98 protein-coding genes and 10 tRNA genes (1 of these 108 cut by a window edge) are annotated in these 115,063 nt (G+C 64.7%); 41 read left to right on the top strand and 67 right to left on the bottom strand.

Annotated features, from left to right (window positions below; genetic code table 11):
• Together BM193_RS19015 and BM193_RS19010 are read right to left on the bottom strand one after the other, a co-directional pair.
• On the bottom strand, window positions 1-545 hold the 5' portion of the coding sequence (locus tag BM193_RS19015; protein ID WP_092799685.1) for a response regulator. The gene continues 124 nt to the left of window position 1, outside the view; only the first 545 of its 669 coding nucleotides appear in the window; the start codon lies at window positions 543-545; the stop codon falls past the left edge of the window.
• A 23-nt stretch (window positions 546-568) separates the two neighbouring features.
• Complete coding sequence (locus BM193_RS19010; RefSeq protein WP_034755042.1) at window positions 569-940, bottom strand: YajD family HNH nuclease; 372 nt, start codon at window positions 938-940, stop codon at window positions 569-571.
• Window positions 941-1,281: 341 nt separating this feature from the next.
• On the opposite strand from BM193_RS19010, the gene BM193_RS19005 reads away from it, so the two are divergent.
• The 3 genes from BM193_RS19005 (at window position 1,282) to BM193_RS18995 (ending at window position 9,415) form a co-directional block, all read left to right on the top strand.
• Window positions 1,282-4,242, top strand: coding sequence for a PAS domain S-box protein (locus BM193_RS19005; protein ID WP_092799687.1), 2,961 nt, complete (start codon window positions 1,282-1,284; stop codon window positions 4,240-4,242).
• 171 nt (window positions 4,243-4,413) lie between these two features.
• Window positions 4,414-5,640 carry an exonuclease SbcCD subunit D C-terminal domain-containing protein gene (locus BM193_RS19000; protein WP_092799689.1) on the top strand — a complete coding sequence of 409 codons (1,227 nt, stop codon included), beginning with the start codon at window positions 4,414-4,416 and terminating at the stop codon, window positions 5,638-5,640.
• A gap of 16 nt (window positions 5,641-5,656) precedes the next feature.
• Window positions 5,657-9,415, top strand: a complete 3,759-nt coding sequence (locus BM193_RS18995; RefSeq protein WP_092799691.1) for an AAA family ATPase — start codon at window positions 5,657-5,659, stop codon at window positions 9,413-9,415.
• Between the two features lie 5 nt (window positions 9,416-9,420).
• On the opposite strand, the gene BM193_RS28810 is transcribed toward BM193_RS18995, so the two are convergent.
• Window positions 9,421-9,588, bottom strand: coding sequence for a hypothetical protein (locus tag BM193_RS28810; RefSeq protein ID WP_175533349.1), 168 nt, complete (start codon window positions 9,586-9,588; stop codon window positions 9,421-9,423).
• A 178-nt stretch (window positions 9,589-9,766) separates the two neighbouring features.
• On the opposite strand from BM193_RS28810, the gene BM193_RS18990 reads away from it, so the two are divergent.
• From BM193_RS18990 to BM193_RS18965, 6 genes are all read left to right on the top strand, one after another.
• Window positions 9,767-9,976 (top strand): hypothetical protein, encoded by a 210-nt coding sequence (locus tag BM193_RS18990; RefSeq protein WP_092799693.1) that lies wholly within the window; start codon window positions 9,767-9,769, stop codon window positions 9,974-9,976.
• A 71-nt stretch (window positions 9,977-10,047) separates the two neighbouring features.
• Window positions 10,048-10,917, top strand: coding sequence for a hypothetical protein (locus BM193_RS18985; RefSeq protein WP_092799695.1), 870 nt, complete (start codon window positions 10,048-10,050; stop codon window positions 10,915-10,917).
• A 59-nt stretch (window positions 10,918-10,976) separates the two neighbouring features.
• A complete protein-coding gene (locus tag BM193_RS18980) occupies window positions 10,977-12,155 on the top strand; it encodes a methyltransferase (RefSeq protein ID WP_092799697.1) in 1,179 nt (392 codons plus the stop codon).
• A gap of 56 nt (window positions 12,156-12,211) precedes the next feature.
• Window positions 12,212-12,288 (top strand) — tRNA-Met (locus BM193_RS18975).
• A gap of 162 nt (window positions 12,289-12,450) precedes the next feature.
• Window positions 12,451-12,900 (top strand): hypothetical protein, encoded by a 450-nt coding sequence (locus BM193_RS18970; RefSeq protein WP_139176221.1) that lies wholly within the window; start codon window positions 12,451-12,453, stop codon window positions 12,898-12,900.
• A 62-nt stretch (window positions 12,901-12,962) separates the two neighbouring features.
• Window positions 12,963-13,039 (top strand) — tRNA-Met (locus BM193_RS18965).
• Between the two features lie 68 nt (window positions 13,040-13,107).
• Here BM193_RS18965 and BM193_RS18960 read toward each other — a convergent pair.
• On the bottom strand, window positions 13,108-13,770 hold the full coding sequence (locus BM193_RS18960) for a hypothetical protein (RefSeq protein ID WP_139176223.1): 663 nt from the start codon (window positions 13,768-13,770) through the stop codon (window positions 13,108-13,110).
• Window positions 13,771-13,959: 189 nt separating this feature from the next.
• Here BM193_RS18960 and BM193_RS18955 point away from each other — a divergent pair, with 189 nt between their 5' ends.
• The 6 genes from BM193_RS18955 to dbpA all read left to right on the top strand — a co-directional run bounded on the left by BM193_RS18955 (window position 13,960) and on the right by dbpA (window position 21,997).
• Complete coding sequence (locus BM193_RS18955; RefSeq protein WP_092799703.1) at window positions 13,960-14,478, top strand: sigma-70 family RNA polymerase sigma factor; 519 nt, start codon at window positions 13,960-13,962, stop codon at window positions 14,476-14,478.
• Between the two features lies 1 nt (window position 14,479).
• The gene (locus tag BM193_RS18950) at window positions 14,480-15,487 is read left to right on the top strand and encodes a FecR family protein (protein ID WP_092799705.1); all 1,008 of its coding nucleotides are present in this window, start codon (window positions 14,480-14,482) and stop codon (window positions 15,485-15,487) included.
• A gap of 114 nt (window positions 15,488-15,601) precedes the next feature.
• On the top strand, window positions 15,602-18,097 hold the full coding sequence (locus BM193_RS18945) for a TonB-dependent siderophore receptor (RefSeq protein WP_092799707.1): 2,496 nt from the start codon (window positions 15,602-15,604) through the stop codon (window positions 18,095-18,097).
• 112 nt (window positions 18,098-18,209) lie between these two features.
• Window positions 18,210-19,874: an acid phosphatase gene (locus BM193_RS18940; RefSeq protein WP_092799709.1), complete on the top strand. Its 1,665-nt coding sequence runs from the start codon at window positions 18,210-18,212 to the stop codon at window positions 19,872-19,874.
• Window positions 19,875-20,209: 335 nt separating this feature from the next.
• Window positions 20,210-20,446 (top strand): hypothetical protein, encoded by a 237-nt coding sequence (locus BM193_RS18935; RefSeq protein ID WP_092799711.1) that lies wholly within the window; start codon window positions 20,210-20,212, stop codon window positions 20,444-20,446.
• 123 nt (window positions 20,447-20,569) lie between these two features.
• Entirely contained in the window at window positions 20,570-21,997 is a 1,428-nt protein-coding gene (dbpA, locus tag BM193_RS18930; RefSeq protein WP_092799713.1) for an ATP-dependent RNA helicase DbpA, read from the top strand.
• Here the strand turns inward: dbpA and BM193_RS18925 are convergent.
• The 4 genes from BM193_RS18925 to BM193_RS18910 form a co-directional block, all read right to left on the bottom strand.
• Window positions 21,984-22,535, bottom strand: a complete 552-nt coding sequence (locus BM193_RS18925; protein WP_092799715.1) for a hypothetical protein — start codon at window positions 22,533-22,535, stop codon at window positions 21,984-21,986. The genes dbpA and BM193_RS18925 overlap by 14 nt on opposite strands.
• A complete protein-coding gene (locus BM193_RS18920; RefSeq protein WP_139176225.1) occupies window positions 22,528-23,124 on the bottom strand; it encodes a hypothetical protein in 597 nt (198 codons plus the stop codon). Before BM193_RS18920 ends, BM193_RS18925 begins: the two co-directional genes overlap by 8 nt.
• A gap of 38 nt (window positions 23,125-23,162) precedes the next feature.
• The gene (gene cysS, locus BM193_RS18915) at window positions 23,163-24,539 is read right to left on the bottom strand and encodes a cysteine--tRNA ligase (protein ID WP_092832468.1); all 1,377 of its coding nucleotides are present in this window, start codon (window positions 24,537-24,539) and stop codon (window positions 23,163-23,165) included.
• Between the two features lie 237 nt (window positions 24,540-24,776).
• Entirely contained in the window at window positions 24,777-25,928 is a 1,152-nt protein-coding gene (locus BM193_RS18910; protein WP_217638500.1) for an MFS transporter, read from the bottom strand.
• 211 nt (window positions 25,929-26,139) lie between these two features.
• Between BM193_RS18910 and BM193_RS18905 the strand changes: the two genes are divergently transcribed.
• Window positions 26,140-26,967 (top strand): AraC family transcriptional regulator, encoded by an 828-nt coding sequence (locus BM193_RS18905; protein ID WP_092799723.1) that lies wholly within the window; start codon window positions 26,140-26,142, stop codon window positions 26,965-26,967.
• 81 nt (window positions 26,968-27,048) lie between these two features.
• Here the strand turns inward: BM193_RS18905 and aqpZ are convergent, their stop codons facing one another.
• The 18 genes from aqpZ to BM193_RS18815 form a co-directional block, all read right to left on the bottom strand.
• Complete coding sequence (aqpZ, locus tag BM193_RS18900; protein ID WP_092799897.1) at window positions 27,049-27,738, bottom strand: aquaporin Z; 690 nt, start codon at window positions 27,736-27,738, stop codon at window positions 27,049-27,051.
• Window positions 27,739-27,965: 227 nt separating this feature from the next.
• Window positions 27,966-28,376 carry a GNAT family N-acetyltransferase gene (locus BM193_RS18895; protein ID WP_092799725.1) on the bottom strand — a complete coding sequence of 137 codons (411 nt, stop codon included), beginning with the start codon at window positions 28,374-28,376 and terminating at the stop codon, window positions 27,966-27,968.
• Entirely contained in the window at window positions 28,376-28,834 is a 459-nt protein-coding gene (locus BM193_RS18890; RefSeq protein WP_175533348.1) for an Ivy family c-type lysozyme inhibitor, read from the bottom strand. The genes BM193_RS18895 and BM193_RS18890 overlap by 1 nt, the downstream gene beginning before the upstream one ends.
• A 68-nt stretch (window positions 28,835-28,902) precedes the next feature.
• A complete protein-coding gene (locus BM193_RS18885) occupies window positions 28,903-29,313 on the bottom strand; it encodes a hypothetical protein (RefSeq protein WP_139176227.1) in 411 nt (136 codons plus the stop codon).
• Window positions 29,314-29,347: 34 nt separating this feature from the next.
• Complete coding sequence (locus BM193_RS18880; protein ID WP_092799731.1) at window positions 29,348-29,761, bottom strand: hypothetical protein; 414 nt, start codon at window positions 29,759-29,761, stop codon at window positions 29,348-29,350.
• A gap of 207 nt (window positions 29,762-29,968) precedes the next feature.
• Window positions 29,969-30,544 carry an elongation factor P gene (locus tag BM193_RS18875; protein WP_092799733.1) on the bottom strand — a complete coding sequence of 192 codons (576 nt, stop codon included), beginning with the start codon at window positions 30,542-30,544 and terminating at the stop codon, window positions 29,969-29,971.
• A 135-nt stretch (window positions 30,545-30,679) separates the two neighbouring features.
• On the bottom strand, window positions 30,680-31,843 hold the full coding sequence (earP, locus tag BM193_RS18870; protein WP_254786316.1) for an elongation factor P maturation arginine rhamnosyltransferase EarP: 1,164 nt from the start codon (window positions 31,841-31,843) through the stop codon (window positions 30,680-30,682).
• Window positions 31,844-31,943: 100 nt separating this feature from the next.
• Window positions 31,944-32,019: transfer RNA gene (locus BM193_RS18865), tRNA-Glu, on the bottom strand.
• A 67-nt stretch (window positions 32,020-32,086) separates the two neighbouring features.
• Window positions 32,087-32,162 (bottom strand) — tRNA-Glu (locus BM193_RS18860).
• A gap of 123 nt (window positions 32,163-32,285) precedes the next feature.
• Window positions 32,286-32,361 (bottom strand) — tRNA-Glu (locus BM193_RS18855).
• A 202-nt stretch (window positions 32,362-32,563) separates the two neighbouring features.
• Window positions 32,564-33,658, bottom strand: a complete 1,095-nt coding sequence (locus BM193_RS18850; protein ID WP_092799737.1) for a DUF5694 domain-containing protein — start codon at window positions 33,656-33,658, stop codon at window positions 32,564-32,566.
• A 617-nt stretch (window positions 33,659-34,275) separates the two neighbouring features.
• Window positions 34,276-34,351, bottom strand: a tRNA-Ala gene (locus tag BM193_RS18845).
• A 53-nt stretch (window positions 34,352-34,404) separates the two neighbouring features.
• Window positions 34,405-34,480, bottom strand: a tRNA-Glu gene (locus tag BM193_RS18840).
• A gap of 37 nt (window positions 34,481-34,517) precedes the next feature.
• A tRNA-Ala gene (locus BM193_RS18835) sits at window positions 34,518-34,593 on the bottom strand.
• Window positions 34,594-34,727: 134 nt separating this feature from the next.
• A tRNA-Glu gene (locus tag BM193_RS18830) sits at window positions 34,728-34,803 on the bottom strand.
• 53 nt (window positions 34,804-34,856) lie between these two features.
• Window positions 34,857-34,932, bottom strand: a tRNA-Ala gene (locus BM193_RS18825).
• Window positions 34,933-35,057: 125 nt separating this feature from the next.
• Window positions 35,058-36,464, bottom strand: coding sequence for a glutamate--tRNA ligase (gene gltX, locus BM193_RS18820; RefSeq protein ID WP_092799739.1), 1,407 nt, complete (start codon window positions 36,462-36,464; stop codon window positions 35,058-35,060).
• Window positions 36,465-36,534: 70 nt separating this feature from the next.
• Window positions 36,535-37,446, bottom strand: coding sequence for a LysR family transcriptional regulator (locus BM193_RS18815; RefSeq protein ID WP_092799899.1), 912 nt, complete (start codon window positions 37,444-37,446; stop codon window positions 36,535-36,537).
• Window positions 37,447-37,548: 102 nt separating this feature from the next.
• Here BM193_RS18815 and lysA point away from each other — a divergent pair, with 102 nt between their 5' ends.
• Both lysA and BM193_RS18805 read left to right on the top strand, forming a co-directional pair.
• The gene (gene lysA, locus BM193_RS18810; protein WP_092799741.1) at window positions 37,549-38,787 is read left to right on the top strand and encodes a diaminopimelate decarboxylase; all 1,239 of its coding nucleotides are present in this window, start codon (window positions 37,549-37,551) and stop codon (window positions 38,785-38,787) included.
• Between the two features lie 73 nt (window positions 38,788-38,860).
• Window positions 38,861-40,426, top strand: a complete 1,566-nt coding sequence (locus BM193_RS18805) for a phospholipase D family protein (protein WP_092799743.1) — start codon at window positions 38,861-38,863, stop codon at window positions 40,424-40,426.
• Between the two features lie 93 nt (window positions 40,427-40,519).
• On the opposite strand, the gene BM193_RS18800 is transcribed toward BM193_RS18805, so the two are convergent.
• From BM193_RS18800 to apbC, 3 genes are all read right to left on the bottom strand, one after another.
• Complete coding sequence (locus BM193_RS18800) at window positions 40,520-42,196, bottom strand: alkaline phosphatase family protein (RefSeq protein ID WP_092799745.1); 1,677 nt, start codon at window positions 42,194-42,196, stop codon at window positions 40,520-40,522.
• Between the two features lie 67 nt (window positions 42,197-42,263).
• Complete coding sequence (locus BM193_RS18795; RefSeq protein ID WP_175533347.1) at window positions 42,264-45,482, bottom strand: hybrid sensor histidine kinase/response regulator; 3,219 nt, start codon at window positions 45,480-45,482, stop codon at window positions 42,264-42,266.
• Window positions 45,483-45,747: 265 nt separating this feature from the next.
• On the bottom strand, window positions 45,748-46,836 hold the full coding sequence (gene apbC / locus BM193_RS18790; protein WP_092799749.1) for an iron-sulfur cluster carrier protein ApbC: 1,089 nt from the start codon (window positions 46,834-46,836) through the stop codon (window positions 45,748-45,750).
• A 147-nt stretch (window positions 46,837-46,983) separates the two neighbouring features.
• On the opposite strand from apbC, the gene metG reads away from it, so the two are divergent.
• The 5 genes from metG to panC all read left to right on the top strand — a co-directional run bounded on the left by metG (window position 46,984) and on the right by panC (window position 51,805).
• Window positions 46,984-49,143 carry a methionine--tRNA ligase gene (gene metG / locus BM193_RS18785; protein ID WP_092799751.1) on the top strand — a complete coding sequence of 720 codons (2,160 nt, stop codon included), beginning with the start codon at window positions 46,984-46,986 and terminating at the stop codon, window positions 49,141-49,143.
• A gap of 19 nt (window positions 49,144-49,162) precedes the next feature.
• On the top strand, window positions 49,163-49,642 hold the full coding sequence (locus BM193_RS18780) for a GNAT family N-acetyltransferase (RefSeq protein WP_092799901.1): 480 nt from the start codon (window positions 49,163-49,165) through the stop codon (window positions 49,640-49,642).
• Window positions 49,643-49,749: 107 nt separating this feature from the next.
• Window positions 49,750-49,959 carry a DUF3460 family protein gene (locus tag BM193_RS18775; protein ID WP_092799753.1) on the top strand — a complete coding sequence of 70 codons (210 nt, stop codon included), beginning with the start codon at window positions 49,750-49,752 and terminating at the stop codon, window positions 49,957-49,959.
• A 17-nt stretch (window positions 49,960-49,976) separates the two neighbouring features.
• Complete coding sequence (locus BM193_RS18770) at window positions 49,977-50,909, top strand: segregation and condensation protein A (RefSeq protein ID WP_092799755.1); 933 nt, start codon at window positions 49,977-49,979, stop codon at window positions 50,907-50,909.
• Between the two features lie 56 nt (window positions 50,910-50,965).
• Window positions 50,966-51,805, top strand: a complete 840-nt coding sequence (gene panC, locus BM193_RS18765) for a pantoate--beta-alanine ligase (protein ID WP_092799757.1) — start codon at window positions 50,966-50,968, stop codon at window positions 51,803-51,805.
• 161 nt (window positions 51,806-51,966) lie between these two features.
• On the opposite strand, the gene BM193_RS18760 is transcribed toward panC, so the two are convergent.
• Together BM193_RS18760 and BM193_RS18755 are read right to left on the bottom strand one after the other, a co-directional pair.
• Window positions 51,967-52,419, bottom strand: a complete 453-nt coding sequence (locus BM193_RS18760; RefSeq protein WP_139176229.1) for a hypothetical protein — start codon at window positions 52,417-52,419, stop codon at window positions 51,967-51,969.
• Window positions 52,420-52,543: 124 nt separating this feature from the next.
• The gene (locus BM193_RS18755; RefSeq protein WP_092799761.1) at window positions 52,544-53,083 is read right to left on the bottom strand and encodes a hypothetical protein; all 540 of its coding nucleotides are present in this window, start codon (window positions 53,081-53,083) and stop codon (window positions 52,544-52,546) included.
• A gap of 216 nt (window positions 53,084-53,299) precedes the next feature.
• Here BM193_RS18755 and BM193_RS18750 point away from each other — a divergent pair, with 216 nt between their 5' ends.
• The gene (locus tag BM193_RS18750) at window positions 53,300-54,052 is read left to right on the top strand and encodes an SDR family oxidoreductase (protein ID WP_092799763.1); all 753 of its coding nucleotides are present in this window, start codon (window positions 53,300-53,302) and stop codon (window positions 54,050-54,052) included.
• Between the two features lie 25 nt (window positions 54,053-54,077).
• Window positions 54,078-54,971: an SDR family NAD(P)-dependent oxidoreductase gene (locus tag BM193_RS18745; protein WP_092799903.1), complete on the top strand. Its 894-nt coding sequence runs from the start codon at window positions 54,078-54,080 to the stop codon at window positions 54,969-54,971.
• 71 nt (window positions 54,972-55,042) lie between these two features.
• Here BM193_RS18745 and cheY read toward each other — a convergent pair whose 3' ends face one another.
• The 14 genes from cheY to flhD form a co-directional block, all read right to left on the bottom strand.
• Window positions 55,043-55,441, bottom strand: coding sequence for a chemotaxis response regulator CheY (gene cheY, locus BM193_RS18740; RefSeq protein ID WP_010396677.1), 399 nt, complete (start codon window positions 55,439-55,441; stop codon window positions 55,043-55,045).
• Between the two features lie 147 nt (window positions 55,442-55,588).
• A complete protein-coding gene (locus BM193_RS18735) occupies window positions 55,589-56,659 on the bottom strand; it encodes a protein-glutamate methylesterase/protein-glutamine glutaminase (protein ID WP_092799765.1) in 1,071 nt (356 codons plus the stop codon).
• A 109-nt stretch (window positions 56,660-56,768) separates the two neighbouring features.
• Window positions 56,769-57,377 carry a chemoreceptor glutamine deamidase CheD gene (gene cheD, locus BM193_RS18730; RefSeq protein WP_034758343.1) on the bottom strand — a complete coding sequence of 203 codons (609 nt, stop codon included), beginning with the start codon at window positions 57,375-57,377 and terminating at the stop codon, window positions 56,769-56,771.
• A gap of 9 nt (window positions 57,378-57,386) precedes the next feature.
• Window positions 57,387-58,259 carry a CheR family methyltransferase gene (locus BM193_RS18725; RefSeq protein WP_092799767.1) on the bottom strand — a complete coding sequence of 291 codons (873 nt, stop codon included), beginning with the start codon at window positions 58,257-58,259 and terminating at the stop codon, window positions 57,387-57,389.
• Window positions 58,260-58,329: 70 nt separating this feature from the next.
• Entirely contained in the window at window positions 58,330-60,063 is a 1,734-nt protein-coding gene (locus tag BM193_RS18720) for a methyl-accepting chemotaxis protein (RefSeq protein ID WP_092799769.1), read from the bottom strand.
• Window positions 60,064-60,251: 188 nt separating this feature from the next.
• Window positions 60,252-60,758: a chemotaxis protein CheW gene (locus BM193_RS18715; RefSeq protein ID WP_092799771.1), complete on the bottom strand. Its 507-nt coding sequence runs from the start codon at window positions 60,756-60,758 to the stop codon at window positions 60,252-60,254.
• Window positions 60,759-60,769: 11 nt separating this feature from the next.
• Window positions 60,770-63,001 carry a chemotaxis protein CheA gene (cheA, locus tag BM193_RS18710; RefSeq protein WP_092799773.1) on the bottom strand — a complete coding sequence of 744 codons (2,232 nt, stop codon included), beginning with the start codon at window positions 62,999-63,001 and terminating at the stop codon, window positions 60,770-60,772.
• A 43-nt stretch (window positions 63,002-63,044) separates the two neighbouring features.
• Window positions 63,045-63,410: a response regulator gene (locus BM193_RS18705; protein ID WP_034758362.1), complete on the bottom strand. Its 366-nt coding sequence runs from the start codon at window positions 63,408-63,410 to the stop codon at window positions 63,045-63,047.
• 83 nt (window positions 63,411-63,493) lie between these two features.
• The gene (locus BM193_RS18700) at window positions 63,494-64,042 is read right to left on the bottom strand and encodes a chemotaxis protein (RefSeq protein WP_092799775.1); all 549 of its coding nucleotides are present in this window, start codon (window positions 64,040-64,042) and stop codon (window positions 63,494-63,496) included.
• Window positions 64,043-64,089: 47 nt separating this feature from the next.
• The gene (gene motB / locus BM193_RS18695) at window positions 64,090-65,067 is read right to left on the bottom strand and encodes a flagellar motor protein MotB (protein ID WP_092799777.1); all 978 of its coding nucleotides are present in this window, start codon (window positions 65,065-65,067) and stop codon (window positions 64,090-64,092) included.
• A gap of 58 nt (window positions 65,068-65,125) precedes the next feature.
• A complete protein-coding gene (gene motA / locus BM193_RS18690) occupies window positions 65,126-65,986 on the bottom strand; it encodes a flagellar motor stator protein MotA (protein ID WP_092799779.1) in 861 nt (286 codons plus the stop codon).
• 218 nt (window positions 65,987-66,204) lie between these two features.
• Window positions 66,205-66,966: a class I SAM-dependent methyltransferase gene (locus tag BM193_RS18685; RefSeq protein ID WP_092799781.1), complete on the bottom strand. Its 762-nt coding sequence runs from the start codon at window positions 66,964-66,966 to the stop codon at window positions 66,205-66,207.
• 104 nt (window positions 66,967-67,070) lie between these two features.
• Window positions 67,071-67,631 (bottom strand): flagellar transcriptional regulator FlhC, encoded by a 561-nt coding sequence (gene flhC, locus BM193_RS18680; protein ID WP_092799783.1) that lies wholly within the window; start codon window positions 67,629-67,631, stop codon window positions 67,071-67,073.
• 38 nt (window positions 67,632-67,669) lie between these two features.
• Window positions 67,670-67,987 carry a flagellar transcriptional regulator FlhD gene (flhD, locus tag BM193_RS18675; protein ID WP_034758381.1) on the bottom strand — a complete coding sequence of 106 codons (318 nt, stop codon included), beginning with the start codon at window positions 67,985-67,987 and terminating at the stop codon, window positions 67,670-67,672.
• Between the two features lie 605 nt (window positions 67,988-68,592).
• Between flhD and kynU the strand changes: the two genes are divergently transcribed.
• The 5 genes from kynU to BM193_RS18650 all read left to right on the top strand — a co-directional run bounded on the left by kynU (window position 68,593) and on the right by BM193_RS18650 (window position 74,490).
• The gene (kynU, locus tag BM193_RS18670; protein ID WP_092799905.1) at window positions 68,593-69,843 is read left to right on the top strand and encodes a kynureninase; all 1,251 of its coding nucleotides are present in this window, start codon (window positions 68,593-68,595) and stop codon (window positions 69,841-69,843) included.
• Between the two features lie 53 nt (window positions 69,844-69,896).
• Window positions 69,897-70,739, top strand: coding sequence for a tryptophan 2,3-dioxygenase (kynA, locus tag BM193_RS18665; RefSeq protein ID WP_092799907.1), 843 nt, complete (start codon window positions 69,897-69,899; stop codon window positions 70,737-70,739).
• A 15-nt stretch (window positions 70,740-70,754) separates the two neighbouring features.
• Window positions 70,755-71,300, top strand: coding sequence for an RBBP9/YdeN family alpha/beta hydrolase (locus BM193_RS18660; protein ID WP_092799785.1), 546 nt, complete (start codon window positions 70,755-70,757; stop codon window positions 71,298-71,300).
• 107 nt (window positions 71,301-71,407) lie between these two features.
• Window positions 71,408-73,462 carry a toxin-antitoxin system YwqK family antitoxin gene (locus tag BM193_RS18655; protein ID WP_139176231.1) on the top strand — a complete coding sequence of 685 codons (2,055 nt, stop codon included), beginning with the start codon at window positions 71,408-71,410 and terminating at the stop codon, window positions 73,460-73,462.
• Between the two features lie 2 nt (window positions 73,463-73,464).
• A complete protein-coding gene (locus tag BM193_RS18650) occupies window positions 73,465-74,490 on the top strand; it encodes a leucine-rich repeat domain-containing protein (protein WP_092799789.1) in 1,026 nt (341 codons plus the stop codon).
• Window positions 74,491-74,505: 15 nt separating this feature from the next.
• Here the strand turns inward: BM193_RS18650 and BM193_RS18645 are convergent, their stop codons facing one another.
• The gene (locus tag BM193_RS18645; protein ID WP_092799791.1) at window positions 74,506-75,546 is read right to left on the bottom strand and encodes a hypothetical protein; all 1,041 of its coding nucleotides are present in this window, start codon (window positions 75,544-75,546) and stop codon (window positions 74,506-74,508) included.
• Window positions 75,547-75,680: 134 nt separating this feature from the next.
• On the opposite strand from BM193_RS18645, the gene BM193_RS18640 reads away from it, so the two are divergent.
• Window positions 75,681-76,421 (top strand): alpha/beta fold hydrolase, encoded by a 741-nt coding sequence (locus tag BM193_RS18640; protein ID WP_092799909.1) that lies wholly within the window; start codon window positions 75,681-75,683, stop codon window positions 76,419-76,421.
• On the opposite strand, the gene BM193_RS18635 is transcribed toward BM193_RS18640, so the two are convergent.
• The 3 genes from BM193_RS18635 to htpG form a co-directional block, all read right to left on the bottom strand.
• The gene (locus tag BM193_RS18635; RefSeq protein WP_092799793.1) at window positions 76,398-76,763 is read right to left on the bottom strand and encodes a hypothetical protein; all 366 of its coding nucleotides are present in this window, start codon (window positions 76,761-76,763) and stop codon (window positions 76,398-76,400) included. The genes BM193_RS18640 and BM193_RS18635 overlap by 24 nt on opposite strands.
• Window positions 76,760-77,149 (bottom strand): hypothetical protein, encoded by a 390-nt coding sequence (locus tag BM193_RS18630; RefSeq protein ID WP_092799795.1) that lies wholly within the window; start codon window positions 77,147-77,149, stop codon window positions 76,760-76,762. The genes BM193_RS18635 and BM193_RS18630 overlap by 4 nt, the downstream gene beginning before the upstream one ends.
• A 148-nt stretch (window positions 77,150-77,297) precedes the next feature.
• On the bottom strand, window positions 77,298-79,217 hold the full coding sequence (gene htpG, locus BM193_RS18625) for a molecular chaperone HtpG (protein WP_092799797.1): 1,920 nt from the start codon (window positions 79,215-79,217) through the stop codon (window positions 77,298-77,300).
• A 263-nt stretch (window positions 79,218-79,480) separates the two neighbouring features.
• Here htpG and BM193_RS18620 point away from each other — a divergent pair, with 263 nt between their 5' ends.
• A complete protein-coding gene (locus BM193_RS18620; RefSeq protein ID WP_139176233.1) occupies window positions 79,481-80,317 on the top strand; it encodes a PEP-CTERM sorting domain-containing protein in 837 nt (278 codons plus the stop codon).
• A 76-nt stretch (window positions 80,318-80,393) separates the two neighbouring features.
• On the opposite strand, the gene BM193_RS18615 is transcribed toward BM193_RS18620, so the two are convergent.
• Window positions 80,394-81,827, bottom strand: coding sequence for an aminotransferase-like domain-containing protein (locus tag BM193_RS18615; protein ID WP_254786315.1), 1,434 nt, complete (start codon window positions 81,825-81,827; stop codon window positions 80,394-80,396).
• Between the two features lie 131 nt (window positions 81,828-81,958).
• Here BM193_RS18615 and BM193_RS18610 point away from each other — a divergent pair, with 131 nt between their 5' ends.
• The 3 genes from BM193_RS18610 to BM193_RS18600 all read left to right on the top strand — a co-directional run bounded on the left by BM193_RS18610 (window position 81,959) and on the right by BM193_RS18600 (window position 86,027).
• Window positions 81,959-82,894 carry a DMT family transporter gene (locus BM193_RS18610; RefSeq protein ID WP_254786314.1) on the top strand — a complete coding sequence of 312 codons (936 nt, stop codon included), beginning with the start codon at window positions 81,959-81,961 and terminating at the stop codon, window positions 82,892-82,894.
• Window positions 82,895-83,071: 177 nt separating this feature from the next.
• The gene (locus BM193_RS18605; RefSeq protein WP_092799801.1) at window positions 83,072-84,265 is read left to right on the top strand and encodes an aminotransferase-like domain-containing protein; all 1,194 of its coding nucleotides are present in this window, start codon (window positions 83,072-83,074) and stop codon (window positions 84,263-84,265) included.
• Between the two features lie 403 nt (window positions 84,266-84,668).
• Window positions 84,669-86,027 carry a diguanylate cyclase domain-containing protein gene (locus BM193_RS18600; protein WP_092799803.1) on the top strand — a complete coding sequence of 453 codons (1,359 nt, stop codon included), beginning with the start codon at window positions 84,669-84,671 and terminating at the stop codon, window positions 86,025-86,027.
• A 195-nt stretch (window positions 86,028-86,222) separates the two neighbouring features.
• Here the strand turns inward: BM193_RS18600 and BM193_RS18595 are convergent, their stop codons facing one another.
• The 5 genes from BM193_RS18595 to BM193_RS18575 all read right to left on the bottom strand — a co-directional run bounded on the left by BM193_RS18595 (window position 86,223) and on the right by BM193_RS18575 (window position 93,863).
• Window positions 86,223-88,478, bottom strand: a complete 2,256-nt coding sequence (locus tag BM193_RS18595) for a TonB-dependent hemoglobin/transferrin/lactoferrin family receptor (RefSeq protein WP_175533346.1) — start codon at window positions 88,476-88,478, stop codon at window positions 86,223-86,225.
• A gap of 278 nt (window positions 88,479-88,756) precedes the next feature.
• Window positions 88,757-90,334, bottom strand: a complete 1,578-nt coding sequence (locus BM193_RS18590) for an FGGY-family carbohydrate kinase (RefSeq protein ID WP_092799807.1) — start codon at window positions 90,332-90,334, stop codon at window positions 88,757-88,759.
• Between the two features lie 3 nt (window positions 90,335-90,337).
• Window positions 90,338-90,724: a hypothetical protein gene (locus BM193_RS18585; RefSeq protein WP_092799809.1), complete on the bottom strand. Its 387-nt coding sequence runs from the start codon at window positions 90,722-90,724 to the stop codon at window positions 90,338-90,340.
• The gene (locus tag BM193_RS18580; RefSeq protein ID WP_092799811.1) at window positions 90,688-92,256 is read right to left on the bottom strand and encodes a glycerol-3-phosphate dehydrogenase/oxidase; all 1,569 of its coding nucleotides are present in this window, start codon (window positions 92,254-92,256) and stop codon (window positions 90,688-90,690) included. Before BM193_RS18580 ends, BM193_RS18585 begins: the two co-directional genes overlap by 37 nt.
• Window positions 92,253-93,863: an FAD-binding oxidoreductase gene (locus BM193_RS18575; protein WP_092799813.1), complete on the bottom strand. Its 1,611-nt coding sequence runs from the start codon at window positions 93,861-93,863 to the stop codon at window positions 92,253-92,255. The genes BM193_RS18580 and BM193_RS18575 overlap by 4 nt, the downstream gene beginning before the upstream one ends.
• Before the next feature lie 125 nt (window positions 93,864-93,988).
• Between BM193_RS18575 and BM193_RS18570 the strand changes: the two genes are divergently transcribed.
• From BM193_RS18570 to BM193_RS18560, 3 genes are all read left to right on the top strand, one after another.
• Window positions 93,989-95,065, top strand: coding sequence for an AraC family transcriptional regulator (locus BM193_RS18570; RefSeq protein WP_092799815.1), 1,077 nt, complete (start codon window positions 93,989-93,991; stop codon window positions 95,063-95,065).
• A 95-nt stretch (window positions 95,066-95,160) separates the two neighbouring features.
• A complete protein-coding gene (locus BM193_RS18565) occupies window positions 95,161-95,943 on the top strand; it encodes a 3-hydroxybutyrate dehydrogenase (protein ID WP_092799817.1) in 783 nt (260 codons plus the stop codon).
• A gap of 114 nt (window positions 95,944-96,057) precedes the next feature.
• Window positions 96,058-96,906: a DUF2071 domain-containing protein gene (locus tag BM193_RS18560; RefSeq protein ID WP_092799819.1), complete on the top strand. Its 849-nt coding sequence runs from the start codon at window positions 96,058-96,060 to the stop codon at window positions 96,904-96,906.
• Here BM193_RS18560 and BM193_RS18555 read toward each other — a convergent pair.
• The 4 genes from BM193_RS18555 to BM193_RS18540 form a co-directional block, all read right to left on the bottom strand.
• Window positions 96,878-98,518, bottom strand: coding sequence for a methyl-accepting chemotaxis protein (locus BM193_RS18555; RefSeq protein WP_092832463.1), 1,641 nt, complete (start codon window positions 98,516-98,518; stop codon window positions 96,878-96,880). The genes BM193_RS18560 and BM193_RS18555 overlap by 29 nt on opposite strands.
• Before the next feature lie 133 nt (window positions 98,519-98,651).
• Window positions 98,652-99,908: an HD-GYP domain-containing protein gene (locus BM193_RS18550; RefSeq protein WP_092799823.1), complete on the bottom strand. Its 1,257-nt coding sequence runs from the start codon at window positions 99,906-99,908 to the stop codon at window positions 98,652-98,654.
• Window positions 99,909-100,284: 376 nt separating this feature from the next.
• Entirely contained in the window at window positions 100,285-100,875 is a 591-nt protein-coding gene (locus tag BM193_RS18545) for a hypothetical protein (protein WP_092799825.1), read from the bottom strand.
• A 61-nt stretch (window positions 100,876-100,936) separates the two neighbouring features.
• Window positions 100,937-101,302 carry a winged helix-turn-helix transcriptional regulator gene (locus BM193_RS18540; RefSeq protein WP_092799827.1) on the bottom strand — a complete coding sequence of 122 codons (366 nt, stop codon included), beginning with the start codon at window positions 101,300-101,302 and terminating at the stop codon, window positions 100,937-100,939.
• 112 nt (window positions 101,303-101,414) lie between these two features.
• On the opposite strand from BM193_RS18540, the gene BM193_RS18535 reads away from it, so the two are divergent.
• Together BM193_RS18535 and BM193_RS18530 are read left to right on the top strand one after the other, a co-directional pair.
• Window positions 101,415-102,122 (top strand): glutathione S-transferase family protein, encoded by a 708-nt coding sequence (locus BM193_RS18535; RefSeq protein ID WP_092799829.1) that lies wholly within the window; start codon window positions 101,415-101,417, stop codon window positions 102,120-102,122.
• Between the two features lie 119 nt (window positions 102,123-102,241).
• Complete coding sequence (locus BM193_RS18530) at window positions 102,242-104,320, top strand: S9 family peptidase (RefSeq protein WP_092799831.1); 2,079 nt, start codon at window positions 102,242-102,244, stop codon at window positions 104,318-104,320.
• Between the two features lie 193 nt (window positions 104,321-104,513).
• Here BM193_RS18530 and BM193_RS18525 read toward each other — a convergent pair whose 3' ends face one another.
• The 8 genes from BM193_RS18525 to BM193_RS18490 all read right to left on the bottom strand — a co-directional run bounded on the left by BM193_RS18525 (window position 104,514) and on the right by BM193_RS18490 (window position 114,271).
• Window positions 104,514-106,568, bottom strand: a complete 2,055-nt coding sequence (locus BM193_RS18525; protein WP_092799833.1) for an esterase-like activity of phytase family protein — start codon at window positions 106,566-106,568, stop codon at window positions 104,514-104,516.
• A gap of 73 nt (window positions 106,569-106,641) precedes the next feature.
• Entirely contained in the window at window positions 106,642-107,577 is a 936-nt protein-coding gene (locus BM193_RS18520) for a helix-turn-helix domain-containing protein (RefSeq protein ID WP_217638499.1), read from the bottom strand.
• A 56-nt stretch (window positions 107,578-107,633) separates the two neighbouring features.
• The gene (locus BM193_RS18515) at window positions 107,634-108,551 is read right to left on the bottom strand and encodes a helix-turn-helix domain-containing protein (RefSeq protein WP_092799837.1); all 918 of its coding nucleotides are present in this window, start codon (window positions 108,549-108,551) and stop codon (window positions 107,634-107,636) included.
• A 15-nt stretch (window positions 108,552-108,566) separates the two neighbouring features.
• The gene (locus tag BM193_RS18510) at window positions 108,567-110,042 is read right to left on the bottom strand and encodes a mannitol dehydrogenase family protein (protein ID WP_175533345.1); all 1,476 of its coding nucleotides are present in this window, start codon (window positions 110,040-110,042) and stop codon (window positions 108,567-108,569) included.
• A complete protein-coding gene (locus BM193_RS18505; protein ID WP_092799839.1) occupies window positions 110,042-111,091 on the bottom strand; it encodes an ABC transporter ATP-binding protein in 1,050 nt (349 codons plus the stop codon). Before BM193_RS18505 ends, BM193_RS18510 begins: the two co-directional genes overlap by 1 nt.
• 20 nt (window positions 111,092-111,111) lie before the next feature.
• Window positions 111,112-111,930 carry a carbohydrate ABC transporter permease gene (locus tag BM193_RS18500; RefSeq protein ID WP_092799841.1) on the bottom strand — a complete coding sequence of 273 codons (819 nt, stop codon included), beginning with the start codon at window positions 111,928-111,930 and terminating at the stop codon, window positions 111,112-111,114.
• A gap of 10 nt (window positions 111,931-111,940) precedes the next feature.
• A complete protein-coding gene (locus tag BM193_RS18495; RefSeq protein ID WP_092799843.1) occupies window positions 111,941-112,801 on the bottom strand; it encodes a carbohydrate ABC transporter permease in 861 nt (286 codons plus the stop codon).
• 159 nt (window positions 112,802-112,960) lie between these two features.
• On the bottom strand, window positions 112,961-114,271 hold the full coding sequence (locus BM193_RS18490; protein ID WP_092799845.1) for an ABC transporter substrate-binding protein: 1,311 nt from the start codon (window positions 114,269-114,271) through the stop codon (window positions 112,961-112,963).
• Window positions 114,272-114,581: 310 nt separating this feature from the next.
• Here BM193_RS18490 and BM193_RS18485 point away from each other — a divergent pair.
• Window positions 114,582-115,063 (top strand): carbohydrate porin (locus tag BM193_RS18485; RefSeq protein WP_139229970.1); only part of this gene is annotated, 482 nt, incomplete at its 3' end.

Raw genomic sequence — 115,063 nt, 5'->3', positions numbered from 1 at the left:
CCCCAGCTGTACAGGTTTTTTTCCAGCTGTTCGCGGCTCAGCACCCGGCCAGCCTGTTCCAGCAGCAACTGCAGGATGCGAAATTCCTTCAGCGTCAGCAGCACCGGCCGCCCCCCTTGCGTCACCTGCCGGTCGGCGATGTCGAGCACCAGCTCGCCGTGCACGAGGTGCTCGCGCAGCCGGCCCGCCGCGCGGCGGCAGGCGCTGCGGATGCGCGCGGCCAGTTCGTCGAGGTCGAACGGTTTGACGATAAAGTCGTCGGCGCCCGCGTCCAGGCCGGCGATGCGCTCGCCCACCTGGTCGCGCGCCGTGACGATCAGCACGGCGCCGCTGTAGCCATGGTCGCGCAGCACGCCCAGCGCCCGCATGCCATCCTGCCCCGGCAAGCCCAGGTCGAGCAGGATGCAGGCATAGTCGTGCAGGCGCACGGCCGTGTGGGCGTGTTCGGCCGACCGCACCCAGTCCACCGCATGGCCGGCCTGCTCCAGGCCGATCTGCGTGGCGCGGCCCAGCTGCGGGTCGTCTTCGGTCAGCAAGATGCGCATGGGATCGAGGCCAGGCGGCCCGCTCAGTCCTTTTTCTTGATCAGGCCCGCCAGCGCGGCGAACGGATTGTGCGTGGCCGGCGCCACCTCGGCCGACAGCAGGCCGGCGCCGCGATCCGCTTCCAGGTAGCGCGAGTGTTCATTGTCATGGCAATACAGGCACAACAGCTCCCAGTTGCTGCCATCGGGCGGATTGTTGTCGTGGTTATGGTCGCGGTGGTGCACGGTCAGCTGCTGCACGTTGGCGCGCGTAAATTCGCGCATGCAGCGGCCGCAGACCCACGGGTACATTTTCAGCGAACGCTCGCGGTAGCCGCTCTCGCGCTGGTCGGCGGCGCGGCGCGCTTCGGCCACGATCTTGTCCAGTCTTGCCGCGTCGGGCTTTTTACTCTGCATGACAACTTTCGATATGGGAGGGAGAAGCGCCCATTTTAATGAGGATGGCGGCGCAATTGTACTTTTTCTGCCACGGCCCCGGCCCGTATCGGAGCCGGCGTGCTTTTTTTAACGTGCGTGGCACCACAGCTACTTGATTTAACGCAAAATAAGGCCAGCGACAGACGACGACCAGACGATAGGAGCGGCGGCAAAAGCTTCCGCGCAGGGCGGCCGATTTGGGCTATCATGCGCGCCACGCCGCCCCTCCCCTTTTTCATGACTCTAGCCTGCAAGTGCCCGTGATATCGATAACGAGACCCCTGCAACGCCTTGCCAGCCGCCTCTACAGCATTAGCCTGGTGCCCCTGTTCGCGCTCCTGCTGCTGCTGGTGATGTGGGGCGCCGTCATCTATCAGGTGGGCCAGGAGCAGGCCGGCGCCGTGCGCGACGCCGTTGCCGGCAGCCAGACCCTGGCGCGCACCCTGGCCGACCATACCAGCTACATCCTGCGCCAGACGGATCACGCCACGCAGCTGTTCAAGCTCAAATACGAGGAGTCCGGCGGCAATCTGCGCCTCAATGAATTCACGCGCCGCCAGGGACTGCTCGACAGCGTGCTGCCGTCGAAGCTGGAACTGCCCATCGCCCTGGTCGACGCGCACGGCAACGTGATCGACAGCGCCAACGCGTATTTCCCGGAAAAGCTGGCCCATCAGGCCTTCTTCCGCGCGCTGGCCGCCAATCCGGCCGACACGGCCCTGGTCGATACACCCATGCTCGAGGCCGACAGCAGGCACTGGACCATCCGCCTGGCGCGGCGCCTGAACGATGGCCAGGGCAATTTCGCCGGCGCCATCATCATCCACGTCGACCCCACGTATTTCGTCGACGACTACGACCGCCTGAACCTCGACGAACACGGCGCCCTGATGCTGGTGGCGCGCGACAGCGGGCTGACGGTGGGGCGCATCGGCGAACAGCTGATCATCAGCGACCGCCTCGATTTTCGCATGCCCGGCCCGCCCGATCACGCGCCCGAGGAACTGGTGATCGAGCCGCCCATCGACACGACCTCGCGCATCTACAGCTACCGCGAGCTGCCGCGCTATCCGCTGCTGGCCGTGGTGGGCGTCAGCCGCGGCGTGGCCCTGGCCCGTTTCGAGCACCGCCGCAAGGCCTACCTGGGCGCGCTGATCGCCGCCAGCCTGCTGATCGCCGGCTTTACGGCGCTGCTCACGCGCCAGAGCGCGCGCCTGCGCCGCAGCATCCGCCAGGCCAAGGAAACGCAGGCCCTGCTGCGCGCCGCGCACCAGGGCAGCCTCGATGCCGTGCTGCTGCTGAAGGCCTGGCGCCCCGCGCCGGGCAAGCCGGTGGAAGACTTCATTTTCGCCGACGTCAACGAACGGGCCGCCGACATGCTGGGCAAGCCCCGCGCGGAACTGCTGGGCCAGCGCGTGCTGCCGCAGGTGCCGCTGCTGCGCGGCGAGCGCTTCTTCAAGCGCTTCCTGCTGGTGATGGAGACGGGCCAGCCGCTGGAAGATGAATTCGAGCTGTCCCTGCCATCGGGCGGCACGCGCTGGCTGCGCCACCAGGTGGTGCCGATCACGGATGGCGTGGCCGTCACCTCGCGCGACATCAGCGCGCGCAAGCACGACGAACTGGCGCTGCAGGACAACCGCAGCTTCCTGCAGTCGCTGATCGACCACTTGCCCGTGCTGGTGTACGTGAAAAGCGCGCGGCCCGAGAACTTCGGCCAGATGGAGGTGTGGAACAAGGCGGCCGAGGACATCACGGGCTATCTGGCCGACGACGTCATCGGCAAGACCGATTGCCAGGCTTTCGCGCCCGACTTCGGCCTGCACGACGCCGAGGACGACCGCGCCATCCTGGCCGAACGCGGCGTCATCGACCATACCGAGAAGCCGCTGCGCCTGCCCGATGGCAGCCTGCGCTACCTGCACGCCGTCTCCGTGCCCGTCTTCGACGAGCGCCAGCAGGTCGAGCATATCCTGTGCATCGCCGAGGATATCTCGCAGCGCCGCCAGCAGGAACTGGAACTGCGCCAGAAACAGGCGGAGCTGGCGGCCGTCACCGACGCCTCGCCGCTGGGGCTGGTGCGCCTGGACCGCCAGCGCCGCTGCACCTACGCCAACCGCACCTTCGAAGCCATCACGGGCCTGCCGCGCGCCGCCGCGCTGGGCGCCGGCTGGACCAGCGCGCTGCACCCGGAAGACTATCCGCTGATGCACGTGGCGCTGGAACAGCTCACGCGCAGCCACGCACCCTTCCAGTCCACGCTGCGCTGCCTGCACCGCGACGGCAAGCTGGTATGGGTCTCCATGAAGATCGCCCCCATCCTCATCGATGGCCAGATCGAGGGCTACGTGGGCAGCCTGGACGACATCACCACCTTGCGCGAATCGGAAGTGGCGCTGCTGGAAAGCGAGGCGCGCCTGCGCACCATCGCCGACACCTTGCCGGCCATGATCGCCTATGTCGACGCGGACCAGGTCTACCGCTTCCTGAACCTCGCCTATGAACGCGAGTTCGGCCTGACGGGCCGGCACGTGCTGGGCAAGAGCGTGCGCGAGACGGTGGGCGAGGCGCGCTACCGGACGGTGGCGCCCTACATCGCGCGCGTGCTGACGGGGGAAACCCTGAGCTTCGAGGAAGAGGATGAAAATGAAGGCATCGAGCGCTGCATGGAAGTGATCTACATCCCGCAGATCGGCGAAGACAACCTGCAGGTGGTGGGCTTTCACGTCATGCGCCAGGATATCACCGTGCAGAAGCGCGAAAAACAGCGGCTGCTGCAACTGGCCCAGGTCGATGCCCTGACAGGCTTGTCGAACCGCGCCGGCTTCCAGCAAAAGCTCAGCGACGCCATGCACGCGAGCCGCCAGCAGCGCCACCTGATGGCCGTCATGTACATGGATATCGACCGCTTCAAGCCCGTCAACGACACGCATGGCCACGGCATCGGCGACGCCCTGCTGCGCGCCTTCGCCCAGCGCCTGACGCAGACCATGCGCGTCACCGACATCATCGCCCGCCTGGGCGGCGACGAATTCACCATCATCATGGAGCAGATCGGCAAGCCCGACGACGCGGCCGTGCTGGCGGAAAAAATCGTCACCGCCATGCAGCAGCCGTTCGAACTGGAAGGCATCACGGTGCGCATTTCCGCCAGCATCGGCCTGGCCTTCTACCGCGATGAAGACATCTCCCCCGCCGTGCTGCTGCAGCGCGCCGACGTGCTGCTGTACCAGGCCAAGCAGGATGGGCGCAATACCTACAGGGCCGGCGTGCTGACTGCTTGAGCACCTGAGAAAACGTCGATGGCTGCGTTGCAGTGCCTTGCCCTGAACGTTTTTCAGGCACTCCGGAGGTATCGATAAAAATCGAAAACGCTCTTCGAAATTCGTTCAATTCTCCAGTACCTGCCTCATTTCAGCTATATTGGCGCCTGTTTCCCCTACCCTTGCCCCACCATGCGCCTGCTGCACACTTCCGACTGGCATCTGGGCCAGACCCTGCACAACTATGAACGGGGCTACGAGCACCAGCGCTTCCTCGACTGGCTGCTCGACACCCTCGTGGCCGAGCAGGTCGACGTGCTGCTGGTGGCCGGCGACGTGTTCGACAACGCCAACCCGTCCGCCGCCTCGCAAAAGCAGCTGTACGTGTTCCTGCAGCAGGCGCGCGCGCGCATGCCGGCGCTGCAGCTGGTGGTCGTGGCGGGCAACCACGATTCGGCTGGCCGCCTGGAAGCGCCCGGCCCCCTGCTGGCCGCGCACGGGACGCACGTCATCGGCCATCTGCTGCGCGGCGACGATGGCCAGATCGACCTGGAACGCCTGCTGCTGCCGCTGGCGGGCAGCGACGGCCAGGTGCGGGCCTGGTGCCTGGCCGTGCCCTTCCTGCGTCCCGGCGACGTGCCGAAGCTGCCGGCCGGCGACACCCAGGATGCCTACCTGGGCGGCATCGCCCTGCTGTACCGCCAGTTGACGGACCTGGCGCTGGCGCGCCGCCAGCCCGACCAGGCCATCATCGCCATGGGCCACTGCCACATGGTGGGCGGCGAAATGTCGAACGACTCCGAGCGGCGCATCGTCATCGGCGGCACGGAAATGCTGCCCTCGGGGATTTTTGACGCCGCCATCGCCTACGCGGCGCTGGGCCACCTGCACAAGGCGCAAGCCGTGGGCGGCCAGGAACACATCCGCTACTGCGGCAGCCCGATTCCCCTGTCCTTCGCCGAAGTCAATTACCGGCACCAGGTGCTGTGCCTCGATATCGACGGCGAGCAGCTGACGGAGGTGCGCGCCATCGACGTGCCGCGCGCCGTGCCCCTGCTGCGCGTGCCCGCCGCGCCGGCGCCGATTGCCGACGTGCTGGCGCAGCTGGCCGCACTCGACGTGCCCGACGCTCCGGCCGAGGCGCAACCGTTCCTGGAAGTGCGTGTGCGCCTGGACGCGCCCGAACCGGGCCTGCGCACGCGCATCGAGGCAGCGCTGGACGGCAAGCCCGTGCGCCTGGCGAAGATCGAAACGTCGAGCGCCGCGCGCGGCAACGCGCCCGAGAACATGACGCTCGACCAATTGGCCCAGCTGCAGCCGGACGACATTTTCCGCCGCCTGTACCAGCAAAAATACGCCAGGGAAGCGCCGCCCGAACTGCTCTCGGCCCTGGCCGAACTGCTGCTGCCCGGCGCTTGACCACACCAGAAGAACCATGAAAATCCTGAACATCAGCGGCAAGAACCTGGCTTCGCTGGCCGGCGAATTTGAAGTCGACTTCCAGCAGGAGCCGCTGGCCTCCGCCGGCCTGTTTGCCATCAGCGGCCCCACGGGCGCGGGCAAGAGCACCCTGCTCGACGCCCTGTGCCTGGCCCTGTACGATGCCACGCCGCGCCTGCTCAAGGTGCTGGGCCGGGGCAGCGCCCTGCCCGACGTGGGCAAGGAAACCGTCAGCGCGCAAGATACGCGCACCCTGCTGCGCCGCGGCACGCCCGACGGCTACGCGCAGGTCGATTTCGTCGGCAACGACGGCATGAGCTACCGCGCGCGCTGGAGCGTGCGGCGCTCGCGCACCAAGGCGGAAGGCGCGCTGCAGGCCACCGCCATGAGCTTGCACCAGCTGCCCGCGCTGCAGCCCATCGGCGGCACCAAGACGGAAGTCAAGGACGAAATCGAAAAACGCATCGGCCTGTCGTTCGACCAGTTTACGCGCGCCGTGCTGCTGGCGCAGAACGAGTTTTCCACCTTCCTCAAGACGGAAGACAATGAACGGGGAGAGTTGCTGGAAACCCTGACGGGCAGCAGCATCTATACGGACATTTCCATGCGCGCCTTCGAGCGGGCGAAGAAGGAAAAGCAGATCCTCGAGCGGCTGGGCGAGAAGCTGGCCGACCAGCGGCCCATGTCGCCGCAGGAACGGGCCGAAACGGAGGCGCAGTGCGGCGCAGCCGAAACCACGCTGCAAACAATAGACCTGCGCAAGGCCGTGCTGGAACAGCAGCAGCGCTGGCACCAGGAGGCGCACAAGCTGCAAACCGAGGTGACGGCGGCGCAAGAAGCATGCGACCAGGCCGCCGTGCAACGCGCGGGCGCCGAGGAACGCCGCGCGGCGCTGGCGCAGTGGGAATTGCTGCAGCCGGCGCGCCCCCTGGTCGATGCCGTGGCGCGCCTGGCGGACGATAGCGCCGCCACCGAGACGGCGCTGGCAGCGGCGCGCCAGCAGGCGGCGCACGCCGTGGCCAATGAAGCGCAGCAGGCCGTAGCCAGCCAGCAGGCGGCCGCCGCCCTGCTGGCCAGCGAAACGGCGCAGCGCGACGCGGCGCCCCTGCTCGATCAAGCCAAGGCGCTCGACGCGAGCATGGCAAGCCATCTGCCCACGCATCGCCAGGCACACGATGGCGCCCTGGCGGCCGACCAGGCCAACGACACGGCGCGCGCCGCGCTGCACGCGCTGCAGCAGCGCCAGCAAGCCGTGCTGGCGGAACAGGAAACGGGCCGTCAATGGCTGGCATCGCACGCGCACTGGCAGGCGCTGGCGCTGTCATGGCAGCTGTGGGACCAGCTGTTTGCGCAGGCCGGCCAGGCGGCCGCGCAAGCCGATGCGGCCGACGCCAGCGTCAGCGAATCGGCGCAGCGGGTGCGCCAGGCCGGCGCGTCCGCGCAGGCGGCACAAGCGGCGCTCAGCCAGGCCGCCGCCGTGCTGGCGGCGCGCGACACGGCACGGCGCGAGGCGGCAGCCGCCGTGCAAGCGTTTGACGCCCAAGACTTGCAGCAACAGCGCGGCCAGCTGGAGGCGCACGCGCGCACTTTGCTCAGCGCGGAAAAGACCTGGGGCGAACTGGCGCGCCAGCAGCAGGCGCTGGCCCACTGGCAAGCCAGGGCGGCCCAGCTGGCGCAGGATGCGCACACGACAAGCGCCGCCCTGGCGGCGGAGGCGGCCCAGACGGCGCCGCTGGAAGCGGGCCTGGCGCAGGCGGAAAAATCCTTGCGGGGCGCGGAAGCGGCGTGCGCGGCCAGCGTGGAGCAATTGCGCGCCAATCTGCGGGACGACCAGCCCTGCCCCGTCTGCGGCGCGCTGGAACACCCGTACAGCCACGCCGACGATGCCCTGCACGCCATGCTGGCCAGCTTGCAGGACCAGGTGCTGGCCTGCCGCGCCGACTTGCGCGGCAATCTGGAACGGCTGGCCGCGCACAAGGCGGCCCTGGCCGCCTGCGCGCGCGAACAGGCGCAGACGGCGGCCGACCTGTCCGCCCTGCCCTCCATCATCGACAGCCTGAACGCGCAATGGCAGCCGCACGCGGATGCCCTGCGGCTGCCGCCGGACGAGCAGCGCGCGGACTGGTTCACGCAGCAGCTGGCCGCGAATGCGGCCGGCTTGCAGGCGCTGGCGCGGCAGGAGGCGGCGCTGCGCCAGGCCGGCAGCCAGCGCGAGCAGGCGCAGGCGGCGCACGAACTGGCGTCCAGCGAGCACGCGCGCTGCACCAGCACCGTTGCCGAAGCCCAGGCGCGCCTGGCGCAGCTGCAGGCGCAGCAGGCGGCGAACACGGACAAGGGCGAGACGGCGCGCGCCGCGCTCGACGGCTTGCTGGCGCAGCTCGATGGCGCGTTTGCCGATGCCGACGGCGCCGAGGGCTGGAAAGAGGGCTGGCGCGCCGGCCCCGCCGCTTTCCGTGCGGCGCGCGAAGCGGAAAGCCGGCAATGGCTGAAGCAGCACGCGGAACAGGATAACCGCAGCCACGCGCTGGCGACGTTGACGGCGCAGATGGACGGCGCCACCTTGGCGGCCAACAAGGCGCAGCACGCGGCGCAGGAAGCGCATGCGGCATTCGCCGCCCTCGACAAGCGCTTGACGACGCTGCAAGCCGAACGCAACGCGCTATGGCAAGGCCAGGGTGTGGCCGAGGTCGAGCGCGCGCTGGCGGACAATATCGCGGCGGCGAAAGCGCAGCTGGCGCAGCGCCAGGCGGCGGCGCAGGCGGCCAGCCAGGAACGCACGCGACTCGATGAGGCATGCGCGCAGCTGGCGCAGCGCCTGTCCACCGTGCGGGTACAGGCGGAACTCGCCGCTGCGGCCGTGCAGGACTGGCTGCGGCAGTTCCAGCAGGCGCATGCGGGCCACGCGCCGGCCACGCTGGACGCGCTGCGCGCGCGCCTGGCCATCCGCGTCGACGCCATGCGCGCAGAACGCGATGCGCTGCAAGTGATCGCCGACCGCCACACGGCGGCCGTCTCCGTGCTGGCCGAACGCCAGCGGCAGCACGCGGCGCATCTGGCGCAGCCGCCCGACGGGCTGGAAATGGACGTGGACGCCTTGCGAAGGGCGCTCGACTCGCTGCTGCTGGAACGCCAGGCGGCGAACCAGGAAGCGACGCGCCTGCGCCTGGCCATCGCGCAGGACGACGCCAAGCGCCACAGCGCGCAAGCGATGCTGGCGCAGATCGAGCAGCAAGCCGGCATCGAGCGGCGCTGGGCCAGCCTGAATGAGCTGATCGGCTCGGCCGACGGCAAGCGTTTTCGCAACTATGCCCAGCAATTCACCCTGGAAGTGCTGCTCGGCTATGCCAATGCGCACTTGAACCACCTGGCGCGCCGCTATCAACTGGAACGCATCGACAACCCGAACAATCCGTCGCTGGGCCTGATGGTGCGCGACCAGGACATGGGCGGCGAACTGCGCTCCGTGCACTCGCTGTCGGGCGGCGAATCGTTCCTCGTCTCGCTGGCCCTGGCGCTGGGCCTGGCCTCGCTGTCATCAAACCGCGTGCGCGTGGAATCGCTGTTCATCGACGAGGGCTTCGGCAGCCTGGACACGGAAACCCTGCGCGTGGCCATGGATGCGCTCGACGGCCTGCAGGCCATGGGCCGCAAGGTGGGCGTCATCTCGCACGTGCAGGAAATGACGGAGCGCATCGCCACCAAGATCCTGGTGCAGCCCGGTTCCGGCGGCAAGAGCGTGGTGACGGTGCACTAACAGCGCTAGCGCGTGGCCGGCTCACGGCACAGCTTGAGCATGTCCCAGCCCAGTTCGCGGCGGATTTGCTCGGGGTCGGGCGGCGGCCGGCGCTGTTCCAGCTCCGCTTTCAACCATTTCCTGACCAGTTCCTTGGCAGGTTTTGCAGGCTGCTGCTTGTCACACTTGTCCATGGTGCTACCTCTTCAACGGATGCCAGGCGGCCTCCTATATACGTTCAACGCCGCGGCACGGATTCAGTTGACCTGTGCGTGGCGCAGATGCAACAACGTGTAACGATGGACGGAGTGCGTTAAAATCGCCGCCTTCGCGTAACGACCCGCTACGCCCCGCAACAGTTCAAGGAAAACCATGAAAGCCGCCCGCAGCCTCACCTTCAAGTGCGTAAAATGTCACAAATCGATGCAGGTCTTCCTGCAAAAAGTCTCTGCCTGCTCGCATATCCAGCCCTACCAGGGCATTTGCGCATGCGGCGAACTCAAGCGCCACGCCACGGGCCAGGCCGATGCCGTCAAGTCCTACCTGGAATCGGCGGACGGCAGCTGGTCGCACCACCACTGATAGCCACTCTCGGTTAAAGAATGGGCGGCAGGCGCCGTTAATCACGGTACTTCCCTCATTTTGAACCGGCCATGTCCCAGCTTCTCGCCCTCACCTCCGGCTCGCGCCAGCCTGCAGCCCCTACCCTGGCAGGACAAACGCCGCCGAAAGCGGGCGCCAATACGGCTGCGGCTGGCCTGGCCGCTTCGCCCCTGATGCAGCGCACCACACAAGACGTCGTGGCGTTGTCAAAAGATGGCCTCGACCTGTCGGCCAAGGGGCTGGCCCAGCGCACCGATGCGCTGGGCAACGCCACCGTCGACGCGGCGCAGGATTTTCTTACCAGCATGACGCGCCAGTTGTTCGGCGACGGCGCCAGCGTGGCCTTCGATGCGGTCGATCTGCAGGCCGGTTCCAGCGTCAGCAGCGGCAGCGCCAACATCTCGGGCGCCAACGGCAGCAGCCGCGCGGCCGCCTTCAGCCTCGATGAAAACGCCCACTTTGTCGGCAAGGGCAAGATCACCACGGCCGATGGCCAGACCTTCGATTTCGAAGTGGAAGTGCAATACCAGTCGAACATCAGCGCGGGCGTCCTTGAGCAAACGCAAGAAGCCGACGAAGAAGCCAGCTCCGCCGATGACGGGGCCCTGCCCGCCAAGGAGTTGCCCGCCACGAACTTCGCCGGCAATCTGCACGACCTGTTCAAGCTGCTGGGCCAGCAATTGCAGAGCAACATCTTCAATGGCAATTCCAGCACCAGCGGCAAGGAGGGCGACCTGATGGGCAGCCTCAGCTTGCGTCTGCTCAAGCTGGTGCAGCCGGACAAGAGCTTTGATGCCGCCGAGGCGGGCAAGAAAGCGGCGACATCCACGCCGGAAGCGCAGGCGCGCGCCCGCGCGCTGGCCGAGGCCTATGGCGCGGACGCCACCGGCGGCACAGCGAGCACGGGCAGCGACGTATAATAGAAGACGGCCTGCGCAGGCGACCATGCCGCGCGCCCACCTTCTATCGATTGAAACCCATGTCCGACACTTCTTCCCCTACCGTCCATCCGCAGATCCACTGGAGCGAAAACGGCGCCGAGCATTCGGCCCGCTGGCGCTCGGAAAGCGGCATGCCGCCGCCCAAGCGCGTCGTCATCGCCGACGACCGCACGACGGCCGACCAGGCCTACCGCCTGGCCTGCGAAGGCACGGCCATGCTGTGGCGCGGCGACTTCCAGAATGCGCGCCAGCTGCTGCAGGCGCTGGCGCGGCGCGCCGACCACAAGAACGACAAGCCGAGTAAAAAAGCCAAGGCCGCCAAGCTGGCCAAGCCGGAGCCGTCCGCCACGGAAGCGTTCCACCTGCACCGCCAGGCCCAGTCGCAGCGCGCCCGCACCCTGGCCATGCTGCTGCTGCCGTTTGACGCCGACTACACGATTCCGCTGCGCCGCGCGCCGGACGTGAAACTGGCCTGCAATGAAGCGTATGGCCGCGGCGAAGAAGCGTTCGTCGCCTCGCTGCGCGAACTGCTGGGCCTGATCGGCGCGCATGAATGGCGCCGCACGGGCGTGGAATTGCCGGCCCTGGGCCAGCGCATCCACCCGCACTATGGCGTCTTCGCGCCGATCCGCGGCGAATACGTGGGCCTGGTGGCGGAAGCGCCCCTGCCCCCGCGCGCCAAGCTGGCCTTCGACATCGGCACGGGCACGGGCGTGCTGGCCGCCGTGCTGGCGCAGCGCGGCATCGAACGCATCGTCGCCACCGACCAGGACCCGCGCGCCCTGTCCTGCGCGCGCGAAAACCTGGCCCGCCTGGACCTGGCCGACAAGGTCGAGGTGGTGCAAGCCGACCTGTTCCCTGCCGGCCGCGCGCCGCTCGTGGTGTGCAATCCGCCATGGCTGCCGGCACGCCCAAGCTCGCCGATCGAATACGCCGTCTACGATCCGGACAGCCGCATGCTGCGCGGTTTCCTGGCCGGCCTGGCCGGCCACCTGGAACCAGGCGGCGAAGGCTGGCTGATCCTGTCCGACCTGGCCGAGCACCTGGGCCTGCGCCCGCGCGCGCAATTGCTGGAATGGATAACGCAAGCGGGCTTGAAGGTCGTCGACCGCCTGGACGTGAAGCCCACGCACCCGCGCGCGCAAGACGCCACCGACAGCCTGCACGCGGCGCGCTCGAAGGAAGTCACCTCGCTGTGGCGCCTGGCGGCCGCCTGATACGGGATCTGAAACTCTGCCATTGCGCATTGCAGCAAACCCCGCTATAATTCGCCTGCGGGGTGGAGCAGTCTGGCAGCTCGTCGGGCTCATAACCCGAAGGTCACAGGTTCAAATCCTGTCCCCGCAACCAGATACAGAAAAAACCGCTGATTCCTGCAAGGGACTCGGCGGTTTTTTTCATTCCGGCCCGCTCTGGCCCATCCTGCGCAGCCATGTTAAATTGCCATTTTAATTCTACGAGGGCGACGCCTTGAAAGCATGCCGCACTGCCGCCCTGCTGGCCATCCTGTGCTTGTCCGCCACGGCACAAGCCCAATCCCAGGCGCAGCGGGATGCCGAATATCTGCAAGCGTTCGTCACTCCCTTGGCCAGGATACAGCTTGAAAAGCAAGGCCATTTCCTGCCGCTCGGCGCGGCCCTGCAGCAGACCGACAAATTCGTCCTCATGCCAGTAAGCACAGGCACGGCCGGACTATTGCCGGCCGACCTCATCAAGCAGATACAGGAAGCCCTTGCGCAAGGCGCCGCCGACGGCGAATACAAGACCACCGCCCTCGTATATGACGCCACCGTGCCCCTGCCCTCGTCCGGCAAGCAATCCGATGCGATAGCCGTGGCGCTCGACCATCGCGATGGCTATTCGGTCATCACCTTCCTGCCGTATACACTGCACGGCAAGGAAGTCCACATGGGCACGCCGTTTACCCTCCGGGGAACGGCCACGGTTTTCAAGCAAAAATAAGCGATGCGGCAGGCCAGGCAAAGATCATTCCCGCAATGCAGCAAACTCGGTTATAATTCGCCTGCGGGGTGGAGCAGTCTGGCAGCTCGTCGGGCTCATAACCCGAAGGTCACAGGTTCAAATCCTGTCCCCGCAACCAATACATAAAAACCGCTGATGCCTGCAAGGGCTTCAGCGGTTTTTTCATTCCGGGCCTGCCCCGTACTTTTACGAGGTGACGCTGGCCCTGATCTGCCGCGCCGCCGCCTGCAGGCTGGCCGCCACCCGCTCGAGCTTGTCGGCGCCCGTCGTCTCGGTCAGGGCGGCCAGCGCGCTGATGTGAAAGGTGGCAACCATGCCCGGCGACACGTCCAGCTCCAGCGCCACCTTGCTCAATTCCGTCGACGCTTCCAGATACGGCTCGCTGCCCGCTTCGAACGCCTGCTTCGTTTCCAGCAATTCCTGCCCGCCCTCCGCCTTCGCCAGGCAGTCATCGACCTTTTGCTGGAAGACAGGCAAGCTATCGCGCACGGGACCCGGGTCCGGCGTGGGCTCGGGTTCCACCGGCGCGGGAGCGGCCTCGGCCGGTTTGGCGGCGGGCGCCATGTCGCGCAGGGTCAGCCAGCGTTCGACGGCGAGGAAATCGGCGAAGGGCTCGGCCACTTTCGGATTCATCAGCCACACCTCCCCCGTGCGCCAGTCGATCCGCACGCCGCGCTCATTACGCGCCAGCAAAATATCCTTGCCGCCATTCGCATTCGACACCCGGCCGATGTCGATCCAGTTCATCAGTTCCGCCTGGCGCGACATCGCGTTCACCCGGTGGAAGTAGCCCAACCATAAAAATCTGGCGATCAAGAGAACCAGGGCACCGCCAACCATCCACATCATCTTTTCGCTCCGCCTCACATCGACAAGCCGCATTTTCTCACATGAAAGCTTGCGCTCCAGAAACTTTTACAAAGGTGCGCAGCCACGCCGCAGTCGCATTTCAACAACGCCGCGCTTTCCCTGATTGCCTGCCATGTGCCGCTCAGTTAAAATGAGAACAATTCTCATTTAGATCATTGTGCATCGATCATGCTGTCCGCCGCCGCCCCGCCCTCCGACTTTCACGCGCTGTATGCCGAGCACCATTCCTGGCTGCTGCGCTGGCTGAAGCGGCGCCTGCACGATGCGGGACTGGCGGGCGACCTGGCGCAAGACACTTTCCTCAAGGTGCTCGTCGCGCGCAGCAGCGCGGAGATCCTGCAGCCGCGCCCCTTCCTGGCCACCATCGCCAGCCGCCTGCTGGCCAATCACTGCCGCCGCGAGGAGCTCGAACGGGCCTACCTGGACGCCCTACTGCACGCGCCGCAGGCGTGCGTGCCATCGCCGGAAACCCTGTCCATCCTGCTCGAATCGCTGCAACTGGTCGACCGCGCGCTGGAGCGGCTGTCCAGCAAGGCCAGGGCCGCCTTTTTACTCGCACATCTCGACGGCATGACGTATGCGCAGATCGCCGCCGAACTGGGCACCACCACGCATTCCGTCAAAAAATACCTGAGCAAGGCCAATTTGCTGTGCTTTTTTGCCGTGCCCGATTTTGCCGCCAGCTGACATGCGCGGCGCGAAAGTCTATGCCAACGGCCAGCCCATCGACCTGGCCATCGCCATGCAGGCGGCCGAATGGCTGACCACCCTGATGAGCGGTGCCGCCACGCCGGCGGAACAAACCGCGTGGCGGCACTGGCGCCAGGCGCACCCCGAGCATGAACGGGCGTGGCGCCACATCGAGCACGTCAGCGGCGGCCTGCGGGAACTCGATGCGCAGGCAAGCCGCAAGGCGCTGCTGCACGGCCCCATGTCGCGCCCCGCATCGCGCCGCAAAAGCCTGCAGCTGCTGGCCTGCATGGCCAGCATCGGCGTCGCGGGCTGGTTCGGCGCGCGCCCGGAATACGCGCCCGGCTTTGCCCGCGCCGCGCTGGCCGACGCGTCCACCGGCGTGGGCGAGCGCCGCGAGCTGACCCTGCCCGATGGCAGCCGCGCGCACCTGAACAGCGGCAGCGCCGTCAACATTCGCTTTACGGGCACGCAGCGCCTGCTGCAGCTGGTGCAGGGCGAAGTGTTCATCGCCACCGCCCGCGAAACGGGCGTGCCCTACCGCCCCTTCCTCGTCGAGACCGCGCATGGCCACGCGCAGGCGCTGGGCACGCGCTACTCTGTGCGGCAGGGGGACGAGCGCAGCACGGTCGCCGTCGAGGAAGGCGCCGTCAGGCTGACGCCGCGCCATGGCGATGGCAGCCTGGTGATCCGCGCGGGCCAGGGCGGCGGCATGACGGCGCAGCAGACCCTGCCCGCGCACGCCGTCACGCCCGATATCTGGGCCTGGCGCCAGGGCCTGCTGCTGGCCGACGGCATGCCGCTGCGCGACTTCCTGCACGAATTGAGCCGCTACCGCCATGGCTTGCTGGGCTGCGACGACGCCGTTGCCAGGCTGCGCATCTCCGGCGTCTTCCCGCTGGCCGACCTGGACGCGGTGCTGCTGTCGCTGCCCAATTCCCTGCCCGTCGACGTGCGCCTGCGCACGCGCTACTGGGTGCAGGTGGAGGCGCGCCAGCAGCGCTGAAAAAATATTTGGCGTGCGCCGCAAAAAAAAGTACCCGTTTGCGTTTCTCGCGTGACCTGTGTAGGCAACGTTCTTTTTTGACGACTCCAACACAAGGTAATCATGTCTCCAGTTATGTCTTCCAGATCCCGGCCACGCCCGCCGCGCACGCGCATGGCGCATGCCATGCAGTTCGTCTTCCTCGGTTCGGCCCTGCTGCTGACCATGCCCGCGCCCGCGCTGGCGCAGGAAAGCGCGGCTGCGGCTGCGGCCACGCTCGACTTCCAGGTGCCCGCCGGCGACTTGGCGGCGGCGCTGCGCCAGGTCGCCAGCCAGTCGCGGGTCATCCTCAGCTTCACGCCGGAACAGACGCGCGGCAAGACCTCGCCGGGCTTGAACGGCCGCCACGACGTGCTGGCCGCCCTGAATGGCGTGCTGCGCGGCACAGGCCTGAAGGCCGAGCGCAGCGCCAATGGCAGCTACGTGCTGCGCCCGGCCGATGTGGCCGCGGGCGGTGAAGCGCTGTCGATGATGCCGGAAGTGTCGGTCAAGGCGCAGCAGGACGCCACCGAAGGTTCGGGCGCCTACGTCTCCCCCCTGCCGGTCGCCACGGCCACGCCGCTGGGCCTGTCGATCAGGGAAACGCCGCAATCGGTCAGCGTCATCACGCAGCAGCGCATGCAGGACCAGGGCTTGAACACCATCGCGCAAGTCATGGCGCAAACGCCGGGCATCACGCTGTTCTCGCTGGGCAGCGAACGCTCGGGCTTTACCTCGCGCGGCTATGCGATCACCAATTACCAGCTCGACGGCGTCAACACGCACTCGGAAAACCTGGGCCTCAATGCGATACCGTCGCAAAGCCTGGCCGACATGGCGCTGTACGACCGCATCGAAGTGCTGCGCGGCGCCTCCGGCCTGATGACGGGCGCGGGCGACGCCTCGGGCGCCATCAACATGGTGCGCAAGAAGCCGACGGCGCAGTTCCAGGCCTCGCTCGAGGGGGAACTGGCTTCCCGCGACGAGCGGCGCGGCGTGGCCGATATTTCCGGCCCGCTCAACGAAGCGGGCACGGTGCGCGGCCGCCTGGTGACACTGTATGAAGAAGCCGGCAGCATCATCGAGGCCTACAGCCATGACAAAAAAATCGTGTATGGCGTGATCGAGGCCGATCTCGCCAGCGGCACGACACTGACGGCCGGGGTGACGCACCAGCGCAAGCGCTCGAAAGGCTCCCTGTCCTACCTGGGCTTCCCTGTGTTCTACAGCAATGGCGCCATGACGGACCTGCCCCGCTCCTTCAGCCCGGCCGCCACGTCGAACCGTTTCGGCAGCAATTCGACCGACCTGTTCGCCACCCTGGAACACGCGCTGGCGAACGACTGGACCTTGAAAATCTCGGCCAGCCGCGTGCAGTCGTCGCAGGAAGAGCGCTCCGTGTTCATGAACGTGAGCGGCAGCTTTCCCGACCAGGCCACGGGCGATGGCCTGCGCATGAGCGCCGACTACCGCGATTATGATCTCAGGGTCAACAGCGTGGACGTCAACGTGCGCGGACCGTTCAGCGCCTTCGGCCGCCAGCACGAACTGGTGCTGGGCATGGACTACAACGAGTTCCAAAGCACGACGGATGGCCGCTTCGACAAGAACATCCAGGGCCAGCCCGTCAACCTGTACCGCTGGAACCGCCAGGCGACGCCCGTGTTTGGCGACACCTTCGTCACCTACGACAGCACGCGCCGCCAGGCCAGCGCGTATGCCGCCACGCGCCTCAACCTGTCCGAGCGCCTGAAACTGATCGCCGGCGCCAAGGTGCTGCGCTACAGCGAAAACTACATCTCGGACGCGCCTGGCGTGCCATTTTTCAGCGCGTCGCCGGCATCGGACAGCAGCGTCTTCACGCCGTACGGCGGCCTGGTGTTCGACATCGACGCCACGCACAGCGCCTACGCCAGCTACTCCACCATCTATCAGCCGCAAGCCTCGCAAGACCGCCATGGCAAGCTGCTGGCGCCGCGCGAAGGCAAGACCTATGAAGCGGGCATCAAGAGCGGCTGGCTCGATGGCCGCCTGAACACGGCCGCGGCGGTGTATCTGATCCGCCAGAAAAACCTCGCTGAAACGGACCCGGGCCACACCCTGCCCGGCTCCAGCGATCCGGCCTTCCGCACCATCAAGGGCGCCGATACCCAGGGCATCGACCTGGAAGCGACGGGCGCCATCACGCCGAACTGGAATGTGTCGGCCTCGTGGTCGTACAGCCAGACGGACAATGCGGAAGGCAAGGCGATCCAGACCACCTTCCCGCGCCACCTGGTAAAACTGTGGACCACCTGGCGCCTGCCCGGCGAGCTGCATCGATTGACGGTGGGCGGCGGCGTGAATTGGCAAAGCCGCGTGTATTCCGACATCGATGCGTGGCAGGTCGAGCGCACCTTTCACTGGGAGCAAAAGGCGTATTCGGTGGCCAGCCTGATGGCGCGCTACGACGTCAGCGACAAGCTGTCTGCCACCGTGAACGTGGCCAACCTGTTCGACAAGCAGTACACGGCCTCGGTCTCGGACTGGTGGTACTCGGGCATGCATGGCCCGGCGCGCAAGGTGGCCTTGAGCGTGCGCTACCAGTTCTGACGCGCTGAAGGGGCGGGGCGAATATTTCACATTACCCGGGGGCCGGTGATACAATTTTCCGCTTCACGGGCAGCTTCGTGGCCCGTGCCACAGAGACACCCAAGGAGAATGTGTGAAGGACCTCGCCCCCGCCCTGCCAGCCGATCCGGCCGACCAACCCGCCAATCCCTCGCGCCGGCGCATTTTCCAGGCTGCTTCCGCAGTCGGCCTGGCCGCCAGCCTGCCGGCGCTGGCCGATGCCGCGCCAGCCAAAAAGACCATCGCCAAGGGTTCGCTCGACGCGAAACTCAAGGCGCACGTCAAGAACGTGGTCGTCATCTACCTGGAAAACCGCAGCTTCAACAACCTGTTCGCCAATTTCCCCGGCACCAGCGCGCCGCTGTCCGCCGTCACGGCCGAACAGGCGCAGCAGATGGACCGCGACGGCAAGCCGCTGGCCACCCTGCCGAAGATCTGGGGCGGCCTGGTGCCGAACCAGCAGAATATCGGCGGCGTCGATTACCAGATCAAGGAAGACCAGATCACGGGCCTGGCCAACGCCCCCTACAAATTGAGCGACGCGGCGGGCAAGCCGCTGCCCGAGAGCATCATCACGCGCGACCTGGTGCACCGCTTCTACAACAACCAGATGCAGATCAACGGCGGCAAGAACGACGGCTTTGCCGCGTGGGCCGACAGCGGCGGCCTGGTGATGGGCCATTACGGCGAAACGTCGAAAAACCTGAACCTGTGGCAGATCGCCGAGCAGTACACCTTGTGCGACAACTTCTTCATGGCAGCCTTCGGCGGCTCCTACATGAACCACCAGTTCCTCGTCACGGGCCGCGCCAACGAATACTTCAACGCCTCCGAGACGGCGGCGAAGAAAAAGATCGCCGTGCTGGCCGACGGTCCGCAAGGCGTGCGCCTGGCGATCGCGCCGGACTGCCCCGCCTCGGCGCTGGACGGCAAGCCGAAATACGTCAACGACGGCGCCATCACGCCGGACGGCTATGCCGTCAACACCATGGCGCCGCCGTACCAGCCAAGCTACATCCGGCCCGCCTATGACGGCGACCCGCTGCACGCCGATCCGGCCGACGCCAACACCCTGCCGCCGCAAACCTATGACACCATCGGCGACCTGCTGTCGCGCAAAGGCGTGAGCTGGGCGTGGTATGGCGGCGGCTGGCAAGCGGCGCTCGACCACAAGGGCGGCGGCAGCAAGCCGAACTTCCAGTTCCATCACCAGCCGCTGAACTACTTCAAGCAGTTCGCGCCCGGCACGGCCGCGCGCGCCGAACACCTGCGCGACGGCGGCACGGGCGACAGCCCCATCTCGAACAAATTCCTCGCCGCCGCCGTGGCGGGCACGCTGCCGGCCGTGACCTTCTACAAGCCGCAGGGCAACCTGAACCTGCACGCGGGCTACTCGGACATCGAGTCGGGCGACCAGCACGTGGCCAACATCATCGCCCACTTGAAGGCCTCGCCGCAGTGGAAGGACATGATCGTGGTGATCACGTTCGACGAAAATGGCGGCTGGTGGGACCACGTGGCGCCGCCGAAGGGCGACCGCTGGGGGCCGGGCACGCGCATTCCCGCCATCATCGTCTCGCCGTACGCGAAGAAAGGCGCCGTCGACCACAGTTTTTATGACACCACGTCGATCCTGCGCCTGATCACGCGCCTGCACGACCTGCCCCTGCTCGAAGGCCTGAAGGTGCGCAACGAGGCGTTCGCAGCGCGCGGCGCGCTGCCGCCGGGCGACTTGACGGGCGCCCTGAGCTTCCGCTAAACGCCATCCAAAACCTGCTGCGCGTTGCGATTTGCGGCCTGCGATGCTCACTGTGCTAAAGCACAGTTGCGCTTCTCAGCCACAACTCACTGCCGCTCGCTACGGTTTTGTCAGGCGTTATAAGCCACCCACGGTGCGGCACGCCTGTGATACACTGCGTGCCGCACTTAAATCCGCAGGACAAGTTTTCCTGCAGGTTGTTCCAACAATGAGCCCGACTCCAGTAGCCGGGCTTTTGTTTTGTGGACGAAGCGCACAGAGTATTCACACAGCGGACAGTTTTTTGCCCGCTCCCCGGCGCCGGTTTCTCGCCGCCAGGGGCCAGAGGTTCAGAAATGAGAGATAAAAAAGACAACGCCACCATCGACTTGCCCGGTTTCGGCCCGCCGCCAGCGCACGACGCGCCAGAGCCGGCGCCGGAACCGCAGCGCCGCGTGCGCGTGCGCAAGGTGGCCTTGAAACAGGTGCAGCTCGAATTGCTGGAGCCGACCGACGCCACGGGCTTGCCCGTATGGACGCGCGACGCCGGCCTCGATCTCACCGGCTTGCCCATCTGGGCGCCCGATAATTAGTAGCAGACTGAGTAACAACGCCGGCGGCCGTTTGCCGCCGGCGGCCACACCACCATCCGCACAAGGGCGTAGAACGCCTGTAGACTGTGCCCATCCACCCGCTTTTTACCGGCTACGCCCTCCATGAATACCACGACTGCCAGCACCACCTCCTTTTCCAGCCTGCCGCTGACGCCCGCCTTTTTGGCCAACCTGGACTCGCTCGGCTACCACGAGATGACCACCATCCAGGCGCAAAGCCTGCCGGCGGTGCTCGATGGCCGCGACCTGATCGCCCAGGCGAAAACCGGCAGCGGCAAGACGGCCGCCTTCGGCATCGGCATCCTGCACAAGCTCAATCCCGCGTGGTTCGCCGTGCAGGGCCTGGTGCTGTGCCCCACGCGCGAGCTGGCCGACCAGGTGGCCAATGAGCTGCGCCGCCTGGCACGCGCGGCCGGCAACATCAAGATCCTGACCCTGACGGGCGGCGCACCGATGCGCCCGCAAATCGCCTCGCTGGAACACGGCGCGCACATCGTCGTCGGCACGCCGGGCCGCCTGCGCGACCATATCGGCCGCGGCACCATCAATCTGAACCACGTGCAAACGCTGGTGCTGGACGAAGCGGACCGCATGACGGACATGGGTTTTTATGAAGAAATCGCCGGCATCGTCAGCGCCTGCCCGGCACGTCGCCAGACCCTGCTGTTTTCGGCCACGTATCCGGAAGACATCCGCCGCGCCACCGCGTCGTTCCTCGTCAACCCGCTGGAAGTGACGGTCGAGGCGCAGCACGACAACGACAAGATCGAACAGCGCTTCTATGAAATCGGCTTTGACGAGCGCAATGCGGCCGTCGGCAAGCTGTTGAAACACTTCAAGCCGGAATCGACCCTGGCCTTCTGCAACACCAAGGTGCATTGCCGCGAGCTGGCCGAGGAACTGCGCCAGCAGGGCTTTTCCGCGCTGGCCCTGTACGGCGAGCTGGAACAGCGCGAGCGCGATGAAATCCTGGTGCTGTTCGCCAACCGCAGCTGCTCCGTGCTGGTGGCGACCGACGTGGCCGCGCGCGGCCTGGATATTTCCGACCTGGGCGCGGTGATCAACGTCGACGTGTCGAAGGACACGGAAGTGCACATCCACCGCATCGGCCGCACGGGCCGTGGCAGCAAGAAGGGCCTGGCCCTGTCGCTGTGCGCGCCGAACGAGAAAAAATGGGTCAAGCTGATCGAGCAGTACCAGAACAGCGCCGTCGAATGGCACGCGCTGAAGGAACTGGACGAGGACGATGGCGCCGAGGCGCTGCCGGCGCCGATGGTCACGCTGTGCATCATGGGCGGCAAGAAGGACAAGCTGCGTCCGGGCGACTTGCTGGGGGCGCTGACGGGCGACGCCGGCCTCACCAAGGAACAAGTGGGCAAGATCAACGTGTTCGAATTCATGACCTACGTGGCCATCGACCGCAAGGTGGCCGAAGCGGCCTTCAAGCGCCTGAACGCGGGTAACTCGCTGGGCCGCGACTTTGGCAACATCAAGGGCCGCAGCTTCAAGATGCGCTTCATCGAGGCGTAAGCTGTTGTAATGCACGCAGGGCCGCCATGGTCCTGCGTCCGGGATACGCATCCCATTCGGGATATTCGCGGCGGTGGTAGCAGTTCCAGTAGCTGACGGCGCGCCGCTCCAGCGTGTCCACATACGCGGGGTTCTCCCGCAGGTAGCGCGCCAGCGCAGCCGCATTCCAGGCCGGCAGCGCCGCGCCAATGGCCTCGACTATTTCCAGCACATATTCACCGCACAGGTGCACGACGAAGGGCACCGTCCACGTCCGCTCCTGCAGCAACAGCTGTCTTGCACACGCTTCGCGCAAATGGCCATCATGGTGGCGCGTGCCCAGGCACAGGGCGATCGCGCCCGCGTCGCCGGGCAGCCGCGTACAGGCCAGCAGCCGCTCGCGGTCGTAATAGGTGCGCACGGGGATGTGCAGCAGCCGGCCATCCTGCCGCACCTCGAACGGCGCCGATGGCGCGTGCAGCTGGCCCGGCGAGAGCGCGGCCAGCTGCCGTGCCAGCGTCTGCGCGAGGGCCGCCGGAAAGGCAAGCGCTTCAGGCATCGCCACCGTCCCGGCACACCTTGCGCACGCCCAGCGCGGGCTTGTCCACCTTTTCAAAGATCACGTTGGAATACCATGCGGCCGGATCGCCGTCCGTGGGTTTGCCCAGCGAGATATGGTAGCCGCCGTGCGTAAATAGCGCCGTGGTTTCCTTGCCCGGCCTGGCGGCCCGCAGGAAGGCGGGCCAGGCCGCCTTGTCGACTGGCGTAAAACGTGCGGCCAGCAGCGCCAGCAGGCGCGCGTGCGTGGCCGGCGCGTACGGGAACAGATACAGGTATTCGACCAGTTCCCCGCCGTCGGCCAGGCGCGTGACGGCGGCCGTCGCCGCCTCGACCGCCTCCTCGCCCGCGCCAAAGCGGCAGAGCACCCCACCGCTGTAGGCGAAATCGATGATGGTCGCCGGCGCGCACGCCTGCCGTTCTCGATCGATGCCGACGGGCGGCAGCGCGCGCACTTGCGCCAGCAGCGCTTCGCCGGAGGTGGCCAGCGCGGGAAAGCCCGGACACGCGCCGGCCGCCTGCGCCGATGGAAGGACCAGACAACAACTGAATAACAGCACGCCACGCTTCACGGCATCTCCCGACTTCATCAGGCGGCCATTATGCCGCATTGGCACGCATGGCCCCGTCACAGGAGACGCGCCTGTTGTCCCTGCGGCGTATCGTCGATGTCGTAGCCGGCCGCGCGCGCCAAGGCGCGCAGGCGGTCCGCCTCGGCCCAGCGCCGCTCCACGCGGGCAGCCGCCCGCTGCGCCATCCACGCCTGCACCTGCGCTGGCACGGCCGCCTGCACCGGCCGCCAGGCCAGCAGGCCGAGTCCCAACGCCGCATCGCAGCGGGCCATGGTGGCCTTCTTCACGGCGTCCGGCAGCGCGCTTTTCAGCAGCTCCCAGGCTGTGGCCAGCGCGCGCGGATAGTTCAGGTCATCGTTGATGCACGCCGTGAAGCGCGCCAGCCATGCGGGATCGGCGTCTCCCTGCTCCTCCCCCAGGCCATGCACGGTGACGCGCAAACGCGCCAGGCCGCTGGCGGCGGCGCGCAGGGCCTCGTCCGTGAAATTGAGGCTGCTGCGGTAGTGGGCACCCAGGCACAGGTAGCGGTAGGCCAGCGGATCGACGCCCTGCTGCACCAGGCTGTCCAGGCGCAGGAAATCGCCCGCCGATTTCGACATCTTCGCCGCCCCGGTCTTGAGGAAGGCGCCGTGCAGCCAGAAATTGGCCAGGCGCGTGCCGTGGCGCGCTTCCGTCTGCGCGATCTCGTTGCTATGGTGGACGGCCACGTGGTCTTCGCCGCCGCAATGGATGTCGAAATACGCGCCCAGGTGCTTTTCCGCCATGGCCGAGCACTCGATATGCCAGCCGGGGAAACCCAAGCCCCAGGGGCTGTCCCACTCCATCTGCCGCTGGCCCGGCACGCCGCTGAACTTCCATAGCGCGAAGTCGCAGATATCGCGCTTGTCGCCCAGTTCCACCCGTTTCCCCGCCTGCAGCCCGTCGCGCTGCAGGCGCGCCAGTTTGCCGTAGCTGTCCTGGCGCGTCGTGTCGAAATAGATGCCGTCGTCCGTGCGGTAGGTGTAGCCCTTCGCCTCCAGGTCGCGGATGAAGTCGATCTGCTCGGCGATGTGGTCGGTGGCGCGGCACCAGACGGTGGGCGGCAGGATATTCAGCGCGCGCAGATCGCCCTCGAACGCGCGCGTGAATTCAATGGCGATATCCCAGGCCGACTTGCCGCTGCGGGCGCTGCGCGCCTCGATCTTGTCGTCGCCGCTGTCCGCGTCCGACGTCAAATGGCCCACGTCCGTGATGTTCATCACGTGGCGCACCTGCAAGCCGTTGAATGCGAGCGCACGGCGCAAGCCGTCGACGAACAGGTAGGTGCGCAGGTTGCCGATGTGCGCGTAGTCGTAGACGGTGGGGCCGCAGGCGTACAGGCCCGCGTGGCCGGCGGCGAGGGGTTCGAACGGGCGCAGGCTGCGCGCATACGTATCGTACAGATGAAGTGTCATGCGGGGCTTTCATTAACGCTGCGGAAAAAGAAAATGGCCACAGGTTTTTCAACACTGTGGCCATCGGAATGAGGAGTAAAAGCTTACCGGCGCAAGGCCGCATCCTCACAGGGCCAGGTACGCGGACACAGCGCGGCGGCGGCGCGGCAAGCAAAAACTGGCTGGAGGATGGAAGAGGTCATGGGGAGAATATCGCATGCGCGCCGGCGGGCCGTCAAGCCCGCCGGCGAAAACGCCCTATTTTTTCGCCTGCTCGATATGCGGCAGCAGCACCGTCAAGATGCCCAGCAGCGGCAGGTAGGAGCAGATTTTATACACATAGGCGATGCCCGCCACGTCGGCCAGGTGGCCCATGGCGGCGGCCGCGATGCCGGAGACGCCGAACATCAGGCCAAAGAAGATGCCCGCGATCATGCCCACCTTGCCCGGCACCAGTTCCTGCGCGAAGACCACGATGGCGGAAAACGCGGAGGAAATCACGAAGCCGATGATCACGGTCAAGACGGCCGTCCAGAACAGGTCGACGTACGGCAACAGCAAGGTAAATGGCGCGGCGCCCAGGATGGAAATCCAGATCACGCGCTTGCGGCCGATGCGGTCGCCGATGGGGCCGCCCATGAAGGTGCCAGCCGCCACGGCGGCGAGGAAGAGGAACAGGTAGAGCTGGGCATCGCCGAGCGACAAATGGAATTTGTCGATCAGGTAGAACGTGTAGTAGCTCGACAGGCTGGCCATGTAGATGTATTTCGAGAACACCAGCAGTGCCAGCACGCCCAGCGCGGCCATCACCTTGTTGCGCGACAAGTTAGGCCCATGGCCGCCCGCCTTCGGCTTGAAGCTGGCCAGGTGGCCGCTATACCAGTGGCTGACCTTGTACAGCACGCCGATGGCCAGCACGGCCAGCAAACCGAACCAGGCGATATTGCCGTGGCCACGGTTCACGATGACGGCGGCCGCCAGCAGCGGGCCCAGGGCGGAGCCCACATTGCCGCCCACCTGGAACAGCGACTGGGCAAAGCCGTAGCGCCCGCCCGAGGCCATGCGCGCCACGCGCGACGCTTCCGGGTGAAAAGTCGAGGAACCGACGCCGATCAGGCCCGATGCGATCAGCAGGGTCGGAAACGTCGAGACGACGGACAGCATCAGCACGCCGGCCAGCGTAAAGCACATGCCGACAGGCAGCAGGAAGGGCAGCGGACGGCGGTCCGTGTACAGGCCGATCCACGGCTGCAGCAGCGACGCCGTGCACTGGAACGTCAGGGTAATGAGGCCGACCTGGGTAAAACTGAGTGAAAACTCGGCTTTCAGCATCGGATAAATCGACGGCAATAATGCCTGGATCAAGTCATTGAGCAAATGCACGAAGGCGACGGCGCCCAGGATGTGCATGGCCAGACCGGATTGTTGTTGGGAACTCTGGAGCGAGGGAGCCGCCGGCATGGCGGCGGGAGACGTGGTGGTGGTGTGCATGGATCTTCCGCAATAAGCAGGCTCGGCAGGCGGCCCGGCAAAGAACCCAGTATAGTATGGCCACCGAACTACTAACTTCCAATAATCGTCGCGCAAGTGACAACCCGGTGACAAACCCGGCAACCAGCATATGTACACCAACCACCCTGCCCTGGCCGATGCGAACGGCATGCCCTTCAGCCGCAGCACCAATTCGCACGACTACCAGCACGTGCCGCGCCCCGTGACGGCCATGTCCAAGCAATACCAGGCGGGCGACTTCACGCCCCAGCACAGCCATATCCGCGCCCAGCTGCTGTATGCGACGGAGGGCGTGATGCGCGTGACCACCGAACACGGCGTGTGGATGCTGCCGCCCCGGCGCGCCCTGCTGATCCCCGTGGGCATCCTGCATGAGGTGCATATCCTCAGTGAACTGAGCATGCGCACCGTGTACATCGAAGCGCAGGTGGCCGCCATCTTCGGCCCCGACTGCAAGGTGCTGGAAGTGAGCCGGCTGCTGCGCGAACTGATCCTGGCACTGCTGGCCGAACCCGTCGAATATGCGCTCGATGGCCGCGGCGACTGGCTGGCGCACCTGATCCTGTCCGAACTGACGGCCGCCGATACGGTGCCCATCGCCATTCCCTGGCCGCGCGACCGGCGCCTGGTGGCCGTCTGCTCGGCCATCATGGCTGCGCCCGGCAGCCGGCGCAGCATCGAGGACTGGGCCCACGATGCGGGCGCCAGCGCGCGCACCCTGATCCGTTTATTCCCCAAGGAAACGGGCTTGCACTACCGCCAATGGATGCAGCAAGTGCACCTGGCGGAAGCCTTCTGCCGCCTGGACCGGGGCGAAGGCGTGGCCGCCATCGCCTACGCGCTCGGCTATGCCAGCCCCAGCGCCTTCAGCGCCATGTTCCGGCGCATCCTGGGCCGCACGCCGCAGCATTACCTGAGCGAATGGCGCGGCGCGTAGGTCGGCAGCTACGCTGACACCCGCGTCGGCTGGCGCCCTGCGGGCCAAGCCGACCACGATTGCCAACAAGCCGGATCGTACTTATGTCTTCTCGCCCGCGATCAGGCGGTAAGCCATGGCCCCCAGCAAGGCGCCGATGATCGGTGCCAGCCAGAACAGCCACAGCTGGCTGGTGGCCCAGTCGCCCACGTACAGCGCCACGCCCGTGCTGCGGGCAGGATTGACGGAGGTGTTGGTGACGGGAATGCTGATCAGGTGGATCAGGGTCAGCGCCAGGCCGATCGGCAGCGGGGCGAAGCCGGCCGGTGCCCGCTTGTCGGTGGCGCCCAGGATGACGATCAGGAAGAACATCGTCAGCACGATTTCAATCACCAGCGCCGACAGCATCGAATAGCCGCCCGGCGAGTGGGCGCCGTAGCCGTTCGAGGCAAAACCCTTGCTGACGTCGAAACCGGCCTGGCCGCTGGCGATCACGTACAGCACGCCGCCGGCCACGATGGCGCCCAGCACTTGCGCGATGATGTAAGGCAGCAATTGATTGGCGGGAAAACGGCCGCCGGCCCACAGGCCGATCGAGACGGCGGGATTCAGGTGGCAGCCCGAGATGTGGCCGATGGCGTACGCCATCGTCAGCACCGTCAAGCCAAACGCCAGCGCCACGCCGGCGAAACCGATACCGAGACCGGGAAAGCCGGCGGCCAGCACGGCGCTGCCGCAACCGCCCAGCACCAGCCAGAACGTGCCGAGAAACTCGGCGCCATATTGTTTCATGATGTATTCCTTCAAAGTGTCGAGAAAACGTGCATGGGAAAGACCAGTCAGACCGCTCACCACCTTTGCCGCGTCCGGGGACGATGGCAAAGAAAAGCACTAGCAAAGCACCGCTGCGCAATCGCTGCAGAGCGCGCATAATGACATGTTGTCATTATCAAGGCAACATTATTATGTACAATAATGTTAATAGTTATCTTGACACTTAAAGGCTATTTTGATAATTTTTATGGCGCCGCACGGCGCATGTATTTGTGTGGTGTTGCCAATGGCTCAAAGCCGAAGCTCGCGTACAGCGCGTGCGCATCGTCGGTCGCCAGCATCCAGCCCACCTCGCGCAAGCGCACATCGTCCAGCACGGCAGCGACGATCTGACGGCCATACCCTCTTCCTTGATATTCCGGCAGCACGAACACGTCGCGCAGGTAGGCAAAGTCCGTGTAGTCGGTGACGACCCTGGCGAAGGCCACTTGCCGGTCAGCCACATAACCGCCGAAACACAAGGCATGCTCGATGCCCTTGCGCACCGTTTCCAGCGCCACGCCCCGCTTCCAGTACGACTGCTCGCTCAGATAGCGGTGGATCATGGCCACGTCCAGCTCATCGCGCCCGCTGGAGATGCGCAGTGGCGCAAACATCAGTTCTTGTACAGCATGTCGGCTTCGGCAATGCTGGGCTCGCCGAAGTACACGGTGCGCAAGCCGCCCTTGGCATCGCTGCCCATGTACACGCCCGTCATGCTGCGTTCGGCCGGATCGTACAGGATGGAATAGCGGTGGCCGCAATTGTGCGGTTCGCAGACGCTGCTGAGCAAGCGCGCCTTGCCGTCGATCTCGACCGGCTTGAGCGGACTGGTCACGCCGTTCGGCACCCAGCGCTGCCGCTTCAGGCCGGCTTTCTTGAGGGCCACGTTGAAGGCCTGGCGAAACGCGTAGTCAGCCTTGTAGACGTCGGCAAAATAGGGACAAGCCGCGCTGCCGTCACAGCTTTGCGCCTGCTCGATCAGCGACAGCTTCGGGGTGCGGGCTTGCGCCGGCACGGCGGCCAGCGCCATGGCAGCGCCGATGAATAAAGGTAGCAGCAAACGTGCGGACATGATATCTCCTGGAGCAGCAAATAATGCCGGCAGCATAGCAGAATGGCACGCCCGCCTCCACGCCGGCATCAGGGAGAACAGCGGATGCCGACCACGCCGTTGACCTTGCCCTCCGGCCAATCCGTCTGGCGCCAGCGGTAGATGCCGGGCGCGACGATGATCAGCTGCCACTCCACCAGTTTGCCATCGGCATCCTGGCGCGTTTCATTGTCGTAGCGCAAAGTCAGGCTGCGCTCCGTCTCCGCCACCACCGTCGCCGCAAAACGGTTGCCCTCGCCCAGCGTGCTTTTCCAGATGCGGTCATTGAAAATCGCCAGGCGCGCATGATCGTCAGACAGCTGCATGCGCGTAAAGTGCCGCGGCTGGTCGCAAACGCTGTTGGTATTGAAGCTGTCGGACCAGCTGCCGGACAGTTGCGTGACATCGAAGGGAGTGGTCGCGGCGGTCACGGCCGCACTCAGCAGCAAAGTTGCAAGCATAGGATATCAAAAGATAGCTAAAAGGAAAGAAATATCATGTTCGACGCAGCACTTCGGTGATGCTGGATGGCAAGGCCGGCGTGCGCCGGTGCATGCTCGCCTGCTCGTACGCAGACGCCATGGCAATCAGTTGCGGTTCCGCATGCAAGGCGCGATCAAGCACAGGCCGACGGGCAAGCCGCGCACCATGCCGGCCGGCACGATGATGCGCGGTCGTGGCATGCGCCAGCGGCGTGTCATGGCGGGCGGGGCCCGCCAGCGCAGGCGAACGGAGCTGATACGCCCGCGACTGCAGCTGCGGCGGCGGCACGCCCGCATCGAGCAGTTGGGCCAAGGGACAGGCTGGCGCCATGGGGCTGACCGGCACGGAACGCGACGCGCGCGCGGGCACGACCGCAGGCGTGCCGCCCGGATGGGCGCCATTGCGTAACAGGTGACTGCGCTGCATGGTATCTCCAGGAAACTTCAGTGTTTCTAACGCAGCAATACATGTGTCATAGCATAGCAGCCCTTGCAACTCAATTGTTGTTGAATGAAATTATTTTTAAAGCAAAAAAAAACGCTGCCCGAGGGCAGCGTTTCCTGATGATCCAGCACGGTAGCCAGCCAGGCCGGCGTGTGCCGGACCCTGCGAGCGGCGCAGTGCGGCGATCTCTTAGTTGCGTACGACACGCTTGTATTCGTTGGTGCGGGTGTCGATTTCGATGACGTCGTCCTGTGCCACGAACAGCGGCACTTGCACGGTGTGGCGGTGCGCGTCGATGGCGTTTTCGATCTTGGCTTCTTTCAGGACGTTGCCCGAAGTATTGCCCTTGACTGCAGGCTCCGAGTACACCACTTGACGGGCGATGGTCGTCGGCAGCTCAACGGAGATGGCTTTGCCGTCGTAGAAAATGGCTTCGCATTCCATGCCGTCCTTCAGGTAATGCAGTGCATCGCCCAGGTTTTCTTCTTCGATTTCGTACTGGTTGTACTCGGCGTCCATGAAGACGAACAGCGGGTCGGCGAAGTACGAATAGGTCACTGGCTTTTTGTCCAGAACAACCACGTCGAACTTGTCGTCGCCGCGGAACACGTTTTCCATCGGGGTGTTCGTCAGAAGATTTTTCATCTTCCATTTGTAGGTGAAGCCCGTGCGGCTCGAACCGTTGACATCAGAACGCAACACGATCATTGGCTTGCTGTCGACCATGATGATATTGCCAACACGAATTTCTTTTGCGGGTTTCATAGGAATGTACGTAAAAAGTGGGTTGCATGAAGACCATCTGCCGCCTGTGCGCCATCAGCGCCGCAAGCTTGCGTTTGATCGGTTAAAAATACGTGAGAAATAACCGGGCATTTTACCTTAATTTTAGGCAAGCGCCTATCTCGTCGCGCGGGCGAACGCCAGCAAGTTACTTGCCAGATCGCCATTGGCCTGCATCTGCCGCTGCCAAGCCTGGGCGCGTGCCCGGATGCGCGGCAGATCGGCCTGCAACGCGGGCCACAGCCGCGCCCACGGCAAGGCGTCCGCGCTGGCGCCATTCCAGGCCAGCGCCGCCTGCATCAGGCTATCGATGGCGCCGTCCCCATCGACCGCATAGCGCTGCAGGAAGGCGCGCAACTTTACGTGATGCAGGTTTTCATCCTGCACATAGATATGCCAGAGGAAAGGCTTGCCGGCCCACTGCGCGCGCACGAAGGAATCCTCGCCGCGCACCAGGTTCACGTCGCAGGCCCACAGCAGGCGGTCGTAATCGTCCTGCGGGACAAACGGCAGCACGCGCACGGTCAGCGCGCCGCGCGTGCGCGCCGCGCCGGCATTGGCAGCATCGTCGCCGATAAATGCCTGAACGGCGTCGAACGCGACGCCTTCCGGCACCAGACAGACGACGGGCTCGCTTCCCGCCTGCCACCCCGCGAACAGCGCGGCCACGGGCGCCGACGGATAGCAGAACAGCGACACTTTCAAGGCCGCCATGTCCGCCGCCGTCACGCCGAATTGCCCCAGGAAGGCCGCCATGGCCGCCGCATCGGCCTGGAACGCCAGGCGCCGCTCGTCCAGCGCCGCTTCGCGCAGCAGGCCGCCCGTTTTCTGCGTGAAGCCGGGGAAGAAGAAATGCTTGATCATGCCATGGCGCGGCGACGTCAGCGCATGGCAGCCCTCGACCCACTCTTCCGCCGTCAAGCCTTCCAGGTTCAGCCAGACAGGATGCGGCGCGCATTGCGCCATGGCACTGATATAGCCGGGCGGAATGTCGCAGGCGAAAAACTCGATGACGATATCGGCGACGTCGGCTGGCGCAAATACGCCATCCTGGCCGCGCCAGTGGCGCACCGTGACGCCCGATGCCTGCTGCGTTTCCGCCGCCACGTCGATGCCGGGACAGATGCGCTGGAAGCTGGGCAGGTCGTCGACCCACAGGGTGACGGCCACGCCATGCTCGCCCTGCAACTGCCGCGCAAGGCGCCAGCAAATGCCGATATCGCCGTAGTTGTCGACGACTTTGCAGAAGATGGCCAGGGATGGCGCGCGATCGGTAGGCAATGGCATATTCAAGGGAAAGAAAAAACATGGGCATGGCGGCCAACAACAAAAAAGCCGCGCTGTTACCAGGCGGCTTTTTTGTTGGCTGATTCAGCCGGTCTGGCGTCCCCAAGGGGATTCGAACCCCTGTACTCACCGTGAAAGGGTGATGTCCTAGGCCTCTAGACGATGGGGACAGAAAATCTGTCCTGGATGCGCTGCTTTGCATCCCGACCTTGTTGCTTTCGTTACTACTGGCGAATCTGGCGTCCCCAAGGGGATTCGAACCCCTGTACTCACCGTGAAAGGGTGATGTCCTAGGCCTCTAGACGATGGGGACAGAAATCTGTCCTGGATGCGCTACTTTGCATCCTGACCCGGTACTGCAGCAATCGCAGAAACAAAAAAAGCCTGACTTGTCAGGCCCATTCAGCACTGCACTCTTGCTTTATAACTAAAATCCTGGCGTCCCCAAGGGGATTCGAACCCCTGTACTCACCGTGAAAGGGTGATGTCCTAGGCCTCTAGACGATGGGGACCTGTGCTGGTTTTACTCTCAGCGGACTCTTCGTTGAAGGCTTTGCTTAGCCCCTCAAAAAAGCGTGCGCGAAGTTTAACACGAAGCGATTCACGAAATCAACTGCTGGCCTTCTTATTTTCCACCTTATTGCACTTCCCGCCCCATGGGAACGCGATGATGACAGCAATGGGAACGCGATGATGACAGCAAGAAACTGGCAATCAGTCGCCCTGGCGCAGAATATCGTCCGTGCCAACGATGCGCACATCATGCATCTGCTGCAGATAGGCTTCCAGGTAAGCCTTGTGCGACGCCCCCACCACCACCAGCACGCGCCTGCCGGGACGCGCCATCATGAGCTCGCGGATATTCGATGCCATACGCAAATTACGCGTTTCCCAGTAGGCCACGTATTTGCGGCCAAAATGCTGTGGCGATGGCTCCGCGAGCGCCGCACCGAAATCGCCGCGGAAAGCCATCTCCGCCATGGCCGGGGCATTGTGCGCGCGATACATCTCCAGCACGGCGGCCGGCGTCGTCAATGCCGCCCCCAACTCATCACTGATGCGCTTGCGCTGCGCCGCAACTGGATTGTCCCACGCCATCATGAGCGCCTCGCCGTAGGCCTTTTCAGCCAGCTCATCTTCGCCGGGCGCATCCGCCGTGTGGTCATCCATGGCATGCACCTGCTCGTGCCCGCTCTTCGCGGCCACCACGGCGGCAATCAGATAATCCTCGCCGCGCCGCTGCAGCAGCGTATTGAGCATGCCCGCCAGATTCTCATCGAGTCCGTCGCCCGCCCGCCGCTCCCCGGCCGGAAGGCGCAGCCATTGCACCAGCGCGGATGCCCGCTCGCCGCCGGCCAGGAACAAGGACGCCAGCTTACGGCGCTGCGCGGCAGATGGCGCCGCCGGCCACGCAGCCAGCAAGCGCTGCGCCTGCACCGTGGCGGCCACCACATCCAGTCCCGTCGCCGCTTGTGCGGCAGCAGGGTTCCAGCAATACAACTTGATCGTCTCCGCATAGCGTTGCGGGTAGCTGCGCAGATATGCGCATTGCAGGCCAGACAAAGCCTCGATGGCGATGGCTTGCGGCTTCCACTCCAGCAAACGCGCATTCAGCGCACTCAAATGCGCAGGATCAAACAACTTCGGCAGTTGCGACAGGTGCGGCGTGCCCAGCACCATCACTTCATTGATGCGCCCCGCCTGCAATTTATGGGCGGCGGGATCGAAGGGCGCGGCAGACGACGCAAAGGCAGGGACGCCAGCGTGAATGAAGGCGACAAACAACATGCTGGCAAATAAACGGGACATTCCACCTCCGCTGGTTATGTGATCTCATGATGGCCGGCACGCGGGAAAACTGCAACATGCCCGGTTCGGACCATGGCGATCTTAAGCAATCAATATCAAAATTCCCACTCAAACACGATGAACGGCAAAAATGGCATTCTGAAATGCAATTGGTGCGGATATGCCGCGCGCAGGCAGCAAGAAAAGATGGGGAATGAAAGAACGGCAGAAAAGAATGGCGAAAAATGCCGCTCAAGGCGACTTTGATGACTTTGATTTATTCACTACCTGCCTCTGCGCCGTTGGCGGAGGTTGGCGGGAGCTAACCCTGACCTCTTGCAGGCCATGCACGCGCCCTGGCAGCTCAGCCACATTCCCCTGAGGGGTATGGCGGAAATACCTCGCACAAATAAAAAAGCCGCTCGAGGCGACTTTGATTTATTTGCTATTTATTTTTTACCACTTGTTTCTGCGCTATTGGTGGAGGTAACGCGGGAGCTAACCGCTGACCTCTTGCATGCCATGCAAGCGCGCTAACAGCTCAGCCATATTCCCCCGAGGGGCATGGCGGAAATACCTCGCACAAATAAAAAAAGCCGCTCTAGGCGACTTTAATTATCTTGTGTTTTCTGCGCTGTTGGTGGAGGTAAGCGGGATCGAACCGCTGACCTCTTGCATGCCATGCAAGCGCTCTCCCAGCTGAGCTATACCCCCCGGGCGCAGAAACACTGCTACTACTCTTTACTACTCACAACACCAGACCGAACTGGCGTCCCCAAGGGGATTCGAACCCCTGTACTCACCGTGAAAGGGTGATGTCCTAGGCCTCTAGACGATGGGGACCACGGAACTACAGTTTGCTACTTTACTTCTGCGCTGTTGGTGGAGGTAAGCGGGATCGAACCGCTGACCTCTTGCATGCCATGCAAGCGCTCTCCCAGCTGAGCTATACCCCCCGGGCGCAGAAATAATAAAAGCCGCACTTGGCGACTTTGTTCCACTACTTGCTTTCCATCCAGAGTCCGTTTTTTACGCACCTGAACTTACAACAATCAGTACAAACAACTGCCACTACTATAACACAACTACCTGGCGTCCCCAAGGGGATTCGAACCCCTGTACTCACCGTGAAAGGGTGATGTCCTAGGCCTCTAGACGATGGGGACCGCGGAACTTCCAAACAACCTCTGCACCACTTCAACGACCAACAAACTTATGCTGGTGGAGGTAAGCGGGATCGAACCGCTGACCTCTTGCATGCCATGCAAGCGCTCTCCCAGCTGAGCTATACCCCCGTTGGTGCAGAAACAAGAGTATAGCAAAGAAGTTTCACTCTGCAAATACCCTTTTTCGTCTATGAGCAACTTTTCATAGGGGGCGATTTCTGCACGCGATTTCCATGCGATTTAACGGCGCGTGCTTACAGCCACTTTGCCAGGCGCGCCAGCACCGTCTCGCGGCCAAATACCACCACCACCTGGTCGATGGCCGGCGTCTGCAACTGGCCCGTCAGGATCAGGCGCAAAGGCATGGCCAGCAGCGGCATCTTGATGGTGTTGGCGGCCAGCACTTCCTTGATCATGGCGGCGACGGCTTCCTTGCTCCACTCCACCGTGGCGATGCGCTCGGCAAACTGCGCCAGCACGGGCTTGATCGCATCCGTGATGTGCTGCGCCGCCAGCTCCGCTTCCGGCTGCGGCTCGCGGAAGAACAGCATCGAGGCGGCGGCCAGTTCATTGACCGTGTTCGCGCGCTCCTTCATCATGCCCAGCACCAGCGCCAGGTCCGGCGCGCCTTCGAAGACGGCGCCCGCTTCCAGCATCTGCGGACGGGCGAGGTCCGCCAGGCGCGTATTGTCGGCCTGCTTGATGTAATGGTTATTGAGCCACTTGAGCTTTTCCAGGTCGAACTGCGCGGCCGACTTGGTCAGGTGGTCGAGGTTGAACCACTCGCAGAACTGCTCCACCGAGAAGACTTCATCGTCGCCATGGCTCCAGCCCAGGCGCGCCAGGTAGTTCAGCATCGACTCGGGCAGGAAGCCCTGCGCCGGGTAATCCATGACGCTGACGGCATCGCGGCGCTTCGACATCTTCTGGCCGTCCGAACCCAGTATCATCGGCAGGTGGCCATACAAAGGCAGCGGCGCGTTGATGGCGCGCAGGATGTTGATCTGGCGTGGCGTGTTGTTGACGTGGTCATCGCCGCGCAGCACGTGCGTGATGCCCATGTCCCAGTCGTCGACGGCGACGCAGAAGTTATAGGTTGGCGTGCCGTCCGGGCGCGCGATCACCAGGTCGTCCAGTTCGCGGTTCGAAATCGTGATCGTGCCCTTGACCACATCGTCCCAGCTCACGTCGCCGTCGAGCGGATTCTTGAAGCGCACGACGGGCTTGCGGTCGGCAGGGATGGCCGGCAGGGTCTTGCCCGGCTCCGGGCGCCAGGTGCCGTCGTAGCGCGGCTTGTCGCCAGCGGCGCGCATGCGCTCGCGCATCGCTTCGACTTCATCGGGCGACGAGTAGCAATGGTAGGCAGTACCCTCGGCCAGCATCTGCGCCACCACTTCGCGGTAGCGGTCCATGCGGGCCATCTGGTAGAACGGGCCTTCGTCGTGGTCCAGGCCCAGCCACTGCATGCCTTCGATGATGGCTTGCACGGCTTCCGGCGTCGAACGCTCCACGTCCGTGTCTTCGATGCGCAGCACGAAGGTGCCGCCGAAGTGACGGGCAAAGGCCCAGCTGTACAAAGCGGTGCGGGCGCCGCCCAGGTGCAGATAGCCGGTCGGGCTGGGGGCGAAACGGGTGCGGACAGGAGTAGCGGTTGTGGTCATCGAAGTAATCAGGCCTGAATAAGTAAAACGCCATTTTACTCTGTTGACCGCCGCCGCTCCACAAGCACCGTCACAGTTGCAGCAAGCGCCTTTTTACTTCCTCCGCCTGCGCATGCAGCGCCTGCTCGAACAGGGCCACCAGCTGCGACAAGGGCCGGTGCAAGGGCTTCACCAGGTTCACGGTGAACGGCAGCGACACGCCAAAGCGGCGGATCTGCAGGCCCTGCCCCGCGTAATCGAGCGCCGTCAGCGGATTGACGATGGCCAGGCCCACGCCTTCGCGCACCATGGCGCAGACGGAAGCGGCGCTGTGCGTGTCGAGCGCCATGCGCCGCTCCACGCCTGCCTGCGCGAAGATGGCGTCGATCTGCTGGCGGTACGGGTCGACGGCGGCCAGGCTGATAAAGGGCTGGCCCGCGAAATCGGCCGGCTGCAGCACCGCCTTGCCGGCGAGCGCATGGCCGTCCGGCAGCACGCACACTTCATCGACCGACATCAGCACGTCAAACACGGTGCCCGGCGGCGCGCTGCCCACTTCCGTCAGGCCGATGTCATGGCGCTGCGCCGACAGCCACTCCTCCAGCAGCGGCGACTCCTGCGGCGTGATGCTGATGCTGACCTTGGGAAAGTCGGCCACAAAACGCTTGCAGGCCTGCGGCAGCAAGGACTGGGAAAACACGGGCAGGCAGGCGATCGACAACTGCCCCTGGTCGAACTGGCGCAGGGCCGTGGCCGTGCTGACGATACGCTCCAGGCCAAAATATGCGCGCTGTACTTCCTCGAACAGCTGCAGCGCCTGCGCCGTGGGACGCAGGCGCCCCCGTTCGCGCTCGAACAGGGTCAGGCCCGTCAAGTGTTCAAGACGCGCCAGCTCGCGGCTGACGGTGGGCTGCGAGGTGTGCAGCATGGCGGCGGCGGCCGTCACGCTGCCCGTCGTCATGATGGCCCGAAAAACCTCGATATGGCGCAAGGAAATAGTCATGCCCATATCATAAATGAATAAGGTAGCCTCAAATAGATATTTTATATTCGATGCGTAATAGCTCATCATGCAGTCATCCTCCCATTTCCCCGAAAGCACACGATGAAGCCCGTCACCGACCAGACCCTCGCCCAACTCGCCCAGGAACACGGCACGCCATTGTGGGTGTATGACGCGGCAACCATCCGCGCGCGCATCGCCCAGCTGGCGCAATTCGACACGGTGCGCTTCGCGCAAAAGGCCAATTCGAACATCCATTTGCTGACCCTGATGCGCGAGGCGGGCGTGCACGTGGATGCCGTCTCGCTGGGCGAGATCGAGCGCGCGCTGCAGGCGGGCTTCACGCCGGCGCAAACCGACGGCGCCGCCGGCGTCGTGTTCACCTGCGACCTGTTCGACCGCGCCACCCTGGCGCGCGTGGTGGACGCGAAGATCGAAGTCAATTGCGGCTCCGTCGACATGCTGCGCCAGCTGGGCCCCGTCTCTGCCGGCCACCGCGTCTGGCTGCGCATCAATCCGGGCTTTGGCCATGGCCACAGCAACAAGACCAATACGGGCGGCGAAAACAGCAAGCACGGCATCTGGCACGAAGAACTGCCGGAGGCGCTGGCCGTCATCCGCGCGCATGGGCTGCACCTGGTGGGCCTGCACATGCACATCGGCTCGGGCGTCGACTACAGCCACCTGGAAACCGTCTGCGGCACCATGGTCGGCCTGGTGAAGAACATGGGCCACGACATCGAAGCCATTTCCACGGGCGGCGGCCTGTCCGTGCCTTACCGCGACGGCGAGCAGCCCGTCGACACGGACCACTACTTCCAGCTGTGGGATGCGGCGCGCAAGCAGATCGAGGCGCACCTGGGCCACGCCGTGCACCTGGAAATCGAACCGGGCCGCTTCCTGGTGGCCGACAGCGGCCTGCTGGTGGCCGAAGTGCGCGCCACCAAGCAAATGGGCGGCAACCACTTCACCCTGCTCGACACGGGCTTCAATGAGCTGATGCGCCCGGCCATGTACGGCAGCTACCACGCCATGTCCGTCATCGCGCATGACGGCCGCGCACTGGACGTGCAGCGGGCCACCGTCGTCGGCGGCCCCCTGTGCGAATCGGGCGACGTGTTTACCCAGCGCGACGGCGGCGTGGTGGAAACGCGCCTGCTCCCGGCAGCGCAGGTGGGCGATTACGTGGTCTTCGAAGGCGCGGGCGCATATGGCGCGTCGATGTCGTCGAACTACAACAGCCGTCCGCATGCGGCGGAATACCTGGTCGACGGAGATGCTTCGCGCCTGATCCGCCGCCGCCAGACGGTGGCGGAACTGATCGCGCTGGAACAACTCTAAACAGTTTCAAACACGCGCCCGCGTGCGGGCATGCGCATCTGCTACCATCGGCACAACTCGATGAAAGCCCGCCATGCCCGTCAACACCCCCGCCCTCCCCCGCCGCGCCAGCTTCGCGCTGCCGCTGCTGCTATCGCTCCTCCTTGCCGGCTGCGCCTCGCTGCCATCGCTGGAAGGCCGCATGGCGTCCAGCGTCATCACCGGCACGGCCGACACGCAGCTGGGCGCGGCCATCGCGCCGCTGACGGCGCAGCATCCGGGCGTATCCGGCATCTACCCGCTGGCCGACGGGCGCGATGCGTTTGCCGCGCGCGCCATGCTGGCCGCCGCCGCCCAGCGCAGCCTGGACGTGCAGTATTACATCTGGCACAAGGACATCACGGGCACCCTGCTGTTCGACGCCCTGCGCCAGGCGGCGGAGCGGGGCGTGCGCGTGCGCCTGCTGCTCGACGATAACAACACTTCGGGTCTGGACCAGACCCTGACGATGCTGGCCAAGCAGAAAAATATCGAAATCCGCCTGTTCAATCCTTTTGTGCCCCGTTCGCCGCGCGCGCTGGCCTTTGTCACCGATTTCTCGCGCGTCAACCGGCGCATGCACAACAAATCGTTCACGGCCGATAACCAGGCCACCATCGTCGGCGGGCGCAATGTCGGCGATGAATACTTTGGCGCCGCCGGCGACGTGCTGTTCGCCGACCTCGATGTGCTGGCCGTCGGCCCCGTCGTCGACGAGGTGTCGCATGAATTCGACCGCTACTGGAACAGCCCCTCAGCGTATCCGGCGCAGCTGCTGCTGACCAAGCCCGTGGCAGGCGACGCGGCCACCATCGCCGCCGAAGCGGACCGCATCGACGACACCAAGGCAGCCGAGGCATACGTGCAGGCGCTGCGCACCTCGCCCTTCGTCAGGCAGCTGATGGATCGCCAGCTGGCGTTCGAATGGGCCAAAACGCGCATGATCAGCGACGACCCGGCCAAGGTGCTGGACCAGGCCAGGCCAGGCACGGGCGTGGCGGAAAACCTGGAAAACCTGCTGGGCGTGCCGGAAAAGGAACTGGACCTGATTTCGCCGTATTTCGTGCCCGGCAAGGCGGGCACCAAGGCGTTTGCCGACCTGGCGCACAAGGGCGTGGGCGTGCGCGTGCTGACGAACGCGCTGGAAGCGACCGACGTGGCGGCCGTGCATGCCGGTTATGCGAAGTGGAGAAAGCCGCTGCTGGAAGCGGGCGTGCTGCTGTATGAATCGCGCCGCTCGTGGGAGGAAGGCGACGCGCGCGAGCAGCCTGGCCGCTTCGGCAGCTCCGCATCGAGCCTGCACGCGAAGACCTTTTCCGTCGACGACCGGCGCATCTTCGTGGGATCGTTCAATTTCGATCCCCGCTCCGTCGAATTGAACACGGAAATGGGCCTCGTCATCGACAGCCCCGTGCTGGCGCGCCAGCTGGGCCAGGCCATGCGCACCACGATCCCGCAGCGCGCCTACCAGGTGCTGCTGGCGCCCGACGGTTCGCTGTACTGGATCGCCCGCAACGCCAACGGCAGCACCACCCGCTACGATACGGAACCGGGCACCAGCATCTGGAAGCGCATGGGCGTGGCGATTTTGTCGGTGCTGCCGATAGACTGGCTGCTGTAAGCTTTTCCGGGGGCAGACCCCAGGCAACCCGCATGCAAACCCTGGGGTCGGCCCCTCAGGGTCCGACCCCGGCATTTTCGCCGCTGGGTTCTTTTACCGCACCGCTTCCGTCAGAATGCGCCCTTCCGACGCCGATGGCTGGCGGATGCGCAGCAGGTGGGCGAGCGTAGGCGCGATGTCGACCACCTCCGCGTATTCGCCATACGCGCCCGGCTTGATCCAGCGCGGGCCGAAGACCATCAGCGGCACGTTCGTGTCATACGTGTACGGCGAACCGTGCGAGGTGCCGCCCACGCCCTTGCCAAAGTACCAGGCCGGCTTCGTCACGACCATCAGGTCGCCCGACAGCTGGCGGTTCCAGGCGCGGCGCATCAAGGTGTCCATGCGCGTGGCGACGGCGCCCGATTCCATCTGCGTGCGCGTGTAGACCTGCGCCATGCCGTCCTGTTCGAGCAGGAAGCGGGCCGCCGCGTTTTCCAGGTCGGCGCGCTGGATGCCGCTCTTTTGCGCCAGCGCGTAATCGAGATAGATGTTCGGCATCGACCACGTCGTCACCAGCTTGTCCACGCCCAGCGCGCCGGCCAGGTACTGGTTCAGGCTTGCCGCCAGCTTGTCGCCGTCGATGCGCTTGGCCGAGATGCCGCGCGCTTGCGTAAATTCCGGCACGTTGGCAAAGCCATGGTCGGCCGTCAGCACGACAACGACATTGTCCATGCCGACCTTTTTATCGAGGTCGGCAAAGAAGCCCGCCAGCATGCGGTCCAGCCGCTGCAGGTGGTCGTGCGACATCTTACTTTCCGGGCCATAGGCGTGATTCACGTAGTCGTGCGCGGACAGGCTCACGCCCAGGATGTCGGGCACGCCGGCCGGGTTGCGGCCCAGCTGCTCGCCATCGACGGCGGCGCGGGCGAATTCCAGGGTCAGCTCGTCGAGGAAGGGACCGGACTTCAGGCGGCTGTAGTAGTCGCCATCGAGGTTGCCGCTGTCGCTGTAGTAGGCGAACGGGAAGGTGTTGCGCGCGCCAGGCTTGGCGGCCACGATGTCGTCGCGCGCATCGCTGGCGTAGGCGCTGTCGGCCAGCAGCGGCGTCCAGCTCTTGCCGTAGTAGCGGTCCTGCGGCTTGGCCGCCTGGTAGCGCTGCACCCATTGCGGATGCTGCTGCATATAATAGGTGCTGCTGGCGAAATTGCCCGTCTTTTCCATGTACATATAGGCCGTGCCCGTTTTCCCGGCCAGCAGGATGGCGCCGCGGTCCTTGCCCGAAACGGTGATGACCTTGGCCTTGTCGCCCGTGGCGTAGCGCAGCTCGTCGCCGAGGGTGCTCACGCGCAGCTTGGCCGGCGACGTGCCGTCGTCCGGCTTGGTCTCTTCGCCGATGTAGTGGAAATTGCCGTCCTCGGTGCAATACACGGATTTTTTCGTCACGGGATCGATCCAGTTATTGCCGATCACGCCATGCTGGTACGGATAGGCGCCCGACAGGACGGCCGAGTGGCCGATGGCCGTCACCGTGATGCCATGCGCCTGGTGCGCGTCGCTGAACCACGCGCCCTGTTCCAGCAGGCGGCGCAAACCGCCCTGGCCGAACTGGTCGCGGTAGCGCGTCACCTGCTCCTGCGGCAAGCCGTCGACCACCAGCACCACGACCAGCTTGGGCTGCGCCACGGCGCCAGGGGCAGCCTTGGCCGCATATGCCTGGCACGCGGCCACGCTCGACACCAGCAGCAGCGCGTGCGCCAGTTGCCGGGAAAGGGAGAAATTCGTTGTCATATCCGCTCATCAGAAGTTAGGCCACCGGGCAGCATACGCCTGCCATATGACACCACCATGACAAAACTCAGCCCTTCGGCGCAAAGCGCCGCAGCACGTCCTGCAACTGGCGCATGTCGTACGGCTTGCGCAGGATCACGGCGCCGGGCATTTCGGCCTGCTGGTCCTGTCCGGATGCGAACACCAGGCCCGTTCCGGGCCAGCGCGCGCGCACCTGCGAGGCCAGCGCTTCGCCCGACATGCCCGGCAAGCCGATATCGGTGATCATGACGTCGACGGCACTGTCGCCCAGCATGGCGATGGCGCTTTCCCCATCGGTCGCATCCAGCACGGCGTGGCCCAGGTAGCCCAGCAGCTCGGCCGTCGTCACGCGGGTCAGCTCGTCGTCCTCCACCAGCAGGATGCGCAATCCGGCCGGCGCGCTGGCGGGCGGCGCCGTTGCCAGGGTCGCCTGCTGGCGCGCCGCCAGCTTGCGCTGCTGCTGGTTGGCCAGCACATGGCGTATCTTGCGCGCCATCGCCGTGCGCGTGTAGGGCTTGCCCAGCAGTTCGACGCCGGCATCGAGGCGGCCGCCATGCACGATGGCGTTTTCCGTATAACCGGAAGTGAACAGCACGGCCAGGTCGGGCAGGTGCTCGCGGGCCTGGCGCGCCAGCTCCGGGCTGCGCAGGGGACCGGGCATGACCACGTCGGTAAACAGCAGGTCGATGGGCATGCCGCTCTTGACGATATCGAGGGCGGCCACCGCTTCGGGCGCCTGCAGCACGCGGTAGCCCAGTTCGCCCAGCAGGCCGATGACGGTATGGCGCACCTCGGCATCGTCTTCCACCACCAGGATGGTTTCCGTGCCGCCCACCGCCACGCGCAGGTCGGGCGGCTGCGCCACGTCTTCCTCGCCCATGGCGCGCGGCAGGTACAGCTTGACGCTGGTGCCGTTGCCCACTTCGCTGTAGATCTTCACGTGGCCGCCCGACTGCTTGACGAAACCGAACACCATCGACAGGCCCAGGCCCGTGCCCTGCCCTTCCGGCTTGGTCGAGAAAAACGGGTCGAAGGCCTGGCGCAGCACGTCGTCGCTCATGCCGCTGCCCGTGTCGCTGACGGCGATCATCACGTATTCGCCGGGCGCCACGTCGGCATGCTGTGCCACATAATCCTGTCCCAGCACGGCATTGGCCAGCTCGATGGTCAGCTTGCCGCTGCCGCCCATGGCATCGCGCGCATTGATGCACAGGTTAAGCACCGCGTTTTCCACCTGCGCCACGTCGGCCAGGACTTTCCACAGCCCCTCCGGCATGGCCATGTCGATATCGATTTCCTCGCCCAGGCTGCGCCGCAGCATGTCATCCATGGCGGCGATATGCGCGCCGATGCGCACCACCTTCGGTTCCAGCGCCTGGCGCCGGCCGAACGCCAGCAGGTAGCTGGCCAGCTTGGCGCCCCGCGTCACGCCGCCCAGCGCGCTGGCGATGCGCTGCTGCGCCCGCGCGCTGTCGCCCACCTCGGTGGCCAGCAGCTGCAGATTGCCCGAGATGACTTGCAGCAGGTTGTTGAAATCGTGCGCCACGCCGCCCGTCAGCTTGCCGATGGTGTCCATTTTCTGCGCCTGCTGCAGCGCCAGTTCGCTGCGCCGCATGACCTCGGCCGCCTCGCGTTCATCCGTGATGTCGCGCCCCACCGCATGCGTGAAGCCGCCTTCATGCGCGCCCGTCCAGGCGATCATGCTGTCGCCGCCATCGGCGCGCCGGAACAGGGCCTCGCAACGGAATGCGCCCTGGCTGCCGACCGACGCATCGAGCGCGGCGGCCACCAGCGCGCCACTCTCGCCGGGCAGGAAATCGGCCAGGCGCCTGCCGATCACATGCTCCTCGCGCCAGCCCAGCAAGGTGCTGAAGGCGGGATTGACAGCCACCACATGGCCATCGAGGCTGGCCACCAGCATGATGTCGCTGGCCAGGCGCCACATGCGGTCGCGCTCCTCCGTGCGCGCATCGACCTGGCGCGCCAGCAGTTCATTCGCCGTTTTCTGGTCCTCGATATCCGTGTTCGTGCCGATCCAGCGCTGCAGGGCGCCGTCCGCGCCGCGCACCGGCGTGGCGCGCACCAGGTGCCAGCGATACACGCCGTCATGGCGGCGCACGCGGAACTGCGTTTCATAGACCTCGCCCGCCAGCACCGCCTGCTGCCATGCCTGGCCGGCCGTGAGCACGTCATCCGGATGCACGATGCTGCCCCAGCGGTTGCCATCGAGCTCGCCCGCGCGCGCGCCGCTGTACGCATACACGCGCTCATTGAACCAGTCGAGGATGCCGTCGGGCGAGGCCGCCCATACCTGGTTCGGCAAGGCTTGCGCCGTCATGCGGAAGGTGCTTTCGCTGTCGCGCATGGCCTGCTCGGCGGCCACGCGGTCGGTCACGTCGGCGCCCTGCACGAAGATGCCGAAGACGGCGCCGTCGTCATCCTTCATCGGCTGGTAGACGAAATCGAGGAAGCGCCTGCTGGGCGCGCGGCCGTCGCTGGTCTCGACGCTGAACGGCATGGCCGTGCCGGTATACGTCTCGCCAGTCGCATACAGGCCGTCAAGCAAGGCGACAAAGCCCTGCCGCGCCGCCTCGGGCAAGGCGTCGCGCACGCTGTGTCCCAGCACGTCGCGCTGATTCACCAGCGACATGTAGGCGCGGTTGGCCAGGGTGAAGACGTGCTCGGGTCCCGTCAGCATGGCGACAAAGCCGGGCGCCTGCTCGAACATGGCGCGCATGCGCTCATGCTCGCCCTGGCGCCAGCGCTGCGCGCGCACCGTTTCCGTCGTGTCGTAGACGATGGCCAGCACGCCGGCCGGCACGCCATCGAGGTCGGGCACGGGCGAGTAATCGAGATTGAAGCAGACGCGCTCCGGCGCGGCGCCGCGCGTGATGGTCATTTCGATATCCGTATAGTGCAGCGAGTCGCCCGCCATGACCGTGCGCAGCACCTGCGCATTGAAGTCGGCCGCCTCGGGCCAGGCCAGCAAGCTCGACATGCCGAGGGCGGCGGGATGGCGTTCGCCCGCCACCACGGCATACGCGTCGTTATAGATGAGGATACCCGTCTCGCCCCACATGCTGGCCATGGCGATCGGCGAACGCAGCAGCATGGCCACGGCCGTGCGCATGTGCGCCGGCCAGGCGGCCGCCGGCCCCAGCGCGGTGCGCGACCAGTCGTAGCCGTCGATCATCCGCCCCAGCTTGCCGCCGCCCCGCAAAAAGGCATGGCGGGTGGAAGGGGAACGGGCGCTGGAATTATTCATGGGTGGGCAATGAGGACCGGAAAGGAGGCCTGCGGCGGCAGGCGAGCTGCATTATAGGATGCAACATGGTGGGGACTACAGGGAAATTTTGCCGATGATGCAATGCCACGCCAGCCAGGCAACATGCTCACATGACAACGATCTGGCCCGCGCTGCATGCCGCCCGGCGCCAGGCAAAAAAATACCCGGCATGGGCCGGGTATCGACTTGACTGCCGCCCTGGCGCTGCCGGCCAGGACCGTACCTGGCAGGCAGCCCGTCAGGCTTAGTCGTTCTTGATGACGATCGACGGGAACTTGCTGGTCATGTCCTTGGCCTTTTCCGCCACCTTGATGGCGATGGTGCGGGCGATCTGCTTGTAGATCACGGCGACAGGGCCTTCCGGCTCGGCCACGACGGTCGGCGTGCCCGAGTCCGTCTGCTGGCGGATGGCCATGGTCAGCGGCAAGGCGCCGAGGAATTCCACGCCGAAGTCCGCGCACATCTTCGCGCCGCCGCCGGCGCCGAAGATTTCTTCCGCATGGCCGCAGTTCGAGCAAATGTGCGTGCTCATGTTTTCCACCACGCCCAGGATAGGAATGCCGACCTTCTCGAACATTTTCAGGCCCTTGCGCGCGTCCAGCAGCGCGATGTCCTGCGGCGTCGTGACGATGACGGCGCCCGTGACGGGCACTTTTTGCGACAGGGTCAGCTGGATGTCACCCGTGCCTGGCGGCATGTCGACGATCAGATAATCGAGGTCGCGCCAGTTGGTCTGGTCCAGCAGCTGCTGCAAGGCTTGCGTGACCATCGGGCCGCGCCACACCATCGGCTCGTCCGGATCGATCATGAAGCCGATCGACGACACTTGCAGGCCGTGGTTTTCCATCGGTTCCATGCTCTTGCCGTCGAGCGTCTTCGGCTGGCCGCTGATGCCCAGCATCATCGGCTGGGACGGGCCATAGATATCGGCGTCGAGCATGCCGACGGTGGCGCCTTCGGCCGCCAGGGCCAGCGCCAGGTTGACGGCCGTGGTCGATTTGCCCACGCCGCCCTTGCCGGAAGCGACAGCGATGATGTTTTTCACGTTGCTCATCGGCTTCAAGCCCCGCTGCACCGTGTGCGAAATGATCTTCGACGACACGCCGACGCTGACATTGCCCACGCCGGGCAGCACGCGCAGCGCGGCCAGCACGGACTTGCGGATCAGGTCGATCTGGCTTTTCGCCGGATAGCCGAGCTCGATGTCGAGCGAAATATCATCGCCATCGACCTTCAGATTCTTGACGGTTTTACTGGAAACGAAATCTTTATTTGTATTGGGATCAATAACCTGGGCCAATGCGGCCTTGACGTCTTCTACTGTGATACTCATGACAATCTCCGTATGCAATACGCGCAGTCTAGCGTAAATTTGCATGGCGCGACGGAGACAAAAGCACTACTTGCCGGCGCTGCATCTGCTCATATTGCGTTTCCGCTGTTAAAATGCCCTATTATCCATCCCAAAAGTGCATCAATCATGACTCGCAAGCTGTTCGTCACCACTGCCCTGCCTTACGCAAACGCCGCTTTTCACATTGGCCACATCATGGAATACATCCAGGCCGATATCTGGGTCCGGTTCCAGCGAATGCAACGCGATGGCGCAGCCGCCCGTGAAGTGCACTTTGTGGGCGCCGACGATACGCATGGCACGCCCATCATGATCGCCGCCGAAAAGGAAGGCATCACGCCGCAGCAATTCGTCGCCAACATCGCCGCCGGCCGCGCCCAGTACCTGGACGGCTTCCATATCGCCTTCGACAACTGGTATTCGACCGACTCGCCGGAAAACGTCGACCTGTCGCAATCGATCTACCGCAAGCTGCGCGATACGGGCCTGATCGTCACGAAAACCGTCGACCGCTTCTTCGACCCGGTGAAGGGCATGTTCCTGGCCGACCGCAACATCAAGGGCGAATGCCCGAAATGCGGCGCCAAGAACCAGTACGGCGACAACTGCGAAGTGTGCGGCGCCGCCTACCAGCCGACCGACCTGGTCAATCCTTTCTCCGTCTTCACCAACGCGACGCCCGTGATGAAGCCGTCGGAACAGTATTTCTTCAAGCTGTCCGACCCGCGCTGCTTCGAATTCCTCAAGGATTGGCTCAACACGCCAGGCCGCTTGCAGCCGGAAATGGTCAACAAGGTCAGCGAATGGCTGGGCGAAGCGGGCGAAAAGCTGGCCGACTGGGATATCTCGCGCGATGCGCCCTATTTTGGCATCCCGATTCCCGATGCGCCGGGCAAGTTCTTCTATGTCTGGATGGACGCGCCGGTCGGCTACCTGGCCAGCCTGAAGAACTATTGCGACAAGAAAGGCATCGATTTCGACGCCTTCCTGAATGACCCGTCGACGGAACAGATCCACTTCATCGGCAAGGATATCGTCTCGTTCCACCTGCTGTTCTGGCCCGCCATGCTGAAATTCGCCGGCCACCCGGTGATCGACAAACTGAAAGTCAATGTGCACGGCTTCCTGACGGTCAACAACGAAAAGATGTCGAAGTCGCGCGGCACGGGCATCTCGCCGCTGCGCTACCTGGACCTGGGCATGAACCCGGAATGGCTGCGCTACTACATCGCCTTCAAGCTGAACTCGAAAGTGGAAGACCTGGATTTCAACGGCGACGATTTCGTGGCCCGCGTGAACAGCGACCTGATCGGCAAATACGTGAACATCGCCAGCCGCTGCGCCGGCTTCATCACCAAGCGTTTCGACGGCAAGCTGGCGTCCACGCTGTCGGAAGGCGCGCAAAGCTGGATCAACCGCGCGCTGACGGTGGACGTGAACGGCGTCATCGTCGAGCGCCAGGCCAGCATCGCCGCGCACTTCGAGCACCGCGAATTCGGCAAGGCCCTGCGCGAAATCATGGAAATCGCCGACATCACCAACCAGTATGTCGATGAAAACAAGCCGTGGATCCTGGCCAAGGACGCGGACAAGACAGCCGAGCTGCACGATGTGTGCACGACGGCGCTGATCCTGTTCCGCCAGCTGACCATTTTGCTGTCGCCCGTGCTGCCCGGCGTGGCCAAGAACGTGGCTGCGTTCCTCAACGACGCCGAGTTTAGCTGGGCCGATACGCAAGTGTTCGGCGACGCCGTCTCGAACAGCATGCTGGGCCGCACCATCGGCGCCTACAGCCACCTGATGACGCGCATGGATGCGAAGATGATCGAAGCGCTGTTCGACGCGCCGCAGGCGGCCCCCGCCATCGCCGCGCCGGCCGGCGACGCCGCCAACGACGCCGCAGCGCCTGCCGCCGCTGCCGCTGCCGCCATCGAGGAACTGGCGCCCGAAATCAAGATCGACGATTTCCTCAAGGTCGACTTGCGCATCGCCAAGATCGTCAATTGCGAACTGGTCGACGGCTCCGACAAGCTGCTGCGCCTGACCCTCGATGCGGGCGAAGGCCGTCTGCGCAACGTGTTTTCCGGCATCCGCTCGGCCTACCAGCCGGAAGAACTGGTCGGCAAGCTGACGGTGCTGGTGGCCAATTTGGCGCCGCGCAAGATGAAGTTCGGCATTTCCGAAGGCATGGTCATGGCCGCCTCCAGCGCCGACGAGAAGGCCAATCCGGGCATCTACATCCTGAACCCGTGGCCGGGCGCCGAACCTGGCATGCGCATCCGCTAAGCCGTCACAAGGACCGATGATGAATATCGTGGTGCGCGAAGCAACGAATGCCGATGCACAACTGATTGCCCAGCTGACCCGCGCCGCGTGGGCCGGCAAGGTGGCCCCGTCATCGAGCGGGCACCACGAAACGGCCGAGCTGGTGGCGGAGCAGCTGCGCCACGGCGGCGGTTTCGTCCTGCTGATCGACGACGTGCCGGCCGGGTCGCTGCGCTGGATGCCGCTCGACAGCGATCCCGCCATCTGGAAGATTGCGCGCATGGGCGTGCTGCCCGCCTACCGGGGCAGCAATGTGTCGCAGCATTTGCTCGAAGCCATCATTCATCATGGCCTGTCGTGCCAGGCGGAAGAACTGCGCCTGGCCGTGCGGCGCGACCAGCGCAAGCTGATCGATTTTTACGCGGCCTTCGAATTCGACCTGGCCGAGGAACTGGAATACTCGCACGCCAACCCCGCCGAACCGGCACCGATGGTGATGCGCCGCCTGCTAAGGTATTGATTTTTAGCATTTTTGCCTCCAGCTTGCCCATACAACAACCCGCCAGTGCATCGGGCGCGGTAGAATACGGCCGGCTGACCTTACTTATAAGACACTCAGAAGACACTATGAAACTGCCTGCAAAACACACCAACTACGTATCCGACCACACCCTGTTCATCGCCGAACTGAAAGCCAAGAATCCTGGCATGGAAGCGGGCCAGCAAGCGGGCCGCGCCCTGCTGTGGGACAAGCCGCCCGTCAGCATGGATGAGCAGGAACGCCAGATGGCATCGGCCATCAAGCAACAGGCCTACGTTTACCAGAACAAGAACTAAGACCCGGAAGCGGCACGATGTTGCCTGAAGAGTCTGCAGTCACGCCGGCAGCCGACGCTGCCGGTGCCGGCGCAGTCATCGAGTCGCCCGACCCCGTCGCTGGCGGCGACGGCGGCGGCGACCCTGCCGCATCCGCAAGCAAGGTCACGGACGCGGCGCCCGCCGCCGATCCGCTGGGCATTGCCCGCCTGTATGGCGAACCCCTGCTGCGCATGCCGACGGACTTGTACATTCCGCCGGACGCGCTGGAAATCTTCCTCGAAGCCTTCGAAGGCCCGCTCGACTTGCTGCTGTACCTGATCCGCAAGCAAAACTTCAACATCCTCGATATCCCGATGGCGCAGGTCACCCTGCAATATCTGAAATATGTCGACCAGATCCGCGTGCGCAACCTGGAGCTGGCGGCCGAGTATCTGTTGATGGCGGCCATGCTGATCGAGATCAAGTCGCGCATGCTTTTGCCTTCGCGCAAGAGCGACGTCGAGGAAGACGGCGGCGATCCCCGCGCCGAACTGGTGCGCCGCCTGCTCGAATACGAGCAGATCAAGCTGGCCGCCTACGACCTGAACGCCATTCCCCAGTTCGAGCGCGATTTCGTGCGCACGCAGATTTTCATCGAGCAAAGCCTGACGCCCACCTGGCCCGACGTGGAGCCGGTGGACTTGCAGCAGGCGTGGCTCGACGTACTGAAGCGTGCCAAGCTGACCCAGCATCACCGCATCAGCCGCCAGGAACTCTCCGTGCGCGAGCACATGTCGAGCATCCTGCGCCACCTGCAATCGTCGCGTTTCGTGGAATTCAGCGAGCTGTTCGACATTGCCGGCGGCGTGCCCGTGGTGGTGGTCAACTTCGTGGCCCTGCTGGAACTGGCCAAGGAAACCCTGATCGAAATCACGCAGGCCGAACCGTTTGCACCCATCTACGTCCGGCTGGCCTATTCGCCCGCCTGATATCCTCTCCCTTTGTCACTGACCACCGTACAACGGGGTTTTAGCGAAAGCAATCCATGAAAATTATTTCCGACATCGAAGAATTGCGCGACCAGCTCAGCGGACAGCTGCGCACGGCGTTTGTACCCACCATGGGCAACCTGCACGAAGGCCATCTGTCACTGATGCGCCTGGCGCGCAAGCATGGCGACCCCGTCGTCGCCTCGATCTTCGTGAACCGCCTGCAATTCGGCCCGAACGAGGATTTCGAGAAGTATCCGCGCACCATGGAAGCCGATATCGCCAAGCTGGAAAAAGAAGGCGTGTACGTGCTCTTCGCCCCGACGGAAAAAGAGCTGTACCCGGAACCGCAGGAATACCGCGTGCGCCCGCCCGATGACCTGGGCAATACGCTGGAAGGGGAATTCCGCCCCGGCTTCTTCGAAGGCGTGTGCACGGTCGTCACCAAGCTGTTCTCGTGCGTGGGCCCGCGCGTGGCCGTGTTCGGCAAGAAGGATTACCAGCAGTTGATGATCATCCGCAACATGGCGCGCCAGTTCGCGCTGCCGACGGAAATCATCGCCGCCGAAACCTACCGCGCCGACGATGGCCTGGCCTTGTCGTCGCGCAATATGTACTTGTCGGAAAGCGAACGGGCGGAAGCGCCGGAACTGTACAAGGGCCTCAATTTCGTGGCCGAAGAAGTGCGCAAGGGCAACCTGGCCGTCGCTGAACTGGAACAGGCCAGCATGCAGCTATTGAACAGCCGCGGCTGGAAGTCGGACTACATCGCCGTGCGCAAGCGCGCCAACCTGCAGGCGCCAAGCGCCGCCGAACTGGCCGCCGGCGAACCGCTGGTGGTGCTGGCCGCCGCCAAGCTGGGGCAGACTCGCCTGATCGACAACCTGGAAATCTGACATACAACAACCCCTGCTGCGCGTCGCGCCTTGCGGCCTGCGATGCTCACCGTGCTTCAGCACGGTTGCGCTTCCCGGCCACAACGCTCTGCCGCTCGCTACGGTTTTGTCCGATGTTTCAAACGCCGTCACAGCGGGGCCGTTCGGCCCCGTTTCCTTTATTACTTCTCCATCCCTACCAGCCTGAGCTCGGCAAACAGCGGCTTGTTGCTGCCGCGTGCCGCTTGCAACATGTCATAGCTGGCCGCATCGAGGACGATTTCCTCGCCCGCCCACAGCTTGCGCTGCTTCGCAGGCAGCCTCAGGCTGCGCAGGATGGCCCGCACCTGGGCCGGATCGGCTGCCAGCAGGCGGATGGCGTGCGCATGGCGCTGCGTCCCCGTGAGTATCGGCAAGCCGCCCTCGGGACCATGCTGGCTCAGGCTGACATAATCGCGGCCCCCCACACGGTGCAGATAGGCGTGCCGGGCATCGCCTTCGGCAGGCAGCTGCGCGGCCGGCTCCTGCATCTCGACAGACGCGACAGGCGCGACGGCGGCTTGCTCAAGGCTCACGCCGCACGCTGCCAGCAAGGCCGTGCTCAGGGCGAAAAATAATACGGGTGCTCGGCGCATGGTGCGCTCCTTCTTGTCGGGGTCGGGGACAAAGGGGGAATACTGCAGCGATCATGGGCCAAATTATTTGACGTGTAAAGTTAACTTTGAGAAATATTTCATTCCTTTGCGCAATTTCCCGCGCTCAGCCGGCGGGCCGCAGGATTCGCCCGTAATACGCCTCGCCCAGGCGCAGATGCGTGTCGACGTCGGCGCCCTGTTGGCGCAGGCGGGCAAACTCGGCCCCGCTGATCCGCATCACATAGCTGTGCTGGCTGACCACCAGCCGCGATGCCACCGCCGCCCCCTGCGTGGCGGGGCCGCCATACCATTTCCCCGCCTCGTCATGCAGCGCGGGATACACCTTGCCGTCCGCCTCCACCTGCCAGCCGCCATCGAGCAGGATCCAGATGGCACCATCGTCGTAAGCGCTGTCGGCGATCGCGGTCCCGGGCTGCACCTCCCACTCCTGCGCATGCGCGATGACGTCGCGCAGCTGCACCGTCGTCAAGCGCGTGAAAAAAGGCGTCTTGCGCAGCAGGTACAGATAGGTGACGGACGCTTGCATGGCGGGCGCCTTCTGGCGGCCGGTAAAAGAATAGGCATAGTTGGCCAGCAGCAGGAACAGTGCGCCGGCGGCAAGGACAACAAGGGAGAATCGGATGAGGGATAGTTGCCGGGACATGCAGGCCTCCATGGAAAAAGCGTCACTATAGGCAGGCGCGCCCGGCCGATAAAGGGGGTATTCCTGCCCACACCGTGCCAGATGGCGCAACAATCATTGTTAATGCAGTTTGCACACTGAAATCATTTTCACCATCTTTATCCACCGGCAAATAAAGATCACAATGACTGCACTGGCTCGGCATTCCGCGCCTCCCACCACCACAGGAGAAACACCATGAACACAGCAGCCAAGCCCGCCAAGGTCGCCATCGTCACGGGCGCATCGCGCGGCATCGGCGCCGCCATCGCCCGCCGCCTGGCGCGCGATGGCATGCACGTCGTCGTCAATTACGCCAGCGGCAATATCGAAGCGGACGCGCTGGTGGCGGCCATCGCGGCCGATGGCGGCAGCGCCATCGCCGTCAAAGCCAACGTGGCCGATGCGGCCGACGTGCAGGCCCTGTTCGACGCGGCCGAAGCGGCCTTCGGCGGCGTCGACGTGCTGGTCAACAATGCGGGCATCATGCCGCCGGTGCTGCCCGCCCTGGCCGACACGGACGACGCCACCTTCGACAGCCTGTTCGCCATCAACGTCAAGGGCAGCTTCAACACCATGCGCCAGGCGGCGACGCGCCTGCGCCACGGCGGCAGCGTGGTCAATTTCTCGACCAGCGTGATCGGCCTGGCCCTGCCCGGCTATTCCGTCTACGGCGCCACCAAGGCGGCCATCGAGACGATGACGAATATCTTCGCCAAGGAATTACGCGGCAAGAATATCACCGTCAACGCCGTCGCCCCCGGCCCCACGGCCACGGCCCTGTTCTTGAACGGCAAGACGGAAGAGACCATCGAACGCATGCGCAAGATGGCGCCGCTGGAACGCCTGGGCACGCCGGACGACATCGCCGCCGCCGTGGCCTTCCTGGCCGGGCCGGATGGCCGCTGGGTGAATGGCCAGACTTTACGCGCCAATGGCGGCCTCGTGTAACCTGGATCTGGCAAAGGACACCATCATGCAACAAGTCATTTTGATTACCGGCGCCTCGACCGGCATCGGCGCCCTCTCCGCCCGCGCGCTGGCCGCCGCCGGCCATATCGTCTACGCCAGCATGCGCGACACGCAGGGACGCAATGCGCCGCGCGTGCGAGCGCTGCGCGACGACGCGGCAAGGCACGGCGGCGACCTGCGCGCGCTGGAACTGGACGTGCTGTCGCAAGCGTCGGCCGACGCCGCCATCGCCGCCATCCTGGCCGAACAGGGCCGGCTCGACGTCGTCGTCCACAATGCGGGCGGCCTTGTCACAGGGCCCATGGAAGCGTTTGCGCCGGACGAAATCCAGCACGTCTTCGACACCAACGTGATCGGCGCCCAGCGCGTCAATAAGGCTGCCCTGCCAGCCATGCGGGCGCGCGGCAGCGGCTTGCTGCTGTGGGTCGGCAGCAGCACCACGCGCGGCGGCTTTCCGCCGTTCATGGGGCCATACGCGGCGGCCAAGGCGGCCATGGATTCCATCGCCGTCACGATGGCGTATGAACTGACGCGCTTTGGCATCGAGACATCCATCGTCACGCCGGGTGCCTTCACGCGCGGCACGGCGCATTTCCCCAACGCGGGCAAGCCGGCGGACCGCAGCACCAGCGCCGCGTATGCGCGCTATGAGGGCTTGATGGACCAGGTGGCAGAACGCCTGTCGGCCCTGACACCGCCCGATGCCGACCCGCAGGCGGTGGCCGGCGAGATCGTGCGCGTGGTAGGCCTGCCGGCCGGCCAGCGCCCGTTCCGCACGGTGATCGATTTTATCGGCGACGGCGCGCAGGCCGTGTCAGAAGTGGCCGAGCAGGCGCGCATCGACTTTGCCCGCCGCATCGGCATCGCCGACTTGCTCAGCATTCACCCGGCGGCCTGACTGGCAACAGACGAAAAAAAACGCTGCCAGCTTGCGCTGGCAGCGTTTTTTTTCAAGCGCGCACGCCGGGATCAGGCGCCGGCTTTTTCCAGCTTCTCGAAAATCTTGTTCAGCTTTTCATCGAGGGTCGCGGCCGTGAACGGCTTGACGACATAACCGCTGGCGCCCGCTTGCGCGGCGGCGATGATGTTTTCCTTTTTCGCTTCAGCCGTCACCATCAGCACGGGCAGCTTGGCCAGTGCCGGATCGGCGCGGATATGCTGCAGCATCGTCAGGCCATCCATGTTCGGCATGTTCCAGTCCGAGACGACGAAATCATACGATTCCGCGCGCAGCTTGGCCAGGCCCATGACGCCGTCTTCCGCCTCGTCGACGTTGGCATAACCCAGTTCCTTCAACAGATTCCGGACAATGCGGCGCATCGTCGAAAAATCGTCAACGACTAAAAATTTCATCTTTGGATCAGCCATGAATAACTCCGTTGTTTCTGTAGCGGTTTGTTAATAATATCGACATGAATGCCGACATTATGGTCGACACTACGGCAGCAAGTTGTAGGATAGCATTTTCGTTGCTTTTAGGCGAACAAACTTGCCTCAGATCATATAAAACGTGGCTTACACGCGCAAAGCGCGCATGCCATGTGCCGCCAGGTGGCCCAGCACCATGCCGGGCAGCGCCGTCAGGGCACCGACCTCATGCGCAGCCCCGATGGCGATCGCCTCGCGCGGCATGCCGAACACCACGCAACTGGCTTCATCCTGCGCGAAATTATACGCTCCTGCGGCCTTCATCTCCAGCATGCCTTGCGCGCCATCCTTGCCCATGCCGGTCAGGATCACGCCGACGGCATTCTTGCCGGCCGATTGCGCGGCCGAGCGGAACAGCACGTCGACGGACGGGCGGTGGCGGTTCACCGGTTCGCCCTGGTCGATCTTGGTCATGTAGTTGGCGCCGCTGCGCGTCAGGGTCAGGTGCGAATGGCCGGGCGCGATGTAGGCGTGGCCGGGCAGCACGCGTTCGCCGCCCGCCGCTTCCTGCACCGAGATCTTGCACAGCGAATCGAGGCGCCGCGCGAACGAGCGCGTAAAGCCTTCGGGCATGTGCTGCGTGATCAGGATGCCGGGACAATCGGACGGCATCTGCATGAGGAATTCGCGGATCGCTTCCGTGCCGCCCGTGGACGCCCCCACGATGATCAGCTTCTCGCTCGACGTCAGCGGGCTGCGCAAGGCCGGCAGCGGCGCGGCCGTCTTGTCGCTGGCCGACGGCAGGGTACGCGCGCGGATGCGCGCCTTGGAGGCGGCGCGGATTTTATCGGCGATCATGTCCGTGTATTCGCGCATGCCGCTCTGGATCGAGATCTTCGGCTTGGTGACGAAATCGACGGCGCCCAGTTCCAGCGCGCGCATGGTGATTTCCGAGCCGCGCTCCGTCAAGGACGACACCATCAGCACCGGCATCGGGCGCAAACGCATCAGCTTTTCCAGGAAATCGAGGCCATCCATCTTCGGCATCTCGACGTCCAGGGTCAGCACATCGGGATTGGTCTGCTTGATCATTTCGCGCGCCACCAGCGGATCGGGCGCCGCGCCCACCACTTCCATGTCGGGCTGGCTGTTCACGATTTCCGTCATGACGCTGCGGATCAGCGCCGAATCATCCACGATCAATACCTTGATCTTCATAAATTATCCTCTGGGCCTGCCGGCCCGTATTCCTTATTAAATGAGTCCCCCGTGGCACACCGCCGCTGGCCGCACGGCGCCACGCGCGGCAGGTACGCCCGGGTGTTGATCAGAACAGCTCGACCTCGCCGCCGACCGGCGCGACCTTCAGGCGGCTGGCGTAATCGAGTTCGCGGCGCACCAGGGTGTCGTTATGCGTCTGCATCAGCTTTTTCACCAGCACCTTGCCGCTGCGGGGGAAAAAATACACCTTGCGCGGGTGGATGTCGTTCAGGTCCTCCGCCACCACGCGCATCTTTTCCGCCTTCAGGTAGTTGATGACGAAGGCCGCGTTGCGCTCGCCCACGTTGATCGCCGTGAAGCCGCGCAGCACGGCGCCGCCGCCGAATACCTTCGCTTCCATGTTTTCGCGCCGCGCGCCCGCCTTCAGCAGATCGTTGATCAAGATCTCCATGGCGTAGGTGCCATAGCGCATGGAGGCCGAGATCGGGCTGTTCGGATCGCTGCCGCCGTCCGGCAGCATGAAGTGATTCATGCCGCCAAGGCCCGTGACACGGTCGCGGATGCAGGCCGATACGCAGGAGCCGAGCACGGTGACGATCAACATGTCCTTGTTGGTGAAGTAGTACTCACCGGGCAGGATCTTGGCGGCGTCACAATTGAACGTCCTGTCGTAATAGACGTTAGTGGCAAATTGCTCTTTGGATTCCAGGCTCATATTTCACTCTCATGTACGATGCAACGAGGCCTTGGGCGCGCCGCCCCTGGGCTGGTCGAGCTCATAAACTGTTTTACCGCGCAGCTTCAATGAATCCGACACGTACAGAAAATTCTCCGAATGGCCCGCGAACAGCAGGGCATCGGGTTTCATCAATGGCACAAAGCGCGTCAGGATCTTGCGCTGGGTCGCCTTGTCAAAATAAATCATCACGTTGCGGCAGAAGATGACGTCGAACTGCCCCGTCAGCGGCCAGCTGTCGGCCAGCAGGTTGAGCGGCTTGAAGGTGATCATCTGGCGCAGCTCCGGGCGCACCCGCACCTGCCCCTCGCGGTCGCCCTTGCCACGCAAGAAGAAGCGCCGCGCGCGGTCGGCCGGCATCTTGTCCAGGCGATCCAGGTTGTAGACGCCATTGGCGGCCGTGGCCAGCACGTTCGTGTCGATGTCCGTGGCGATGATGGTGACGGGCGGCGTCAGGGTATTGAACGCCTCGCACACCGTCATGGCGATCGAATACGGCTCCTCGCCGGTGGAACTGGCCGAACACCAGATGGTGATCGGCCCGCTCAATTTCTTCACGTGCTCGGCCAGCAGGGGGAAGTGATGCGCCTCGCGGAAGAACGATGTCAGGTTGGTCGTCAGCGCATTCGTGAACGCCTCCCACTCATCGCCCATGCGGCCCGCTTCCAGGTCGTCCAGGTAGCGGACGAACGAGGAAATGCCGGTCGCGCGCAAACGCCGCGCCAGGCGGCTGTAGACCATCTCCTGCTTGCTGTCGGCCAGCGCGATGCCGGCCCGCTTGTAAATCATGGCGCGGACCCGCTCGAAATCCTTGCCAGTGAAGTCAAACTCCTTGACCGAATCCGTTTTAGTTTGCGGCATGTGTTTTTACCTCTCTATGACTACTCTGAACAATGCCTTTGCAGTATAACTAGCGGGACCGGGGGAGGTCTTAAAACTCTTCCCAATCGTCGCCGCCGGCCGCCGCCAGCTTTTTCGCGGGTGCCGGCGCTGCCGCCTTTTCCGCCTTGGCTACCCTTGCCACCCGCGCCGTACTTGCCGCCTGCAGGGCCGGACGCGCCGCCACCGCTTTTGCCGGCGCGGCAACGGCCGCCTGCACTGCGGCCGGCGCCTGGCTTTCGCCACCAAGCTTGAAGATGCTGACGGCGTCCGCCAGCATCTGCGCCTGGTCCTGCATGCTTTCGGCCGCCGCCGCCGCTTCCTCGACCAGCGCCGCGTTCTGCTGCGTCATCTGGTCCATCTGCGCGATGGCCTGGTTGACCTCTTCGATGCCATGGCTCTGCTCCTGCGTCGCCGCCGTGATCTCGCCCATGATATCGGCCACCTGGCGGATCGAGGTGACGATCAGGCCCATGGTCTGCCCCGCCTCGTCCACCAGGCGGCTGCCCGCGTCGACCTTGTCCACCGAGTCGCCGATCAGGCCCTTGATCTCCTTCGCCGCGCCGGCCGAGCGTTGCGCCAGGTTGCGCACTTCGGTCGCCACCACGGCGAAACCGCGTCCCTGCTCGCCCGCGCGCGCCGCTTCCACGGCCGCATTCAAGGCCAGGATATTCGTCTGGAACGCAATGCCATCGATGACGCCAATGATATCGACGATCTTGCGCGAACTGTCCTTGATGGAGCCCATGGTGTCGACCACTTGCGCCACCACCTTGCCGCCCTGCTCCGCCACCGACGATGCCGACACGGCCAGCTGGTTGGCCTGGCGCGCATTGTCCGCATTCTGCTTCACGGTCGACGTCAGTTCCTCCATCGACGACGCCGTCTCTTCCAGCGAACTGGCCTGGTTTTCCGTGCGCGCCGACAGGTCCGCATTGCCGCTGGCGATCTCGCGCGACGCCACGGTGATGGTTTCCGTACCGTTGCGCACATTGCTGACCGTCTGCACCAGGCTGTCGTTCATGTCCTTCAGCGCCTGCTGCAGCGCGCTCGTCTCGTCCTTGCCTTCGACCACCACGCGCGAGGTCAGCTCGCCCGCCGCCACCTTCTGCGCCACGGCCAGCGCGCCAGACAATGGCTGCGTGATCGAGCGCGTGATGAAAATCGCGCACCAGGCGCCGATCGCCACGGCCACGCCGCCCAGGATCAAGAGTACCGTCATCAGCCGCGCATCGGCCGCCAGCGAGCCGTCCATGAAGCTTTGCTGCGCCACGTGCTGCAGGTCGAGCAGCTTGTTGATGTCGGCCAACGTCTTCTTGTTCAAGGGGTCGATGCGCGTGGCGATGACCTTGGCGGCGCCTTCGCTGTTAAACGCCAGCACCTGCCCCATCGCTTCCTTGAAGGCGGCATCGACGTCGCCATCGACCTTGGAAATATTCGCCAGCAGCGCCTTCTCGCTGTCGGACAGGCCCAGGCCAGCGAGCTTCTCGCGCGCGCCGTCATACAATTTGCGCTGCTCGCGCACCTTGTTTTCTTCCGCCTGCATCAGGCCCACGTCGCCCTGCAAGCCGATATTGCGCATGGCGATGCCGGTTTCCAGCATCGCGCTTTTCATCAGCGACGCCTGCGTATTCTTTTCGCTTGCCACTGCCAGCCCGCTCAGCAGCTGGGCCTTGTTACGGTAATTCAGGGCATTCGCCGAGACGACCACCACCACCAGGATGGCGAGGATGCTGCCAAAACCAAAACCCAGCCGCGTGCCTATCTTAAAATCGCGCAAACTCATTACAGTCTCCAATATAGATGTGTGAACGGCGCCCGTTCAACCGGACGGCGCCGTGTTGTGGCCTGGTCTCTGACGGACCTTGCAGCCTGCCGGCGCGCCTCTGGCCAATGCCCGCGCCGGTACATGCATATCTGTAGTGATGCTTTGCGGTGAAACGGCGGCGCCCCTGGCGCCGCCTGCCAGCGCGCTTACGCCGCCAGCTTGTCGATCAGGCCCATCTCGCTGCTCGACATCAGCTTGTCGATGTCGACCAGGATCAGCATGCGCTCGTCGATGGTGCCCAGGCCGATCATGTAGTCGGTCGAGAAGGCCGTGCCCATTTCCGGCGCCGGCTTGACTTGCTCCGGGCTCAGGGTGGTCACGTCGGACACGCTGTCGACCACCATGCCGACGATGCGGCCACCGATATTCAGGATGATCACCACCGTGAACTGGTCGTACACGGGCGTGCCCAGGTTGAACTTGATGCGCATATCGACCACGGGAATGATGATGCCGCGCAGGTTGATCACGCCCTTGATGAATTCAGGCGCGTTGGCGATGCGCGTGACCGCTTCGTAGCCGCGGATTTCCTGGACCTTCAGGATATCGATGCCGTACTCTTCCGAGCCCAGGGTAAAGGCCAGGAATTCACGGCCGGCGATGTCCTTGCCGTCGCCCGGTTTGCTGCCGGAAAGTGCTTGAGTATCTGACATGGTGCGTTTTCCTATCTGTTATCTGTCTGTGTTGCGAAAAGGGACTCGTCCGCCAGCTGGCGGGAGGAGCGGATCAGGGCGGCGACGTCGAGAATCAGCGACACGCCGCCGTCGCCCAGGATGGTGGCGCCCGAGATGCCCACCACCTTGCGGTAATTCGATTCGAGGTTCTTCACCACGACTTGCTGCTGGCCCACCAGGTCATCGACGAACAGCGCCGCCTTGCGCCCTTCCGTCTCGAGGATCACGCAGATGCCTTCCGACGGGCTGGTAAAGCGCGGCGCGATGTCGAACATCTGGTACAGCGGAATGAGCGGCAGGTATTCGCCGCGCACCTTCACCACCTGCCCCTTGCCACTGATGTCCTTGATGTCTTCAACGGCCGGCTGCAGCGATTCGATGACAAAGCCCAGCGGTAAAATATACACCTCGTCGCCCACGCGGATCGACATGCCGTCGAGGATGGCCAAGGTCAGCGGCAGCGAGATGGAAATCGTCGTGCCGAAGCCCTTCGCCGAGCGGATGTCGACGACGCCGCCCATGGCGCTGATATTGCGCTTGACGACATCCATGCCCACGCCGCGGCCCGACACGTCGGTGACGGCTTCGGCGGTGGAAAAACCGGGCGCGAAGATCAGCTGCCACACGTCGGCGTCGCTCATCGATTCGGACACGTCCAGGCCCTGCTGCATGGCCTTGGCCAGGATGCGCTCGCGGTTCAGGCCCGCGCCGTCATCGGACACTTCGATGATGATATTGCCGCCCTGGTGGCTGGCCGACAGGAACAAGCGACCCGCCTCCGTCTTGCCGGCGGCCACGCGGGCGGCCGGCATTTCCACGCCATGGTCGATACTGTTGCGCACCAGGTGCGTCAGCGGGTCGACGATGCGCTCGATGAGGCCCTTGTCGAGTTCCGTGGCGGCGCCGTTGGTGATGAAGTCGACCTTCTTGCCCAGCTTTGTCGCCAGGTCGCGCACCATGCGCGGGAAGCGCGAAAAGACGAAATCCATCGGCATCATGCGGATCGACATCACCGCTTCCTGCAAGTCGCGCGTATTGCGCGTCAGGTGGCTGACGCTGTCGAGCAGTTTTTCATGCAGCATCGGGTCGAGCGCGCCGGCGCGCTGCTCGATCATGGCCTGCGTGATCACCAGCTCGCCCACCAGGTTGATCAGCTGGTCGACCTTTTCGATCGAGACGCGGATCGACGACGATTCGGCGCCCGCCTTGTCGCCCTCTTTCTTAGCAGGCTTCCTGTCCTGCTCCGCGTCGGCGGCGGCAACGACCGTCACGGGCGCGGCGGCCGCAGTCGACGGATTGGCCTTGGCCGCGTCGGCGCGGATCTGTTCGAGCGGCTGGAAGAAACCGTAACCGCGTTCGGCGTCGCTCTGCACGCCGGCGGCGGCGCGAATTTCATCGAGCGGCTGGAAGAAGCCATAGCCAGGGTCGGCCGGCGCCTGCGCGGCGGCCGGTGCGCCAGGCAGGGGATCGAAGAAGCCGTAGCCCTGGGCCTTTTCCTGTGCCGCGCGGGCAAGCTGGGCCGCGTCGGCTTCGCCGGGCGCCAGTGGCGGCGCCTGCGTGATCACCATGTCGTCCGGATTGAGCACGAACGAGCAGATGGCCAGGATATCGTCCAGGCTTTCATGCGTGGTCACTTCCAGCACCTTGCGCGCATCGGGCAGGCTCGATACGGCGACATCGCCCAGCAAGCCCAGTTCGGCCGCCAGCGCATCGACTTCGCGCTCTTCCATCTTCGGCAGCTCCAGGCGATAGCGCTGTCCGCCCGCATGGCTGACGACTTCCTTTTCCGCCGTATGGAAAGCCGGCGCGACGGGCGTAAGCGCCGCCACGGGCACGTCCTGCGAAAACGACTGCAGCATCATGCGCACGTTGGCGACGGCGTCCTGGTCGACGGGGCTGCCCAGGCGGTGGCCGTCGAGCTGCATCTTGAGGATATCCTTGGCCGCCAAAAAGGCGTCGACGTGTTCCGCCGTCAGGGCCATCTGGCCCTGACGGATGCGGTCGAGCAGCGACTCGAGGATATGCGTCACCTCGCTCATGTCGGAAAGGCCAAACGTCGATGCGCCGCCCTTGATCGAGTGGGCGGTGCGGAAAATGGCATTCAGGTCTTCGGCGTCGGGCGCCGCAATATCGACGGCCAGCAGCAGCCGTTCTTTTTCAGCCAGCAGTTCTTCGGCCTCATCGAAAAAGACCTGAAAAAACTGGCTAATATCGATGGTCATAGGGTGACTCCGTCATGTGCATCGTTGCGCTGCGCGGCTGGCATCAGCCAATCACCTTCTTGACCACTTCGATCAGGCGTTGCGGATCGAACGGCTTCACCAGCCAGCCATTGGCGCCGGCGGCACGTCCCTTCGACTTCATCTCGTCCGACGATTCCGTCGTCAGCATCAGGATGGGCACCTTCTGGTAGGTCGGCAGTTCGCGCAGCAGCTTGATCAGCTCCAGGCCGTCCATGCGCGGCATGTTCTGGTCCGTCAAGACCAGGTCCACGGTTTGCAGCTTGGCTTTTTCCAGTCCGTCCTGGCCATCCACGGCCTCCACCACCTGGTAACCGGCGGCTTTCAGGCTGAACGCCACCATCTGGCGCAATGAGCTGGAATCGTCCACTGCAAGTATCGTTTTGGCCATCTTTGCTCCCACTTATTCCGGGCATCCTGCCCGAGTATTTGATTAATCAATCCATGCAACCGCAAGCGTTCCGCATCCTCATGCTAGAACAGCTCGATGTCGCCACTTTCCAGATGCTGCTGGCTGACCGCCTTGCGCAGCACGCTGCGCAACTCCAGGCTTTGTATCGCCAGCGCCATGCTGACCCGCCCCAGCAAGGCGACGATTTCCTCGTTGTCGCTCTCCGGCAGCATTTCCGCGCCGTGCGAGCCCAGGGTCCCGAGGAACTCGCGCAAGCCCGTCACGCGCTTCAGGGTGCGCTCGATCAGCTGGCTGGTCATGTCCTGGAACTGCAGGCTGGTGATGGCGGCATTCACATAGCCCCCCACCTCATCCTGCAGCGCCAGCAGTTTCTCGCGCTGCTCCGCCGGCGGCACGCCGCCGTCGAGCAGCATGGCGATCGTGTCCTGCTGCGCCGCGACGGCCGCGTGGATCGCCATGAAATTGAAGGACAGCTTCTCGATCGCCTCTTCCAGCAAGATGCCGGTCTGCACCAGGTCGGTTTCCACCTCCGTCAAGTGCTTGCGGCCATGGTCCGACACGCCAGACAGCAGGCGTTTTACATGCGAGCCAAGTATTTTCTTTCTTGTCATAAAGGTCTCATTGTTTCAATACACCACGCGCTGACGGTCCATGCGTGTTATTTTTTCGCCGCTGCCGGGCTGGGGACGGGCGCTGCCGCCGGCGGCGCACCGGCCGCCAGTCCCGAGGCGACAGCGGCGGAAGCGGCGTCGCTCACCGGCAGCTCCATCGCCGAACCATCGCGCAGGACGTTCTCTTCCGTGCGCTTGTTCATGACGATGATGCTGATGCGCCGGTTGATCGGGTTGAACGGGTCGAGCTTGTCCAGGTGCGCGGCCGAGCCCAGGCCCACCACGCGCAACACTTTTTCTTCCTTCATGCCGCCGATGATCAGTTCGCGCCGCGACGCGTTCGCGCGGTCGGCCGACAATTCCCAGTTGCTGTAGCCGGCGTCGCTCATGTACGGCGTCGAATCCGTGTGCCCGGACAGGCCGATGCGGTTCGGCACCTCGTTCAGCACGGAGCCGATGGCATGCAGGATTTCCTTGGTGTAGGGTTGCAGATTGGCATTGGCCAGCGCAAACATCGGACGGTTCTGCTCGTCGACGATCTGGATGCGCAAGCCTTCGCTGGTGATATCGAGCAACAGCTGGTTCTTGTATTTTTTCAGCAGGGGGTTGGCGTCGATGGTCGCCTCGATGCGCGCCTTCAGCGCCTGCAGGCGCCGGCCCTCTTCGCGCTCGAGCGCGGCCTTGGCCGAATTGAGGTCGAACGATTTGCGCTGCTGCTCTTCCTGCGCCTTGCGCACCTGGCCATCCTGGCGCGACAGGTCCTGGCCGCCGCCCTGGATCACGGAATTGCTTTCGCCGCTGCCGGAGCCGCCCGCCATCGCCACCTTCAACGGCGTCTTGAAGAATTCGGAAATGCCGTTCAAGTCGCCCTTCGACGTGGAACCCAGCAGCCACATCAGCAGGAAGAAGGCCATCATGGCCGTAACAAAGTCGGCGTAGGCGATTTTCCACGCCCCGCCATGGTGCCCGCCAGCCGTCTTCTTGATACGCTTGACGATAATCGGGCGCATGCCTTCATCGGCCATGGCGTCCCCCTTCCGTGTGCTGCAAATGACTCATGGTGTCCAGGCGTATATTCACTGCTTACTTCGTTTTCGATTTCTTGATGTGGTCTTCCAGCTCGTTGAACGTCGGGCGTTCCGTCGAGAACAGCACCTTGCGGCCGAACTCCACGGCCAGCGCCGGCGCATAGCCGTTCAGGCTGGCCAGCAGGGTCACTTTCACGCACTGGAACATCTTGCTCGACTCTTCCAGCTTCTGCTCCAGCAGGCTGGCCAGCGGGCCGACGAAACCGTAGGCCAGCAGAATGCCGAGGAAGGTGCCGACCAGCGCGTGCGCGATCAGCATGCCCAGCTCGGCCGGCGGAATGCCCACCGATTCCATCGTGTGCACCACGCCCATCACGGCGGCGACGATACCGAAGGCGGGCAAGCCATCGCCCACCTTGGCGATCACGTGGGCCGGCACGGCGCCTTCGTGATGGTGCGTCTCGATCTCGTTGTCCATCAGGTTTTCGATCTGGAACGCATCCATATTGCCCGACACCATCAGGCGCAGGTAATCGGTCATGAATTCGACGATGTGGTGGTCGGCCAGCACGGCCGGATACTTGGAAAACAGCGGGCTCTCTTCCGGCTTGTCGATATCGCCTTCGATCGACATCAAGCCTTCCTTGCGCACCTTGCTCAGCACTTCGAACAGCAGCGACATCAGCTCCATGTACAGTTCCTTGGTATAGCGGGAACCCTTGAACAGGCTGGGCAAGGCGGCCAGGGTCGCCTTGATGGCCTTGTTATTGTTACCAACAAGGAAGGCGCCCAGGGCGGCGCCGCCGATCATCAGCAGCTCCAGCGGCTGGAACAGCGCCGCCAGATGGCCGCCCGCCAGCGCGAAACCGCCAAAGACCGAGGCGCAGACGATGATGTATCCGATTATGACTAACAAGTGCCCTGACTCCCAATTAGGACCGGGCTGACGCGCCCGGCATGCTCAAACCAGCTCCCTGCGGCCGGCGGCGGCGCCGCGGGCGGTGAGCAGCGGAAAAATGTAACTGAAGGTAGATTGAAACGGCCCGCATTTCAACACCATTTCAACAAAATGCCGTGTGGAACTACAATAACGTGAGATTGTCCTCCGGGCAAGCAAATAACGCAGACAATTGCTTAAAAGCACCATATGTAGAGCAAGGGGCCACGCTCTGTGGTGGCAATGGTCTTATCGGGTGCCCGCGCGGCAATCTTGAATTCGTAACTAAGAAGCATGCTTCCGGGCAACATTTCCGCTGCCGCCTTGCGCCACAGGGCCGCCATCGCCGCCGGCGACAGGTAGGCGAACACCACATCGTAGCGGCCGAAATCGAGCGCCTCGTAGTCGCCGCGCAGGAAACGCGCGCGGCTGCCCGCCAGCCGCGCGCGCAGGCGGCTCACCAGCCACGGCAGCGGCGCCAGCTCGATGCCGTCGAACTGACCGTCGGGCCGGCGCCGCGCCAGGTCCAGCACCAGGCCGCCCAGGCCGCTGCCGATGTCGACCAGGCGCACGCCGGGCCGCTCGGCGATCAAGTCTGCCACGGCCCGCCACACCTTCGGCCCCGATGGGTAGAACGGCACTTGCGTGCGGAAGGTGGACCAGTAAAGGCTCAGCAGGAAGAGAAAGGCCAGCAGGAAGACGACGGGCGGCAAGGCCAGCCGGCTGGCGCCCAGCAGGGCCGGCGCGAACAGCAGGCCGATGGCGCACCACCAGCGCGCCAGCCCCGCGCGCCAGGTGATGGCCGCCGCCAGCACGCCCTGCACCCCGGCCACGGCCAGCAGCGACATGGCGACGCCGGCCCGCGCCAGGCCATACACCAGCAGCAACATCAGGGGAAAGGCCAGCACCTGGATCAGGATGGCCTTGAGCGCGGGCGCGCGCAGGATCTGTTGCAGCATGGACAAGTTCAAGGAAGAAAACGCCAGTGTAAGCGATGCCGGCATGAAAAAACCGGAGTGCGGTCTGGCGACCGGCTCCGGCTGTTCTTTATCTCAGCGGGGACTCAGGCAACCGCGCCCGGCGCGGCGGCGGCCGCCTCATCGCGCGCCTTCTTGGTCTTGCCGGCCCGCGAAGGCATGTGGCACAGGCCGCAGACATAATCGGCGTTGAGGTCGAGGCAATTGACGACGAACTTGCCGCCGCATTTGCCACAGGGCGCCATGGCCAGCATCTTGCTGCTGAAAAAGCGCACCAGGGTCCAGGCCCGCGTCAGCGACAGCAGCGGCTCTTCGCCCGCTTCGGGCGGCATTTGCTCCAGGTACAGTTTATACGCCTTCATCACGGCTTCGATGCCCGTGGCGCCGGCGTGCTCGACGAGGAATTTATGGATATTGATGAACAGCGAGGAATGGATGTTCGGCTGCCAGGTGAGAAACCAGTCGGTGGAAAACGGCAGCATACCCTTCGGCGGCGAGACGCCCTTCAATTCCTTGTACAGGTTCAGCAGGCGCTCGCGCGACAGCGACACTTCCGTCTCCAGCAATTGCAAACGGGCGCCCAGCTGGATCAATTCGATGGCCAGCTGGATTTCCTGCGCTTCCGATACGACACTTTTCTTGGCCATGCTAGTTGCTCCAGGTGTACGGGTACGTATCAGGACGCTTAAGCGATCTCTTCCACACCTTGGCCAGCCATCAGGATGGCGGCATGCGACTGGGCCAGCGAACGGTCTTTATTGTAGTTCGTCAGCATGCCCAGGATGGCGCTGTCGTCGAAACGGAAGCGGGCCAGCATCATGTTGCCGCCAGCCAGTTTCAGGATCTGGGCATTGCTCATTCCTTCGATCAGTTCGGCGATTTCGGCGGCAATGCCCAAACGGAAGATGGCCGTTACCTTGTCTGCACGAATCATTTGCTGGGCCAGCATCAGGTAGCTCAGGTTAGCGTCGCGAATCTCAGCCATCATATCGTTAGCAGTCATTTCCATCTCCTCAATCCGTTGAATTCTGCTGGCAGTGTGTGTTGCCAGTGAGATACATTCTGCAGGAGCAACATCAAACGCAACAGAGGTGCAGCTCTGTATTTTTGGTCGGGGAATGACGGATAGGACCGTAGGTGTTTGTCTGACAAACACCATTCGATCATGGTCGCACGCCTGTGGCGGCGCGGATTCTGGAAGCAGGCAGGACACCAGATTCGGCTGGTTTTTGACCTGCATTTAATATCACTTTTTTACAACAACTTGACCTTAATCAAGCCTTCTACGCTATGTAACGGCGGTCTCGGCAGGAACTTTAGGCCTGTTTTAAAAAATATTTCAGAAACTTGCCGCCTTGCCTGACGGTTTTTTACCGTTCATGTAATCGTTGACGGCGGCGTTTTGCGGAACTTTAGGGTTTTTTGAAAATAATTTTAAAAATCGTGATTTTTTTCGTTGACGCCCCGCAGACGGGTCTTTTTCGGCGGCCTTGCCTGCCGCCTATCTGGCGTTATCGACGGGATTTGTTACACTGCCGACTCCCGCGTGATACTTCAAGCCTCAAGCAATATCATGCCATCCAGATAAGTATCAACATGAAAGCCACCATGATTTCTCGACACGACTGCAGTGCGCGCGACCTCGACGACCCGCTGGCGCCCCTGCGCCTGCAGTTCGACCTGCCCGCCGGCGTGATTTACCTCGACGGCAATTCGCTGGGCGCCCGCCCGACGGCGGCGCTGGCACGCGCCCAGCACGTCATCGCGGCGGAATGGGGCACGGACCTGATCCGCAGCTGGAACACGGCCGGCTGGTTCGACCTGCCCAAGCGCCTGGGCGACCGCCTGGCGCCGCTGCTGGGCGCGCACACGGGCGAAGTGGTGATCACCGACACCACCTCCGTCAACCTGTTCAAGGCCCTGGCCGCCGCCCTGCAGATGCAGGCCAGCGATCGCGCGCATGCCGCGCGCAGAGTCATCGTCAGCGAGCGCAGCAACTTCCCCACGGACCTGTACATGGCGCAAGGCCTGTCCGCCTGGCTGGACCGCGGCTACCAGCTGCGCCTGGTCGACAGTCCCGACGAACTGGCGCACGCCATCGATGCCGAATGCGCCGTCGCCATGCTCACGCACGTGAACTACCGCACCGGCTACCAGCACGACATGGCCGCCATCAGCGGCCATTGCCATGCGCAAGGCGCGCTGGCGCTGTGGGACCTGGCCCATTCGGCCGGCGCAGTGCCGCTGGACCTGAACGGCGCGGGCGCCGACCTGGCCGTCGGCTGCACCTACAAATACCTGAACGGCGGCCCCGGCTCGCCCGCCTTCATCTGGGTGCCGGAAAAACACCAGGCGCGCTTCCGCCAGCCGCTGTCCGGCTGGTGGGGCCATGCGGCGCCATTCGCCATGGAGCCGGGCTTCGCGCCCGCAGACGGCATCGCCCGCGCCCTGTGCGGCACGCAGCCGATCGTCTCGCTGGCCCTGGTCGAATGCGGCCTCGATATCTTTGCGCAAACGAGCATGGAAGCGATCCGCCGCAAATCGCTGGCCCTGACGGATATGTTCATCGCGCTGGTGGAACAGCGCTGCGCCAGCCATCCGCTGGGCCTCGTCACGCCGCGCGACCATGCGCGGCGCGGCAGCCAGGTGAGTTTTACCCACCCGCACGGCTATGCCGTGATGGCCGCGCTGATCGCGCGCGGCGTGATCGGCGACTACCGCGAGCCGGCCATCATGCGCTTCGGCTTCACGCCCCTGTACACCAGCTTTGCCGAGGTGTGGGACGCCGTCGAGATCCTGCGCGACATCCTCGACACGCAAGCCTACGACATCGCCGCCAAGCGCGATGCCGTCACCTGACCCCGGACCAAGAGAACACCATGAGCAAAGAAGAAAACAGCAGCGGCTGCCCCATGCATGCGGGCGCCCGCCAAGGCGCCGAATGGCATGGCGCGCAGATGGATTTCAGTGAATCGATGAGCTACGGGAATTACCTGGCGCTGGACCGCATCCTCACGGCCCAGCACCCGCTCTCGCCCAACCACAACGAGATGCTCTTCATCGTGCAGCACCAGACCAGCGAACTGTGGATGAAGCTGATGCTGCACGAAATGCACGCCGTGCGCGCCAACCTGCAAAGCGGCGACCTGGCGCCCGCCTTCAAAATGCTGGCCCGCGTGGCGCGCATCATGGACCAGCTGGTGCATGCCTGGGACGTGCTGGCCACCATGACGCCGCCCGAATACACGGCCATCCGCCCCTACCTGGGCGCCTCGTCCGGTTTCCAGTCCTACCAGTACCGCGAAATCGAATTCATCTTGGGGAACAAGAACGCCGCCCTGCTCAATGTGCATACGACGGCACCGGCAACCTATGCGGTGCTCGATACGGCCCTGCGCACGCCATCGGTCTACGATGAAGCCATCAAGCTGCTGGCGCGCAGCGGCCTGCACATCGCCCCTGAACGCCTGGACGCCGACTGGACCTTGCCCACGGCGGCCGACGCCTCCGTCAAGGCGGCGTGGCTGGAAGTCTACCGCGACCCGTCGAAGCACTGGGCCCTGTATGAACTGGCCGAAAAGCTGGTGGACCTGGAGACGGCGTTCCGCTTCTGGCGCTTCCGCCACGTGACGACGGTGGAGCGCATCATCGGCTTCAAGACGGGCACGGGCGGCACGGCGGGCGTGAGCTACTTGCGCAAGATGCTCGACGTGGTATTGTTCCCTGAATTATTTGCCCTGCGCACGGAGTTGTAACCTCAAGGAGCATCGATGTCGCCTCTCGTCCTGACCCTGGCCGGCCTGTGGAATTCCGGGCCGCAGCACTGGCAAACCCACTGGGAAGCGCGCCACCCGCAATGGTCGCGCGTGCCGCACAGTGAGTGGCAGACGCCGGACCAGGAGACATGGGTGGCGGAACTCGACCGGGCCATCGCCGCGTGCCCGCGTCCGCCCGTGCTGGCGGCGCACAGCCTGGCCTGCGTGCTGGTGGCCCACTGGGCTGCCAGCGGCTCGCCGCACAGGATCGCCGGCGCCTTTTTGGTCGCCCCCAGCGATGTGGACGCGCCATCCTACCCCGCCGGCACGACGGGCTTTGCGCCGATGCCGCTGCAAGCGCTGCCGTTTCCCAGCCTGGTGGTGGCCAGCGGCGACGATCCCTACGTGAGCTTCGCGCGGGCGCGCGCGTTTGCCGAAGCCTGGGGCAGCGATTTCACCATGATCGGCGACGCCGGCCATATCAATGGCGATGCCGGCTACGGCCCGTGGCCGGAAGGCGAACAACTGCTGCTGGATTTCTGCGCCGCGCACCAGCCCTGAACCCGTGTAGCCCCCCCCTGCGCACGATAGGGCCATATTTGCCCACAAGGAAGAACGCAGGCAGAATCGTGGCCTTTCCATAGCGGCGCCCCGGCGCCTGCCACACGATGAAACGTCTGCTTCTGCCCTTGCTCCTCTGCTCCGCCCTCGCCCACGCCGCTCCCTTTTATGACGGCAAGAGCCTCGCCCATCCCGCCATCAGCGCGTCGCAGGACAGCGGCCTCGATATCGCCTTCCTCAAGGAAAAGGAAGGCGTGAATGGCTATTACTGCGAGTGCAAGAGCGACAGCGCGAAACCCATCCTGCTCGACCAGTTCGGCAACGCCGTCATCCGCTCCGTCTTCTACGCCGCGCTGGACAAGGAGGCGGACGGCAGCGTGCAAACCATGCTGGTGCTGTTCCGCCAGGGTGACAGGAATGGCTTGCGCGCCTACCGCTACCACCGCAGTTCCGGCAAGTACCGGCGCCTGGACGGACTCCAGCCGGCCCTGAACCGCATCGTGGCGCAAAGCGCCAGTCCCAACGCGGGCCAGGTCAAGGCGGCGCTGGCGAAACTGGCGCCGATGGACTACAGCGTCGCCCGAGGCAAGAGCGACAATGCGGACTTCGACGCCATCGACCATACGCAAGGCACCATCGTCGGCTACTACAGCGATGACGGCAAGCCCGTGGCGGCCGGTGCCAAGGACGCCATCACCTACAAGAAAACCTTCCAGAAAAAAGGCGATCACTACCTGACGGCCAGCTACACCCTGTACAGCGACGCGGGCGCCGGCATCCTGCCCAATTACCGGCTGTGGCAAGTGACGTGGGAAACGGCGCCCAGGCAATTCATGGGCAGCGAGGACGGCCCGTCCGTCATCTACAGCCTGGCCTGGGATGACGGCTCGGTGGTCGAACGGGGCCAGTACGTGAAAGGCAAGCGCCAGGGCTTGTGGGTGCGCGAAGGCATGCACGAAGGCAGCGTCAAGGGCCATTACGTCAACGGCCTGCAGGAAGGCATGTGGTATTTCAACTATCCGAAGCAGGGCGAGAGCGGCATGTACAAGGCCGGCAAGCGCGAAGGCCGCTGGATCGTGGTCAACTACGCCGATGCGGAGGAAGTGACGGGGTTCGACACCTACGCGGGCGGCCAGCTGAATGGCCCGCATGAACGCAGCATGGGCGGCAAGGTGCAAACGCGCGGCAACTACGTCGATGGCACGCGCCATGGGCCATGGATCACGCAAGACGGTGATGGCAACTTCATCGAAGGCTTGCGCGACGGGCCGTGGAAACTCAAGCTCAAGGACAAGGCCACGCAAAGCGTCACTTTCGTGAAAGGCAAGAAACAGGGCGAGGCGCTGGACAGGGATGCGCAAGGCGCGCTGCGCCAGCGCGACCATTACCAGGCCGGCGTGCTCGAAGGCGCGCGCACGCGCTACCTGGGCCCGCCCGGCAAGGAATACGTGGTCTACACGGCCACCTACCGCAACGGCCAGCTCGATGGGCGCGAGCAGGCGTTCGATGACAGCGGCAAGATCCTGCGCCTCGATACCCTGTGGGACAACGGCAAGAAGCAGGGCCTGGACGCGCGCTACTACCCGAATGGCAAGCCGGAGCGCCTGGCCGTCGTCGACCAGGGTCGCCTGCTCACCCATCTGCGCGAATATTATGAGGACGGCCAGCTGCTCAACGACATCCACCGCTGCACCTTCAAGGAGGACGGCAGCACGCGCGACGACGTGTGCGAGTACCACCACATGTACTACCCGGACGGCAGCCCGCAGTACTACTACGCCTTCCAGTACGGCCAGCGCCAGGAAGGATACGAGAACTACCCGAACGGCAAGCGCAAGAATGAACTGCTGGTCGACCGCGCCGCCGACACCTCCGTCTTCAACGCGTATTACGAAAGCGGCCAGCTCAAATGCACGGAGCCGCGCAGCGGCCACAGCACGCGCACGGTGAACGGCCAGGCCATGATCAGCTACGCCTCGGCCGACCGCGATGGCGACAATATCTGCTACCACCCGAACGGCAAGGTGGCCAGCATCTATACCTTCCGCAAGCGCGTGCTCGTCGAGTGCGGCAAGCGCTACGACGACACGGGCAAGCAGACCTTCCCCGGACCGGAAGGCTGCCCGCCCCCCAGGCAAGTGACCTACCCCATCGGACTGTGACAATGAGGGACACCCCACAGCCGCAGCGCATCCACAATCCGGCCAGCATCGATGCGGCCGCCCTGCGCGCCGCCATCGCCAAGGACGGCAAGGTCATCGTGCAGTTCGGCGAACACGTTGATGCCACACCGCTGCTGGCGGACCTCGATGCGCTGGCGGCCGCCTGCGGCGCGGCGCTGGAAATCCGCTTCTTCGGCCATCACTTCACGCCGTTCGACGCGGCCATCCTGCGCGCCCTGCCGCATGCGGCCAACCTGTCGCTCGACTGCCATACCAGCGCCATCAACCTGCAGACGCTGGGCGAGCTGCCGCACCTGCGGCGCTTGCAGCTGGGCGTCTACGAGATGCAGGAACACGACATCCTGGCGCTGGCGAACCTGCGCACGCTGGAGTATCTGAGCCTGGGCGAGACGCGCAAGGCCAGCATCGACCTGGCGCCGCTGCGGCACTGGCCACGACTGGCGCAGCTGCATACCACGGGCCATGTGAAAAACATCGGCGCCATCACGGCCCTGCCCGCGCTGGCCAAGCTGTCGCTGTCGCAGGTCAAGAGCAGGGACGAGGTGGACTTCATCAGCGCCATGCCGGCACTGGCGCAGCTGCGCTTCATCCTGGGCGGACGCGCGTCGATCGCCCACGTCACGGCGCCGCTGCTGGAGGAACTGGAAGTGGTGCGCGTGCGGGGGCTGGAAGACGTGGGCGACCTGGGCCGCTTTCCCCGGCTGCGGCGCCTGTCGGTGGAAGACCAGATCAAGCTTGCGCAACTGCGGCTGGGTGAGAATCCTGCGCTGGCGTGGCTGGTGCTGCGCAACTGCAAGACCCTGGAGCGCCTGCACGGCGTGGCCAGCCTGCCCGCCCTGCGCGACCTGGCCGTGTACCTGACGCGGCTCGACGTCGATGCGCTGCTGGCCGACGGCCTGCCGCCGGCACTGCGGAACCTGACCCTGGCGACGGGAAAAAGAAAGCGCGATGAAGAGATCAAGGCGCAACTGGCAGCGCTGGGCTACGCCAGCGCGCGCTTTTACTGACCGCCGCGGCTGACGTCAGCGGCTGGCCGCCAGCTTGCGCTGCCACAGTGCCACGTCGATCATGACGCCGTCCGTGCCCGTGTTGCGGATGTAGACGCGGTAGCTGCCCCGCCCCATGTCGCCATCGAGGTAGGCGGTGCGCTCGTTGCGCTGCACGCGGGCTCCCTTGGCCAGCTGGCGGTAGCGCTCCACCACCGTGTCGAAACTGGCGTAGCTGCGCAGCGCCACTTCCAGGTCGCGCGGCGGACGGCCTTCCGCCTGGTCCAGCACATTGTTCTGCTTTTTTCCCTTCAGCGTGAGCGGATAGGCAAACACGCCGGCGCCGGCCGAGGTCAGCACCGTGGATTTGTCGAGCAGCAGCGGCAGCAGCGCCGGCGGGAACGCGGGCGGCAGCTGGGCGCGGTTCCAGCCCGGCAGCGGCGGCTGCGCCAGCACATATTCGACCGTGGCGATCTTCTGCCCGTCGGCCCCCGTTTCCCTGTCGCCCGCGATCAGCGCCAGCATGGGCGGCAGCTGCCTGGCCCAGGCCAGCAGGGGCGCCGCCTCGCCGACCAGCATGCCCTTGCGGTGAAACACCGTCAGCACCGTCGTCGGATCGGGATTGCAGACCTTCGCCAGCGGCTGGCCCTCCAGGTGGCAATGGCCGTTGACGAGGCCAAAGGCGATGATGGCGCCGCGCTTGTCGAGCAGCATGGCGCCCCGTTCGCGGCCCTGGTTGCGGTCATTCATCGACGCCAGCAACTGGCGGCCGTCGGGCAGCACGCTGCGCGTGGCGTCGCGCTTTTCACTGATGGCTTCGAGCGCCTGCGCCAGCAGCAGTTCATCGTCTTCCGTGTAGCTGCCGCGCGCATAGCCAAAGAAATCGAACAGGGCGGCGCGCACCTGCGGATCTTCGCTCAGGCGCGGCAAGGGGCCGCCCGTCAGCAGCGACGCCAGGCTTTTCGCGGCGGCCGGCGCCGCCGGACCGGCAGTGGCGCTGGCCGGCTGCGCAAGGATGCTGGCGGCCACCAGCAAGGCGCCGCCCAGGGAACGGTAAGTCGGTAAAGTGATATGCATGTTTCTGTCTGCCCGGGATCTACCCGTTATTCCGGCCACGCGTGGCGCGTCGGTGATTCTAGCATGGCGCCAGCGCGCATGCCGTGCGCCAGGCGCGCGCTATGCGGGCGCCACGGGCTGCTATGATGGCCGCGATGACGACACCTGACCACGCCCCTGCCCTGCTTGTCCTCCTGCCCGGCATGGATGGCACGGGCCGGCTGTTCCAGCGTTTTGACGCGGCCCTGCGCGCGCGCGCGGACATCGCCAGTCTCGCCATCGCCTACCCGGCAGTGCCGCTCGATTATGCGCCCCTGGAAGCGTTCGTGCGCGACCGCCTGCCGCAGGATCGCCCGTTCGTCGTGCTGGCCGAATCGTTTTCCGGGCCGCTGGGGGCAGCTTTGCGCGCCGATCCGCCGCCCGGCATGCGCGCGCTGATCCTGTGCTGCTCCTTCGTGCGCAACCCGCGCCCGATGCTGGCGCCGCTGCGCCACCTGCTGGGCTGTGTGCCCTTCGGCGCCCTGCCCGGCTTCGCCCTGCGCCAGGCGCTGCTGGCGCCGTATGCGACGCCGGCCCTGCAGGCGGAACTGGCGGCGGCGCTGGCGCAAGTGCCGCCCCACGTGCTGCGCCAGCGCCTGCGCGCCGTGCTGGAAATACGCGAAAAGGACGCCTCGCGCAGCTTCGCACGCGGCAGCCTGCCCGTGCTGTATCTGCGTGGCCGCCACGACCGCCTGGTGCCACCGGCGAACGCCGCGCAGATACTGCGCCTGGCAGCGGGCGCGCAGCTGGCCGACATCGCCGCGCCGCACATGCTGCTGCAGGCGGCGCCGGATCCGGCCGCCGACGCGGTGGCCGCTTTCATTGCGGGCCTGTCAGCCGCGCAGGTATCCACTTAGGCGCGCGCTGGCCAGCACGGCCAGCCAGCTCAAGCCGGCCGACAGCACGCTGAAGTAGATGGCGCGCAGCGGATGCTGCGGCAGCAGGTAAGCCAGCACCGCTGCGCCCAGCACGCCGCACAAGACCGGCTTGACCCGGCCATCGGGCAGCAGCGCCAGCAGCAGATTCGTGCCCGCATACACATAGAACACCAGCAGCAGGGCCAGGCCGCCCGCCACGCCGCGCGAGCCGAGGCTGCCGAACAGCTGCGTGTACAAATAAAACCCCAGCCAGCTCAAGGCGATAAACAGCAGGCAGCCCAGCGCATGCGCGCCCAGGCCCGCCATCAGGCGAATTTTCACGGTTGCTTGAGTACCGGAATGAAGCGGTGGCCGCAGGCATGGCACATGAAGGTACGCGCATACTTTTCCTGCAAGGCGGCGGCCTCCTTGTCCCAATTGGCGACGAAGGACGTTTGCGACAAGGCGATGGAGGCGCCCCCCCCTGCCACGAAGATCCAGAACAGGCCATTTGCGCCAGCCTGGTAAAAGACGACGGCGGCGATGACAAAAATGATCACGCCCAATACGATCAGCCCCACCTTCTGGTGGGTCTGCATCGTCGGCCCGGCGGCCTGGCGCGACAACAAGGTCTGGCTGCGCGTATGCGCATGACCGTGGATGAAATCACCATCGATCCTGCCCGAGATATGGGTAGAGGTGCCGGAAATGCCGGAGGCATGCACCATGGAGAGACGTTGAATATTGGAACTGTCACATGCCGGACAATGCGCCATTGCTATTCCCATAAAATAAAATAATCGCGCACTGTAGCATAAAAAAAGCCGGCCCTTTCATGACGAAAGGGCCGGCTTGATGACGTTTACAGCTAAGCGATTACTTCGCCGAATTGAGCAGCAATTCGTTGAGGCGTTTCACGAAGCTGGCCGGGTCGGCCAGCGAACCGCCTTCGGCCAGCATGGCCTGGTCGAACAGGATGTTGGCCCAGTCGCCGAACTTGCCGCCTTCCGCATCTTCATACTTCAAACGCGTCACCAGCGGGTGGTTCGGATTGATTTCCAAAATCGGCTTCGATTCCGGCGCGCTCTGGCCCGCCGCCTTCAGCATGCGCAGCAGGTTGCCCGACAATTCGTTCTCGTCGGCCACCAGGCAGGCTGGCGAATCGGTCAGGCGGAACGTCACGCGCACGTCCTTGGCCTTGTCGGCCAAGACGGTCTTCATCTTGCCCACCAGGTCGGCGTACGAGGTTTCCGTTTCTTCGTGCTCTTTCTTTTCCGCTTCGTCTTCCAGCGCGCCCAGGTCCAGGCCGCCCTTGGCGACGGACACCAGTTCCTTGCCTTCGAAGTCCTGCAGGAAGGACAGCATCCATTCATCGACGCGGTCCGTCAGCAGCAGCACTTCGACGCCCTTCTTGCGGAAGATTTCCAGGTGCGGGCTGTTCTTGGCGGCGGCGTAATTGTCGGCCGTGACGTAATAAATCTTGTCCTGGCCTTCCTTCATGCGCGCCACGTAGTCGGCGAACGAGGTGATTTGCTCGTCGCTGTCGTTGGCCGTCGAGGCAAAGCGCAGCAGCTTGGCCAGGCGCTCCTTGTTGGCCGCGTCTTCGCCGATGCCCTCTTTCAGCACCTGGCCGAATTCCTTCCAGAAGACGGCGTACTTGTCCTTCTTCTCCTGCTCGTCCGCGTTCGCCAGTTCTTCCAGCATGCCCAGCACGCGCTTGGTCGAGCCTTCGCGGATGACTTTCACGTCGCGCGATTCCTGCAGGATTTCACGCGACACGTTCAGCGGCAGGTCGGCCGAATCGATCACCCCGCGCACGAAGCGCAGATAGGTTGGCATCAGCTGCTCGGCATCGTCCATGATGAAGACGCGCTTGACGTATAGCTTGATGCCGCCGCGCTTGTTGCGGTCCCACATGTCGAACGGCGCCTTGGCCGGGATGTACAGCAGCTGCGTGTATTCGCTGCGACCTTCGACGCGGTTATGCGTGTGCGCCAGCGGCGCCTGGAAGTCGTGCGACACGTGCTTGTAAAACTCGTCGTACTGTTCCTGCGTGATGTCGGCCTTGTTGCGGGCCCACAGGGCGCTGGCCTGGTTGACGGTTTCGTACTCGTCCTTCAGGACGGTTTCTTTTTTCTCTTCGTCCCACTCTTCCTTCTGCATCACGATCGGCAGCGAGATATGGTCCGAATACTTGCGGATGATGGACTTGATCTTCCAGCTCGACAGCAATTCATCCTCGCCTTCGCGCAGGTGCAGGATGATGTCCGTGCCGCGCGACGGCTTGTCGATGCTCTCGATGCTGTACTCGCCTTCGCCCGCCGACTCCCAGCGCACGCCTTCCGAGGCGTCCACGCCGGCGCGGCGCGTTTCGACGGTGATCTTGTCGGCGACGATGAAGCCGGAATAGAAGCCCACGCCGAACTGGCCGATCAGGGCCGCGTCCTGCTGCTGGTCGCCCGACAGCTTGCCGAAGAATTCCTTGGTGCCCGACTTGGCGATGGTGCCCAGGTGCGAGATCGCCTCGTCACGGGTCATGCCGATGCCGTTGTCGGAAATGGTGATGGTGCGCGCATCCTTGTCGAAGCTGACCTTGATCTTCAATTCGTGATCGTTGCCATACAGGGCATCGTTATCGATCGCTTCGAAGCGCAATTTGTCGGCCGCGTCGGACGCGTTCGAGATCAATTCGCGCAGGAAGATTTCCTTGTTCGAGTACAGGGAATGGATCATCAGATGCAGCATTTGCTTTACTTCAGTCTGAAAACCCAGGGTTTGCTTTTCGGAGACAGCCATTTTTACCTCATAGTCTTGTGGATGGGACGGATTTGATGAAGTTGGGGATTATATAAGCGATTTCAAGGCGTCTTTGCAGCAATGTGCGGGTGGAGTGGCTGCACCGGCATCCGGGCTGCGCAGCATCGTGCACCGACGCCCGGCGGCTGGTGTGACGGCGGCCATAGTAAAATCGATAACAAAACGACCTCATCAATTGAGCGGCTTGCAAGCAGCATCGGCATTAATATTGATTTTCTACCATCAAACAGGAGGAGACCGTCGTGAAACGCCTATCCATGCTGTCCGTTCGCACCTGCACGCCGCCGTCCATGGCGAGCTCCCGTCGCACACCAACCACGGCGCCTGCGGCTCCCGAAAAGTCCGTCACTGCGCGTCAGCGCAAGACCATGATGCAGGCCGCGCGAACCGGGATCTTGGCTGGCCTGCTGGCACTGCCCGCCATGGCCCAGGCGACCGTCATCGAATTCAGCGTGAGCGGCATCGTCGCCCAGGGGGTGGACGAACTGCACCTGTTCTCCGATTACGGGGAATCGCTGGTCGGCAAGCCATATACGATGAAATTCCTGCTCGATACGGCCACGCTCGCAGAGAGCCAGTCCGGCAACATCCATGGCGCCAGTAACTCGACCAATGGCGCCCCCGTGTATTTTTCCGGCGAGATCACGATGGGCAGCCGCCGTTACAACTGGACTCTCGATCCTGACGGCTACGCCAGCATGTATTTGCTACCGACGAGCAATATCATGATGCAGAGTTCCGGTGGCTACGGCTTCGGGCAGTACAAGGTGTCGTCCATGCTCGACGTGTCCGCCGGCGGCTCGACACCTTATTTTGACACCGCGGAGTTTGAACAGCGCATCGAATTCAAGGATTTCGTCGACCCCTGGGGCTACAGTTCCGAATTCCAGCTGACGTATACCGCGCCGCGCTATCCGGACGACCATGGCGCTTACGTCGCCAAGACCAATTTTGTCGGCACCGGCACCTACGCCCTTTGGCAAGTACGCGAGGTGCCGGAACCGGGACAAGTCGGCATGCTGCTGGCCGGCGCGGCCCTGCTGATAGGCGTGGCGCGCCGGGAGCGCCGCCGCGCCTGAGCATCGGACGGCGGCTGCGCGCAACCAGGCGCTATCTCGCCGACTTGTTCAGAGCGGATGGGACGGCGCCGCCCGCCTACCCCAGCGCGCGCTCAAAAAAACGCCAGACCCGCTCGTCCTGCACGGTGGCCAGGTTCAGGCGCATGAAGCTGGACGGCAGCTGGCGCGGCGAGAACAGGCTGCCCGGCCCCAGCACCAGGCCTTCGGCCAGCGCCTTTTCAGCCAATACATTCGTGTCGCAGCCCGCATCGGCCCAGATGAACATGCCGGCCGGCGCCGCATCGAAGCGCAGGCCGGCCCGCTCGGCGCGGCGGTAGGTACCGTCGCGCACCTTGTCCAGGCGCGCGCGCAGGCGCTCGGCGTGCTTGCGGTACAGGCCCTGCGAGAGGATTTTATACACGACCCGCTCGCCGATGTCGCTGGTGGTGAGCGTTGCCAGCATCTTGCGGTCGGCCAAGCGCTGCGCCCGCTCCTTTGAGGTGGCGATGAAGCCGACGCGCAGATTGGCCGACAGGCTCTTGGAAAAGCCGCCCAGGTAGATCACGCGGCGCAGCTGGTCCAGCGCGGCCAGGCGCGTGGCCGGCTGCGCCGCGCCACCGGGATGCATGTCGCAATAGATATCGTCCTCGACGACGAGAAAGTCGTGCTGCTCGGCCAGGCGCAGCACCTGGAAGGCCTTGGCCGCCGACAGCGAGGTCGAACTGGGATTGTGCAGCACCGAGTTGATCACGTACAGCTTGGGACGGTGCACGGCCGCCAGTTGCTCCAGCATGGCGATATCGGGACCGTCTTTCAAGCGCGGGATGCCGATGACTTGCACGCCCATGGCGGCAAACGCGCCGAACATCAGCCAGTAGGCGGGATCGTCGACGAAAATGCAGTCGCCGGGACGGGCGAACTCGCGCGCCACCAGGTCCAGCGCCTGCATCACGCCCACCGTGGTCACGATCTGCTCGGGCGGACAGGCGATTTCCAGGCCCGCCAGTTTCAGCTGCAACTGCTGGCGCAGCGGCAAAAAGCCCTGCGGCGCGCCATAGCCGAGCAACAAATTGCCGGGCTGGCGGCTGACATCGCGCAAGGCGCGCGCCACCAGGTCGCCGTCCAGCCATTCGGCCGGCAGCATGCCGGTGCCGGGCGCGGGGATGGCCGGCGTCTGGCGGAACATATTGCGGATCAGCCAGACGACATCCATCGGCTGCGCGCCCGGCTCCAGCGCGCCAGGCGGCGGCGCCGGCGTGTTCAGCGGCGAGCGCTCGCGCACGAAAAAGCCGGCGCCGCGCCGCGACTCCAGGTAATCGCGCGCCACCAGCTTGTCGTAGCTGGCGACTACCGTGGCGCACGACACGTTCATGCTGGCCGCGCACTGGCGGATCGACGGCATGCGCGCGCCGCCGCGCAGCAGCTTGTCGTCGATCCGCGCCGCCAGCGAGCGGACGATCTGATCGATCAGGGTTTCGCCCGAGGCGCGCGACAGCAGAGGCAACGCTGGTGCTGCGGGTGTATTGCTCATATGACCATGACAGTATGGGAAATTATGCGTTGAAGTGTATTTGTACTGTACTGCTATTCGACTCTAGGATAGCAGTACACGGCAGATTAATCCATGCCCGTGCAGCCCCTATCGCCCGTACCAGGAAACCCATGCCATCGCACACCAGCCCACGCACCATCGGCGCAGCCGCCCTCCCCGCCAGCCGGCCATCCCGCCTGCGCGACGACCGCAAGGGCCTGCTGCTGGGCCTCATCGCCGTCGCCCTCTTCAGCCTGACCCTGCCCTTTACGCGCCTGGCGGTGGCCGAACTCGATGCCACCTTCGTCGCCCTGGGCCGCGCCCTGGTGGCCGCCAGCCTGGCCGGCATCTGGCTGTGGCACCAGCGCGCGCCGCTGCCACGGCGCGAGCAATGGCTGCCGCTGGCGTGCGTGTCGCTGGGCTGCGTGCTGGGTTTCCCCTGGCTGACCTCGATCGCCATGCGCAGCCTGCCCGCCTCGCATGGCGCCGTGCTGGTCGGCATCCTGCCGCTAGCCACGGCCGTGTTTGCCGTCATGCGCGGTAAGGAACGTCCCTCGCCCGGTTTCTGGCTGATGGCCATCATCGGCACGGCGCTGGTGGTGGCCTTCGCGCTGCGCCAGGGCGGCGGCAGTTTTCACTTGGCCGATGTGCTGATGTTCGCCGCCGTGCTGCTGGGCGCGCTCGGCTATGCGGAAGGCGGGCGCCTGGCGCAAGCCATGCCGGGCCAGCACGTGATTTCCTGGGCCCTGCTGCTGGCCGTGCCGTTTATCTTGCCCGTGGTGCTATGGAATGCGTGGCCGCAGCGCGCGCTGATGGCGCAGGCCAGCGGCGCGGCCTGGCTGGGCTTTGCGTATATCTCCGTGTTTTCCATGTTTATCGGCTTCTTTTTCTGGTACCGCGGCATGGCGCTGGGCGGCGTGGCCCGCGTGGGACAGACGCAGCTGCTGCAGCCTTTCCTCACCCTGGTCGGCGCCGCCGTCCTGCTGGGAGAGCCATTGACGACGGACAGCCTGCTGTTTGCCGGCGCCGTGATCGCCGTGGTGGCGGCCGGGCGCAAGCTGAAATAACGGCGCATTGACGCCCGTTTGCAACGCCGCGACGCGTGCGGATGGGCAGACCGGCTGGCAAGCCGTACAATACCGCAGCACCATGGCGGCGCCTATCCGGCGCCGCTTGCGCAAGCACCGCCACAAGCGGGCCAACAAAACCAGCCGGCGCAGCTCGGCATCTTCCGTGAGACTCGTATGAAAATTGAAAATCCGAATCCGATCCAATGGCGCTTTGCCGAACGCGCGGAACAGCTGCAAAGCTCGTTCATCCGCGAAATCCTGAAGATCACGCAGCGCCCTGAAATCATCTCGTTTGCCGGCGGCCTGCCCTCGCCCGCCACCTTCCCCGTCGAGGAAATGAAGACGGCCTTCGACAAGGTCCTGTCGAACAACGGCAAGGTGGCCCTGCAATACGGCCCCACCGATGGCTACCTGCCGCTGCGCCAGTGGATCGCCGACTCGCTCTCGAGCCAGGGCAGCACGATCGCGCCGGAACAGGTGCTGATGACGTCCGGCTCGCAGCAGGCGCTGGACTTGCTGGGCAAGGTCCTCATCGACGAAGGCAGCAAGGTTTTGGTGGAAACCCCCAGCTACCTGGGCGCCCTGCAGGCGTTTTCCGTCTACCGTCCCGAATTCGTTTCCGTCGATACCGATGACGAAGGCCTGGTGCCGGCGTCGATCGACCCCGTCGCCGACGGCGCGCGCCTGTTGTACGCGCTGCCGAACTTCCAGAACCCGACTGGCCGCAGCCTGTCCGTGGCGCGCCGCGTGGAACTGGTGGAAACCTGCGCCCGCCACGGCCTGCCGCTGATCGAGGATGATCCGTACGGCGCCCTGAGCTACAGCGGCGAGCCGTATCCGAAGATGCTCAACATGCATCCCGATGGCGTGATCTACATGGGCTCGTTCTCGAAAGTGCTCACGCCCGGCATCCGCCTCGGCTACGTGGTGGCCCCGCCGCCGCTGGTGCGCCGCCTGGAACTGGCCAAGCAGGCGGCCGACCTGCACACCTCGCAACTGACGCAGATGGTGGTGCACGAGGTGATCAAGGATGGCTTCCTGGAGCGCCACATCCCCAGCATCCGCAGCCTGTACGGCAACCAGTGCCAGGCCATGCTGTCGGCCCTGGAAGAACACTTCCCCGCCGGCGTCAGCTGGACCCGGCCGGAAGGCGGCATGTTCATCTGGGTCACCCTGCCGAAACATATCGATGCGATGAAACTGCTCGATGAAGCCATCGCCAACAAGGTGGCCTTCGTGCCGGGCGCGCCGTTCTACGCCAACACGCCGGAAACGCACACCCTGCGCCTGTCGTTCGTGACGGTGCCGCCGGAACGCATCCGTGAAGGCATCGCCATCCTGGGCAAGCTGATCGCCGCAAAAATGTAATCCTCCGCTCCCCGCCCCGCCTTCCGCGGGGCGCACCGGCTGCCCGAGGCGCCAACGGGCACGCGTCTTTTTCCCTTAAAAACAGTCTTCACAGCAACAACTTCGTGTATTTATTTTTAAAAATAGTATAAAAATAATGGTTTACCGCGTCTTTGAACGTCGATTTTTCACCCAAGGAATTGGCGAAGCGGTATGATTTGGCCGAAGTAGCAGACCAAGCAACCCGGTCAGCCTTTGACTACACGTGTACATGCGCTCATGGTCCGCGGTCTGCGGCCTGGCCAACACTCCTGGCGCTATCCTGCCCGACCGCCACGTGCGGGCGCGGCTTGCCGGGGTTCGGCATCACCGAAAGTGCAGCAAACGCTGGCCTCGCGCAGCACATCCGAAAAGGCCGGTAGCAATGAGTCCAGGCAGTGTGGGGTCTTCCCAACGGCGCGAAGCCGCCATTTTGATTGTCGATGATGCGCCGGCCAACCTTGAGCTGCTGCGCAAGCTGATGAGCGAACAGGGGTACCAGACCTATGTCGCCACCTCCGGCGAACGGGCGCTGGCGATCGCCCAGCGCGCCCATCCCGACCTGATCCTGCTCGATGTGCTGATGCCGGACATGGATGGCATCGAAACCTGCCGCCGCCTCAAGCAGCATCCGCTGACGCATCGCATTCCCGTCATCTTCATGAGCGCCAAGACGGAAACGGAAGACGTGGTGGCCGGCTTCGACTGCGGCGCCGTCGACTACATCAGCAAGCCGCTGCGCATGGCCGAAGTGTGCGCCCGCGTGCGCGCCCAGCTGCAAATCCGCAGCAACAATGAAACCCAGCAGGAACAGGCCGAGCGCCTGCGCACCATCGTCAACAACATGGCCGAGGGCTTGCTGATCATCGAGGCCGATGGCCGCATCCAGTACACCAATCCGGCCTGCGACGAATACCTGGGATACCGTGAGAACGAACTGGCGGGGCGCTCCATCGGCGAGCTGCTCAGCCCTCTCGTGACGCAGGAATACCTCGATTACTTCGCCATGTACGCGGCCAATCCGGACACGGCGCACAACCACGGCACGCGCGAAGTGGCGATCCGCCACCGCAATGGCGAAGCGCTGAGCATGGACCTGACCCTGACGCCCATGTATCTGCGCCAGCCCCTGTATATCGGCTTGCTGCACGACATCACGCACCACAAGCAGTCGGAAGACGCGCTGCAGCGCGCCGCGTATCTCGACCCGCTGACAAAGATCGCCAACCGCCGGCATTTCGACAGCTTCCTGGAAAAGGAATGGCAGCGCGCCGTGCGCGGCGGCAGCGCCCTGTCGCTGGTGGTGCTCGACGTCGACCACTTCAAGCTGTACAACGACAGCCTGGGACACCCGGCTGGCGACAGCTGCCTGCAGCAGGTGGCGCAGGCGATCGCCTCGCACGCCAGCCGCCCTGGCGACCTGGCGGCGCGCTACGGCGGCGAGGAATTCGTGCTGCTGTTCGCCGACACGGACGCGGCCAGCGCCCTGGCCCTGGCCGAGTCCATCCGCGCGCATGTCGAAGCGCTGCAGCTGCCGCATCCGCGTTCCGCCACCTCGCCCTGGATCACCGTCAGCATCGGCGTGGCCACCATCGAACCGCACCAGCTGGACGACCGCAAGGCGCTGTTCGTCGCCGCCGACCGCGCCATGTATGTGGCCAAGGAAGGGGGACGCAACCAGGTGCGCGCCACGCACTCGGGCAGCGCGGCCTGGGAGACGGTCAAGGCGATCGTACTGCGCTAAAGCTTAAGGGAACATGCAACGGACCGGGAGTAGGCCCAAGTCACAAAAAATGGCACTCCGGGCCAAGCGGGCCTGAAAAATGTCGAGGGCAAGGCGCAGCGACGCAGACAGTACGCAAGTACGGCAAGGAAGCTGCAACGCCGCCATCGGCATTTTCTCAGGCCCGCGTCTCCGGCCCGCTATTCCTAAAATTAATCAAAACTTCCTCGACACGCTCAGCTTCGCATTACGCCCCACGCCAGTGACCGCCTCGCTCAGGTACGGCATGTAATCGCGGTTGAAGACATTGTCCACCGTCAGCCGCACTTCCGTGCCGCGCCAGATGCCCTGCTTGCCATTCCACGACGCGAACAAGGTATGCAGCGCATAGCCTTTCGACGGCGGCAAGCGGTACACATTGCCCACCGGCAGGACGCGGTCCTGTTTGGCCACGAAGCGCCCCTGCCAGCCGATGCTGGCGCCAAGGTCCGGCATGCGCCAGCCCAGGCCCGCCATCAGCTTGTCCGGCGCGATGGTCGACACGGGTTCGTCCTGGCCCCACGGGTCGCGCTGGGAACCGGAGCGCGTGCCGCGCTGCTTCGACAGCGAGGCGCTGGCGAACAGGCGCGGCGAGTTGTAGTAGGACTCGACTTCCACGCCTTCGGTGTGGAAACCGGCCAGGTTGCGGTAGTCCGACAGGGCCGGCGGCACCTTGCCCGAGCCCGGCACATAGCCTTCGATCAGCACGCCCAGGCGCGGGCCGATATTGTCGCTCACCTTGTTGCGGTACGCCGTCAGGCGCAGCTGCACGTCGTCGCGCTCCAGGAAGACGTTCTGGCGATGCAGCATGGCGCCCATGCGCACGGCCGTCACGCGCTCCACGGCCAGGTCGCGGCTGGTGCCCGGCGTCGAGGAACCGAGCTTCGACGACACATAATATTCATTCGAATACATTTCGTCGATGGTCGGCGCGCGCCAGGTGCGGCTCAAGTCGCCGAACAGCGCCACCGCGCTGGACGCCTTCCAGAACAGGCCCAGGCGCGGCGACCAGTCCTCGTGCGCCTTTTCGCTGAAGTCATGGCCCGCCTCGGGCAGCGGGCTGTTGTAGCGCGACGCCTTGTTCGGCACGCCCTCGGAAACCACGCGGTCGTGCCGCAGCGCCGCCGTCACCGTCACGCTGCCGTAGGTCATGGCGTCCTGCAGGTACAGGCCCGTGGTTTCCTGGCGCCCGGCCGGCATGTAGTAGGGCTGGAAGTAGCCGTAGTTATACGTGGGGTCCTTCAACGCCGTCGACGACGGGTAATACATCAGGGTGTCGCGCACGTTCTTGTGCCATTGCAGGCCCGTTTGCAGCACGTGCGACACGGCGCCCGTGGCGAACACGCTTTCGTTGCGCACCTCCATAATGCGGTCGACGTACGACGCCCAGCTCTCGTTGCCCAGGGACCCCAGGTAGGAACCCAGCGAAGCCGATGGCAGGCGCTTGTCATGCTGGTCCGTGTGCGAATAGCCGGCGCTGGCCGTCAGCTTGATCCACGGATTATGCTGCGGCGCGTACTGCCATTTCACGGCGTAGGTGTCGTCGTTCTGGTCGCGGTACACGGCCTTGCGCTGCCACGCTTCCTCCAGGCCGTACTTCCTGATTTCCGCCTCGGTCGGCGTGGGCACGTCCTCGCCCATGGCGGCGAACGGCCCCCAGCCCGTGCTGCCGCTCTTCATCGCCGTCAGGGTCAGCAGCTGCTCCGGCGTCAGCCGGATATTCAGCTTCGCCAGGCTCGATGGCGCGTCGATGGCGGAAAAGCGGAATGGCTTGCCGTCGGGTTTGCGCAAATCGTCCGACTTGCGCTGCGTGGTAAACGCCATCGCATCGAAGCGGCCATCCTCCGTGCGGCCATACACGGCCACGGTGGCATCATTTTCGCCGTTGTTCGAGTGGCGCGAATACTTCACCATGGCGCCGATTTTCTCGTCGCCGTCCAGCATGTCCTGCGCATCCTTGGTCTCGACCGTGATGACGCCGCCGAAACCGCCATTGCCATACAAGCTCGTATGCGCGCCCTTGTTCACTTCGATCTGCTTGATCAGTTCCGGCTCGATGAAGATGGAACCCTGGCGGTATTTTTCAAAGCCCTTGGGCACGCCGTCAAGGATGACCTTCACATCCTGCACCTTGTTGAAGCCCCAGATATTCAGGCTTTGGCCGCTGGGACGGGCCGTGCCGGCCAGGTCCACGCCGGGCAGTGTGTCGAGCAAGGAGGCGACGTTGTCCGCCTGCTGGCGCTCGATGTCGGCGCTGCTGATGTAGGAACGCCCGGCCGTGCCGGCGCTGATGGCATCGCCAAACACGCTGATGGCCGGCAGCAGCGTGGCGTTGTCCGGATTGGCGGCATTGTCGGCCCAGGCGCTGCCGCCCATGCCGCCCAGCGCCAGCGCCAGCGCCGCGGCCATCGGGGTCATTGCGCTGGCGCGCATGCTGTGTTTGCACTTCGTCTTCATTGCTGTCCTTGCTTGCTATTTGCCTGCTGCTGCATGCTTGTGGAATGAGAAAACGCAGGGCAGAGAAAACAGACTGGGCACGATCAAGCGGCGGCGTTGAAGGAAGCGTGGCGGCGGAGCTCTGCCCGCGCGGACACGCCGCCGGCGCGTGGCCGGCGGCGCAGCGCACTCACCGTGGATATATTGCCTTAGTGAAATGCGGGACACATCATAACTTGGATGCGAATGATTCGCAATACGATTTAATCATACCGCTATTCCGGATAGCCCGTGATGGCCGCGATCTCGCGGTACAGCGGCTGCAGCCGCGCGTACATCTTCCGGTACACGCGCCGGTACAGCTGTTCATAGATCTGGCGATGCTCGGGATGCGGCTGGAACACCTTGCCCTTGCGCGTCATGGCTTGCACGGCGGCGGGGAAATCCGCATGCCAGCCCAGGCCCACGGCGGCGGCGATGGCCGCGCCCAGGCCCGAGCTTTCATACACGTGGGCGCGCGCGGCGGGCAGGCCGAAGATATCGGCGGTCAGCTGCATGGCGGCGTCGCTTTGCGAGCCGCCGCCGGCGATGCGCAGCTCCGTGATGGCCACGCCGCTGCGCCGTTCGATACGCTCCTTGCCCTCGCGCAGCGCATACGCGAGTCCCTCCAGGATGGCGCGGTACATGTGCGCGCGCGTATGCACGTCGCCGAAGCCGATCATGGCGCCCTTCGCTTCCGGCCCCGGCACCTTGATGCCGGGACTCCAGTACGGCTGCAGCATCAGGCCCATGGAACCGGGCGGCACGGCGTCGACCAGGCGGTCGAACAGCGCCTCGGCGGAAAGGCCCGTGCCATCCTCGGCGGCAGCCGCCCGTTCGCGGTCGCCGAACTGCTCCTTGAACCAGTTGACCATCCAGTAGCCCCGGAAGATCTGCACTTCCGTGCTGTAGGCGCCCGGCATGGCGGCCGGATACGGCGGAATGAAGCGCGTCACTTCCACATACTTGCGGTTGGTCGTGTTGATGGTGGCCGTGGTGCCGTAGCTCAGGCATGCCACGTGCGGCTCGACGCAGCCGGCGCCCAGCACTTCGCAGGCCTTGTCGGCAGCCGCCGCCAGCAGGGGCGTGCCTTCCGGGATGCCCGTCGCCGCGGCGGCCGATGCCGTGATGGCGCCCATGCGCGTGCCCGGCGTCACCAGTTCCGGCAGCATTGAGCGGCGAATGGCCAGCGCCTGCCACTTCCAGTCGAAGCGCCCGGCCCAGGCGTGGCGCTTGTAGTCGAAGGGGATGTACGCCACCTGCGAACCGGTCGAATCGACGTAGCTGCCGCACAGGCGATGGTTCAGAAAGCCGGACAGCAGCAGGAATTTGTGCGTGCGGCGCCATATCTCGGGCTGCTGCGCCGCGATCCAGTTGATCTCGGCCTCGCGGCGGAAATACGCGATCGTGCCATCGAGGCGCGTGGCGCGGAAGATGGCGCGCCACCACGGCGCCAGGCGGGGAATCTCGCGCGTGCTGCGCTGGTCCAGCCAGGTGATGGCGGGCCGCAGGGGACGCCCCTCTTCGTCCACGTTGACCACCGTGCCGCGCTGCGTGGTGACGGCCACGCCGGCTATCGATGTTTTGGCTATGTCCGTGCCGCGCCACAGCTGCTGGCACGCTTCGCACACGGCGTGCCAGTAGCCGTCGGCGTCATGCTCGGCCCAGCCCGGGTGCTCGGAATAGTATGGTTCCAGGAACACCTGCGCCTTGGCGGCCAACTTGCCGTCCCGGTCGAACAGCAGCGCGCGCACGCTTTGCGTGCCATTGTCGATGGAGAGGATATACGGACCATCGCCCGCCAAGGTCGCCATGACCTATGCCAAGCTGGCCAGCGCGGCGCGCAGCGCCTGCAGCAGCGCCTGCGGATCCTTGTCAGGCCGGGCGCTGAACACGGGCGCTTCCCAGTCCTGCCCGCGCACGGCCACCACGCGCAAGCATCCCTCTTCGCTCCAGGCCGGGTACCAGCCCACGTCGACGATGTCGCCATTCGCGCAGGTGATCTGCAGCAGGTCTTCCCCCAGGTCGTCGACGAGGACGTCCACAGGCTGGCGCAGGTCCAGCGCCGACAGGCTGTCATAGGTGACGCGGGCCTCGCCCAATGCCAGGGACTGGCCAAACAGAATCGTCTCGATGATGCTCTCCTCTTGCGTATTTTTATGGTTTTTCAGTCGCCCTGCGGCACGCTGTAGTGGCGGCGCCACAGGGCCAGGTAGCGTGCCTGTTCTTCCTCCCAGCGCGCATCGTCCCAGCCCAGCTCCGCCTGGCAAATGGCGCGCAGGCGCGGCATGATAGCAAGCGCGCCGCCGGCCAGCTGCAAACCGAGGCGCGTGCGCCGCAGCAGCAGGTCGTCCAAATGCCGTACATCTTCCGTGCGCGCGCCCCAGCGCAGCTGCGCCCACAGGGTCTGCGTGCCCGGTATCGCCGCCAGCTCGCCGTCCGGCGCCGCATCGCACAGGGCCTGCGCGGCCGCGCCATGGCGGCCCAGCAGGCGCGCGCGCTGCTCCGTGTCGAGCGCCAGGGCCTTGCCCGCCAGCGGCGGCGGCGTATCGAAAACAGGCAGCGGGCGCAGATCCGCCTGCCAGCCGGGCAGCAGCGGCGCGGCGCGGCGCAGCGCGTCGAGGGCGATCACGCGGAAGGTCGTCAGCTTGCCGCCCGCCACCGTCAGCAAGCCGTTTTCCAGCCACAGCGCATGTTCGCGCGCTTCCTTCGACGGGTCAAGCTGGCCGCTGTCGATCACGGGACGCACGCCGGCAAACGTGGCCAGTACATCTTTCTGTTCCAGCGCCAGCTGCGGGAACTGCCACTGCAAGGCGGCCAGCAGATAGGCCAGTTCGCCGCGCGTGATGGCGGCCTCGTTGTCCAGGCCGCCGGCATGGTCGACGTCGGTGGTGCCCACCAGGGTCACGCCCTCCCACGGATAGGCGAAGACGGGGCGGCCGTCCTGCGGGTGCATCAGGCTGACGGCCTGCGCCAGCGGCAAACGCCAGGCGGGCAGCAGCAGATGGCTGCCGCGCAGGGGCCGCAGCTTCGGCGGCGCTCCCACCTGCCCGCGCAACTTGTCCGCCCAGGCGCCCGTGGCGCTGATCACCAGGCGCGCGCGCACGGCGGCCGCCGCGCCGTCGAGCGCATCGGTCAAGGCGGCGCCGACGACCTTGCCGCCTTCGCGCAGCAGCGACGCCACGCCCAGGTAATTGACGGCCACTCCGCCATGGCGCCGCGCTTCCTGCAGCACGCGCAGCACCAGGCGCGCGTCGTCCGTCTTGGCGTCCTGGTACAGCATGCCGCCGCGCAGGCCCTCGCGCCGGACGTGCGGCGCCAGCATGGAAAAATCCGCCGCATCGACATAGCGGCGCGCGCGCCGGCCCGCCATCACGTCATAGATGGCCAGGCCCAGCATGAACTGGCGCCGCCCCGGCTTCCTGCCCGGATAGTCGCCAAAGGCGAAGCCCTGCGGCTCGACCAGCCCCGCCGCATCGGCGAGCAGGGCTTGCCGCTCATGCACCGACTCGCGCGTCAGCGCGAACTGGCCCTGCTTCAGGTAACGCAAGCCGCCGTGCACCAGCTTCGAGGAACGGCTCGACGTGCCCCAGGCGAAATCGCGCTGCTCCACCAGCAGCGCGCGCAAGCCGCGCCGTGCCGCTTCCAGCAGGATGCCGGCGCCCGTGATGCCGCCACCGACGATCAGCACGTCCCACTCGCGCGCCAGGACGCCAGGCAGATCCGCCCTGTTCACGATGGGCCTACGGCATCGGGCAGCAGTTTGCCGGGGTTCATCATGCCCTGCGGGTCGAACTGCCGGAACAGCGCGCGCATGGCGGCGATGCCCAGTTCTCCCTTTTCCGCCGCCAGCCACGGCGCGTGGTCCGTGCCCACGCCGTGCTGGTGGCTGATGGTGCCGCCGTTGGCGACGATGGCGGCGCCGGCCGCGTCCTTCAAGCTGCGCCAGCGCGCCATGTTTTCCTCGTACGTGGGCGCCAGGCGGTACACATACGTGGTGTATACGCTGGCGCCCTGCGCGTACACGTGCGACAGATGCGTGTACGCGTGCACCTGCTCGCCGTGCGCGGCCAGCGCATTGGTGCCCGCCCGTTCCAGCGCCGCCATCATGGGGGCCACGCGGGGCCAGTCGACGGCCGTTTCCACCGTGTCGATGACATAGCCATGATCCCAGGCGCCGTTGCGCAGGTAGACATTGCGAAAGCGCCCCTGCTTCCACTTGTCGCCCATGTGCCGTCCCACGTGCACGCCGGCGTGACGCCGCGCCAGCGCCAGGGCGCCGCGCAGGGCCGCGCGCGCCGGTTTTTCCTCTCCGCTGACGCCCACCATCAGCATGCACTTGCCGTCGCCGCAGCCGCGCAGCGACAGATAGCGCTGCAGCAGTCCCACCAGTTTCCTGTGCCCGGCCAGGGTCAGCATGGTCTGCGTTTCGACCGCGTTCGACAGGCGCAGCATGCACAAGGGCAGGCGCGCTTGCGCCAGCGCCCGCACGGCCGCTTGCGCCTGGCCCCAGTCGGCGAAAAACACGGCGTGGAATGCTTCATGGGGCGGCAGCGGCGACACGCGCACCGTGGCTTGCGTCACGATGCCCAGCCGGCCTTCGGATCCCAGCACCATTTCGCGCAGGTCGATGCCGGCCGCCGAGGCGGGAAAGGCGGGGATGCTCAAGGTGCCGGCCGGCGTTTCCACTTCGCCGCCCGCGAACAGCTGTTCGATGCGGCCGTAGCGCAAGGATTGCTGGCCCGACGAGCGCGTGGCGATCCAGCCGCCCAGGGTCGAATACTCGAACGATTGCGGATAGTGCCCCAGGGTGTAGCCCTGCGCGCGCAGCTGCGCTTCCAGGTCGGGGCCATACACGCCCGCGCCAAACGTCGCCAGCTGCGCCTCGCGGTCCAGGTGGCCCAGCGCGGACAAGCGCTGGAGGCTCAGCGCCAGCACGGGGCGCGGCCCCGGCGCCACCGTCAAATGCCCGGCCACGCTGGTGCCGCCGCCATGGGCAATCACGGCCACGCAGGCCTGGCGCGCGTAGTCGAGCAGCTGGCGCACCTGCTGCGCGCTGTCGGGAAAGGCCACGCCGTCGGGCACCGCGCCGATGCGGCCATGGCGCAGCTTGAACCAGTCGGGCAGGCTCTGGCCCAGCGCATGGCGCACGCGCGTGGCAGGCTCGGTGTCGATCAGTGGATGCGGCGCCAGGCGCGAGGTGGGCACCTGCGCGCAGGCGTCGTCGAACGTGGCGTCCACGATGGGACTGCCCGGCCCCAGCCGCGCGCGCAGGAACGCCAGCGCGTCATCACTCAGCGCATACACGATGCGCTCGTCCCCCCAGCCATTCCAGCGTTGCATCGCTTCCCCTCGGTGGTCACAGTTGCGCGCCACGGCGGCTTGCTATACTGTCCTTGTCCAATCAACAGCATATGCCGCCACGCGCCACGGGTATTGGTTTTTCATGACAATCGCATTGTTCCATCATGACACGCACTGACAGCCAGCACGCGCAGGGCCAGGTCGCGGGCGCGTATTTACTGCCGCTGCTGGAAGCGGCCGAGGCGCACGGCATCGCCGCCGCTCCCCTGGCGCTGGCGGCCGGCATGGCGCCGCACAGCCTGGAGGCGCCATCGTCGACGGTGGCCGCGCGCGACTACGTGCGCCTGCTCGACGCGGGCGCGCAACTGGCGGGCGACGCGCATTTCGGCCTGCACGTGGGCCAGCGCGTGCGCATGGGCACGTACAGCGCGTATGGCTTGATTTTGCTCAGTTGCAGCAACGTGGGCCAGGCGCTGGAGCAGACGGCCCGCTACGAACGGCTGGCGCACGAGCTGGGCCGCTCCACCGTGCAGCGCGACGGCGCCGTCGCGCATTACCGCTGGACAAGTAACTACCCGGACGCCAGCCGGCACCTGGTCGACAGCGTCTTCGCCGGTGTCAAAGTCTGCGGCGACTGGCTGGCCGGCATGCCGCTGCCGCCCGCGCAGCTGGCCTTCACCCATGATGGCGGCGGCGCATTGCTGCGCCACGCGGCCCACCGCGACGAATATGTGCGCGTGCTGGGCAGCCTGCCCGCCTTTGGCGCCCCCACCAACACGGCCACCTTCGACGCGCAAGTGCTGGACTGGCCCGTGCCGAACGCCGATGTCAGCCTGTATCCCGTGCTGTGCCAGCATGCGGAACAGTTGCTGGCGCAGCGCCAGGCCGCAACGCAGGCGGGCGGCGGCGCCATCGACGCGCAAGTGCATGCGGCCATCGTGACGGGCCTGCGCCACGGCTCGGCACGGCTGGCCAGCGTCGCCGCCACCCTGGCCGTCACGCCGCGCACCCTGCAGCGCAAACTGGCCGATGCCGGCACCAGTTTCCAGACCCTGCTGGACCAGGCCCGCTATGGCCTGGCGCGCGATTACCTGCGCCAGCCGGGCATGTCGCTGATCGATATCGCCTTCCTGCTCGGCTACCAGGAGCAGAGCGCCTTCAACCATGCGTTCCGTGAATGGGCCGGCACCAATCCCGGCGCCTGGCGCCTTCAGGCACTGCAAGCGAGGCGAGCCGATTGACCGGCGTGCGCGGGGCATGCGCGGCGCGTTTTCTGGCTATACTGGCGTAGGCAAGCTTCCCTCGATCACTCCAACCCGCAATGCAAAGGATTAATATGCAACTCAAGGACAAAGTCGCACTGATTACCGGCGCCGCCAGTGGTATCGGCAAGGAAATAGCTATTGAATACGCGAAACAAGGCGCCAAGGTCGTCATCGCCGACCTGGCCCTCGACGCGGCCAACAAGACGGCCGAGGAAATCCGGCAGTCGGGCGGCCAGGCCTTTGCCGTCGCCATGGACGTCACCAGCGAAGAGCAGGTCGACAAGGGCGTGGCAGATGCGGCCGCCCACTTCGGCGGCATCGATGTGCTGATCAGCAACGCCGGCATCCAGATCATCAGCCCCGTCGTCGACTATCCGTTCGAGCAATGGAAAAAGATGCTGGCCATTCACCTGGACGGCGCTTTTCTCACCACGCGCGCGTGCATGCGCGAAATGATCAAGGCGGGCCGCGGCGGCGCCATCATCTACATGGGCTCCGTGCACTCGCACGAAGGTTCGCCCTTCAAGAGCGCCTACGTGGCCGCCAAGCACGGCTTGCTGGGACTGGCCAAGGTGGTGGCCAAGGAAGGCGCGAAAGACCATATCCGCGCCAACGTCATCTGCCCGGGCTTCGTGCGCACGCCGCTGGTCGACAAGCAAATCCCCGAACAGGCGGCGCAGCTGAAGATCAGCGAAGAAGACGTCATCAAGAAAGTCATGCTGAAAGACACCATCGACGGCGAATTCACCACCACGCAGGACGTGGCGCAAACGGCCATCTTCCTGGCGGCCTTCCCGTCGACGGCCCTGAGCGGCCAGTCCATCGTCGTCAGCCACGGCTGGTATATGCAGTAAGCGCGACGCCCGCCCGCATCGGCTGCGCGGCGCCCCGTGCGGCCTGCGATGCCGATGTGGGCGGGCGCTGTTGCGTGAGTGTCCCCCCTCCGTTATTTCCCCGAAAGTTCCCAATTGCACGACAATACCTACCGCCACCCGCGCGCGGGCTGGCCGGGGCGCCTGTTTGCCGCGCTGGCCAATAGCGCGCGCGTCGCCAAGGCACGCCAGGCCATCCTGTCGCGCCTGCCCTTCCTGACCCTGCGCAGCGACGTGCGCGACGTCGTCTACGTGAGCTGGCTCGTCGATGCCGCTGCCGCGCAGCGATTGCTGCCGCCGGGCGTGCGCTTGTGGCAGCGCGACGGCAAGACGCCGTTCACGGTGCTGACCTACCGCCACGGGCATTTCGGCCCCGCCCTGCTTGGGCCGCTGCGCCGGCTGCTGCCGTCGCCCCTGCAAAGCAACTGGCGACTGTACCTGGCGCATACGCCGCCGGGCGCGCCGGACGTGCCCTGCGTGTTTTTCCTGAAAAACATCATGGACAGCGTGCCGCATGCGCTGGGCACGCGGCTGTTCAGCGACATCCTGCCCACGCATCTGGCCGAGGCCATGCGCCTGGACGTGTCCGCCACGCAGGCGCGCTGCACGATCGCGCCCGGCGCCGGCAGCGCGCCGCCGCTGGATTTCCAGGCAGACATTATTGAAAGCAAGACGCTCGATGGCGACTGGCAGGCATTGTTCGGCAACTGGCGCGACGCCGTCGCCTTTCTCGCCTGCCAGGATGCGGCCATCGCCCACGTGCCGCGCAACGGCAAGCTGGTCTTCGGTGAAATCGACCTGCCCATTGATCTGGATCAAGTGCAGGCGCTGACCGCCTCGCGCGCAGGCTGCGGCTTGCTGGGGCAATTACCGCCGCTGTCGCCGCCGTTCGCCTTTCTCGTGCCGCAAGTGCCGTTCAAGGCGCTGTCAGAGCGCCTGCTGTAGCGCGGCGCTCGCGCGCGCGCAGGGGCGCGGCCGCGCCGCCGCGCCGCCGCTCCAGCTTGAACAGGGCCATGGCCTGCTCCAGCTGCAAGGTCTGGTCCTGCAGCGAGGCGGACGCGGCCGCCGATTCCTCGACCAGCGCCGCGTTCTGTTGCGTCACTTCATCCATCTGCGTGACGGCCATGTTGACCTGGCCGATGCCGTGGCTTTGCTCGCGCGAGGCGGAAGCGATCTCTTCCATGATGCCGTGCACACCCTGCACGGCGCCCAGCATTTCGGCGCTGCTGGCGCCCGCCTGTTCCGCCAGCTTCGCGCCCGCCTGCACCTGTGCCAGCGAGGCCGTGATCAGCTGCTTGATTTCCGTGGCGGCCGAGGCGCTGCGCTGGGCCAGGCTGCGCACTTCGCCGGCCACGACGGCAAAGCCGCGTCCCTGGTCGCCCGCGCGCGCCGCTTCCACGGCCGCATTCAAGGCGAGGATATTGGTCTGGAAGGCAATGCCTTCGATGATGCCCGTGATGTCGCCGATCTTCTTCGATGAGGCGTTAATTTCTCCCATCATCGTCCCCCCCTGGCCGACGATCTCGCCGCCCCGCCCCGCCAGGCCATGCACCTTGCCGGCCATGTCGCTGGCCTGCACGGCATTGCCGCTGTTTTGCTGCACCGTGGCGGCCAGCTGCTCCATGCTCGACGCCGTCTGCTGCAAAGCCGAGGCCTGCGCTTCCGTGCGGCCGGACAAGTCCATATTGCCGGCCGCGATTTCCTGGCTGGCCATGCTGATGCGCAAGAAATTGCCGCGCACATCGCCGACGATGGAATGCAGGTTCACGCGCAGCTGACGCAGCGAGCGCAGCAGCTGGCCCATCTCGTCGCGCCGCGTGATGTCGAGCTCGCCCGTCAGGTCGCCGCCCGCCATCACGTCGCACGCCTGGCGCGCCCGCTGCAAGGGCTGCAGCACGGCGCGGTGCAGGGTGTGCCAGAAATACAGGGTCGCCAGCACGGCCACCACGGACAAGCCCGTCAGCCAGCTGCCCGCGCGCGCCGGCAGCCAGCCCGCGTTCCAGCCCAGCTGCAGCAGCAGGACCGCCGTCAGCAAGCCCAGGTTCCAGCCGATGCGCTTGCCCAGCGCCAGGTCGCGCAAGCTGAGCAGCTTCGCCAGCCAGCCCGTGCGCACGGCGGCGCCCTGGCTGATGGCGATGCCGTCCGCCTGCCCCGCCTTGATGCGCGCGTACAGGGCCGACGCCTGCGCCACCTGCTGGCGCGTGGGCTTGGTGCGCACCGACATGTAGCCGACCGCCACGCCGTCTTCCACCACGGGTGTGACGTTGGCCAGCACCCAGTAGTAATCGCCGTTCTTGCAGCGGTTCTTGACCATGCCGCTCCACGACCGCCCCGAGCGGATGGTGGCCCAGAAATCGGCGAACGCCTCGACCGGCATGTCCGGATGCCGCAGGATGTTCTGTGGCGCGCCGATCAATTCTTCCGCACTGTAACCGCTGACGGCGATGAAATACGGGTTGGCATACGTGATATTGCCTTGCAAGTCGGTAGTCGAGACGATGGTCTCGGTATCGCTCAGGTTGATTTCGGTATCGCTGACGGGAAGATTGAGTCGCATGGTCACATCCTCAGAAGTAGCCCGTACGGTGACGGGTATGCGGACAAGGAACGGCCGCCAGTCAGGAAAGCGGGCACGGCACTGGCACCATTATTTTAATATTTTATTAATAACAAAATATACTTTATTCCAGCTATGCCACGGCAAGCTCGCCGGCCCAGTAACGGTTGATGTCCTGCAAGCGCCACTCGGCTGCGGTTTCCGTGGAAACAATGCGCTCCAGACAACCTTGCGTCGACAGGTCGACGTCGGTCGGGACGATGCAGGTACCGGCGCGGATGGAAAAGAATACGCGCACGGTGGGCGAGGTCAGCGGCTTGCCCGCCGCCTGTCCCACCACCACGGCCAGGCGCTCCGATTGCAGGCGCACCAGGGTGCCCAGCGGATAGATGCCCAGGCATTTGACGAAGGCGGCAAACAGTTGCGCGTCAAGATGTCCGCCGCGCCAGGCGGCCATGCGGCGCAGCGAATCGGCCGGGCACCAGCCCTGCTTGTACGGCCGGTTCGAGGTGATCGCGTCGTACACGTCGCAGATGGCGCCCATGCGCGCAAACAGGCTGATCTCCTCGCCGCGCAAGCCCTTGGGATAGCCGCTGCCGTCGAGTTTTTCATGGTGGTGCAGGCACACGTCGAGCGCCACCGGGTCGATCTCGCCTACCTCCTGCAACATGCGGTGGCCGGCCGCCGGATGGGCGCGCACGGAGGAAAATTCCGCTTCGTTCAGGCTGCCCGGCTTGTTGAGGATGGCGGACGGCACGGCCATCTTGCCGATATCGTGCAGCAAGCCCGCCAGGCCGGCCGAGCGCACTTGCTCGGGCGCCAGGCCCAGTTCCCTGGCCAGCGCCGTCATCAGCGCGCACACGGCCACGGAATGCATGTACGTGTAGTTGTCGGCCGTTTTCAGGCGCGCCAGGCCCAGCAGGACATCGCCGCCGCGCTGCACCGAGGCGGCGATATCGTCGACCAGTTCGTAGGCTTGCTCCGCAGACAAGGCCTTGCCCATGCGCACCTCGTCGAACATCGTCTGCACGGCCTGGCGCGAGCGTTCGATCAGGCGCCGGGCGTGGGACAACGCTTCCTCGCGCGAACGGGGCGGCGGCGCATCGCTGGCGGCGCCGCTTTTGTTTGCGGGCACGGCTGCCGGCGCGGCCGCGGCGACAGGCGGTACGGCGGGAGCAGGCGGCGCGGCAGGCAGCGCCACTTGCGGCGCCTGCCCGCGCGCCGTGTCGATCCACACTTCGCACAGGCGTGCCGAGCGGATACGCTCCAGGTCAGCCGGTGACTCCAGCAAGAAAGAACGCGTCCAGAAAGGAGTATCGAGCCAGGAACGGCCCAGACGCTCGACATACATTCCCAGCGCGAGTTCGCTACTCCTTATTTTTTTCAGCATGGCGGTTCTCCAGACAGTCAGATCGCAGCATTTACTTGCGCATTATCAATATAATACGCCAAAAATAATAATTAAACCAAATATATTGTTTTATATGATGAAACCGCAACAAAAAATAAATAATCACAAATTCTATCATTTTTGTGATGAATAAATATCAATATAACGAATATACCAATTAAGGCATGTTGGCTTGCTGAAGGGGATCGATCGTGCCGGTGCGGGATGCGGCATGACTGCCAGCGGCCTCAAGGGCCGCCACGCAGGCTTGCTGTGCAGGAGGGAGGTAGGCCAGCGCCAGAGGCCCTGAAAAGGGGCTGGCGCTATGGGTGCAGGATGGCCACGCGGATGCGCGGGCGGCGTGGCGGCCGGCGGCTTAGCGCGGCACGTAGCGCCAGCCGGCGCTTTCCAGCATGAAGGTCAGTTCCGTCTTGATGCCGTCAGGGCGGCTCGGCACGCTCAACTGCGTATCGCAGACCAGGTAGCCCGTCTGGCGCTTGACCTCGCACTCGTTGACGGCCTTGACCTGCATGGTGCTTTGCGCTTCCTGCATCTGCACGTCCTTGGCCGCCTCCGGATCGCGCGCCACTTCTTCCTTGGCCCACGCGCGTATCATCGCTTGCGCCTCGGCCGGCGACGGTCCCGCAAATTTCGCATGCTTGCGCTCGACGCCGACCCAGGTGCCGTTCTCGTTACGCAGCGGCAGCACGGTGAACCCGTCGCGCATGCCGGCGCTCATGCTCACCAGACAGACGACTTCGCCCGGCACTTCCAGCGAATCCTGGCAACCCTGCAGGCCGGTGACCTTGACGGAAATCGGTATGCTCGATTGCGTCCTCGCTTGAGTCTTGGCCACGCCCGCCTGCACGGCGGCGTGGATTTGCTCCAGCGTCGGCATGCTGGCCGCATGGGCGGGCAAGGTGGCGAACAGGGCGGCGGCGGTCAGGGCGAGAGTAGTCAGGCGCATGGGTGTCGAAAGTAGTGGTCAAAGGCTGGCAGTCTAGCACTTTGCATAAAAACAGCTGTTTCTATAGAGAACTATCCACGGCATCGGGCGCGAGAAAGGCGCCGCCCCCGTCCGCCTGTCCGCGCAGGCGCAAGCCGATGGCGCGCAGCATCTCGACCAGCTCGCGCAAGCGCAGGCCCTCGTCCGTCAGCTGGTATTCCACCTTGACGGGCACTTCCGCATAGATCGTGCGCGTCAGCAAGCCCGCCGCTTCCAGCGCGCGCAAGTCCAGGGTCAGCATGCGCTGCGAGATATTCGGCACGGCGCGGCGGATTTCGCTGAAGCGCTTCGGTCCCGCCATCAGATAGCTGAGCAGCACCACTCTCCAGCGCCCACCGAGCAAACGCATGGCTTCTTCCACGGCGCAGCCGGAGACATTGTCCTTCATGGCGATCCCAATCTGGTATAAAAAATGTACCTATATCACATTATTCTGCCTTCTTCCAAATAGTAAGCATCGCGGCTAGACTGCCCTTCCCTCAGCTCAATGGAACTCCAGCATGGAAACCACCCTGATCTACAGCGTGCCGTTCGGCTGCTCGTTTGCCGCCATCGCCGCCCTCGAATGGAGCGGCCTGCCGTATCGCCTGGCCCGCGTCGAAGCGCGCGACCCGGCCAGCAAGCAGCATCCGGCCTTTCTCGCCATCAATCCCCTGGGCCAGACGCCGGCCCTGCTCACGCACGCGGGCGCGCCGCTGCTCGAAAGCATGGCGATCCTGCTGCACATCTCCGCCCGCGCGCCGGCCAGCTGCCTGGGCTTTGCGCAAGGCACGCCCGCCTGCGACCGCCTGAACAGCGTGCTGTCGTTCCTGCACACGACCTTCCACGCCGCCTTCATGCCCGCCTTCCAGGCGTCGCGTGCGGCAGAAGGCGATACGCGCGCGGCCGTCTGGCGCGAAATGGCCGTCGACAAGGTGAATAAAAGCCTGGCGCACCTGGAGCGCCTGCTCGATGGCCGCGCCTGGCTCGCTTCCGATGCCGCGCCGACGATCGCCGACGCCTACCTGGCCGCCACGGCGCGCTGGGCCGAGCCGCTGCGGCTGGCGCGCTTGAGCGACTATCCGCACGTGGCGCGCGTGCTGGCCGCGCTGGAACAGGACCCCGGCATCCGCTTCGCCCACGCCATCGAGGCGGGCTTGCCGGCCGCCAGCCGGGGCGGTTTCCTGGGCCACGTGGCGCTCGACCAACTGGCAGCTGCGGCCGGCTAACCGGCGGTCAACTCCCGCAGCGGGCACGTCTTTATTGCTATGATGTCGGGCTGCCGGCGGTACAGCCGGCCTCGTCAATATCATATCCATAACGTCGCATTATAAAAACTGGAGTTTGAATGAGTTTACGTCTGTTGCTCTTGGGAGCATTCAGTGCCGCCCTGGCCACCACCGCCGTGCCGGCATCGGCCGCGCCGCGCGGTTTCACCGTCGAAGACATGGTGGCCATGGAAAGAGTCGGCAGCCCCGTGCTGTCGCCGGACGCCACGCGCGTCGTCTACACGGTGCGCACCACCAACCTGGACAAGAACCGCGGCAATACGCAGCTGTGGATGATCGACCTGCGCGCGCCGAACGCGGCGCCACGTCAGCTGACGCGCGGCGATGCCAGCGCCAGCGATCCGCAATGGTCGCCGAACGGCGACGCCATCTACTTCCTCTCGGGCCGCTCCGGTTCCTCGCAAGTGTGGCAACTGCCCCTGACGGGCGGCGAAGCGGCCAAGGTCACCGACCTGGCGCTAGACGTCGATACCTACCGCCTGTCGCCGCAGGGCGACCGCCTGGCCTTCAGCATGGGCGTCTTCCTCGATTGCGCGGACCTCGCCTGCACGAAAAAACGCCTCGATGAAAAAGCCAAGAACAAGGCCAGCGGCATGGTCTACGACCAGATGTTCGTGCGCCACTGGGACACCTGGGCCGACGGCCGCCGCAACGCGCTGTACTCGGCGCCCATCGACGCCACGGGCAAGGTCAGCGCCACGCCCGTCAGCCTGAGCGGCACCCTCGATGGCGACGCGCCATCGAAGCCGTTCGGCGACAACGGCGAATACCATTTCAGCCCGGACGGCAAGACCGTGGCCTTCTCGATCCGCGTGGCCGGCCGCACGGAATCGTGGTCGACCAACTTCGACGTCTACACGATCCCTGCCGCCGGCGGCCAGGCGCCGCGCAACCTCACGGCCGACAATCCCGCCTGGGATGCGAAAGCCACGTATTCGCCCGATGGCCGCACCCTGGCCTATGTCGCCATGACCAGGCCCGGCTTCGAGGCGGACCGTTTTCATTTGGTGCTGATGGATGTCGCCACGGGCAAGAAGCGCACCGTGGCCGACGACTGGGACCGTTCCGTGTCCGACTTCCGCTGGACGCCGGACGGCAAGGCCTTCCTCGTGACGGCCGATGACGTGGGCCAGCATCGCTTGTTCCACATCGACGCGGCCAGCGGCAAGGTCACGGCCCTGACGGGCAAGGGCGCCGTGGGCGAGTTCGACGTGCGCGGCAGTACCATCGTGCTGGCGCAAGCCAGCCTGGCCTCGGGCGCGCAGCTGTACACGCGCAAGCTCGACGCCAAGTCGGAAACGGCGCCGATGCAGCAGCTGACGAAACAGAATGCGGCAGCGCTGGCCGACGTGCGCTTCGGCGAATATGAACAGTTCTCGTTCGCCGGCGCCGATGGCGAAACCGTCTACGGCCACGTGATGAAGCCATGGAATGCCAAGGCCGGCGAAAAGTATCCGGTCGCCTTTTTAGTCCACGGCGGCCCGCAGGGCAGCTTCGGCAACAGCTGGAGCTACCGCTGGAATCCGCAAGTGTATGCGGGCGCCGGCTACGCCACCGTCTTCATCGACTTCCACGGCTCGACCGGCTATGGCCAGAAGTTCACGGATGCCATCAGCGGCGACTGGGGCGGCAAGCCGCTGATCGACCTGCAAAAAGGCCTGGAAGCGGCCACCAAAAAATTCCCGTGGCTGGACCGCGAGCGCAGCTGCGCGCTGGGCGCGTCGTACGGCGGCTACATGATGAACTGGATCGCCGGTAACTGGCCGGACGGCTTCAAGTGCCTGGTCAACCACGATGGCGTGTTCGACAACCGCGGCATGGCCTACGCGACGGAAGAACTGTGGTTCACCGAATGGGAAAACGGCGGCACCTACTACGACGCGCCGGCCAAGTACGAGCAGTTCAACCCCGTCAACTTCGTGAAGAACTGGAAGACGCCGATGCTGGTGGTGCAGGGCGACCTCGATTTCCGCATCCCCACCGCGCAAGGCCTGGGCACCTTCACGGCGCTGCAGCGCCGCGGCATCCCGAGCAAGCTGCTGGTCTTCCCGGACGAAAACCACTGGGTGCTGAAGCCGGCCAATTCGCTGCTGTGGCATCACACGGTGCTCGATTGGTTGAATACGTATACTAAATAACACCTGACCAAACCTACTGCGCGTCGCGCTTTGCGGTCGGCGATGCTCGCCGTACTAAAGTACGGCTGCGCTTCTCGACCACAAATCACTGCCGCTCGCTACGGTTTTGTCAGGTGTTGAGGCGATGTGGTTTTCATAAATGAAAAAAGCCGTGCTGAATCCTGCACGGCTTTTTTACGTCCATCAAACTGCATCAATACGTATTGAGCGCCTTGGCGAACTTCACGATCCACAAGCGGCTTGGCCGCTCGCGGTCGTCGCCGCGCGCCACGCGGATGCTGTTGGCCGCGTTGCAGCCGGCCGCGCTGCTGGTGACGATGACGCCGTTCGCGTCGACCGTGCACTTGGTGACGTCGGCGTCCTTCACCTCCACGCCGGCCGCGTCATACACCTTGGTTTTCATGCCGAAGTCGTTGTCGTTGGCCAGCGCGATGGTGGATTCGTCGATGAGCGTCAATCCCTCCGCCTTTTCCGCCGCCCAGCCGATGGCGTTCAAGTCCAGCAGCACAGTTTTCTTCAGCGGCGTGACAGCGGCCCAGTCGGCGCCATTCACGGCTACGCCGCCCATGCTGCTCTTTTCCAGGTCCGAGGTCGTCGCGTTGAAGGCGGCCACCGCGATATCCGTGGCGCCCTTCAGTTCGACCAGCATCAGCTTGTTGAACACCTTGCCCGACGGCGCGGCGCCCTGCTCGATGACGAGGAACTTGCCGCCGCCCAGCGCCACCATGTCGCCCAGCTTGGCGTTGCCCGTGCGGCCATCCTGGTAGTCGGCCGCATTCAGCGGATACGCATACATCTTGCCGCTGCCGCCCGTCACCGGGTCGAATTCGATCCAGCGCGTGAAGCGGGCGAAGCGCTCGACCTGCTCGGCTTTTTTCGTGACCGAATACATGGCCGTGCCATCGCTCAAGGGGCTTTGCAAGAAGGCGTACAGCTTGTCGTTGCTCGTATCTAAGGTCATGCCTTCCATGCCGCGGTTGGCGCGGCGCTTGGCGAACAAGGCCGGCAAGCCCTTGCCCGGCTCGTACTTGGCCTGGATGATGCCCGTGGCCGCATCGATCTTGATGATGAAGGGGCCATATTCGTCCGAGACCCACAGCGCATTGCGCTTGGCGTCGACGACGATGGCTTCCGAATCGAGGCCGCCGGCATTGAAGACGGCCTTGCCGGTCGCATCGAACTTCATCGCATCCATGACGGGAATCTCGGCCGAATTGCCCACCGCGCCCACGGGCACGGGCAAACCGGAGCTGTTCACCGTGGCCGACACCTTGATCGGGGTGCTCGACGCCAGCACGGCGCCGTTCTTGCCGACCGTGATGACGCCAAACGAGGGCGTAAAACTCGGGGAAGGAAAAATCTTGCTGCCGATCGTGCCCTTGCCCGACGGGTCTGGCACCAGCGGGCCGTCGCCATTCGGGCCACGGTCCGTCAAGCCGTAGAATTCCAGCTCGCCCGCCGCGTTCTTGCCCTTGTAGGCCAGGCCCGAACCGTAGGACGGCAGGAAGCCGTTCGGGAATTCGCCCTTGATCTTGGCATTCGCGCCTTCGTACGGCACGTAGAATTTGTCGGCCGCCTGGATCTGGTAGCGCGTCACGGTGACTTTCACTTCACCCACGGGATTGGCTTGCGTCAGCGCCTCGTTGACGGGCGCGCCCGCTTTTGAGGCGAGGGTATCCTCGAAATGCTCGCGCACGAGGGCGCGGCGTTCCGCATCGACCGTGCGGCCGGCGAACTTACCGCCCACCGCCGCCAGGTGCGCGGCCAGGGCCGCATTGAAGGCGGCTGGCGCGCTGGCAAAGTCCAGGGTCTTGCCGGCCAGCGCAGCCTTCACGTCGGCCGTCAGCTTGATGCCGTTCGACGGATCGCTGTCGTCATCGAGTAGTTGCAGCGCCAGCAGGCGGTTGACGACCTTGTCGTCCGCCACGTTCGTGCTGGCGGCCAGCGCCAGCGGCGTGACGACGGCGCCGCATGGCGCCGAGCCGAGAGCCAGGCCGCCCACGCTGAAGGCCACCGTCTCGCCAGCGTTGCAAATGAATTCGCCCTTGGCGTTGGTGCTGGCCTTGGCCGCGCTGCCGGCCACGTAATCGAGCCCTTCCACCGCGCCGTCGAGGAACACACCCGTCTGCGCCACGGGCTTGGATGGTTCCGCCGGTGGATTATCGCTGCCGCCACAGGCGGCCAGGGCCAGGCCGGCGGCGATGGCCAGCAGGGTCAGTTTCGGGGTCGACGTTACAGCAGTGTTCATGCATTCCTCGGCTAAGGTGGGTGGAGTCAGCCGGGAAGAGTAACTGGACAAGGTGACAAGCCCGTGACAGCCCTTACGCCTGTGGCATATCCGCGACAGGCCCGCCGATGCCGCCGAAGCGGCCGTCGGCCTGGCGCCGGAATTCCTTGGGCGTGACGCCCTTCACCTGCAGGAAGCGGCGGTTGAAATTGGCCACGTTCTGGAAACCCACGTCATAGCAGACGTTCGACACATACTGGTCGGTATCCATCAGCAGCTGGCAGGCCTTGTTGATGCGCAGGCGGCTGATGAAATCCGTGAAGCTGTTGCCCGTCGCCTTGCGGAAGAAGCGCGAGAATTTACTCAGCGACATGCCCACCTGCTCGGCCAGCATTTCCGCCGAAATCGGCTCGCGGTAATTATCGGTGATGTAGTTGAGGACGGAATTGACCTTGGCCAGGGTGGCGTCATCGTCGTAGGAACGCAGGGAGGCGCTCGACAGCAAGCGATAGTTGGCTGTGCGCGCCAGCTTGCTCATCATCTGGACGAACTCGGCGAAGCGCTCGGCGCCATGCGTGGCGCGGATGCGCGCCAGGTGCTGTTCGGCCTCGTGCCCCATGCCGAAAAACTCCACGCCGTAGCTGGATCGCTCCAGCAGCGGCAGCAGTTCGCGCAATTCGGGGATGACGCGCGCCGCGCCGGCCAGCGGCGCATGGGCGAACTGCACGATCATGTCGCGCAGGGCCACGCCGCCGTCCGGCACCACATTCGAGATCCAGTTGTGCGGCAGGCGCGGTCCCGTCAGCACCAGGTGGCCGGGCGAGAATTCGCCGATGTAGTCGCCCACGAACAGGCGCCCGCTGGTGGCGACGATCAGGTGCAGCTCGTATTCCTCATGGCAGTGCCAGCGCACGCGGGAGCTGGGATAGCCGTGTTCCAGGTAATTGATGATGCCGTCATAGCTTTCGCGTTCCAGCTCGGGCGCCTTGCGCTCGCTGTCGCGGTAGCCGTTTTGCCAGGTATGTTCCATGCTCGTCTCTCTGTGGCTGTCTCCTGCCTTCGCCATCCAATGTACCTCAAAAAGCCTCATGCGCCAAAGCGGCCCAGCGCCTGCTGGCGGAATTCCTTCGGCGTCATGCCTTTCAGTTCCAGGAAGCGCCGGTTGAAATTGGCCACATTGTTGAATCCCGCCTCGTAGCAGATGTTGCTGACGTAGCGCTCCGTCTCCATCAGCAGCTGGCACGCCTTGTTGATGCGCAGGCGGTTGACGAAGTCCGTGAAGCTGTTGCCCGTGGCGCTGCGAAAAAAGCGCGAAAACGTCCGCTCCGGCATGTCCACCTGCTCGGCCAGCTGCTTCAGCGAAAACTGGCTGCTGTAATTGTGCACGATGTAGTTGATGGCGGAGCTGATGCGCGCCAGGGCCACGTCGTCGTCGCTGGACTGCATCGGCACCGTCGACAGCAGCTGGTAGTCGCTGGTCTGCGCCAGCTCGCCCAGCAGGGTCAAGAACTCGATGAAACGCGGCAGGCCGCTGCTGTCGCGGATGTGCTGGAAGCGGCGCAGCGTCTGCTCGCTGACGCCAAAGAATTCCACGCCATGCAGGGCACGCTGCAAGAGCGGGAAGATCCCTTTCAGTTCCGGGATGACGGCCGCCATCGAGGCCAGCGGCGGATGCGAAAACTGGATCACCATGTCGCGCAGCGCCACGCCCTCGGGCGGCGTGTCGAGCGAGACCCAGTTATGCGGCACGCGCGGCCCCGTCAGCACCAGATGGCCGGGCGCGAACTGGCCGATATAGTCGCCAACGAAGACCTTGCCGCTGCTCTCGACGATCAGGTGCAGCTCGTATTCGTCGTGGTAATGCCAGCGCACCAGCGAATTCGGAAAGCCGTGCTCCAGGTAGCGGATGAAGCCGAAACTGCCTTTCGGCTCGAAGCCGGGCGTGGCGTCGCGCTGCTGTTCCAGCTCCATCTGCGGCTGTGGATATTCGGCCTTGCGTTGCATGGCGCGCCCTCCCCGTCAGGCGACGATCTGTTCCAGGGCCGTGCGCGCCCCCAGGCCATACAGGCTGACCAGCGCCTCGCCCACCGCCTGCGCGAACGCCGGCGTGTCGCTCAAGTCGCCGAACAGTTCGCGCAGGGACAGCAGCGCCGTGGCGTCCGCGCCGCCCTGCAGCGCCAGCGCGCGCAGGCGCGCCGCATACGGATCGTTCAAGGGCATGTCGCGTCCCTGCTCGTCGTGGCCTTCCAGGTAGCGGAACCAGCACGCCACCGTAAAGGCCAGCAGCTTGATGGCGCCGCCCTGCGCCAGCGCCTCGCGCACGGAAGGCAGCACGAATTTCGGGATGCGCGCGGAACCCTCCGTGCCGATGCGCGCCAGCTGGTCGCGCACGGCCGGATTCGAGAAGCGCTCGATCAGGGTCGCCTTGTACAGCGCAAGGTCGATGCCTTCCACTTCGTCCAGCAGCGGCGTGACCTCGTCATCCATCATGCGCCGCACCAGCAGCCGGATGCCGGGGTCGGCCATCGCTTCGTGCGCATACGTGTAGCCCAGCTGCATGCCGATATAGCACAGGGCCTGGTGGCTGGCGTTCAAGAGGCGCAGCTTCATTTTTTCATACGGCAGCACGTCGTGCGTCATCTGCGCGCCCACCTTTTCCCAGGCCGGGCGGCCCTGCGGGAATTCATCCTCGATGACCCACTGGCGGAACGGTTCGCACACGACGGGCCAGGCATCGACGATGCCGAAGCTGTCGCGCACCAGCGCCCGGTGTTCATCGGTGGTGGCCGGCGTGATGCGGTCGACCATGCTGTTCGGGAAGCTGCAATGCGTGGCCAGCCAGCGCGCCAGGTCCAGGTCGCGCAGGGCGACAAAGGCCAGCAGCATCTTGCGCGTGACGTCGCCATTGTTTTGCAGGTTATCGCAGGACATGATGGCGAAGGGCGGCAGGCCCCGCTGGTGGCGCAGGGCCAGCGCCGCGGCCAGGTAGCCGAACGAGCAGCGCGGCGCCTCGGGATGCGCCAGTTCGTGGACGATGTCGGGATGCGTCGCATCGAATTCGCCCGTGCCCTGGTTGACGTAGTAGCCGCCCTCCGTGATGGTCAGCGAAACGATGCGCGTGCCCGCATCGGCCAGTTTTTCCAGCACGGCTTGCGGATCATCGGGCGCATACAGATACTCGCCGATGCAGCCGATGATGCGCGCCGCGTCGCCGGCCGCGCTGCGCTCGACCACCGTGTACAGCCCATCCTGCGACCGCATGGCGTCGCGCATGGCGGCGTCATGTTCCAGCAAGCCCACGCCGCAGTAGCCCCATTGGGCATTGCCCGGCAAGGCCAGCAAATCATCGAGATACACGGCCTGGTGCGCGCGGTAAAAGCCGCCCACGCCGATATGCACGATGCTGGGCACAAGCGTCTCGCGCGCGTAGGCGGGAACGGCGATTGCGGCCGGCAGCTGCGCCAGGTTCGCTTGTTTCAAGGCGATGGCGTCCATCACAGCGCTCCTTTCGCCGCCGCATAGGTCTTGCCGGCGCGGTCGAAATAATGCACGAAGCCGGGCTCGAAGGTCAGATGCGTCTGCTGGCCAGGCTGCAGGCTGCTGCGCTGCGCGCCGCGCGACACCACCTGCACGTTGTTCGGCAGGCGCACATAGGTCAGGGTTTCCACGCCCAAGGACTCCACCAGATCGACGGTGACGGGCACGCTGCCCGGCTGCGCCGCGCCCAGGTGCACGTGCTCGGGGCGGATGCCGACAAAGCCGTCCGCCTGCGCCGCGCTGCCCGCCTGCGCCAGCAGCTGCGGCGCCGCATCGGCCGGCACCACGTTCATGCTGGGCGTGCCGATGAATTGCGCCACGAAGCGGTTGGCGGGACGGTCGTACAGTTCCAATGGCGAGCCATGCTGCTCGATCTGCCCGTCGCGCAGCACCACCACGCGGTCGGCCAGGGTCATCGCCTCGACCTGGTCATGCGTGACGTAGATGGTGGTGGCGCCCAGCTCGCGGTGCAGCTTGGCGATCTCGATGCGCGTCTGCACACGCAGGGCCGCATCCAGGTTCGACAGCGGTTCATCGAACAGAAACACCTTCGGGTCGCGCACGATGGCGCGGCCGATGGCCACCCGCTGGCGCTGGCCGCCCGACAGTTCCTTCGGCGTGCGCTCCAGGTATTTCCCCAGGTCGAGGATGGCGGCCGCCTTGTCGACTTTCTCGCGGATGATGGCCGGATCGACGCCGGCCAGTTTCAAGGCGAAGGACATGTTCTGGAACACCGTCATGTGCGGATACAGCGCATACGACTGGAACACCATCGCCAGGTCGCGCTTCGATGACGGCAGGTTCGTGATGTCGCGCCCGTCGAGCGACAGCTTGCCGCCGTCGATCGGTTCCAGGCCCGCGATCAGGCGCAGCAGGGTCGATTTGCCGCAGCCGGACGGTCCCACGAAGACGACGAACTCGCCCTGCCGGATTTCCAGGTCGATGCCCTTGATGGCGCGGTGCTCGCCGAAGAATTTCTCGATATTGCTCAGTTGAAGGTAAGCCATGATTTTTCTCAATTCTTTAATTATTTGACGGCGCCGAAAGTCATCCCCTGGACCAATTGTTTCTGGCAGAACCAGCCCAACGCCATGATGGGCGCGATGGCCATCAGCGAAGCGGCCGACAATTTGGCCCAGAACAGGCCTTCCGGACTCGAATACGAGGCGATGAGCCAGGCCAGCGTGCCCGCGTTCGAGGCGCCCAGATTCAGCGACCAGAACGATTCATTCCACGACCACACCATGCACACGAGCGCCGTGGAGGCGATGCCGCCCACGGACAGGGGCAGCACGACGTGGCGGAACTCGTCCCACACGGTGGCGCCATCCATGCGCGACGCTTCCAGGATTTCGCGCGGCAGTTCCTTCATGCTCGTGTACAGCAACCAGATCATGATGGGCAGATTCATCAGCATGAACATGATGGTCAGGCCGATGCGCGTGTCGAGCAGGCCGAAGTACTGATAGCAGATGTAGATGGGCATCAGGGCGCCCACGCCGGGCATGTAGCGCGAGCTGAGCATGAATTTCAGCAAGCCAATGGTGCCGCCCGTGGGAAAGAAGGCCATCGAATACGCGGCCGGGATGGCGATCAGGAGGCCGATGGCCGTCGAGACCACGCTGGTAAACAGCGAGTTCCACGCATAGCCGAAGTAATTGTCGCGCGCCAGCACTTCACGGAAGCTGTCCAGGGTCGGCGTGAAGAACAGCAGCGGCGGCGTGGAAATGGCTTGTCCCTCCGTCTTGAAGGCCATCAGGCCCAGCCAGAAGATGGGGAAGAACAGCAGCAGCGCGCACAGCCAGGCGGCGGCCGTGCGGCCATACAGATTAAATTTGCCATGCATGATGGTCTCCTTATTTCGACAGGTTCTTGCCGATGACGCGCATCAGGAAGAAGGCGGCGATGTTGGCGATGAGCACGGCGAACAGGGCGCCGGCGGAAGCCGCTCCCACGTCATACGACAGCAGTGCCTGCTGATAGATCATGAAGGTGATGGTGGTCGTGTCGAAGCCGGGACCGCCGCCCGTGGTGGTAAAGATTTCCGCAAAGATCGACAGCAAAAAGATCATCTCGATCATCAGCACCACCGAGACGGCGCGGCCCAGGTGCGGAATGTAGAGATAACGCAATTGCTGCAGATACGTGGCGCCATCCATGCGCGCCGCCTCCAGCTGTTCGCGGTCCATCGATTGCAGGGCCGTCATGAAGATCAGGCAGGCGAACGGCAACCATTGCCAGGAGACCATCATGATGATGGAAAACAGGGGGTGGGCCGACAGCCAGTCGACGGGCGTGGCGCCAAAGAAGAGGCTGATCTGCGCGAACAGGCCGTAGATCGGGTTGAGCAGCATGTTCTTCCACATCAGGGCATTCACGGCCGGCATGACGAGGAAAGGCGAAATCAGCAGCACGCGCACGACGGCGCGCCCGGGGAACGCTTCATTGATCAGCAAGCCCAGCGCCGTGCCCAGCACCACCGTGATCAGCATGACGGAAAACAGCAAGGTAAACGTATTCTGCAAGGCCGGCAGGAACGAGGCATCGGTAAAGAAAAAGTGGAAATTGGCCAGGCCATGGAAAGGATGGCCGCTCGGATCGAGCATGGAATAACGCACGAACGAGTAATACAGGGTGATCAACAGCGGGATCACCGAAATGACGGAGACGGCGACCACGGCCGGCGTCAGCAAAGTCCGGGGGATAAGGCGTTTCATAAGGGTTCTCTTGAGACGTGAGGTATCTTTTAAACCCGCAAGGCCAAGATACCGGGGTCGGACCCTGAGGGTCCGACCCCAGCTTTCGCCTTTCGGGTTACAACAGCATCACCTGTTTGCATACGACAAACCGCGCAGCAGGTTTGGCAGGCTATCCTCTTACTTGTAATACCCGCCCTTGCGCATCTCGCGTTCCGCCGTCTGCTGCGACAATTCCAGCGCCTGGTCCACCGTCACCTTGCCCAGCAGCGCTGCCGCCATCTGCTGGCCGGCCGCCACGCCGATCACCTGGAATTCGGGAATCGAGGCGAATTGCACGCCCACGTAGGGCGATGGCGGCAAGGTGCTTTGCACGGCGCGCGTGGTGGCCAGGGCCTTGCCTTCGGCGGCGGCGAATTTCGCCACTTTCTGGAACTCGGGGCTCGCATACGTGGACTTGCGCGTACCCGTCGGCACGTTGGCCCAGCTGGTTTCCTTGGCCACCAGTTTCACGTAGTCTGGCGAGGTGGCCCAGTTGATGAAGCGTTGCGCCTCATTCGGGTGCTTGGAACTGGACGGGATGGCGAGCGACCAGATCCACAGCCAATTGGCGCCCCGCTCCGTCACGCCGACGGGCGACTGGGCGAACCCCACCTTGTCGGCCACCTTGCTCTGTTTCGGGTCCGTGATGAAGGAGGCGGCGATCGTCGCGTCGATCCAGATGCCGCACTTGCCCTGGTTGAACAGCGCCAGGTTTTCATTGAAGCTGTTGGCGGCCGCGCCCGGCGGACCGTATTTCTTCATCAGGTCGACGTACATATTGACCGCGTCCTTCCACGGCTTGCTGGTAAATTGCGGCTTCCATTGCATGTCGAACAGCTGGCCGCCGTAGGAATTGGCCATGGTGGTGATCAGCGCCATATTGTCGCCCCAGCCCGGCTTGCCGCGCAGGCAGATGCCATACACGCCGTTGGCCGGGTCGTGCAGCTTGGCCGCCACGTCGCGCAAGTGGTTCCAGGTGGGACGGTCTTCGATGCTCATGCCGGCCTTCTTGACCAGGTCGCTGCGGTACATGATCATCGAGCTTTCGCCATAGAACGGTGACGCGTACAGCTTGCCGTCACCGGAAAGTCCCTCGCGGATGGCGGGCAGCAAGTCGTCGATATCGTATTTGGCGTCCGGCTTGATGGGGATCAGCCAGTTTTTCTTGCCCCAGATGGGCGTTTCATACAGGCCGATGGTCATCACGTCGAACTGGCCGCCCTTGGTGGCGATGTCGGTGGTCATGCGCTGGCGCAGGACGCCCTCTTCCAGTGTCACCCACTTGAGCTTGATGTCGGGATTGGCTTGCTCGAAAAACTTGCTGAGCTTTTGCATTTCGATCATGTGGCCGTTGTTGACGGTGGCGATGACGAGATCGGTTGCGGCAAGAGCGGACGAGGCGAAGCAGAAAGCGCCGGCGCACAGCGCGGCAATGGCGGAACGTTTCATTGTGTGTCTCCAGTGTTTTTTGTCGTTGGCAATGCCTGAATACTTAGCACCACGACCACAATGTATCACCGGACTTTGATACTTTCTGATACTCCAAAACCGCAATTCAATACTCTTTTGCAGCGCCGCGATGCGCGAGAGTATCGACATTGAGTAAAAACAACACTTTAAAAGAAAGTATCGCGACTTGTTCGTTTTGTATCAGGGTGGTTAAAAATGCGCTGCTAGACTTGGTTTTCGGCATTAGACCGTGCGCGGCGGGCCCCTCCCGGGACGCCACCGCTACCACCTACATCCTTCTGGAGACCGCATGAAACGCACTGCATTGAAAGTCATACCTGCCGCCCTGCTCCTCGTCCTCGCCAGCGCTGCCGCCGTTGCCGACCCCATGTACCCATCCGATTCCGAAGGCTTCCACGGCTACCTGCGCGCCGGCGCCGGCAGCAATACCTCGGGCGACGGCGGCTCACAAGGCTGTTTTGGTCTGGGCGGCAATACCATGAAATATCGTCTGGGCAATGAGTGCGATGCCTACACGGAATTCGGCTACACCAAATCCATCGCCAAGTCCGGCGGCGTGAACTACCTGGCCACCATCTGGGTCAACGCGTATGCGCCGAACTCCGATTTCGGCGACAACAAGCTGGGCATCGTGAAAGCCTACGTCGAAGCGCAGGGACTCGATTTCCTCAATGGCGGCACGGCCTGGGTCGGCAAGCGCTTCTACTACCGTCCCGACATCCACATGCTGGATCTGCAATACATCAACATGAACGGCACCGGTGCCGGCCT

Origin of the sequence: Janthinobacterium sp. 344 (assembly GCF_900112025.1) — a bacterium.
In the GTDB taxonomy this organism is placed as follows: Bacteria; Pseudomonadota; Gammaproteobacteria; order Burkholderiales; family Burkholderiaceae_D; genus Janthinobacterium.
This window is presented reverse-complemented; position numbering and strand designations above follow the sequence as displayed.

Excerpts from the sequence above, each read along its gene's own strand:
- BM193_RS18640 (WP_092799909.1), top strand. The coding sequence starts at position 75,681 with ATGACGACACCTGACCACGCCCCTGCCCTGCTTGTCCTCCTGCCCGGC.
- BM193_RS18875 (WP_092799733.1), bottom strand. The coding sequence starts at position 30,544 with ATGAAACCCGCAAAAGAAATTCGTGTTGGCAATATCATCATGGTCGAC.
- BM193_RS18815 (WP_092799899.1), bottom strand. The coding sequence starts at position 37,446 with ATGACTATTTCCTTGCGCCATATCGAGGTTTTTCGGGCCATCATGACG.
- cysS (WP_092832468.1), bottom strand. The coding sequence starts at position 24,539 with ATGACACTTCATCTGTACGATACGTATGCGCGCAGCCTGCGCCCGTTC.
- BM193_RS18535 (WP_092799829.1), top strand. The coding sequence starts at position 101,415 with ATGGAAACCACCCTGATCTACAGCGTGCCGTTCGGCTGCTCGTTTGCC.
- BM193_RS18650 (WP_092799789.1), top strand. The coding sequence starts at position 73,465 with ATGAGGGACACCCCACAGCCGCAGCGCATCCACAATCCGGCCAGCATC.
- BM193_RS18735 (WP_092799765.1), bottom strand. The coding sequence starts at position 56,659 with ATGAAGATCAAGGTATTGATCGTGGATGATTCGGCGCTGATCCGCAGC.
- apbC (WP_092799749.1), bottom strand. The coding sequence starts at position 46,836 with ATGAGTATCACAGTAGAAGACGTCAAGGCCGCATTGGCCCAGGTTATT.
- BM193_RS18660 (WP_092799785.1), top strand. The coding sequence starts at position 70,755 with ATGTCGCCTCTCGTCCTGACCCTGGCCGGCCTGTGGAATTCCGGGCCG.
- panC (WP_092799757.1), top strand. The coding sequence starts at position 50,966 with ATGAAAATTATTTCCGACATCGAAGAATTGCGCGACCAGCTCAGCGGA.
- BM193_RS19010 (WP_034755042.1), bottom strand. The coding sequence starts at position 940 with ATGCAGAGTAAAAAGCCCGACGCGGCAAGACTGGACAAGATCGTGGCC.
- BM193_RS18990 (WP_092799693.1), top strand. The coding sequence starts at position 9,767 with ATGAAAGCCGCCCGCAGCCTCACCTTCAAGTGCGTAAAATGTCACAAA.
- motB (WP_092799777.1), bottom strand. The coding sequence starts at position 65,067 with ATGGCCGATGAAGGCATGCGCCCGATTATCGTCAAGCGTATCAAGAAG.
- kynU (WP_092799905.1), top strand. The coding sequence starts at position 68,593 with ATGATTTCTCGACACGACTGCAGTGCGCGCGACCTCGACGACCCGCTG.
- BM193_RS18500 (WP_092799841.1), bottom strand. The coding sequence starts at position 111,930 with ATGCATGGCAAATTTAATCTGTATGGCCGCACGGCCGCCGCCTGGCTG.
- BM193_RS18775 (WP_092799753.1), top strand. The coding sequence starts at position 49,750 with ATGAAACTGCCTGCAAAACACACCAACTACGTATCCGACCACACCCTG.
- BM193_RS18510 (WP_175533345.1), bottom strand. The coding sequence starts at position 110,042 with ATGGACGCCATCGCCTTGAAACAAGCGAACCTGGCGCAGCTGCCGGCC.
- BM193_RS18615 (WP_254786315.1), bottom strand. The coding sequence starts at position 81,827 with ATGAGCAATACACCCGCAGCACCAGCGTTGCCTCTGCTGTCGCGCGCC.
- BM193_RS18575 (WP_092799813.1), bottom strand. The coding sequence starts at position 93,863 with ATGCAACGCTGGAATGGCTGGGGGGACGAGCGCATCGTGTATGCGCTG.
- BM193_RS18595 (WP_175533346.1), bottom strand. The coding sequence starts at position 88,478 with ATGCGCGCCAGCGCAATGACCCCGATGGCCGCGGCGCTGGCGCTGGCG.
- BM193_RS19000 (WP_092799689.1), top strand. The coding sequence starts at position 4,414 with ATGCGCCTGCTGCACACTTCCGACTGGCATCTGGGCCAGACCCTGCAC.
- BM193_RS18610 (WP_254786314.1), top strand. The coding sequence starts at position 81,959 with ATGCCATCGCACACCAGCCCACGCACCATCGGCGCAGCCGCCCTCCCC.
- BM193_RS18605 (WP_092799801.1), top strand. The coding sequence starts at position 83,072 with ATGAAAATTGAAAATCCGAATCCGATCCAATGGCGCTTTGCCGAACGC.
- BM193_RS18880 (WP_092799731.1), bottom strand. The coding sequence starts at position 29,761 with ATGCAGCGCAGTCACCTGTTACGCAATGGCGCCCATCCGGGCGGCACG.
- BM193_RS18540 (WP_092799827.1), bottom strand. The coding sequence starts at position 101,302 with ATGAAGGACAATGTCTCCGGCTGCGCCGTGGAAGAAGCCATGCGTTTG.
- flhC (WP_092799783.1), bottom strand. The coding sequence starts at position 67,631 with ATGGCCAAGAAAAGTGTCGTATCGGAAGCGCAGGAAATCCAGCTGGCC.
- BM193_RS18945 (WP_092799707.1), top strand. The coding sequence starts at position 15,602 with ATGTCTTCCAGATCCCGGCCACGCCCGCCGCGCACGCGCATGGCGCAT.
- cheD (WP_034758343.1), bottom strand. The coding sequence starts at position 57,377 with ATGAGCCTGGAATCCAAAGAGCAATTTGCCACTAACGTCTATTACGAC.
- BM193_RS18935 (WP_092799711.1), top strand. The coding sequence starts at position 20,210 with ATGAGAGATAAAAAAGACAACGCCACCATCGACTTGCCCGGTTTCGGC.
- BM193_RS18515 (WP_092799837.1), bottom strand. The coding sequence starts at position 108,551 with ATGCAACGCAAGGCCGAATATCCACAGCCGCAGATGGAGCTGGAACAG.
- BM193_RS18745 (WP_092799903.1), top strand. The coding sequence starts at position 54,078 with ATGCAACAAGTCATTTTGATTACCGGCGCCTCGACCGGCATCGGCGCC.
- BM193_RS18960 (WP_139176223.1), bottom strand. The coding sequence starts at position 13,770 with ATGATGTGGATGGTTGGCGGTGCCCTGGTTCTCTTGATCGCCAGATTT.
- BM193_RS18795 (WP_175533347.1), bottom strand. The coding sequence starts at position 45,482 with ATGAATAATTCCAGCGCCCGTTCCCCTTCCACCCGCCATGCCTTTTTG.
- BM193_RS18630 (WP_092799795.1), bottom strand. The coding sequence starts at position 77,149 with ATGGTGCATGCCTCCGGCATTTCCGGCACCTCTACCCATATCTCGGGC.
- BM193_RS18985 (WP_092799695.1), top strand. The coding sequence starts at position 10,048 with ATGTCCCAGCTTCTCGCCCTCACCTCCGGCTCGCGCCAGCCTGCAGCC.
- aqpZ (WP_092799897.1), bottom strand. The coding sequence starts at position 27,738 with ATGAAACAATATGGCGCCGAGTTTCTCGGCACGTTCTGGCTGGTGCTG.
- BM193_RS18685 (WP_092799781.1), bottom strand. The coding sequence starts at position 66,966 with ATGCTGCAACAGATCCTGCGCGCGCCCGCGCTCAAGGCCATCCTGATC.
- dbpA (WP_092799713.1), top strand. The coding sequence starts at position 20,570 with ATGAATACCACGACTGCCAGCACCACCTCCTTTTCCAGCCTGCCGCTG.
- BM193_RS18530 (WP_092799831.1), top strand. The coding sequence starts at position 102,242 with ATGAGTTTACGTCTGTTGCTCTTGGGAGCATTCAGTGCCGCCCTGGCC.
- BM193_RS18760 (WP_139176229.1), bottom strand. The coding sequence starts at position 52,419 with ATGCGCCGAGCACCCGTATTATTTTTCGCCCTGAGCACGGCCTTGCTG.
- BM193_RS18705 (WP_034758362.1), bottom strand. The coding sequence starts at position 63,410 with ATGGCCAAAACGATACTTGCAGTGGACGATTCCAGCTCATTGCGCCAG.
- BM193_RS18720 (WP_092799769.1), bottom strand. The coding sequence starts at position 60,063 with ATGAGTTTGCGCGATTTTAAGATAGGCACGCGGCTGGGTTTTGGTTTT.
- metG (WP_092799751.1), top strand. The coding sequence starts at position 46,984 with ATGACTCGCAAGCTGTTCGTCACCACTGCCCTGCCTTACGCAAACGCC.
- BM193_RS18850 (WP_092799737.1), bottom strand. The coding sequence starts at position 33,658 with ATGTCCCGTTTATTTGCCAGCATGTTGTTTGTCGCCTTCATTCACGCT.
- BM193_RS18570 (WP_092799815.1), top strand. The coding sequence starts at position 93,989 with ATGACACGCACTGACAGCCAGCACGCGCAGGGCCAGGTCGCGGGCGCG.
- BM193_RS18910 (WP_217638500.1), bottom strand. The coding sequence starts at position 25,928 with ATGCACATCCTGGGCGCCGTCGCCTTCGTGCATTTGCTCAATGACTTG.
- BM193_RS18920 (WP_139176225.1), bottom strand. The coding sequence starts at position 23,124 with ATGAAGTCGGGAGATGCCGTGAAGCGTGGCGTGCTGTTATTCAGTTGT.
- BM193_RS18780 (WP_092799901.1), top strand. The coding sequence starts at position 49,163 with ATGAATATCGTGGTGCGCGAAGCAACGAATGCCGATGCACAACTGATT.
- BM193_RS18905 (WP_092799723.1), top strand. The coding sequence starts at position 26,140 with ATGTACACCAACCACCCTGCCCTGGCCGATGCGAACGGCATGCCCTTC.
- BM193_RS18715 (WP_092799771.1), bottom strand. The coding sequence starts at position 60,758 with ATGTCAGATACTCAAGCACTTTCCGGCAGCAAACCGGGCGACGGCAAG.
- BM193_RS18980 (WP_092799697.1), top strand. The coding sequence starts at position 10,977 with ATGTCCGACACTTCTTCCCCTACCGTCCATCCGCAGATCCACTGGAGC.
- lysA (WP_092799741.1), top strand. The coding sequence starts at position 37,549 with ATGAAGCCCGTCACCGACCAGACCCTCGCCCAACTCGCCCAGGAACAC.
- BM193_RS18750 (WP_092799763.1), top strand. The coding sequence starts at position 53,300 with ATGAACACAGCAGCCAAGCCCGCCAAGGTCGCCATCGTCACGGGCGCA.
- BM193_RS18505 (WP_092799839.1), bottom strand. The coding sequence starts at position 111,091 with ATGGCTTACCTTCAACTGAGCAATATCGAGAAATTCTTCGGCGAGCAC.
- BM193_RS18600 (WP_092799803.1), top strand. The coding sequence starts at position 84,669 with ATGAGTCCAGGCAGTGTGGGGTCTTCCCAACGGCGCGAAGCCGCCATT.
- BM193_RS18520 (WP_217638499.1), bottom strand. The coding sequence starts at position 107,577 with ATGGAACATACCTGGCAAAACGGCTACCGCGACAGCGAGCGCAAGGCG.
- BM193_RS18925 (WP_092799715.1), bottom strand. The coding sequence starts at position 22,535 with ATGCCTGAAGCGCTTGCCTTTCCGGCGGCCCTCGCGCAGACGCTGGCA.
- flhD (WP_034758381.1), bottom strand. The coding sequence starts at position 67,987 with ATGACTGCTAACGATATGATGGCTGAGATTCGCGACGCTAACCTGAGC.
- kynA (WP_092799907.1), top strand. The coding sequence starts at position 69,897 with ATGCATGCGGGCGCCCGCCAAGGCGCCGAATGGCATGGCGCGCAGATG.
- BM193_RS18700 (WP_092799775.1), bottom strand. The coding sequence starts at position 64,042 with ATGACAAGAAAGAAAATACTTGGCTCGCATGTAAAACGCCTGCTGTCT.
- BM193_RS28810 (WP_175533349.1), bottom strand. The coding sequence starts at position 9,588 with ATGGACAAGTGTGACAAGCAGCAGCCTGCAAAACCTGCCAAGGAACTG.
- BM193_RS18550 (WP_092799823.1), bottom strand. The coding sequence starts at position 99,908 with ATGCTGAAAAAAATAAGGAGTAGCGAACTCGCGCTGGGAATGTATGTC.
- BM193_RS18495 (WP_092799843.1), bottom strand. The coding sequence starts at position 112,801 with ATGAAACGCCTTATCCCCCGGACTTTGCTGACGCCGGCCGTGGTCGCC.
- BM193_RS18490 (WP_092799845.1), bottom strand. The coding sequence starts at position 114,271 with ATGAAACGTTCCGCCATTGCCGCGCTGTGCGCCGGCGCTTTCTGCTTC.
- BM193_RS18655 (WP_139176231.1), top strand. The coding sequence starts at position 71,408 with ATGAAACGTCTGCTTCTGCCCTTGCTCCTCTGCTCCGCCCTCGCCCAC.
- BM193_RS18645 (WP_092799791.1), bottom strand. The coding sequence starts at position 75,546 with ATGCATATCACTTTACCGACTTACCGTTCCCTGGGCGGCGCCTTGCTG.
- BM193_RS18770 (WP_092799755.1), top strand. The coding sequence starts at position 49,977 with ATGTTGCCTGAAGAGTCTGCAGTCACGCCGGCAGCCGACGCTGCCGGT.
- BM193_RS18755 (WP_092799761.1), bottom strand. The coding sequence starts at position 53,083 with ATGTCCCGGCAACTATCCCTCATCCGATTCTCCCTTGTTGTCCTTGCC.
- BM193_RS18590 (WP_092799807.1), bottom strand. The coding sequence starts at position 90,334 with ATGGCGACCTTGGCGGGCGATGGTCCGTATATCCTCTCCATCGACAAT.
- BM193_RS18800 (WP_092799745.1), bottom strand. The coding sequence starts at position 42,196 with ATGACAACGAATTTCTCCCTTTCCCGGCAACTGGCGCACGCGCTGCTG.
- BM193_RS18955 (WP_092799703.1), top strand. The coding sequence starts at position 13,960 with ATGCTGTCCGCCGCCGCCCCGCCCTCCGACTTTCACGCGCTGTATGCC.
- BM193_RS18545 (WP_092799825.1), bottom strand. The coding sequence starts at position 100,875 with ATGCGCCTGACTACTCTCGCCCTGACCGCCGCCGCCCTGTTCGCCACC.
- gltX (WP_092799739.1), bottom strand. The coding sequence starts at position 36,464 with ATGACCACAACCGCTACTCCTGTCCGCACCCGTTTCGCCCCCAGCCCG.
- BM193_RS18805 (WP_092799743.1), top strand. The coding sequence starts at position 38,861 with ATGCCCGTCAACACCCCCGCCCTCCCCCGCCGCGCCAGCTTCGCGCTG.
- BM193_RS18890 (WP_175533348.1), bottom strand. The coding sequence starts at position 28,834 with ATGTCCGCACGTTTGCTGCTACCTTTATTCATCGGCGCTGCCATGGCG.
- cheA (WP_092799773.1), bottom strand. The coding sequence starts at position 63,001 with ATGACCATCGATATTAGCCAGTTTTTTCAGGTCTTTTTCGATGAGGCC.
- cheY (WP_010396677.1), bottom strand. The coding sequence starts at position 55,441 with ATGGCTGATCCAAAGATGAAATTTTTAGTCGTTGACGATTTTTCGACG.
- BM193_RS18995 (WP_092799691.1), top strand. The coding sequence starts at position 5,657 with ATGAAAATCCTGAACATCAGCGGCAAGAACCTGGCTTCGCTGGCCGGC.
- BM193_RS18950 (WP_092799705.1), top strand. The coding sequence starts at position 14,480 with ATGCGCGGCGCGAAAGTCTATGCCAACGGCCAGCCCATCGACCTGGCC.
- BM193_RS18565 (WP_092799817.1), top strand. The coding sequence starts at position 95,161 with ATGCAACTCAAGGACAAAGTCGCACTGATTACCGGCGCCGCCAGTGGT.
- BM193_RS18555 (WP_092832463.1), bottom strand. The coding sequence starts at position 98,518 with ATGCGACTCAATCTTCCCGTCAGCGATACCGAAATCAACCTGAGCGAT.
- BM193_RS18895 (WP_092799725.1), bottom strand. The coding sequence starts at position 28,376 with ATGTTTGCGCCACTGCGCATCTCCAGCGGGCGCGATGAGCTGGACGTG.
- BM193_RS18885 (WP_139176227.1), bottom strand. The coding sequence starts at position 29,313 with ATGCTTGCAACTTTGCTGCTGAGTGCGGCCGTGACCGCCGCGACCACT.
- BM193_RS18725 (WP_092799767.1), bottom strand. The coding sequence starts at position 58,259 with ATGCCGCAAACTAAAACGGATTCGGTCAAGGAGTTTGACTTCACTGGC.
- BM193_RS18525 (WP_092799833.1), bottom strand. The coding sequence starts at position 106,568 with ATGAACACTGCTGTAACGTCGACCCCGAAACTGACCCTGCTGGCCATC.
- htpG (WP_092799797.1), bottom strand. The coding sequence starts at position 79,217 with ATGGCTGTCTCCGAAAAGCAAACCCTGGGTTTTCAGACTGAAGTAAAG.